104 protein-coding genes and 1 tRNA gene (1 of these 105 running past the window's edge) are annotated in these 115,343 nt (G+C 52.7%); 28 read left to right on the forward strand and 77 right to left on the reverse strand.

Annotation, left to right across the window (positions count from 1 at the left end):
• Positions 1 to 443: 443 nt before the first annotated feature.
• Entirely contained in the window at positions 444 to 2,189 is a 1,746-nt protein-coding gene (locus L0M99_RS01680; RefSeq protein ID WP_238127508.1) for an InlB B-repeat-containing protein, read from the reverse strand.
• A gap of 306 nt (positions 2,190 to 2,495) precedes the next feature.
• On the opposite strand from L0M99_RS01680, the gene relB (L0M99_RS01685) reads away from it, so the two are divergent.
• Both relB (L0M99_RS01685) and L0M99_RS01690 read left to right on the forward strand, forming a co-directional pair.
• On the forward strand, positions 2,496 to 2,720 hold the full coding sequence (relB, locus tag L0M99_RS01685; protein WP_238127509.1) for a type II toxin-antitoxin system RelB family antitoxin: 225 nt from the start codon (positions 2,496 to 2,498) through the stop codon (positions 2,718 to 2,720).
• 1 nt (position 2,721) lies between these two features.
• Complete coding sequence (locus L0M99_RS01690) at positions 2,722 to 2,985, forward strand: type II toxin-antitoxin system RelE family toxin (RefSeq protein ID WP_238127510.1); 264 nt, start codon at positions 2,722 to 2,724, stop codon at positions 2,983 to 2,985.
• Positions 2,986 to 3,079: 94 nt separating this feature from the next.
• Here the strand turns inward: L0M99_RS01690 and L0M99_RS01695 are convergent, their stop codons facing one another.
• A complete protein-coding gene (locus L0M99_RS01695; protein ID WP_024059235.1) occupies positions 3,080 to 3,364 on the reverse strand; it encodes a HigA family addiction module antitoxin in 285 nt (94 codons plus the stop codon).
• A 15-nt stretch (positions 3,365 to 3,379) separates the two neighbouring features.
• Positions 3,380 to 3,664, reverse strand: coding sequence for a type II toxin-antitoxin system RelE/ParE family toxin (locus L0M99_RS01700; RefSeq protein ID WP_238127511.1), 285 nt, complete (start codon positions 3,662 to 3,664; stop codon positions 3,380 to 3,382).
• 224 nt (positions 3,665 to 3,888) lie between these two features.
• Here L0M99_RS01700 and L0M99_RS01705 point away from each other — a divergent pair, with 224 nt between their 5' ends.
• The 3 genes from L0M99_RS01705 to L0M99_RS01715 all read left to right on the forward strand — a co-directional run bounded on the left by L0M99_RS01705 (position 3,889) and on the right by L0M99_RS01715 (position 4,800).
• Positions 3,889 to 4,101, forward strand: a complete 213-nt coding sequence (locus L0M99_RS01705) for a hypothetical protein (RefSeq protein WP_024059236.1) — start codon at positions 3,889 to 3,891, stop codon at positions 4,099 to 4,101.
• A 106-nt stretch (positions 4,102 to 4,207) separates the two neighbouring features.
• Positions 4,208 to 4,516 (forward strand): type II toxin-antitoxin system RelE/ParE family toxin, encoded by a 309-nt coding sequence (locus L0M99_RS01710; protein ID WP_024059237.1) that lies wholly within the window; start codon positions 4,208 to 4,210, stop codon positions 4,514 to 4,516.
• Positions 4,513 to 4,800, forward strand: coding sequence for an addiction module antidote protein (locus tag L0M99_RS01715; RefSeq protein ID WP_024059238.1), 288 nt, complete (start codon positions 4,513 to 4,515; stop codon positions 4,798 to 4,800). Before L0M99_RS01710 ends, L0M99_RS01715 begins: the two co-directional genes overlap by 4 nt.
• A gap of 157 nt (positions 4,801 to 4,957) precedes the next feature.
• Here the strand turns inward: L0M99_RS01715 and L0M99_RS01720 are convergent, their stop codons facing one another.
• The 12 genes from L0M99_RS01720 to L0M99_RS01775 form a co-directional block, all read right to left on the reverse strand.
• Positions 4,958 to 5,227, reverse strand: a complete 270-nt coding sequence (locus L0M99_RS01720; RefSeq protein WP_024059239.1) for a type II toxin-antitoxin system RelE family toxin — start codon at positions 5,225 to 5,227, stop codon at positions 4,958 to 4,960.
• Complete coding sequence (relB, locus tag L0M99_RS01725; RefSeq protein ID WP_024059240.1) at positions 5,224 to 5,448, reverse strand: type II toxin-antitoxin system RelB family antitoxin; 225 nt, start codon at positions 5,446 to 5,448, stop codon at positions 5,224 to 5,226. Before relB (L0M99_RS01725) ends, L0M99_RS01720 begins: the two co-directional genes overlap by 4 nt.
• A gap of 405 nt (positions 5,449 to 5,853) precedes the next feature.
• Entirely contained in the window at positions 5,854 to 7,461 is a 1,608-nt protein-coding gene (locus L0M99_RS01730; protein WP_024059241.1) for a class I adenylate-forming enzyme family protein, read from the reverse strand.
• 95 nt (positions 7,462 to 7,556) lie between these two features.
• A complete protein-coding gene (locus L0M99_RS01735) occupies positions 7,557 to 8,705 on the reverse strand; it encodes a glycerate kinase (protein WP_024059242.1) in 1,149 nt (382 codons plus the stop codon).
• A gap of 68 nt (positions 8,706 to 8,773) precedes the next feature.
• Positions 8,774 to 10,066, reverse strand: coding sequence for an MFS transporter (locus L0M99_RS01740; RefSeq protein ID WP_238127512.1), 1,293 nt, complete (start codon positions 10,064 to 10,066; stop codon positions 8,774 to 8,776).
• 59 nt (positions 10,067 to 10,125) lie between these two features.
• Positions 10,126 to 11,301, reverse strand: a complete 1,176-nt coding sequence (locus L0M99_RS01745) for a thiolase family protein (protein ID WP_238127513.1) — start codon at positions 11,299 to 11,301, stop codon at positions 10,126 to 10,128.
• Between the two features lie 55 nt (positions 11,302 to 11,356).
• On the reverse strand, positions 11,357 to 12,817 hold the full coding sequence (locus L0M99_RS01750) for a CoA-transferase (protein WP_024059245.1): 1,461 nt from the start codon (positions 12,815 to 12,817) through the stop codon (positions 11,357 to 11,359).
• On the reverse strand, positions 12,814 to 13,575 hold the full coding sequence (locus L0M99_RS01755) for an SDR family oxidoreductase (protein ID WP_024059246.1): 762 nt from the start codon (positions 13,573 to 13,575) through the stop codon (positions 12,814 to 12,816). The genes L0M99_RS01750 and L0M99_RS01755 overlap by 4 nt, the downstream gene beginning before the upstream one ends.
• Before the next feature lie 22 nt (positions 13,576 to 13,597).
• Positions 13,598 to 14,638 (reverse strand): LacI family DNA-binding transcriptional regulator, encoded by a 1,041-nt coding sequence (locus L0M99_RS01760; RefSeq protein WP_024059247.1) that lies wholly within the window; start codon positions 14,636 to 14,638, stop codon positions 13,598 to 13,600.
• Between the two features lie 817 nt (positions 14,639 to 15,455).
• Positions 15,456 to 15,531, reverse strand: a tRNA-Thr gene (locus L0M99_RS01765).
• 94 nt (positions 15,532 to 15,625) lie between these two features.
• A complete protein-coding gene (locus tag L0M99_RS01770; RefSeq protein WP_238127514.1) occupies positions 15,626 to 16,531 on the reverse strand; it encodes a DsbA family protein in 906 nt (301 codons plus the stop codon).
• 118 nt (positions 16,532 to 16,649) lie between these two features.
• Positions 16,650 to 18,332, reverse strand: a complete 1,683-nt coding sequence (locus L0M99_RS01775; protein WP_238127515.1) for a serine/threonine protein kinase — start codon at positions 18,330 to 18,332, stop codon at positions 16,650 to 16,652.
• 111 nt (positions 18,333 to 18,443) lie between these two features.
• Here L0M99_RS01775 and L0M99_RS01780 point away from each other — a divergent pair, with 111 nt between their 5' ends.
• The gene (locus L0M99_RS01780) at positions 18,444 to 19,724 is read left to right on the forward strand and encodes a DUF4032 domain-containing protein (protein ID WP_238127516.1); all 1,281 of its coding nucleotides are present in this window, start codon (positions 18,444 to 18,446) and stop codon (positions 19,722 to 19,724) included.
• Positions 19,725 to 19,821: 97 nt separating this feature from the next.
• Here L0M99_RS01780 and L0M99_RS01785 read toward each other — a convergent pair whose 3' ends face one another.
• From L0M99_RS01785 to L0M99_RS09890, 3 genes are read right to left on the reverse strand one after another with little or no spacing between them, the layout of a single operon-like run.
• Positions 19,822 to 21,123 (reverse strand): sensor histidine kinase, encoded by a 1,302-nt coding sequence (locus L0M99_RS01785; RefSeq protein WP_238127517.1) that lies wholly within the window; start codon positions 21,121 to 21,123, stop codon positions 19,822 to 19,824.
• Positions 21,124 to 21,150: 27 nt separating this feature from the next.
• Positions 21,151 to 21,831, reverse strand: coding sequence for a response regulator transcription factor (locus L0M99_RS01790; protein WP_024059253.1), 681 nt, complete (start codon positions 21,829 to 21,831; stop codon positions 21,151 to 21,153).
• Positions 21,832 to 21,891: 60 nt separating this feature from the next.
• Complete coding sequence (locus L0M99_RS09890; RefSeq protein ID WP_024059254.1) at positions 21,892 to 22,992, reverse strand: adenylate/guanylate cyclase domain-containing protein; 1,101 nt, start codon at positions 22,990 to 22,992, stop codon at positions 21,892 to 21,894.
• A 210-nt stretch (positions 22,993 to 23,202) separates the two neighbouring features.
• On the opposite strand from L0M99_RS09890, the gene L0M99_RS01800 reads away from it, so the two are divergent.
• Positions 23,203 to 23,925, forward strand: coding sequence for a Maf family protein (locus tag L0M99_RS01800; RefSeq protein ID WP_024059255.1), 723 nt, complete (start codon positions 23,203 to 23,205; stop codon positions 23,923 to 23,925).
• 17 nt (positions 23,926 to 23,942) lie between these two features.
• On the forward strand, positions 23,943 to 24,926 hold the full coding sequence (dapD, locus tag L0M99_RS01805) for a 2,3,4,5-tetrahydropyridine-2,6-dicarboxylate N-succinyltransferase (protein WP_238127518.1): 984 nt from the start codon (positions 23,943 to 23,945) through the stop codon (positions 24,924 to 24,926).
• A gap of 279 nt (positions 24,927 to 25,205) precedes the next feature.
• Here dapD and L0M99_RS01810 read toward each other — a convergent pair whose 3' ends face one another.
• The 9 genes from L0M99_RS01810 to L0M99_RS01850 form a co-directional block, all read right to left on the reverse strand.
• Positions 25,206 to 25,826: a response regulator gene (locus tag L0M99_RS01810; RefSeq protein ID WP_038109924.1), complete on the reverse strand. Its 621-nt coding sequence runs from the start codon at positions 25,824 to 25,826 to the stop codon at positions 25,206 to 25,208.
• A gap of 197 nt (positions 25,827 to 26,023) precedes the next feature.
• On the reverse strand, positions 26,024 to 26,932 hold the full coding sequence (gene mutM, locus L0M99_RS01815; RefSeq protein ID WP_024059258.1) for a bifunctional DNA-formamidopyrimidine glycosylase/DNA-(apurinic or apyrimidinic site) lyase: 909 nt from the start codon (positions 26,930 to 26,932) through the stop codon (positions 26,024 to 26,026).
• Positions 26,933 to 26,987: 55 nt separating this feature from the next.
• Complete coding sequence (rnc, locus tag L0M99_RS01820; protein ID WP_238127519.1) at positions 26,988 to 27,707, reverse strand: ribonuclease III; 720 nt, start codon at positions 27,705 to 27,707, stop codon at positions 26,988 to 26,990.
• On the reverse strand, positions 27,704 to 28,294 hold the full coding sequence (locus L0M99_RS01825; RefSeq protein WP_238127520.1) for a YceD family protein: 591 nt from the start codon (positions 28,292 to 28,294) through the stop codon (positions 27,704 to 27,706). Before L0M99_RS01825 ends, rnc begins: the two co-directional genes overlap by 4 nt.
• A 55-nt stretch (positions 28,295 to 28,349) precedes the next feature.
• Complete coding sequence (locus L0M99_RS01830) at positions 28,350 to 29,039, reverse strand: hypothetical protein (protein WP_238127521.1); 690 nt, start codon at positions 29,037 to 29,039, stop codon at positions 28,350 to 28,352.
• A 16-nt stretch (positions 29,040 to 29,055) separates the two neighbouring features.
• Complete coding sequence (coaD, locus tag L0M99_RS01835; RefSeq protein ID WP_238127522.1) at positions 29,056 to 29,580, reverse strand: pantetheine-phosphate adenylyltransferase; 525 nt, start codon at positions 29,578 to 29,580, stop codon at positions 29,056 to 29,058.
• A 63-nt stretch (positions 29,581 to 29,643) separates the two neighbouring features.
• Positions 29,644 to 30,246: an RsmD family RNA methyltransferase gene (locus tag L0M99_RS01840; protein ID WP_238127523.1), complete on the reverse strand. Its 603-nt coding sequence runs from the start codon at positions 30,244 to 30,246 to the stop codon at positions 29,644 to 29,646.
• Between the two features lie 66 nt (positions 30,247 to 30,312).
• A complete protein-coding gene (locus tag L0M99_RS01845; protein WP_238127524.1) occupies positions 30,313 to 32,550 on the reverse strand; it encodes an ATP-dependent DNA helicase RecG in 2,238 nt (745 codons plus the stop codon).
• Positions 32,547 to 34,481, reverse strand: coding sequence for a hypothetical protein (locus L0M99_RS01850; protein ID WP_238127525.1), 1,935 nt, complete (start codon positions 34,479 to 34,481; stop codon positions 32,547 to 32,549). Before L0M99_RS01850 ends, L0M99_RS01845 begins: the two co-directional genes overlap by 4 nt.
• Positions 34,482 to 34,677: 196 nt before the next feature.
• Here L0M99_RS01850 and rpmB point away from each other — a divergent pair, with 196 nt between their 5' ends.
• From rpmB to L0M99_RS01895, 9 genes are all read left to right on the forward strand, one after another.
• A complete protein-coding gene (gene rpmB, locus L0M99_RS01855) occupies positions 34,678 to 34,863 on the forward strand; it encodes a 50S ribosomal protein L28 (RefSeq protein ID WP_038109147.1) in 186 nt (61 codons plus the stop codon).
• 247 nt (positions 34,864 to 35,110) lie between these two features.
• Entirely contained in the window at positions 35,111 to 35,866 is a 756-nt protein-coding gene (gene infC / locus L0M99_RS01860) for a translation initiation factor IF-3 (RefSeq protein WP_238127526.1), read from the forward strand.
• A 61-nt stretch (positions 35,867 to 35,927) separates the two neighbouring features.
• A complete protein-coding gene (gene rpmI, locus L0M99_RS01865; RefSeq protein ID WP_238127527.1) occupies positions 35,928 to 36,128 on the forward strand; it encodes a 50S ribosomal protein L35 in 201 nt (66 codons plus the stop codon).
• 21 nt (positions 36,129 to 36,149) lie between these two features.
• Positions 36,150 to 36,530 carry a 50S ribosomal protein L20 gene (gene rplT / locus L0M99_RS01870; protein WP_024059267.1) on the forward strand — a complete coding sequence of 127 codons (381 nt, stop codon included), beginning with the start codon at positions 36,150 to 36,152 and terminating at the stop codon, positions 36,528 to 36,530.
• A 23-nt stretch (positions 36,531 to 36,553) separates the two neighbouring features.
• A complete protein-coding gene (locus L0M99_RS01875; RefSeq protein WP_238127528.1) occupies positions 36,554 to 37,384 on the forward strand; it encodes a TrmH family RNA methyltransferase in 831 nt (276 codons plus the stop codon).
• A 107-nt stretch (positions 37,385 to 37,491) separates the two neighbouring features.
• Positions 37,492 to 38,535, forward strand: a complete 1,044-nt coding sequence (locus L0M99_RS01880; RefSeq protein WP_238127529.1) for an ABC transporter ATP-binding protein — start codon at positions 37,492 to 37,494, stop codon at positions 38,533 to 38,535.
• A gap of 46 nt (positions 38,536 to 38,581) precedes the next feature.
• On the forward strand, positions 38,582 to 39,421 hold the full coding sequence (locus L0M99_RS01885; RefSeq protein ID WP_238127530.1) for an ABC transporter permease: 840 nt from the start codon (positions 38,582 to 38,584) through the stop codon (positions 39,419 to 39,421).
• Between the two features lie 69 nt (positions 39,422 to 39,490).
• On the forward strand, positions 39,491 to 40,687 hold the full coding sequence (locus L0M99_RS01890) for a sensor histidine kinase (RefSeq protein ID WP_238127531.1): 1,197 nt from the start codon (positions 39,491 to 39,493) through the stop codon (positions 40,685 to 40,687).
• A 116-nt stretch (positions 40,688 to 40,803) separates the two neighbouring features.
• Positions 40,804 to 41,424 (forward strand): response regulator transcription factor, encoded by a 621-nt coding sequence (locus L0M99_RS01895; RefSeq protein ID WP_238127532.1) that lies wholly within the window; start codon positions 40,804 to 40,806, stop codon positions 41,422 to 41,424.
• Between the two features lie 2 nt (positions 41,425 to 41,426).
• Here L0M99_RS01895 and L0M99_RS01900 read toward each other — a convergent pair whose 3' ends face one another.
• The 13 genes from L0M99_RS01900 to ftsZ all read right to left on the reverse strand — a co-directional run bounded on the left by L0M99_RS01900 (position 41,427) and on the right by ftsZ (position 51,630).
• On the reverse strand, positions 41,427 to 41,705 hold the full coding sequence (locus L0M99_RS01900; protein WP_238127533.1) for a type II toxin-antitoxin system YafQ family toxin: 279 nt from the start codon (positions 41,703 to 41,705) through the stop codon (positions 41,427 to 41,429).
• Complete coding sequence (locus L0M99_RS01905; protein ID WP_283217019.1) at positions 41,702 to 41,977, reverse strand: type II toxin-antitoxin system RelB/DinJ family antitoxin; 276 nt, start codon at positions 41,975 to 41,977, stop codon at positions 41,702 to 41,704. The genes L0M99_RS01900 and L0M99_RS01905 overlap by 4 nt, the downstream gene beginning before the upstream one ends.
• Positions 41,978 to 42,176: 199 nt before the next feature.
• Entirely contained in the window at positions 42,177 to 42,578 is a 402-nt protein-coding gene (locus L0M99_RS01910) for a Fur family transcriptional regulator (protein ID WP_316076752.1), read from the reverse strand.
• Positions 42,579 to 42,608: 30 nt separating this feature from the next.
• Entirely contained in the window at positions 42,609 to 43,577 is a 969-nt protein-coding gene (holA, locus tag L0M99_RS01915) for a DNA polymerase III subunit delta (protein ID WP_238127535.1), read from the reverse strand.
• The gene (locus tag L0M99_RS01920) at positions 43,559 to 45,184 is read right to left on the reverse strand and encodes a ComEC/Rec2 family competence protein (protein ID WP_238127536.1); all 1,626 of its coding nucleotides are present in this window, start codon (positions 45,182 to 45,184) and stop codon (positions 43,559 to 43,561) included. Before L0M99_RS01920 ends, holA begins: the two co-directional genes overlap by 19 nt.
• 7 nt (positions 45,185 to 45,191) lie before the next feature.
• Positions 45,192 to 45,968 (reverse strand): helix-hairpin-helix domain-containing protein, encoded by a 777-nt coding sequence (locus L0M99_RS01925; RefSeq protein ID WP_238127537.1) that lies wholly within the window; start codon positions 45,966 to 45,968, stop codon positions 45,192 to 45,194.
• Positions 45,969 to 46,063: 95 nt separating this feature from the next.
• A complete protein-coding gene (locus L0M99_RS01930) occupies positions 46,064 to 46,984 on the reverse strand; it encodes an RluA family pseudouridine synthase (RefSeq protein ID WP_238127538.1) in 921 nt (306 codons plus the stop codon).
• Entirely contained in the window at positions 46,977 to 47,519 is a 543-nt protein-coding gene (gene lspA / locus L0M99_RS01935) for a signal peptidase II (protein WP_238127539.1), read from the reverse strand. Before lspA ends, L0M99_RS01930 begins: the two co-directional genes overlap by 8 nt.
• Positions 47,520 to 47,643: 124 nt before the next feature.
• On the reverse strand, positions 47,644 to 48,444 hold the full coding sequence (locus tag L0M99_RS01940; RefSeq protein WP_024059279.1) for a DivIVA domain-containing protein: 801 nt from the start codon (positions 48,442 to 48,444) through the stop codon (positions 47,644 to 47,646).
• A 182-nt stretch (positions 48,445 to 48,626) separates the two neighbouring features.
• On the reverse strand, positions 48,627 to 48,956 hold the full coding sequence (locus L0M99_RS01945; protein WP_024059280.1) for a YggT family protein: 330 nt from the start codon (positions 48,954 to 48,956) through the stop codon (positions 48,627 to 48,629).
• Positions 48,957 to 48,959: 3 nt separating this feature from the next.
• Positions 48,960 to 49,424 (reverse strand): cell division protein SepF, encoded by a 465-nt coding sequence (locus tag L0M99_RS01950; protein WP_024059281.1) that lies wholly within the window; start codon positions 49,422 to 49,424, stop codon positions 48,960 to 48,962.
• A gap of 109 nt (positions 49,425 to 49,533) precedes the next feature.
• Complete coding sequence (gene pgeF / locus L0M99_RS01955; RefSeq protein WP_238127540.1) at positions 49,534 to 50,280, reverse strand: peptidoglycan editing factor PgeF; 747 nt, start codon at positions 50,278 to 50,280, stop codon at positions 49,534 to 49,536.
• A gap of 6 nt (positions 50,281 to 50,286) precedes the next feature.
• Positions 50,287 to 51,630 (reverse strand): cell division protein FtsZ, encoded by a 1,344-nt coding sequence (ftsZ, locus tag L0M99_RS01960; protein ID WP_024059283.1) that lies wholly within the window; start codon positions 51,628 to 51,630, stop codon positions 50,287 to 50,289.
• Between the two features lie 193 nt (positions 51,631 to 51,823).
• On the opposite strand from ftsZ, the gene L0M99_RS01965 reads away from it, so the two are divergent.
• Positions 51,824 to 52,252, forward strand: coding sequence for an HIT family protein (locus tag L0M99_RS01965; protein ID WP_238127541.1), 429 nt, complete (start codon positions 51,824 to 51,826; stop codon positions 52,250 to 52,252).
• Here L0M99_RS01965 and L0M99_RS01970 read toward each other — a convergent pair.
• Entirely contained in the window at positions 52,249 to 52,812 is a 564-nt protein-coding gene (locus tag L0M99_RS01970) for a DUF6912 family protein (protein ID WP_238127542.1), read from the reverse strand. The two genes, L0M99_RS01965 and L0M99_RS01970, sit on opposite strands and share 4 nt — an antisense overlap.
• A gap of 292 nt (positions 52,813 to 53,104) precedes the next feature.
• On the opposite strand from L0M99_RS01970, the gene L0M99_RS01975 reads away from it, so the two are divergent.
• Entirely contained in the window at positions 53,105 to 53,728 is a 624-nt protein-coding gene (locus tag L0M99_RS01975) for an Rv3235 family protein (protein WP_238127543.1), read from the forward strand.
• 143 nt (positions 53,729 to 53,871) lie between these two features.
• Here the strand turns inward: L0M99_RS01975 and secA are convergent, their stop codons facing one another.
• From secA to L0M99_RS01995, 4 genes are all read right to left on the reverse strand, one after another.
• Entirely contained in the window at positions 53,872 to 56,649 is a 2,778-nt protein-coding gene (secA, locus tag L0M99_RS01980; protein WP_238127544.1) for a preprotein translocase subunit SecA, read from the reverse strand.
• Between the two features lie 162 nt (positions 56,650 to 56,811).
• Positions 56,812 to 58,005: a methionine adenosyltransferase gene (gene metK / locus L0M99_RS01985; RefSeq protein ID WP_238127545.1), complete on the reverse strand. Its 1,194-nt coding sequence runs from the start codon at positions 58,003 to 58,005 to the stop codon at positions 56,812 to 56,814.
• A 65-nt stretch (positions 58,006 to 58,070) separates the two neighbouring features.
• The gene (locus tag L0M99_RS01990; protein ID WP_278609271.1) at positions 58,071 to 58,334 is read right to left on the reverse strand and encodes a Txe/YoeB family addiction module toxin; all 264 of its coding nucleotides are present in this window, start codon (positions 58,332 to 58,334) and stop codon (positions 58,071 to 58,073) included.
• Complete coding sequence (locus L0M99_RS01995) at positions 58,327 to 58,584, reverse strand: type II toxin-antitoxin system RelB/DinJ family antitoxin (RefSeq protein WP_101930281.1); 258 nt, start codon at positions 58,582 to 58,584, stop codon at positions 58,327 to 58,329. The genes L0M99_RS01990 and L0M99_RS01995 overlap by 8 nt, the downstream gene beginning before the upstream one ends.
• Before the next feature lie 1,262 nt (positions 58,585 to 59,846).
• On the opposite strand from L0M99_RS01995, the gene L0M99_RS02000 reads away from it, so the two are divergent.
• Both L0M99_RS02000 and L0M99_RS02005 read left to right on the forward strand, forming a co-directional pair.
• Positions 59,847 to 61,097 carry an RNA-binding domain-containing protein gene (locus L0M99_RS02000; RefSeq protein ID WP_283217020.1) on the forward strand — a complete coding sequence of 417 codons (1,251 nt, stop codon included), beginning with the start codon at positions 59,847 to 59,849 and terminating at the stop codon, positions 61,095 to 61,097.
• A gap of 16 nt (positions 61,098 to 61,113) precedes the next feature.
• Positions 61,114 to 61,263, forward strand: coding sequence for a hypothetical protein (locus tag L0M99_RS02005; RefSeq protein WP_238127547.1), 150 nt, complete (start codon positions 61,114 to 61,116; stop codon positions 61,261 to 61,263).
• Between the two features lie 110 nt (positions 61,264 to 61,373).
• On the opposite strand, the gene L0M99_RS02010 is transcribed toward L0M99_RS02005, so the two are convergent.
• The 5 genes from L0M99_RS02010 to L0M99_RS02030 all read right to left on the reverse strand — a co-directional run bounded on the left by L0M99_RS02010 (position 61,374) and on the right by L0M99_RS02030 (position 74,684).
• A complete protein-coding gene (locus L0M99_RS02010; RefSeq protein ID WP_238127548.1) occupies positions 61,374 to 62,279 on the reverse strand; it encodes a universal stress protein in 906 nt (301 codons plus the stop codon).
• 196 nt (positions 62,280 to 62,475) lie between these two features.
• Positions 62,476 to 63,435 (reverse strand): class C sortase, encoded by a 960-nt coding sequence (locus L0M99_RS02015; protein ID WP_238127549.1) that lies wholly within the window; start codon positions 63,433 to 63,435, stop codon positions 62,476 to 62,478.
• Positions 63,436 to 63,754: 319 nt separating this feature from the next.
• Positions 63,755 to 65,329, reverse strand: a complete 1,575-nt coding sequence (locus L0M99_RS02020) for a SpaH/EbpB family LPXTG-anchored major pilin (protein ID WP_238127550.1) — start codon at positions 65,327 to 65,329, stop codon at positions 63,755 to 63,757.
• On the reverse strand, positions 65,326 to 74,190 hold the full coding sequence (locus L0M99_RS02025; RefSeq protein ID WP_238127551.1) for a SpaA isopeptide-forming pilin-related protein: 8,865 nt from the start codon (positions 74,188 to 74,190) through the stop codon (positions 65,326 to 65,328). The genes L0M99_RS02020 and L0M99_RS02025 overlap by 4 nt, the downstream gene beginning before the upstream one ends.
• Before the next feature lie 290 nt (positions 74,191 to 74,480).
• The gene (locus tag L0M99_RS02030; RefSeq protein WP_238127552.1) at positions 74,481 to 74,684 is read right to left on the reverse strand and encodes a hypothetical protein; all 204 of its coding nucleotides are present in this window, start codon (positions 74,682 to 74,684) and stop codon (positions 74,481 to 74,483) included.
• Positions 74,685 to 75,339: 655 nt separating this feature from the next.
• On the opposite strand from L0M99_RS02030, the gene L0M99_RS02035 reads away from it, so the two are divergent.
• Positions 75,340 to 76,281, forward strand: coding sequence for an Abi family protein (locus L0M99_RS02035; RefSeq protein WP_024059296.1), 942 nt, complete (start codon positions 75,340 to 75,342; stop codon positions 76,279 to 76,281).
• Positions 76,282 to 76,863: 582 nt separating this feature from the next.
• Positions 76,864 to 77,934, forward strand: coding sequence for an endonuclease domain-containing protein (locus tag L0M99_RS02040; RefSeq protein ID WP_238127553.1), 1,071 nt, complete (start codon positions 76,864 to 76,866; stop codon positions 77,932 to 77,934).
• 1,068 nt (positions 77,935 to 79,002) lie between these two features.
• Here the strand turns inward: L0M99_RS02040 and L0M99_RS09895 are convergent.
• Positions 79,003 to 79,737, reverse strand: a complete 735-nt coding sequence (locus tag L0M99_RS09895) for a C40 family peptidase (RefSeq protein WP_238127554.1) — start codon at positions 79,735 to 79,737, stop codon at positions 79,003 to 79,005.
• A 267-nt stretch (positions 79,738 to 80,004) separates the two neighbouring features.
• A complete protein-coding gene (locus L0M99_RS02050) occupies positions 80,005 to 80,691 on the reverse strand; it encodes a metal-dependent transcriptional regulator (protein WP_238127555.1) in 687 nt (228 codons plus the stop codon).
• 160 nt (positions 80,692 to 80,851) lie between these two features.
• Here L0M99_RS02050 and serC point away from each other — a divergent pair, with 160 nt between their 5' ends.
• Entirely contained in the window at positions 80,852 to 81,994 is a 1,143-nt protein-coding gene (serC, locus tag L0M99_RS02055) for a phosphoserine transaminase (RefSeq protein WP_238127556.1), read from the forward strand.
• 43 nt (positions 81,995 to 82,037) lie between these two features.
• On the opposite strand, the gene L0M99_RS02060 is transcribed toward serC, so the two are convergent.
• The 5 genes from L0M99_RS02060 to L0M99_RS02080 form a co-directional block, all read right to left on the reverse strand.
• The gene (locus tag L0M99_RS02060) at positions 82,038 to 82,241 is read right to left on the reverse strand and encodes a hypothetical protein (RefSeq protein ID WP_238127557.1); all 204 of its coding nucleotides are present in this window, start codon (positions 82,239 to 82,241) and stop codon (positions 82,038 to 82,040) included.
• Complete coding sequence (locus L0M99_RS02065) at positions 82,238 to 82,540, reverse strand: BrnT family toxin (protein ID WP_038109952.1); 303 nt, start codon at positions 82,538 to 82,540, stop codon at positions 82,238 to 82,240. Before L0M99_RS02065 ends, L0M99_RS02060 begins: the two co-directional genes overlap by 4 nt.
• Before the next feature lie 174 nt (positions 82,541 to 82,714).
• On the reverse strand, positions 82,715 to 84,190 hold the full coding sequence (locus L0M99_RS02070) for an NCS2 family permease (protein WP_238127558.1): 1,476 nt from the start codon (positions 84,188 to 84,190) through the stop codon (positions 82,715 to 82,717).
• Positions 84,191 to 84,313: 123 nt separating this feature from the next.
• Positions 84,314 to 85,087, reverse strand: a complete 774-nt coding sequence (locus L0M99_RS02075; RefSeq protein WP_238127559.1) for a DUF3027 domain-containing protein — start codon at positions 85,085 to 85,087, stop codon at positions 84,314 to 84,316.
• A gap of 28 nt (positions 85,088 to 85,115) precedes the next feature.
• Positions 85,116 to 85,493 (reverse strand): cold-shock protein, encoded by a 378-nt coding sequence (locus L0M99_RS02080; RefSeq protein WP_024059304.1) that lies wholly within the window; start codon positions 85,491 to 85,493, stop codon positions 85,116 to 85,118.
• Between the two features lie 131 nt (positions 85,494 to 85,624).
• On the opposite strand from L0M99_RS02080, the gene L0M99_RS02085 reads away from it, so the two are divergent.
• From L0M99_RS02085 to L0M99_RS02095, 3 genes are all read left to right on the forward strand, one after another.
• Positions 85,625 to 88,816 carry a hypothetical protein gene (locus tag L0M99_RS02085; RefSeq protein ID WP_238127560.1) on the forward strand — a complete coding sequence of 1,064 codons (3,192 nt, stop codon included), beginning with the start codon at positions 85,625 to 85,627 and terminating at the stop codon, positions 88,814 to 88,816.
• A 90-nt stretch (positions 88,817 to 88,906) separates the two neighbouring features.
• Positions 88,907 to 90,892 carry a TPM domain-containing protein gene (locus tag L0M99_RS02090; RefSeq protein ID WP_238127561.1) on the forward strand — a complete coding sequence of 662 codons (1,986 nt, stop codon included), beginning with the start codon at positions 88,907 to 88,909 and terminating at the stop codon, positions 90,890 to 90,892.
• Positions 90,893 to 90,964: 72 nt separating this feature from the next.
• Positions 90,965 to 91,678: a PspA/IM30 family protein gene (locus L0M99_RS02095; RefSeq protein WP_238127562.1), complete on the forward strand. Its 714-nt coding sequence runs from the start codon at positions 90,965 to 90,967 to the stop codon at positions 91,676 to 91,678.
• Between the two features lie 282 nt (positions 91,679 to 91,960).
• On the opposite strand, the gene carB is transcribed toward L0M99_RS02095, so the two are convergent.
• The 12 genes from carB to pyrE form a co-directional block, all read right to left on the reverse strand.
• The gene (gene carB, locus L0M99_RS02100; protein ID WP_238127563.1) at positions 91,961 to 95,242 is read right to left on the reverse strand and encodes a carbamoyl-phosphate synthase large subunit; all 3,282 of its coding nucleotides are present in this window, start codon (positions 95,240 to 95,242) and stop codon (positions 91,961 to 91,963) included.
• Positions 95,226 to 96,431 (reverse strand): glutamine-hydrolyzing carbamoyl-phosphate synthase small subunit, encoded by a 1,206-nt coding sequence (gene carA / locus L0M99_RS02105; protein WP_238127564.1) that lies wholly within the window; start codon positions 96,429 to 96,431, stop codon positions 95,226 to 95,228. The genes carB and carA overlap by 17 nt, the downstream gene beginning before the upstream one ends.
• A 202-nt stretch (positions 96,432 to 96,633) precedes the next feature.
• Positions 96,634 to 97,401 carry an ABC transporter ATP-binding protein gene (locus L0M99_RS02110; RefSeq protein ID WP_024059312.1) on the reverse strand — a complete coding sequence of 256 codons (768 nt, stop codon included), beginning with the start codon at positions 97,399 to 97,401 and terminating at the stop codon, positions 96,634 to 96,636.
• Positions 97,402 to 97,405: 4 nt separating this feature from the next.
• Positions 97,406 to 98,272 (reverse strand): ABC transporter permease, encoded by an 867-nt coding sequence (locus tag L0M99_RS02115; RefSeq protein ID WP_024059313.1) that lies wholly within the window; start codon positions 98,270 to 98,272, stop codon positions 97,406 to 97,408.
• A 3-nt stretch (positions 98,273 to 98,275) separates the two neighbouring features.
• Positions 98,276 to 99,451, reverse strand: a complete 1,176-nt coding sequence (gene glf / locus L0M99_RS02120) for a UDP-galactopyranose mutase (protein WP_316691083.1) — start codon at positions 99,449 to 99,451, stop codon at positions 98,276 to 98,278.
• Between the two features lie 62 nt (positions 99,452 to 99,513).
• A complete protein-coding gene (locus L0M99_RS02125) occupies positions 99,514 to 100,050 on the reverse strand; it encodes a hypothetical protein (RefSeq protein WP_238127565.1) in 537 nt (178 codons plus the stop codon).
• Positions 100,047 to 100,499: a PssD/Cps14F family polysaccharide biosynthesis glycosyltransferase gene (pssD, locus tag L0M99_RS02130; RefSeq protein WP_024059316.1), complete on the reverse strand. Its 453-nt coding sequence runs from the start codon at positions 100,497 to 100,499 to the stop codon at positions 100,047 to 100,049. The genes L0M99_RS02125 and pssD overlap by 4 nt, the downstream gene beginning before the upstream one ends.
• Entirely contained in the window at positions 100,492 to 101,478 is a 987-nt protein-coding gene (locus tag L0M99_RS02135) for a glycosyltransferase family 2 protein (protein ID WP_024059317.1), read from the reverse strand. The genes pssD and L0M99_RS02135 overlap by 8 nt, the downstream gene beginning before the upstream one ends.
• A 632-nt stretch (positions 101,479 to 102,110) precedes the next feature.
• Complete coding sequence (fbaA, locus tag L0M99_RS02140) at positions 102,111 to 103,133, reverse strand: class II fructose-bisphosphate aldolase (protein ID WP_024059319.1); 1,023 nt, start codon at positions 103,131 to 103,133, stop codon at positions 102,111 to 102,113.
• A gap of 56 nt (positions 103,134 to 103,189) precedes the next feature.
• Entirely contained in the window at positions 103,190 to 103,819 is a 630-nt protein-coding gene (locus tag L0M99_RS02145) for a TrmH family RNA methyltransferase (RefSeq protein WP_238127566.1), read from the reverse strand.
• Positions 103,820 to 103,822: 3 nt separating this feature from the next.
• Entirely contained in the window at positions 103,823 to 104,596 is a 774-nt protein-coding gene (locus tag L0M99_RS02150) for an SDR family NAD(P)-dependent oxidoreductase (protein ID WP_238127567.1), read from the reverse strand.
• Positions 104,597 to 104,598: 2 nt separating this feature from the next.
• Positions 104,599 to 105,174: an orotate phosphoribosyltransferase gene (gene pyrE / locus L0M99_RS02155; protein WP_238127568.1), complete on the reverse strand. Its 576-nt coding sequence runs from the start codon at positions 105,172 to 105,174 to the stop codon at positions 104,599 to 104,601.
• A 41-nt stretch (positions 105,175 to 105,215) separates the two neighbouring features.
• On the opposite strand from pyrE, the gene L0M99_RS02160 reads away from it, so the two are divergent.
• Positions 105,216 to 106,007, forward strand: a complete 792-nt coding sequence (locus tag L0M99_RS02160; RefSeq protein ID WP_238127569.1) for an exodeoxyribonuclease III — start codon at positions 105,216 to 105,218, stop codon at positions 106,005 to 106,007.
• A gap of 5 nt (positions 106,008 to 106,012) precedes the next feature.
• Here L0M99_RS02160 and L0M99_RS02165 read toward each other — a convergent pair whose 3' ends face one another.
• From L0M99_RS02165 to dnaK, 8 genes are all read right to left on the reverse strand, one after another.
• Complete coding sequence (locus L0M99_RS02165) at positions 106,013 to 106,876, reverse strand: serine hydrolase domain-containing protein (RefSeq protein ID WP_024059324.1); 864 nt, start codon at positions 106,874 to 106,876, stop codon at positions 106,013 to 106,015.
• Positions 106,877 to 106,888: 12 nt separating this feature from the next.
• Positions 106,889 to 107,884 carry a TetR/AcrR family transcriptional regulator gene (locus L0M99_RS02170; RefSeq protein WP_238127571.1) on the reverse strand — a complete coding sequence of 332 codons (996 nt, stop codon included), beginning with the start codon at positions 107,882 to 107,884 and terminating at the stop codon, positions 106,889 to 106,891.
• A 285-nt stretch (positions 107,885 to 108,169) separates the two neighbouring features.
• Positions 108,170 to 110,791, reverse strand: a complete 2,622-nt coding sequence (gene clpB, locus L0M99_RS02175; protein WP_238127572.1) for an ATP-dependent chaperone ClpB — start codon at positions 110,789 to 110,791, stop codon at positions 108,170 to 108,172.
• Positions 110,792 to 111,024: 233 nt separating this feature from the next.
• The gene (locus L0M99_RS02180; protein ID WP_238127573.1) at positions 111,025 to 112,002 is read right to left on the reverse strand and encodes a hypothetical protein; all 978 of its coding nucleotides are present in this window, start codon (positions 112,000 to 112,002) and stop codon (positions 111,025 to 111,027) included.
• 39 nt (positions 112,003 to 112,041) lie between these two features.
• A complete protein-coding gene (locus L0M99_RS02185) occupies positions 112,042 to 112,485 on the reverse strand; it encodes a heat shock protein transcriptional repressor HspR (RefSeq protein ID WP_238127574.1) in 444 nt (147 codons plus the stop codon).
• The gene (locus tag L0M99_RS02190) at positions 112,485 to 113,492 is read right to left on the reverse strand and encodes a DnaJ C-terminal domain-containing protein (protein WP_238127575.1); all 1,008 of its coding nucleotides are present in this window, start codon (positions 113,490 to 113,492) and stop codon (positions 112,485 to 112,487) included. Before L0M99_RS02190 ends, L0M99_RS02185 begins: the two co-directional genes overlap by 1 nt.
• A 21-nt stretch (positions 113,493 to 113,513) precedes the next feature.
• Positions 113,514 to 114,350 (reverse strand): nucleotide exchange factor GrpE, encoded by an 837-nt coding sequence (gene grpE, locus L0M99_RS02195; protein WP_238127576.1) that lies wholly within the window; start codon positions 114,348 to 114,350, stop codon positions 113,514 to 113,516.
• Positions 114,351 to 114,455: 105 nt separating this feature from the next.
• Positions 114,456 to 115,343, reverse strand: the 3' end of a protein-coding gene (gene dnaK / locus L0M99_RS02200; protein ID WP_238127577.1) for a molecular chaperone DnaK. The gene runs 990 nt beyond the window's last position; the window shows 888 of its 1,878 coding nt (coding positions 991-1,878); its start codon lies off the right edge, out of view — the gene reads right to left on this strand; the stop codon is at positions 114,456 to 114,458.

Genomic DNA, 115,343 nt, shown 5'->3' on the forward strand with positions numbered 1-115,343 from the left:
AAACAATCCTCTCAAAAAATCAAAAAAACCTAGGAACAAAACCTGGGACGCTTCAAACCTGGGACGCTTCACCACAGAGTCCTATCCGAGCCCCACATGAAAAAAGCAGCCCAATGGTGGTGCTACCAACACAGCGAACACCCACTCAAACCAGGCCAACTAATCCAACCCCACCACCTAAAACCAGGCCCCAAACCAGCAGCCAAACAACCAAAACCAGGCCCGAAACTATGGGACAACGCCATCGACCAAGACCCCAAATACCAAGACGGACCCCTACACATCCGCAAAGGCTGGGCAGGACACTAAACCACCCCAACACGCCCAGCAAAAGACACACAAAATGTTACTTAGCCCTTAAGTGCTGTTCAATCCTCCCCTTATCAAACATTTAGCCCGCCACTTTGCGGTGGCGGGCTAAATATTAAATGGCGTACTGGCTACTAGCCGCGGCGCCTAGAGATCGCTACCGTAGCTGACCCCAAGACCAACGCCACTAAGGCAGCTAGCGCTACCCCAATTTCTAGCGAATCCACACCCGACTTAACCATAGATTGAGTCGGATGCTGAACATTGGGCACAGGCTTCGATTCCTCAGCCCACTTCGCATACACCGTGGTATCGGCGGTAATCGCGATATTAAAGTCAAACGGAGTCTTTAATTCTTTGTCGGCATACCATCCCTTGAATACCCAGCCTTTAGCGGTGGGCGCGGTGGGCACAGCAGCTTTCTGGCCTGCAACCACCGTCTGGGCAGGCACCTGTTTGCCGTGCTCCCCCATTTCAAAATTAACGTTATAGGTCTGCACTTTGCTGTAGGTTGCTATCCATTCCAGGTTATTGGCTGGCTGGATGTAGTTAAAGGACGGCTTCGTGAGATCCTCTGCGGTAATACCGATGCTCTCATAAAAGGCGGCAAGTTCTGCCTCGGGAATAGCTACGCCGTTCTTTTTCACGCTCCAGCCTAGGGTGTAGCCGGCGGGGGCTGGCTCCGCCGTCATCTGCACGGTGTTAGCTGCTCCGATTGCCTGCACTTCCGGTAGCGCGTCCCCTACTCCGAAAGGCTTTTTCAATGGGTAGGCTTTACTGCCATCAAAGTACATAGCCGTCGGCGCCTTAGTAACCCCCGAGTCATTGGCAACCAGAGCGGTAGAGATGGCATAGACTCGACCAATCTCCGCGGAGACAGATTCACCCTTGGCAACCTTAACGGCTTCTCCGTCATTTCCTTGCAGGTAGCCCTGTTGGATGGAGCCTCCCGCAACCGGATTCAGATACCCCACGTACTCGTGATTATCATTGTTGGCTTGAGTGGTATTGGTCTTAAATGGAAATACAGAGGATTCTTGCTTATTGCCGTTGGTCCACTTGTAGGTCACCTTTCCCGCACCGTTGAAAATAGCGTCGGTTTCAGCCCGTTTACCTTCGGGGGTGACTGAGGAGCTGAGGCGACCGGTTTGGTTATACCCTTCCAGGTGAACCTGCCCCGAGGTAGTTACCTCTAGAGTTTTCGCGTACATTGCTTTCGCTTTGCCCACGGTTGTGTTCGGGGTATCGACCTTGATATTCAAGTTGGCAGTACCCGTCACACTCACCTTCGAGGTTCCATAATCGATAACGTCAGTATCGATACCAGTGAATTCAATACCAGGATAGTGCTCCTTGTCTACCTTGTTGATGTCTTCCTGGGTGTAATGCCCGGTAATGTTAACGGTTCCAGATTCAAACTTCACTCCAGAGGATTCAGATTCTTCCAGGAAGATACCATATTGATCCAATCGAGTTCTTCCAAGAGAATCATAGAGCGCATAGGTGTCAATATTTAGTACCGCACCCTTATCCCCAACGAAGCGTACTTCCTTACCTTCGGCATAGAACCTGATGCCCTGAATTCCATCGGCACCTGCGTTAACTGACAGGTAGTTAGTGCCTTCGAACTTGACAGTGATTGCTTCTTTCTTACCATCGTTGGCAACCATGAATCCCGCCTGAAACTTGGTATCGTGATCTCCTGACTTCAGGCGCTCACGGTCATCATAGTTACGGAAAGTTAAAGTCGCGGTTACCGGATCCCAGCCCCAACCGTTTTCACCCTCTGCTAGCGGGTAGGCTTTTGAGTCAGCCTTAGTATTGAGTCCCTTACCCCCTGAATACTGCAAGGCATATTTAGTAGCATCCTGTTCAGTCATTGCCGAAGCCTTCGGAGTACTACCCCATGAAAAGCCCAGCGTTAAACAAAGCACGAAAGCTAAAACGACACTAAAAACCGGTCCCCACTGCTTACTACGCATCAGTCTCATCCCCATAGTTTTATAGGGCTAACGCCCATTTCATACGTCAAATCAGTTCAACTATTCTACGCCGGTATTCAAAATTTGCGGAATTACCACCCTTTGTCAGGTCGGCGGCACCAACACGTCTTTACCATGCAAGTATGCACCTAAGCAACACCACCCCTTGTGTTACAATGTTTTATAGATAGAGGAGAGGAAGCGATGGCTAGCACAACTATTACCATCAGACTAGAGGGGGAAGAAAAAGCTCTCATCTCTGATTATGCCGCTGCCTTCGGAATCTCTGTATCCGAGTTTATTCGCAGGGTCGTGCTAGAGCATTTAGAGGACGAGCTAGATTTGCAGGCCTGGGAAAAAGCGAAAGCAGAATTCGAAGCTGACCCCGAAACAATTCCTTCCGCCGAAATCGCAAAGAAATACCTTTAGTATGTGGAAACTGGAGTTTTCTAAGCGCGCCGATAAACAGTTATCAAAAATGGACCCCGGCATCAGGCGGGTTATTGTCGCTTGGCTGCTCAAAAACATTGATGAGTGCCCAGATCCTCGCGCACACGGTAAATGTTTGAGCGCCAACCTATCTGAAAAATGGCGTTATCGGGTAGGCAACTATCGCATACTTTGCGATATCAAAGATCAGGAACTGGTCGTGATCGCTATCGAAATCGGACACAGAAGCCGCATTTACCGGTAAATACCAGCAGTTATCGCTTCAAGGCAATCCCGCTATTGCAGCGCCGCCGATTCCCAGCAGACAACAGGCTCAAATGCGTATGTCCCCCTACAAGCTAGAGGGCGACTAGTGGCTCCACCCTGGGAGTCTCTTTGCTGCGAGCCTGAGCCAGCTCGTAGGCAGTCTGCATATCCAGCCATAGACGGGCATTACCGATTCCCGCAAGCTCCAGGCGCAAAGCCAGGTTTGGGGTTAACGCCGCTTTCCCATTCAGAACCCGCGAAAGGGTAACTCGAGACACCCCCAACTTACGACTGGCGTCGCTCACCGAAATGCCAAGCTCCTTCAAGAAATCCTCCCGGATTACCGCCCCGGGATACACCGGATTTTTCATACCCATCCTCTCTAACCCTCCTCAGTGATAGTCAAGATAATCAACAAGTTCCACATCTTCACCCACGAATCGAAAGATCAACCGCCAGTTCCCACTGACTCGCAGCGACCAATAACCCGCAAGCGATCCCGTCAGTTTGTGCGCGCGGTAACCTGGAAAGGCCAGCAGCGGCGCCGGATCATGCACTTGATCCAGCACCGAAAGCATCCGCGCAAGTTTATCTGCGTGGGCAGGATTGATACCGGACTTTGATCCAGACTCGTAAAACCGTTGCAATCCTGCGTGCTTAAAACTGAGAATCACCACCTAAGTGTATCGCATAGCTTTACAGCCCGCAAGGAGTAAACATAAGGCATGACGCAGCTCAGAGCTTCTGCTGCTCCGTCAAGTAGACCTCGCAACCGACAGGCGCGGAAGATAGACGCATTTTGAACAACAGCAGTGTTCAAAAAAACGCCAACTTGCACAACCAAAACGGTCCAACTTGCACAACGCCCGATAAAACCGGGCTAGAAGCCGACGCTGTTTTGATGTTAGACGATGGGCGCTGGGCTCTAGTAGAAGTAAAACTGGGGAAACAATCAATTAACCAAGCAGCCGAACACCTAAAGAAACTCGCACAACGAATCAACACCAATCACGAGGGCGAACCGGCGTTTTTACTCGTGCTCACCGGTACCCAAGCGGCATATCGACGTGAGGACGATATCCTAGTCTCGCCTCTAGCTGCACTTAAACCTTAAGAAGCAACGCTTGAACCCGACTTTCCTTATGCGTCGCGCCCCACGGCACCGAGACAAAATCGACGCCAACTCTTGACTAATGTAGCTTTTAGGCTACACTCGGGGTGTGGAGATTATTTCCAGCAGCTTGTTTGACGCCTGGTTAGGCAAACTGAAAGATAAGCACGCTCAGCGTCGTATCTTGCATGCGATAGCTAGATGTGAAGCACACGGCAAGATGCTTGGTGACATCAAAACAGTGGGCGAAAAGGTCAGCGAAATGAGATTTCATTTCGGTGCCGGCTATCGGATTTACTACACACAATTGGGAGCGGTAACGGTTTTTCTGTTGGCAGGAGGGGACAAATCTAGCCAAATCAGAGATATTAAAACCGCTCAGGAACTCGCAAAACAGATAAGGAAGGAACAATCATGAACGAGGTGACTTTTTCTGCGTTTGACGCGAGCAAATACCTTGACACTGACGAAGCGATAAATGACTATCTAGCTATCGCACTCGAAGACGGTGACACCAAAACAGTGCAAGTGGTTCTACGTGATATTGCCCGCGCACACGGCATGACTCAGCTCGCTAAAGAAACTCAGCTAAACCGCGAATCCCTCTACAAATCATTATCCAAAGAGGGCAACCCCTCCTTTGCGTCCATCACGAAAATCATGAAAGCCCTGGGGCTAAAAATGACCCTCTCCACTCAATAGCACTAAACTCCGTAGCGGAAAAGATCAACCCTAAGTTTTTCCAAACAATCCTCCCGGATTACCGCCCCGGGATACACCGGATTTTTCATACTCACGTTCTTCTCACCCTCCCCTAGCTACCTTGTCCCCGGATAACTGCAGCCCTGACCATAACTTATTAACGGTAAACGTCTTTACGATGCCCCAAGTCCACCAGAACAATAATCAGTTCGCGGTTCCGAATTTCAGTAATGAGGCGATAGTTTCCCACCCGGTAACGCCAGTAACCAGAGAATTTGCCCTTTAATGGTTTCCCATACTTTCTTGGCTCAGCGGTATTGACTAGGTTCTTTTCTACCCACGCTTTAATCATCACCAAAACCGGCTTATCCAGTTTTTTCAGGGCTTTCTTGGCTTCTTTCGTGTAGTAGAGCGAATACCGCTTCATACCCCCAATTCCGCCCATACATCATCGTGGGAGTACAGCTCGACCTCACCGGCACCCTTCTGCTTTTCATAACGCGCGATCGTCTGTAAATCGTATTCGTCCTCAATGCGTTCCATCATGGTTGCACGAATAACCGCCGATAAACTACGGTTATGAATCTGCGCGTAATCCTTATATAAATCCAGCTCTTTATCTGGAACCCGTAAACTAATCGTCCCCATCATCTCTCCTGCCTACGTTGTATTACAAGTGTAGTACCATCCGCTTTGGGGGCGCAACAGTTTTACCCCTCCTTCCCGAGGACGAAAACCCGGGTATCTAAAGCCATGGTTAGCTAAACCCACCCGTCACACCAACGTCCTGGAGAGAAAAGAAACCAGCCCCAACACGGCTGGCATAGAAAAATCCCTAGAACCCGAGACCTTGGAATCATTGGTTTATAGCAAATTCGGCTTCGAAAAGTTCGACAGTTAAATCTCGACACCTACTGTGCGCAGTAAATCTTGAATCGGCAGGGGTGTGAAAACTCTGTAATACCAAAGCCCCATAGTTATCTTGGAACAGGGCGGCGGCAAAATTCACTCACAGTTTGGCAGTTTCCATGAAAACCTAGAGAATAAATCAGTTTAGAGAGAAACAAACAATGCTCGTACCGCGCTCTTATCCACCTTCGAACCAGCGGTCAGCGGAATGGCAGAAACCTGGCGGAAGTATACCGGAACCTGGTAGCGCGCCAACCGCTTATTTAGTTCTTGTTTCAGTTGTGTTTCACTGGTGTTTGCCCCATCCGCAAGTACCACGGCAGCAGCAGCAACTTCACCATAGACTGGATCGGGAACTCCAACCACAGATGCATCTGCAATCACGTTTAGCCTACGCAGTTCTTCTTCCACATCGATACACCAGATTTTTTCACCACCGCGGTTAATCATGTCTTTCTTGCGATCCATCAGGTATATATACCCCTGAGAATTAGCCCGCCCTACATCACCGGTGGCTAGCCAACCATCGGCAGTCAAGGCATCAATTTCGATTTCGTCATAGCGCCTAGCAATGTTAGCTCCGCGCATTTTTATTTCGCCCACCTCGCCAACGGGCAATTCCACCCCAGAATCATCACATATCTTCACTTCTAGTCCGGGGATAGGTAATCCAGAGGATCCTAAGTAAGGAGAGCCAGCCGCATCACAGGGGAACACGAAAGCAGGAGAGCAACTTTCGGTTAGCCCATACACCGTACGGAACTGCATTTGTGGCATCCATTCGTGTAATTCTTTAATTCGCGATACCGGCATATGAGCCGCGCCGCACGCCATTTTCTGCACCGATGACAGCTCGGGAAAACGCTCACGCTCTTCCAGCATCAACGCGAAAACTGTGGGCGAGGCGTGCACAAAGCTAACCTCAGAAGTGAAAATTTCTTTAACGAACGGTCTCCCTTCCATACGTTTTTGGATATGAATTGAACCTCCCAGATAAATAAATAATCCAATGATGGCAATCATTCCGGTTACATGGTAGATGGGAACAGCGATAATAGTAGTGTCATCGCTGGTTAACTCAAGTACCCTTTCATAAGAACGTACAGCATGTACTGCGTTCATATTTGTCAGCAGCACACCTTTAGACAGAGACGTGGTTCCCGAAGTAAATAGCAGGATGGAATCCTGCTCGATTCCCGGAAGTGGAACCTCTGCCAGCACTGTTTTCGGGTCTAACTCCCCCTTCTCACTATTCAAAGGTAACCCGCAAGCACAGGTGTTAGAGGAGGTGGCAACTACTGGCTTATCCTCAAACCAAGCAGCTTGCTCAGGATGACAAATAACTAAATCTAAGTTGGCGCGAGCCACCAAAGCATCGATTTCTGCCCGACGGAATTTACCAGGGAGCGGCACTATGATGGCGCCTAGCCGGTTGCTAGCGTAGAAAGAGGTAATAAAGTCGATTCCGTTGTCCAGCAATACCCCTATCCGGTTTCCGGGACCAATTTTGTATTCTGTGTGCAAATAGGCCGCGAACTGGTCGGTTAGCTGCTTGACTTCAGAGAAAGTGAAACGGTTACCGTCCTCAGCAAAAATTGCCACCTTACTGGCGAACCGTTGCGCGGTATTTTCTAGAGTTTCATAAAGTGAAGCAGGACCAGGTACATAGGTTTGAACCGTTCGCCCATATACCTCAACTGGCTGCAAATCTTGCACCATATTTTTCGGCCAAAGGGCTTGTCCGGAAATCATTTTTACTCCTTATATTTTGCAGTTTGGAGAGCAAAACAAGCGTGACCTCACTGCGATTAGATATTGCTAGTCCAAGTCCAAGGGGATTGGACTGTTCAAAATTTTTTAGTCTGTCTGGCAGCGGCAAGTATTCGGCATGCCATACGTACTGATTCACGTAACGTCGGTTGAGCTTTTGCGAGAGCATCTTTTAGGCTACCCACCTCGCGAACTGTGGGGACAATGGCGGCAAAGCCATTTTCATGCAGGGACTCAACGTCGCGTCCTAAATTACCGGTAAACGCAATAGCGGGAAGCCCCTGTTTGCGAGCAGCGAGCATAACCCCCCACGGGGTTTTTCCAAATTTTGTTTGAGAATCCATGGAGCCTTCTCCGGTAAATACGAAATCTGCCCCCACCAATTGCTCCTTTAAACTGACGGCACTGATTACCACATCTATCCCAGGCTGCGGTTTGGCTCCCAGCAAAGCCATAAGCGCTGCACCTAGACCACCCGCGGCTCCCGCGCCAGGATTTTTACTAATAGTGCGACCACAGGTTTCATCTAGCAGGTTTCCCCATTGTGCTAAAGCCGCATCGAATATGGAGATTTCTTCAGGCTGCACCCCTTTTTGTGGACCAAAAATTGCGGTGGCGCCTCGTTCTCCCGTTAGCGGGTTATCAACATCGCATGCCAGGGTTACCTCTATTTCCTGCCATCGTTTACTGATGTTGCTAACATCAAGGCTAGCCGCATCGGCCAAGGCTAGCGCGCGACTTTCAATCGGATTACCAGAACCATTCTTAACAATGGCACCTAGTTCATATGCCATCCCCCATCCACCATCATTGGTAGCAGACCCACCTAAACCGATAATCACCTGAGTGGGAGAAAGGTCAAGTATGTGTTTGAGAAGCTGTCCTACTCCCACGGTAGTGGCTTGATGAGGATCTAACTCTTCTACGGCTAAATGCTCGATACCGGCAGCTTCAGCAATTTCGACAACCGCGAGTTTTTTTGCTGCAATCCACCCAAAGTGCGCGGTTCTAGGGCGCCCTAGCGCATCGCTAACTTCGGCAGTACGCATTTCACCGCCTTGCGCATCAACTAAGGATCGGGTGGTCCCCTCGCCACCATCAGCCATGGGAACCTCGATACATTCGGCATCAGGAAACACATCACGAACCCCGGCACTCATGGTGGCTGCGACAGTAGCTGCGGTCATGGTTCCCTTGAATGAATCTGGCGCTAGAATAAATTTCATTGCTACTCCGATTGCTGAGTGGTGGGGTAGCCGGGTTTACAGCGGCTACCCCACCAATCTAAGGTGCTTTACGAATTTGCTGATTCTTCAGCGTGGGTGTTGCGGTACTTCAAGCCCCATACCAGGACGGAACCAATTACTACGGCGATGATGATGAACCACAGACCGGCCAACTCGTTACCGGTCGACTGCTCCAACTTACCCATGACCGTGGGGCCTAGGAAGCCACCTGCCAGACCGCACATATTCATAAATGCGACGGCGGCTGCAACGGTAGCGCCAGAGAAGCGCTGCTGCGGGAAGGTGAACAGGATCGACTGGATCACGAACAGCTGTGAAGCAGCGATGAAGAAGCCGATAACGGCGACCCACAGGTTCGTTGAGGCAACAGCAGCGATGGTCAGACCAGCGGCAACCGTGAGGAACCCAATCGAGGCCATGAACTTCGACTTGCGAAGGCCGGTGGCGTACTTCGGTAGGAACCAGGATCCCAGCGCAGCCGCGATCCACGGAATCGCAGTAATTAGACCCACCGTCATGCTGCCCATGTTCGCGTCGTAAGACTTAATCATGGAGGGCAGGAAGTAAGACAGCGAGTAAACCGCGATTTGGTGGGTGAAGTACGCAATAACTACGAGCCAGATAATTGGATCGCGAACGACCGGGCCGAGTGCGCGCAGATCGCTATGGCTGGACTCTTCGCCGACGTCCTCCGAAGCGAGGTAGCGCTCGATGAGATCCTTATCCTCGTCGCTGAGCCACCTAGCGTTCTGCGGCTTGTCGGGTAGCCAGTGCCACACGCCGTATGCAAGGAAAACTGCCGGCAGACCTTCAATAATGAACATCCACTGCCAACCGTGTAGGCCGAGCAAACCATGCATCTGGAGCAGAGCGCCCGCCAGCGGGGCCCCGATGATGTTTGCGATCGATACGCCGAGGAGGAAAATGCCGATGGCGCGAGCGCGGTACTTCTGCGGGAACCAGTACGAAATGTACAGGATGATGCCAGGGTAGAGGCCTGCTTCAGCGACACCTAGCAAGATTCGCAGTACGTAGAACGATGTATCGTTCCAGACGATCGCCATAAGCATCGAAATAATGCCCCAGGTGACCATGATTCGGGCGATCCAGAAGCGAGCACCCGTTTTGTGCATGATCAGGTTCGAGGGGATCTCGAGCACGGCATAGCAAAGGAAGAACAGACCGGCACCGAGGCCGTAGGCGGCCGCCGAAAGGCCGATATCAGCCTGTAGCGCTTCTTTAGCCATACCGATATTGGTGCGGTCAACGAAGCTAATGATGTACACGATCACCAGGAGCGGCATCAGCTTCTTGAAGTTCTTCTTTGTTAGTAGGTCCATCCTAGATTTCTCTTCGGAGGAGAACTCAGCATGTGTAGTTGACATATATTTTCTCCGTTTTATAGTGCGCGGAATACTGCTGCTACCCCTTGACCGCCACCAATGCACATGGTTACCATGCCAAATTCGGTGTTCGTGCGGCGCAGGTTGTACAGGGTGCGTAGGGTCAGGATGGAACCGGTAGCTCCAACCGGGTGGCCAAGCGCAATAGCGCCGCCCAGCGGGTTGGTCTTATCCATATCCAGATCCTGATCCCGGATCACGGCCAGTGCCTGAGCGGCGAAGGCCTCGTTGAGCTCGATCCAGTCGATATCGGCCAGGGACAGCCCAGCCTTCTCGAGCGCCCGCGGAATCGCCAATGCTGGAGCAAAACCCATAATTTCGGGAGACAAACCTGCCTTTGCAAAACTAACCAGCTCACCAATCGGCTTTAAACCTTCCGCCTTGGCAATAGATTCAGTGGTCATCACCAACATGGCAGCAGCATCGTTAATGCCGGAGGAATTACCGGCGGTAACGGATCCACCTTTGCGGAAAGCAGGACGTAGTTTGGCCAATTTCTCCTCGTTGGAGGTGGGGCGCAAATGCTCATCGGTGTTAAACACACGCTCTGACTTACGTTCCTTAACTGTGATGTCCACAATCTCATCTTGGAACATGCCGTCAGCTTGAGCTTTTGCGGCTAACCTTTGTGAACGTGCTGCAAAAGCATCCTGATCCGTGCGGGAAATATCGAATTTATCCGCTACATTTTCTGCGGTAACACCCATCGGGTAACCACCAAAAGGATCGGTTACTAGCGACATGGTTCCATCAATCAAGGTATGGTTTCCAGTGCGCCAGCCGTTACGCGCCTGAAAATCCATAAAGGGCTGATTCGACATATTTTCGGAACCACCGGCAACTACGAATTTCGAATCTCCAGCACGCAGTTCAAGCGCAGCAGATTGAACTGCCTGCAACCCCGATCCACATAACCTATTTACTGTAAAAGCAGTGGACTCTTCGCGTACTCCCGCCTCTAAGGAAATTCGGCGTGCCAAGAAGGCATCCCCGCCTACTTGTCCCACGCAGCCAACTACTACTTCATCAATTGCATCCATGGGAACGCCAGAACGTTCCACCGCCGCTTTCATCGCGGTTGCCCCCATGACGTGATTAGGCGTAGTGGACAGGGAACCAGCAAATGTACCGATTGCAGTCCTTGCACCCTCAATAATGACTATTTTTTCCAATTGTTTACCTTTCTTAATAAAACCGCTCCTGCCTTCGCGGAATCCAGTGTTTTACTTAACGCGTCGTATGAATAAGCGCCGCTGCTTGGCGAGCAGCGTCATTGTCATCAACCTCGAGAATCTTCCAGCCTTCGGTGGTTAGTTGCACCATGTAATGTTCAGAAGCTAAGTAGACTTCTTGCCCTTTATCTAGGGCGGCAGCACCGTAGAAAGTTAATTGATCCACTTCATCTACCCACTTGGGATGTTTCGAATCGGCAATCATCAGGAAGCAGATTCGTTTCGCACCGTCCACAATGTCCATGAAGCCACCGCACCCGATGGCTTTGCCACCAAAAGCCGAAACGTTAATATTGCCTTTACCATCTACTTGCCCCACACCCATGTAGGTGATGTCCACGCCTCCACCGTTGTAAAAATCGAACTGTTGCGGATGGCTGATAATAGCTGCCGGATGAATTGCACACCCAAAGTCCACTCCCCCTAGCGGGACACCTCCGTAGGTGCCGGACTCCACCGTTAAGGTAACCTTGGCGAGCTTACCGCTCACCGCGAGCGCCCGACCTATGGAGTCACCGGGGAGACCAGTACCCAGATTAATAATGTCTCCGTCGCGTACCAGCTTTGCGCCCCTCTCCCCAATGCGTACCCGAACTGGTTCCACCTCGTGGGCAAGGATGGACTTTGCCAGTTCCTCAGAAGAGGCATACCCCGTGATCAGATCCATATTTACCTCAATCGCGGAGTTAGTTTGCTTGTGGTATTTCGCTGGATCAGAAGTCACCATAACGTAATCCACCAGCACACCGGGAACATTCACCAGACGAGCCGGAATGTCACCACGCTCTACAATCTGTTTCACCTGGGCAATTACGATTCCGCCATTATTATGAACAGATTGCGCAATTGCCAGTGAATCCAGAATTGTCACGTCGTCTTCTTGCGATATGTTTCCATCTGGATCTATCTTCGTTCCCCGTATAATCGCCACGTCAATCGGGAAAGACTTGTAGAACAGATATTCCTTACCATCTATTTCCACCAGTTCCACATACTCGTCAGGAGCTGTTACTGCGCGGGCAGAATCGTTTATTCGCCCTCCATCCAGCCGTGGATCAATGAAAGTACCTAATCCCACAGTAGAAAGCTGACCCGGCCTACCGGCTGCTATCGTGCGATACAGCGTGGATATTTGACCTTGAGGTAAGCAAATAGCTTCTACCTCGTCTTCACCCAATAGGTTTGCCATAGGCGGGTTTAGTCCCCAGTGTGGACCCACTACGCGTTTTAGTAATTTTGGGTGTGCCAGGCGAGCTAGCCCATCCACTCGGTTCGACTGCCCAGCTGCATGTACGAATGTCAAATTATTCGGGGTACCTTTTTCTAAGAATGACTGTTCGATATGCGCATAGATTTCATCAGCTACGCTCATCATGGTGAAGCCATCGGCAGCTACAGTAGCCCCGTTCGGAATCAGTGATGCTACTTCTTCGGGCGTCACTTGTTTAAAGCTCATAGCTTGTATCCCCCTCCGATGCGAATGGTTTCACCGGTCAGGTAGGAGGCATCGTCAGATACCAGGAACGCAACCAGATTGGCTACATCCTCTGGTTTTCCGGCACGCTTGAGGGACACCTTTGCGACTTGCTCTTCATAGAGGTTCTCGAATCCAGCACGTGAAGGAATCTCCTTAAGCTTGCAGGTCATATCCGTTTCAATAAAACCGGGAGCAATTGCATTGGCAGTCACATTCTTGAACCCCAGCTCCTTGGATATAGAGCGGGTTAGGGAGACAACGCCACCTTTTGCTGCCGCGTAGTTAGTTTGCCCCACGTTTCCTTGCCAAGATTCGGAGGCCACGTTACAAATGCGCCCATACTGGTTTTCACGCATATGGGCTCCTACCTTGCGACACAAGTAGAAAACGGCAGAAAGATCTACTGCGAGCACCACATCCCACATGTCATCGGTCATCTTATGAAGCATGCCGTCACGGTTGATTCCGGCGTTATTTACCAGGATGTCAATCTTGCCCAGTTCCGCAATCACCTGCTCTATGGCAGCATCCACAGCTTCACGATCGGCAACATTCAATGCAATGGATTGTGACTTGCCTCCACACTGTTCAGCCACCACCTTGGCAGCCTCGCCATTAATATCTACAACAACCACGGTGGCTCCGCGCTGCGCAAGTTTTAGCGCGATGCCTTTACCAATCCCCTGCGAGGCTCCGGTTACTACCGCAACCCTGCCGTTTAGCGATATCGAATCCATTATTCTTATACCTTTCATTAGATTAAATAGGTTGACAGCGGCAAGAATTGCCGATATGTAGTTCATATGGACATACGATGTCCGTTTGCTTGACACGCTCGTTACGCATCAGGTTTTCTAGCTGCACCACAGCTTGATCCGCCATCGCACGAATTGGTTGCACGATAGTGGTAAGTGAAAATCCTGGCCATACCGCTGGGGTAACACCATCAAAACCTCCCACAGCGACGTCGTCAGGAACGCTAATACCATGAGCGTTAAAATCCTCTATTATTCCGAAAGCAATGGCATCTGAGCCACACAGAATTGCCTCTGGTAACCCACGTTTAAGCGAACGAAAATGTTTTGCGGCGTTATACCCGCCCCCAGTTCCCAGATCGGTACGCACAATCCACTCGGTAGGGGTGGACAATCCGCTTTCGATTAGACCTTCAAGATACCCAACATGACGCTCGTTTGAAGCCGAAGAGCTCCGGGGACCAATAGCCAGCGCTATCTTCTTATATCCGTGGCTCACCATATGTAGAGCCATATCTTTTGCCGCGTTCTTGTTATCTATTCCCACAAAAGCTGCACGTACTGTTGGCATTTTGCGTGATACCTGTACATAAGGCAGGTTTGCATTGCGCAATAGACGAGCTACCGAAGCATCACCATCTTGCGTTGCGGTAAGAATGATTCCATTAACTCCATGCTGAGTCATGGTTTGCACGGTCGAGAGCAGATCTTTAGGACGGTCGCCGGTATGAGCTAACAGCGTGTTTAGATTATGTGACCGAGCGACCTCTGCCACAGCAACGCCTAGCTCCTGGTAAAACGGGTTGGAAAGATCCGCAAGTACCAAACCTACCAACGAGGGGATAGTGTGCATATTTGTAGCACGTTCTGGTACTTCTATGCCGTAAGCACGTGCCAATTCGATTATTGACCGCCGGGTTTCATCAGAGATTCCGGGCTTCCCATTTAATGCATAGGAGACCGCTGCCTTCGACACTCCCAACACCTGGGCGATATCAGATGCCGATCCGCGAGTAGCCCTACTACGGTTCTCATTAACCCTCATGCATTTCTCCTTGTAACGCCCAAGGCTCGCTTCTTTGCTGAGACCTTTTGGGACGCTTATGCTCATAATCACATCAGGACTGGGAGTTAAGCAACGTTAAGTTGTAGAGTCTATTTTTTACGTTTCTGCTGTTTAACCCAATTTTTACCGCGTAGGAGACCGACGCTTTTTAAAATCGAGCAATCATCACCAACACCCGTAAGCTACGATTTACCCCAAACAATCTTCAAAAATGAACATTCTCCGATGCTGATATAAGCAGCACGACCTTGACGCGTTCTAAAGCACTATGAGTGATTATCGCTATCCGCCGCTCTTATGCATATGAATCATTCTTGCTGCGCTACCTCTCCCACTCGACTGAATAATGAGAAAGGGTTAGGGAGTACTCACCAATATGTGACTCGGGAGGAAACTGTGAGGACTTGGTATGGATGAAATTCACCGACCGAGGTTTCCTGGGAGTGGTAGCGACAAGTAACGACATCAATTTTGACATTCCAAAGGACGAAGAAAACCATTATTGTAAACGAACCACGTCAGGAATCATCATTCATAAGCTCAAGCAATCGTGGGACAGAAGCTTCGTGCTAGCGTTTCCTCTTAAATCAATACCAGAAGATTTGAAACGTGGTCACATAGAAACCGGTATCGGGAACTACCTGATAGACAAGAATGTCCCGATATTGGACTATTTCTCTCACAGATACTAAATCCCAGGCGAGTCAGGAAACTTACCCGACAGCAGGTTTCCCTCTTAATGGGAAAAATACCGGAATCATAACCTGACCCAGCAAACAAAACAACCACCTCTAAGTGGAGCCGACTATCGGGCTCGAACCGATGACCTGCTGTTTACAAGACAGCTGCTCTACCAACTGAGCTAAGTCGGCCTTAGGAAGCGCTTCAATCAGCACTACCCTAGCGTCTTCGAAAAAGACGACGCCTTTAGTTTGCCATGTCTTTTATCAATGAACAAAACCGCTGCTATTTACCCAGTAGCGCGTCCTCGTCCAAAGTACCGTCATTCTTGTACGGCTTTTCGACCACCTTTCCATTGGAGGCAAACATCGGAGTGCCGACCTGCTGGGTTTGCTTACCCGCAGCATCTGCCCATTGCTTTTGCCACTTCTCAAGTAGTGCAGATTGGGTCTCGGCCTTAAAGGAGCTAATAATTTCGTCTTTAACCCCGACCTTCTTGGCAACTTCCTTGATCTTCTCCAGTGACTTGTTCGGATCCGCCATCAGCGTGGAATTTCCTTGATCTTTCCAGCCGGCTTCCTCCCCTTTGGCAAACATCACCTTATATCCAGTATCAACCAACGCTTGATGGAAGGCCAGTGCTTTGTCTGGCTGCTCCATAGCTACCAGCATGGAAGCTTCGCCAGCAATCACTGTCCAGGGCAAGGCGTGAGTCATCACCGTATGTAGCACCAGATTGGCTTTACCTTCGGTAGCCAAAGCCATAATCTGGTCCCCCAACTGGTGTTCTAACCCCAGGCAAGACGGGCATCCATAGGAATACCACATTTCAATAGTAGGTACTCCGGATTCGGCTTTATAGACCCCCGGTTTACCAACCAAAATCCCCTGCGCCGCATTAACTGCTTCCTTACCCGACAGGGCAGCGATTTTTTCTGGGCGCTGACCAGAAAGCACATCCCCATTAGCTTTATCATTTCCGCTCTGGGCAACCAGGTATCCGGCGAGGGCGACCGCCGCTACCACCAGCACCGAGACTATCGCGATTATGGCGCGTTTACGGGTTTGCGTGCGCCGCGCGGCTTCCCGTTGCGCCTCTACCTGTTTCCAAACTTTTTGTTGCCGATTTTTTTCATTCTTCGACGAGCTTTTGGCCTGAGCGGCCTGCATTTTACCTTTTTTCTGTGCCATTACTATTCCGCTGCTACTTTCCTGCGACTTTCCAGATTTTCTGTTACAAGCATAAACGAGGACGGGCTTAGCTCCCACCCTATCCGGGCTTTGATCACCGAAACCCGGGCTAATCAGGCTACCAAAGGAAATTTACCACCATATATTCGGCGCCGATGCTGACTGCCAGTGCCACTACCCCCCAAAACAGACGGGCACCAGCTCCCCCGATCAGGCGCACCATAGAGCCAAACCCCACTCTGAAGGAACGAGAAAAAAACGCCACTATCGTGGCAAACAGCGAATACGCCAGGTAGAGCAGCACCCGATAAACCGCCTGTTGTTCGCGCCAGCCCTCGGGCAAAATCCGCTGTGCAGGTTCCAATAAGAGCACATACCCGTACTCTCCTATTAGGGTCACGCCCACCCCCACCAGTATGGTCACCACTATTACTCCATGTAGCGGCGCCCATAATGGTTGGGCTTTGAGCGCCGCACTGGGCGGAGTAACCATTCCCGAAGCCAGTTGCGCATCTCGCATCCGCGCCCTAAACGCCCCAAACAGACCGCAAAAGGCCACTAAGGCAGTCAGAACTACCGTACTCAGGGATACTGTCAGCGGTGCATGCAAATTATTTTTTAGCGCAAATACTTCGGTAGCCAGCGATAAGGACAGCATTAAGGCCAAACAAGACAACCAGGCGTTAGGTAACTTATTGGGGATATAGCGTGGCTCCCACTGCGCAGCTGAATCTGGTACCTCATCCGCCTGCCCAGTGTCGGGGACGCGAAAATGGGCAACTCCCGGCTCTTCATTCACGCTGCCTGCAGCTAAGTTGTTCACATAACCGCCATTTGCTTCCCAGAATCTATCGGCTTCCCCCCTAATCGCTGGCACCGCAGGAGGATAACGCCGGGTTTCCTGCTCGGGAGGAAACACCTCGGGTCCAGAAACCGAGGTGGCCTCCACTCCTTCAGTAACAAGGGACGCGCCCGCTGGAAAACCTGCCGGCAAATAAGGTGCCGGGTCGTTACCCTCATTTACTGCCTGCAAAGCCGCTATAAGTTGCTGAGGGGCGGCTCTGTGCGCCGGATCAACCTGAAAACCAGCCGCAAAAACCCGTTGTAAAGACTCCGGTAGACCCGACAAGTCAGGTTTACCGGTACTAATCCGCCCCAGCACCACTTCCACCGGGCCAGCCCCGAAAGGCGGATGTCCACTCGCGCAATACAGCAACACACACAACCAAGCCCACCAGTCATCGCGTGGACGCGCATCCTCACCGTGGATAAGCTGCGGCGAAATATAGCCGGGAGTACCGGTGACCAGTCCGGTTGCGGTCAAACGTTCAGCACCTAGAGTTTGAGAAATCCCAAAATCAATCAAAACCGGCCCTTGCTTCGCAATCATGATATTAGCTGGTTTAATATCGCGATGCACTACCCCGGCACGGTGTAGCTCCTCCAATATTTTTGCTAACCATTGCGCCAAGTCAATCAAGTCAGGCAAATCCCAAGTACCATTGGCACTGACGTCCTCGGCAATCGTGATCCCCCGAATCAGTTCCATGGCCACATACGGGGTTTGCCCGGCGGTGTTTACCTCAAAAACTTTCGCTACCCCAGAGGAGCTGACTCGGTTAATCGCATCTGCCTCGCGTTGCAGACGCTTGCGAGCATTGGGATCGTTAGCAATCTGCGGGTGCAAGAACTTCAGCGCGACTTCGCGCCCATCGGAAGATTCAGCTTGATAAACCGAAGCCATCCCCCCTGCGCCCAAGGCCTTAAGCACCTTGTATCCGCCGATTTCCTGTTCGAGCACTGTCTCCCTAACTGTTTTCAAACTCTCTTTATCTGAGTTTAGCTAACTGCGTTCGCACTTACCCAACTACCTATGCCAGAATTGTCCTAGCAATCACGAGGAGGAGGAAAAATGCCAAGCAAACAGAAAATTCGGGTAACTACCTCTGGTACCTCCTCGTTCTATTCTTTAGTCCCCACTCTCCCCTGGTCGCTCCCCTTGGAAGACTGGCCAAACAAGCTACTAGCTGCTCTTCCGCGGGGCATTTCTCGTCACGTGGTGCGTTTCATTAAGGCGGGGGGCGCAATATATGCGGTAAAAGAGATTTCCGAAGAGCACGCCCTGCATGAATACCAAATGCTGCGTCAACTACAAAGCAAAGAACTACCTACCGTATCCGTGGCCGCGGTGGTAGCGGGAAGAATCGATAAAAACGGTGAAGAATTACCGGCCGCCCTCGTTACCCACCACCTGCAGTATTCCCTGCCCTACCGGGTGTTACTATCCAAACAATTATCTAAAAACAAACTCAATCGGGTACTTGATTCCCTGGTTGCCCTGCTGGTTCACCTGCATCTAAACGGCTTTTACTGGGGAGACGTTTCCCTATCTAACACCCTGTTCCGCCGGGACGCCGGCACCTATGCAGCCTACCTGGTAGATGCGGAAACCGGACGCTTTTATGACAACATTTCCGACCGTTCCCGCGAATATGATGTTTCGTTAGGTGCCATGAACATTATCGGAGAACTGATGGATTTGCAGGCCGGAGGGCTGGTAGATGAAGACTTTGACGTCACCATTGTTGGCGACTACCTGGAGAAACGCTACCACGACCTCTGGAATGATCTAACCGGATCCGAACGTATTCCGGCCGATGAAATTTGGCGCGTAGGTGCGCGGGCCGAGCGGCTCGGTCAACTCGGTTTCGATATCGGTCAAGTAGAAATCGAAAGCGACGAGGACGGAGATTTTCTAAGCTTCGCGCCGCGCGTAGTCGAGGCAGGTCATTTCCAGCGGCGAGTAAAAGATCTAACCGGTCTGGAAGTTCAAGAAGAACAAGCCAAACGGATCTACACCGATATTGTGACCTATCAACGCCGCAAGAAAATGGAGAAAATTCCTCTGCGTCTGGTGGCGACCACTTGGCTAGAACGGGTTTACCTGCCCACTATTAGCGCGATTCCCGATGATTTACGAGCAAAGCTAGAGCCTGCCCAGATTTTCCACGAAGTATTGGAACATCGCTGGTTTATGTCGGAAAAAGCGGGCCATCATATCCACACCCGCAAAGCAGTTAAAGATTATATCCGCACCCAGTTGGCGGTTCGCCCTGACGAACAGGTGGTGCTACCGATGCCGTTGACGGCGACAGCAGATGCTATAGATTATCTGGATCTAAAAGAGCTGTAACCACTTTTCCCGTACACACCGGACATGAGTACTTAATTAATCGAGCCACCCGGCCCGTAGCCAATCTCCGCCAGTAACAGCTATCTACGCTATTTGCTTATTTGCGTCCGTGGCGGCGTCCCACCACCACTAATCCTCCCTGCGGCAAGAGACGATCCGGAGACATAGCTTCGGATACCGCCGAGAGGGAAATCGTGAATACTACCGGTTGGCGACTGGTGAGCTCGATACGCCCCCCATCGGCTTCTATCAGATCTTTCGCGAGCGCCAGCCCGATACCGCTGGAGCCATGACCGCTAACCCCACGGCGGAAAATATGGGGAGCTATTTCTTCACTCACACCCTCGCCCTCGTCAGTAACCTCCACAAATATGGAGCGACTAGAGACCCCTTTACGAGTAGAAACCGTGACCGTACCTGCCCCATACTTCAAAGAGTTCTCCACTAAAGTGGCGATTGCCTGCGATAACGAAGAGGGAGTGGCTAGGGGTAAACGATCAGTTACCGGGTTGTCGAAAACAATCTCGCGGCCTACCGCTGCAAATTGGGATGCCCATTCATTCTTTTGTTGACGGAAAATATCCTCTATCTTTACCGCTTGGGTATTTCCATGATTGGCTTGCGCGGCGCGCTTCTTTAAGTCCTCTACCACTTGGGTAATTCGTTCTACCTGTTCCAGGCAGGCTTCGGTTTCGCTACGTACTTCCTGATCATCGGTAAGGTATTCGATTTCTTCAATCCGCATGGACAGGGCAGTAAGGGGGGTGCGCAGCTGGTGGGTAACATCAGAAGCGAATTGGCGTTCCTTGGCGATCCGGCCAATAATCCGTTCCCCAGAGCGCGATAGTTCCTCGCTAACCAGGTCTATTTCTTCGATTCCGGTAGGTTGGATGTGGGCTTGGACTGCTCCTGACCCGATTTGCTCAGCCTGGGCTGAAAGATAGATAAGTGGAGCCGCCAAGCGTCGGGAACCGCGGAAAGCAAAGCCAGTACCCGCACCTAGAGCTACTGCCCCGCATATCAATACCGCACAGACCGCCCCCACCGCTGACCAAATCACTGGCAAAGCCGAGGAATGCAAAGACACATACAGGCCTCCGGCGCTGCGGGCATGGGAATACAGCTGCCAGTTAGCATCTACCGAACCCGAGTGATAAATCCGTCTTTCCCGTTGATCAATACTGATTTCTGACTCGGGTGCATAAACCCGCTGCCAGTTGGAAACCGCTTGCCGGGTATGTCCCAGATCGCGGGTACCGATCTGATCCAAGTAACGGGAAAGATTAACCGTGAGTTGATCTTGACTAGACTGGTTAGACTGCCACACATAAGAGGGCGCCAAAATCGCCAGCGGCAACCCCAGCAGGGTCAGAGAAACCAGGACCGACTGGAAAACCATTAACAGCGCACGCCGGCGCATGGCAGGTTACTTTCGTTCAGTCTCGAACCGGAAGCCCATTCCCCGCACCGTCGAAATGTAATAGGGGTAGGTGGCGTCATCTCCCAGTTTACGGCGCAGCCAGGAAATATGCATATCTAGGGTCTTGGTAGATCCAGCCGGATCCGAACCCCAAACTTCCTGCATAATTACCTGACGTGGCACTACGTTCCCGGCTTCTTTAATCAAGATCCGCAACAGGTCGAACTCTTTAGCGGTTAACTGCAGCTCCCGCCCATCTTGGAACGCGCGGTGAGCCGAAACATCGATCTTAATATCCTGTGCCTCTAGCGCATCATCTTGGAAGTCGCTGCCTGCCCGACGTAACAGAGCACGTACTCTGGCTAGCAGCTCCGCCAAACGGAACGGCTTGGTTACGTAATCGTCAGCACCGGCATCTAAGCCCACCACCATGTCGACTTCGTCAGCGCGGGCAGTCAGCACCAAGATCGGCACCGATGACCCTTGGGAGCGAATCTCCCGAGCCACATCTAAACCATCAATATCAGGCAAACCTAGGTCTAAAACCACCAGATCGGCTCCTAAAATATCACCGAGAGCTCCCCGACCGGTACCGTGGGCGCGTACTTCGTAGCCTTCGCGACCGAGAGCCCGTGCCAAGGGTTCGGAGATTGCCGGGTCATCTTCAACAAGTAAAACTGTAGTCATATTCCCATGCTAATCTAAAAAAAACTTTGTCGCCACTACAGCGAACTGAAAATAGCTTTACTATTTTTTTACTGCCGGAGAAGCTATCTCCAAGGTACTACTACGAAGCAAGGGCTGTTCGCCCCGTTTGCCTTCTCTGCGCGTAAGCAGCCATCCTTCTACCTCACCTAACCCCTGCAGTTCTTGAGTTGTAGCTGGCCTAACCGCGAAGTACCCTTTCTTATCACTGGCTTGGAGCTGCTTGGCGGAATCAGCATCCATCAAGATTTGCCCCCGCGGCGCGATATCTACCAAACGCGAAGCCAAGTTAACCGGGGGGCCGAAAATATCACCAGAACGAGAAACCACCCGTCCATGAACTAAAGACGCGCGCACTGGCAGGATTTCCGGCCGAGAATTTAAGAACTCTACGATGGCACACACAATATCCGCAGCTACTAGCAGTTCGTCTGCAACATATAAGACTGCATCCCCCAGAGTTTTCACCACTCGCCCTCCGCGAGTAGTAACGACATCCCGACAGGCCATCTCAAAACTTTGCACCAGATCGGCCAAAGCGGCTCCGCTCATCGTGGAAGAGCGGCGCGTAAATGCCACCATGTCCACAAACCCCATACAACGATCCAAAGGATAGGAATCGATGGCGTCTGCTTTACCTTCCCGCGTTTCCACTTCCCGGTTAGTATTCAGCAGCAGATACGCCATTTGTCGGCGCCAAGCGTATCCCAGTTGCGATTGCAATAGATCGACATATTCGTCGATTTTGTCTAAGACCAGCAAACGGGCGGAGGTGTCATCCAGGTTCATGCGTTCTTGAAAATCCGTTACAATCGCCTCTAGCTGCCATAACACCAGGCGATCGGCCATATAGGATTGCGCGCGCAGCAAGGAGGTCACTGTACCGCGTCCCAGGGTACCCTCACCAAATTCTTGCCGCCATTCCATGATTGCCTGCGCGTCTTGCTCAGTAAACATGTAGGTATCGGGATCAGCTTTCGGGAATCCACAAGACGTCCAAAAGTGGTCGATTTCTACAACACTAACCCCTAGCTGCTGCGCCATTTCCCGCATAGTCATAGTGGGCGCACCCCCGATAAGTTTCCACACCGGACGCATCACGGTGTTGCGCGCTATCTGGGCTGCAGACAAGGATTCACTCACCCTTCAACCTTAAGGTGAACGACCTCACTTTTTCCAGCAGAGCCGGCAATCTTTGCATATTAAGCGGAAATTTTTCCCGGTATTAACTCTGAAAGTTCCGCTCTTGCCATCTTCTTCTCAAATTTTGGGTTTTTGTCTGAGCGCTACTTCCATACAACACGTTTCCCCGCCCTCTGCGGCCTCCCGGCCTCGTCTCCTAAAATAGTCGCTATGACCGATCGACTTGTTTTAGCCTCCGCTTCCCCGGCTCGCCTTAAAGTATTAACCCAGGCGGGTATTCCCCCACTTGCCTGGCCTGCCAATATTGACGAGGACGCGGTGAGAGCCGAACTAAACACCACCGATCCAGCGCAGGTAGTTACCGCTCTTGCCCAAGCGAAAGCCCGTCATATCGGTCAGTTATTAACTAGTCCCGATCGCTTACACCCTGGGGACTTCTCTCAAGGCGTTAAGGTCCGCGAAGAGTTGGAAAGCATTCCGGCAGGTGAACGTCTAGTGGTTGTAGGCTGCGATTCCATGCTGCTACTGAACGGCAAGTTACGGGGAAAGCCACACAGCTTTGAACGGGCTCTGATGCAGATTCATGAACTTTCAGGAGCTAGTCCCACTTTATTCACCGGCCACTGCGCCCTCGCCTTAAAGCGTTCTACTACCGGTTTTACCTGGGAAAACGAAGTCGCGGATCATTCGCAAGCCACCTTATATTTCAGTGAGATCACCGCAGAAGAATCCCGTGCTTACGCCAAAACCAAAGAACCACTAGAAGTTGCCGGAGGCTTTACCATCGATGGTTTAGGCGGGGCATTTATTGAATCAATTAAGGGCGATCCCCACGGAATTATTGGCATTTCTTTACCATTAGTGCGCAAACTATTAAATGAACTTGGCTTTTTTTGGCCAAACTTATGGAAGGTCTTACCAAACGAATCCTGAGCGGATAAGGTGGAGTTATGAGTGAAAGAAAAGCACGCGGGGTAGGCCTCGCAACCGTCAGCGAAACTGGTCAAACCCTGGATGTTTGGTATCCTCGCCCCTACCTAGGTGACCAACCCAACGAATCAGATGCCGAGCTAATCGAAAAACTAAGCCAGATTGAAGGACGCGATGATGGGCGCGGGGTTAACCGTACCGCTACCGTGGTAACGATCGATCTGGACGAATCTGCCCGCTCCACCGCCGATGCTTACTTGCGTTTACATCTACTTTCCCACCGGCTAGTAAAACCGAACACCATTAACCTAGATGGCATTTTTGCTCGTCTACCTACTGTTGCTTGGACAACCGAAGGCCCTTGTGCGGTCGAGGATTTTGAAAACACCCGTATGCGGATGCGTTTAAGCTTTGGCCACCCAATTCACCTACTTAGCGTAGATAAATTCCCTCCGATGGTTAACTATATTATTCCCTCCGGGGTACGCATCGCCGATGGTGCAAAAGTGCGTCTCGGCGCCTATTTAGCACCGGGTACCACCGTGATGCATGCGGCTTTCGTTAACTTTAATGCCGGCACCCTGGGGGCTTGCCTGATTGAGGGGCGAGTAGCACAAGGAGTGGTTATCGACGACGGCTCCGATATCGGAGGAGGCGCCTCCACCGCAACCACGGTTTCCAGCCAGACAGGCAAACAGATTTCACTAGGAAAACGCTGCCTACTGGGCGCAAACTCGGGGCTAGGAATCGCGCTGGGTGATGACTGCGTGGTGGAAGCCGGATTGAATTTGACTGCCGGCACCAAAGTGTCAGTTCTCCCCCACGCCGGGGTAGCCCCCACTGCGGAAGGGTACTTCGCGGAGCCAGTAGTAGTTGCCGCCTCGGAACTCTCGGGAGTTTCCGACGTCATCTTCCGGCGGAATTCCCAATCTGGTCGCGTAGAGGCACTGCCGCGGGCTGGTAAAGAAATAAAACTCCCCGCCACCTCCCGCATCAACCCGTAACTCTTATCCCGCCAAGCGCAGCGCGGAGCCGAGATTTTTCCTCCGGTACGGTTCGAGCCGTAAAAGCACTCGGGGGACCCCAGTGAGCCTTGCTTCGCTCGGCTCAAGCCCCCTCTCGCATCTTTTACCGCTCGAACCTTGTGCGCGGGGGATTAGTTTTATCCGAGCAGGCTAGGTGGGCGCAAAACTTGGAAAACGCCGCTACGTTTTCCAAGTTTTTGGGCAGGAGGAAAAACTAATCCCCCGCGCTGGGTACGCTATTGATTCTGCTTACGAGAATTACGACTGATGCCGCCAAGCAGCGGAGCGCTGACTGGCTACCCAGGCAGCGACCTGCGTGCGGCGCTGCAACCCCATTTTGGCCAGCAGCGAAGTGATATGGTTCTTCACGGTCTTTTCCGCCACCCCGAGCTTTTCCCCGATTTCCCGGTTAGAAAGTCCATCCCCGATTAGGTTTAGTACTTTGCGTTCTGCCGGGGTGAGATTGGCGGTAGGGTCTTCATTCCCGGCGCGGCGGCGGGTCACGGTGCGATCATCTAGCAGTACTCGCCCTCCGACTACTGCCCGGATAACATCGGTAATTTCAGCGCCGCGCACAGTTTTTAGCACATAGGCTTTTGCCCCGGCCTGCAGGGATTCCGCTAAGGCATCGTCATCATCAAAACTGGTGAGCACAATTGCCAGGGAATCTGGTGACACTTCCCGCAATTGTTTCATAACGTCAATACCGGTACCATCGGGCATTTGCAAATCTACCAGCACTACATCTGGACAAACCAGTTCGGCGCGGCGTACCGCATCTTCTACGGTTCCCGCTTCGGCCACTACCTCCATGCCGGCAGTTCGATCTACGATTTCGGCAATCCCCCGACGCACAATCTCGTGGTCATCAATGATCATTACCCGCGTGGGTTTTTCTACTGTCTGCGATTGCTGGATCTTCACCCTTTGATTCTACCTAATCCTCTCAGCAGGCAAATAACCTTTCCACAAAGTTGCACCTAGTGAGGTAGAGAAAGCTCCAAACACTCAGGTGGTTCCGGGTAACGGTGGCATTTATATTTACCAAACCCAGATGACAAGCTCCAGGGGTCCGGTTAATCCTGTAGCGGCTGACATTTCGGACAGTAGGTGGCGTTACGTCCTGATTGTTGCAGTTTCTCCAAGGTGGTGCCACAGGTTTTACAGGGCTGACCGCCGCGTCCATAAACCTTTAGTTCCTGCTCGAAATACCCGGGGTTTCCGCTGGTGTCCACGTACAGTTCATCAAAAGAGGTTCCGCCGTGTTTGATTGCGGTTTTCATGATTTCCCCGGCGCATTTAAACAGTTCCTGGATTTGCTTTTCTGAAAGAGAGTCTGCTCTCTGTCCCGGGTTTACCCCGGAAGCAAACAGGGTTTCGTCGGCGTAAATATTGCCGATCCCGGAAACTAACTTTTGATCCAAAAGGGAGTGTTTAATGGAACTCTTGCGTTTACGCACTGTGGTGGAAACTTTTTCTAAATCAACATGGGGATCGAGGGCATCGCGGGCCACATTCAGTTCCACATTGCGGGGAACTAGGTGGTGCTTTGCCCCCAGGCCTCCCGGTTTCTCATCTCTGGTTTCTACCAGTGGTTCTACTACCATACGTCCGAAAGTGCGTTGATCAACAAAGTTGACGGTTCTGTCGTCTTCCATAGTTAATCGCACCCGCAGATGTCCTTGATTTTTATGGGACAGCTCTATTTGCGGTTGGTTAATCAGCAATTGCCCGGACATTCCCAAATGAATCACTAGCGAATACAGGGTTTGTTTACCTTCTTGGTTTTCTCCCAGCAACCACAAAAACTTACCGCGCCGTACCGCAGCGGTAATGGTCCAGCCCTCTAGAGCAGCACAAAATCGTTTAATGTCCTGTCCCCGCAAAGAGCCAGGGAATAACACTTCGACCTGTTTTATCTTGGCACCCAGCAGCTGCGATTCTAAGCCGCGCCGCACAACCTCAACTTCTGGCAATTCTGGCATGTTTCAGTTCCCCTCAAAACCTCATGTAACCATCTAAATCTGACTGGCAAACGTTTTAAAACCCTAGGGGGGTAGTCACCCCGTGTTCTTCGCGTAGGGTCATAACCGCCTGGCGGGCGGCCTCATGTTCCGCCACTTTTTTCGAGCGTCCCTTACCGGATCCCAGTACCCGATCCCCGATTAGGGCTTGGGCAGTAAAGCGTCGATCATGATCAGGACCGGTGCCTTCTACCGAGAATTCAACAGTCCGCACCCCCAGCTGACCAGTAAGTTCTTGTAAGGTAGTCTTCCAGTCCATTACTGCTCCCCGCTCTAGGGCGTGATCCAGTAAATCCTGCAACAGGTTTTCAACTACTTTGCGAGTGGCTTCTAGTCCGTGACACAGGTAGGTTGCTCCAATCATTGCTTCTACCGTGTCGGAAAGGATCGAGTCTTTTTCTCGCCCTTTGGTTTTTTCTTCTCCGCGCCCTAGTAGTATGAATTCTCCCAGATTAATATCGCGGGCAACCCAAGCTAAAGCGGGCTGCGAAACCGTGGCCGATCGCATTTTTGCGAGATGACCCTCTGGGTGAGAGGGATAGGTCTTATACAGCCGTTCCGTGACTATCAGCTGTAAAACCGCATCTCCTAAAAATTCTAGGCGCTCATTATTGGGGAGATTATCTTGTTCGTGTGCAAAAGAACGATGAGTTAGTGCCAATACCACCATCTCGGGGTCTAACTCGATTCCCCATCTGGTTAGCAGCTCCGCTAGATCTTGCGAACCGCGACTCATTCGTCCTTTTTCTCCTGTTCCTCAAATAGGTTAGTTAACACTGACCAGCGCGGATCAATCTTTTCGTGGTGATGATCCGCACCCGCATTCGTTAGCATGATTCCACATTCGGGGCAAAGCCCGGGACAATCGGGAGCACAGAGCACCGAATAGGGAATCTGTGGAACGAGGGCGTCTATCAAAAGTGGTTCGAGATCCAATCGTGAATCTGGCTGCACCTGATAGGCCTCGTCCACGTCAGCATACACGATTGAGTCCTCACTCACCTCATTTAGCAGGTGCGCGAGTTCCTCGGGATAGTAGTAGACGCGACTCAAGGAAAAATCAAGGGTTTTTTCCACTGCTTTCAGACAACGCACGCACGCCCCTTCAGCGCGGGCTGTTCCGCTAACGCTCAGGGATACTCCCTCGGAAATTGCTACCGCTAGCAGCTGTAAGTCTAGGGACTGTCCCGCCGGAACCGCCATATCTTCGGTTCCGATAGCGGTAGGTAAAGTTACCTGCAGCTGCCAGGTTTTACTATCCCCCTCGCCAGTTCCTAATCCGGTTAGTTCTAGCGGGATTGCGGCCTTCTTTACTTGCTTCATGCCCCTTACCTTAAGGGGTATTCAGCTTCGGCGCTAGCAAGCCCAACCTCAGTTATTAGAACTGGGGGCGCTCCTGACGCGAAAACTGGGCGCGGCCGCTGCGAGTTTGCTCCGCGATTGCCCCCAGCAGTTCCTCTAATTGGGAAAGTGCCTGGTTAACGTACTGGTCAGACTGATCCATAAAGTCTTTGGCTTCCGCGCGCGCAGTGTCGGTCATCTGCTGCGCTGCTTGTTTCGCCTCGCGGTAAACATTGTCCTGCGAAACCAATTGATCCGCGCGGGCTCGTGCCTCCTGCAAGATCTGAGCCGCCTGCTCATTGGCTTGGGCAACGGTTTCTTCCGCCTGGGCGCTGGCGTGGGCGATTGCCGATTCTGCCTGCCGGTCAGCGTCATCGATAGTTTCCTGCGCCTTGGCATTGGCTTGCGCTATGGTATCTTCTGCGTTCTGGTTCGCTTCGGTAGTTACTCGCTCCGCTTCTGCGCGCGCATCCGAGATGGTCTGTTCGGCCTCTTCATCGGCGGCATCCAGCACTTTATTAGCATCGGCCACAATCCGATCCGCATTAACCAGGTCAGCCGGTAGTGCAGCGCGTGCATTGTCGAGCAGCTCTACCCCTTCGGCCTGGTTAATCATGACTGACGCAGAAAAGGGAACGCTGCGTCCGGCCTCAATCATCTCGCTCAGACGGTCAAGGACTGCGATAACGTCTGACGGTGCGTACTGCGGTTCTTCCTGGGGTTCCATATTCTTCCTTCCTGTTTTAGGCTGGCGGGTTGTCGGATTCACGGGTAGGGTTTTCATTTCCCGAGAACGCATCGAATTCTTGTTGCAGCGCCTGGGCTACTTCGGGGGGAACAAATCCGGAGACGTCTCCTCCGTAGGCAGCTATTTCTTTAACTACCGAGGACGAGATCAAAGCATTTTCGGGGGAAGTGGGAATCAAAATAGTGTCAATGCCGGAAAGCTGCCGGTTAGCGAAAGCCTGGGTCATTTCGCTGTCAGTGTCTTTGGAGTTACGAATCCCTTTTACCAGGGCTGCTGCCTGATAGCGGGTTGCGAGGTCACAAGCTAGCCCCTCCCAGGTAACTACCTGCACATTCGCTAGGTCTGCGGTGGCTTGAACGATAAATTCTTCGCGTTTGCTGGCCGGGAATAGATAGGTTTTCTTGGAGTTTTTCGCTACCGCCACGATCACGCGATCAAAAATATGGGCTGCGCGGCTAATTACGTCCAGATGCCCATAGGTAAGGGGATCGTAGGATCCGACGCAGACAACAGTACTCATAGCTACCAAAATACCGGTAAGCACTCCCGGTGCGGAGCGTCCCACGCGGACAAAGAGAGAAAACTAGGCTTGTGCACCTTCATTTTCCGGGTATTCGAGGGCGGGACGCAGTAGGTAAACCGCGCTTTCTCCGTAAAGTTTGCGCGATTCTTCCTCCCACTGCTCCGTTTCCCAATCGGGAGCCTCGTCGCGCGCCGAACGTTCCACCACTATCCAGGCGTCCGGGTCGCATAGCGGATGCAGCTGGTCTAGTACCTGCAGGATTTCGCTATTTTTCATAGCGTAGGGCGGATCAATAAAAACTAATTCCCACTGGGGATTGGGGTTAGCTCCTAAAAGGCGCGACGATAAGAACGAAAGAGCCGGCTGTACATATAGTTTTGCAGCGGAAAAAACTGGGGAGGCAGCCCGGTTCTTTCGGATCGTTTTGGCGGCGCTGTGGGCATGGTCTACCAAATCTAAGCTGAGCGCCCCGCGCGATAGCGACTCGAAACCGTAGGCTCCTGATCCGGCAAAAAGATCCAAAACACAGGCGTCTTCCGTGGCTCCGCGAGATTGCAGAGCGGAGAAGATTGCTTCCCGAACTCGATCTTGAGTGGGGCGCGTACCGGAGGAGGGTACGGCTAGCTGAGTACCTCGGGCAGTTCCAGCTATTATTCTCATCATGATGACATTCTAACCCTAGCGACGTTCACACAGTAGCAGCTCATGGTATAGCGATTACAGCGCACCCTATCCCCGTTCTAAAAATTCTCGTTCTTCTTCGCTAATCCGCCGCGATATCGCCTGGTGTAACCCGGGATGCTGTTTCAGCTGCGGATCGGCTTCAACCAGCCGTTTTGCATCCTTTCGTGCTTGGGAAATTGCGTCTTCGTCTGCCAATAGATCCAAAATTTTCAATGAGGAGGCGCGTCCCGATTGACTATCCCCCAAAATATTTCCGCTTTCGCGTAGACGTAAATCAATCGCCGCTAGCTCGAAACCATCGGTAGTTTTGGTGAAAGCATCGAGACGGTTACTGGCAAGGGTATCTGGCTGCGCCCCCGACCAGACCAGACAGATGCCTGCGAACTTGCCGCGCCCGACCCTCCCGCGCAGCTGGTGTAACTGGGCGAGCCCGAAACGGTCGGCATCGAGGATTACCATCATGGTTGCTTGAGACACGTCTACTCCCACTTCAATTACAGTGGTAGACACCAAAAGGGGCGTTTTCCCGCTTATGAAATCAGCCATCGCACGGTCTTTTTCTTCCGCATCCATTTGACCGTGTAGCATCCCGATTTCGATTCCGGCAAGTGCCGGTAGCGTGCGCAACTGGCTTACGGTGTCGTAAACGTTAGCGAGGGGTTCTTTTTCGGCTGCTACGCTGGCCTGCGCGTCGTCCTCGTCCTCTATCAGGGTCACCCCTTCTTCGCTTTGCATACCGGGTTTAATCGCCGGACACACCACAAATACCTGATGACCAGCTTTGATTTCTTCGGCGGCGCGTTGCCAGGTACGGGCTGTCCAGCTCTGATTAGCGGTATCTACCCGGAAAGTCTCGACTTTGGCTCGCCCTGGCGGCATCCCTTGCAAGGTCATATAATCAAGATCCCCAAAAGAGGTCATCGCTACCGAGCGCGGTATTGGGGTTGCGGTCATCACCAGCAGATGGGGAGTGCCCGATTCAGCTTGGCGCAACCGGTCGCGCTGACGCACTCCGAACTTGTGCTGTTCATCGATAACCACCACGCCGGGAGAAGTAAGTATTACCCGTTTAGATAGTAGCGCATGAGTTCCCACAATCAGTGCTGGTTGCCCCGTTTTAAGCGCCTCTAAAGTGCGGCGTTTTTCCGCGGCCGGCATCGAGGATGTCAGGCGATAAATCGGGACTCCCTGCCCCCCGCGCAAACTAAACCCTCCCGGCTGAGCCAGCTCCCCTAACAGGTTAGTGAGAGTGGCAAAATGTTGTTGTACCAGAACTTCGGTGGGCGCCATGAAGATCCCTTGCCGGCCTCCATCTACGGCTCGCAGCATTGCCAGCAGGGACACCACGGTTTTCCCCGATCCCACATCCCCTTGCAATAACAAATTCATTGGGCGCGCAGATGCTATCCGCTGATCAATATCGGTTAAGGCCTGCTGTTGGGAGTCGGTTAGGGTAAAAGGCAGCGCGGAGGCAACCTGCTCGGTAAAGCCCCCGGGTACCGCTTGCAGAATCGGGGCATCTTCAGCCAGAACTTGCCGCCGCTGGGCTAAAGCCGCCTGCAATACAAAGGCTTCTTCGTAGCGGAAACGCTGGCGAGCTGCCTCATATTGCTCGCGAGTTTGCGGGCGATGAATCTGCTCCAGCGCTGTGTTTAGTTCCAATAGCCCCTGTTCTGCGCGAATATCGGCAGGCAGGGGGTCATCGAAAGGTTGGGACTTTAATAGCTCTAAAACTACCGCAATCGCTTTTTGGGTAGTCCAAGTCGGCAGCCCTGCCTTCGCGGGATAAATCGGTTCAGGACGCTGTGCCTGCATTTTAGCAGCCTGATTGCTGGTGGCATCGAGGTTTTCGTCTTCCACCTCCTGATAGGAAGGGTGGGACAGTTGCAGGCGTCCGCGGTACATACTGGGGCGACCAGAAAAGAGTTTTGTTTGCCCCACCTGCAACTGGGAGGACATCCAGTTGATTAGGTGCTGGCTTTTTGCCCAAAATACCGCATCCATGAGCCCTTCCCCATCGCTTAGTTGCAGGGAAAGCATCCATTTTCCTCCGCGGGTACGACGCCGGGAAGAGTCAGAGATTTGGGCGATTACCGATTGTTCTTCCCCTAAGATTAGCCCGGAAAAAGCCGTGAGTTCACCTAACTCGTGATAGCGCCGCGGAAAAAAATACAGCAGTTCCAGGGGAGTTTCAATCCCAAATTTCTTTTCTAGTTTTCCACCTGCCCGTCCCAAGATTTTCTTTAAAGATTCACCGGCCAGGGAGTTGGTTTTATCGCTCACGAAGACAGCACCCCCACTACGGTGGCTCCGCTTTGCCCGCCGCTAATCAGTTCGATCCGGATTCCCGGAGCCCCTTGGAACAGTGCGTTTTGTACCCGGGAGATCAGTTCTGAGTCTTCTCCGTGCCCGCTCAAGATCCTTGCCTGCACATCATCACGGTTCACCGAGGAAGAGAGTAACTCAAAAGGCATTTGCGGGGAAACGCTAAAAGTACGCTGCCTGGCCAGGGAATCAAAAGTGCGCGAACGCTGCAACTGGATTAATTCGGCGGGCGTAATTGCGGAAGATACCACTTGGGTGAGGGTGCGGGCAGCTTCTAGTACTTGCAGGTCATCTTGCGTGGGAGCCACCATCAGATCGATACCTTGATCTTTGGCGGGTCGAACTAGGTTGGTTAGCTCCGCCGCGCTCACCTGGTCACAGGGCAAGACTTGCACTACTTCTTGTTCCATTTCCGCGATTACCGGCAGTATTTGCAGGGGGATTCCCCGGCGAGAATACACTACCGTAGCCCCCAAGTTAGCTATGTCTGCTACCAGGCCGGGAGCCGAAGTGTAGGCTAACACCGCTGGTCTAATGGGGTGGATCGTATGGGAAGACCCCAGACTCACCAGGTTGGAAGTCGAGGCTTCGGTTTCGACTGGTAGCGGCGGGCGAATCAAAACCATTCCCGATTTTTCGGGTAAAAGTTCGATTACTCTGCGCGGATGCCGGCTGCGCACCAGCAATATGCGCGGCCCAATTCCCAGCATGTCCGCCCTGCCGGTCATCGCCCCATAAACCCCGTTTTCTTCTAACTGCCTGCGTAGTTCCTCAAAACGTGAGTTATCGGTTTCTCCGCGCCAAGTAAGCATCAAAGAGTTCATTTGCCCGGGCGCATGCACTGCAGAATGGGACTGCGGAACCATATCCCGTACCATCTGCAAACTGGTATTTACCGCCCCAACTTCTTGCTGATTTTCTCGCGCATAAGTTTCCAGCATGGCCGCTATTAAAAGCATTAATACCGCTGCCCGGGCGTCGGGACGTCCTCGGTTATCTTCCGCGCCCTCAACTAAGGCAACTTGGCTCGCCAGCCAAGCCCGCGAAAGAATGTCTTCGATCGACATTTGTTCTGGCTGGGTTTCTAGCTCCGCATTTACCTCCTCTATCAGCCCCGATAGGGTGGGAGGATCTAGGCGCTCAACTGCGGGCAGCAGGCAGCGATCAGGGCAATCTCTACTGGAACGCAATATTTTTAACAGCTGGACTGGGTTTAGGGTGGGGGCGCTGGTCGCCCCGGCAGCAACGCTGGCTAACTCCGCCAGTACAATCCCGATCATTCCTCTGGCTCCCGCCAAGGAGGCATCGGCAACTGCCTCTAACACCCAGCGTGCATCCTTATCGGCACCGGCAGGTAATCCGGCAACGGTCAGCGCCACCTTGTCCCAGGTGTATAGGGCATTGGCTCCGGTGTCGGAGTCAAGTTCACTGTGTAGATCCATGGCATCTAGGGCTGACTGACCCGCCTGTAGAACTTCCCCGCTAATCTTTACCCAGGTGCGGATATTAGCCCCGGTCACCAGAAGGTCAATCCGTTCGGCAGATTCCAGGGTTTGTGCCACATTTTCCCGATGCCGTTTAGCTTTTGGTTTCGCCGACTTCGTCGCTACCGGCGGTACTTCGAAATCAAGTAAACCGGTGGTTCCGTTAGGCTCGGCGCTCTGCGGCACTTGCGCCGAATTATCTTTTTTTCTTTGGGCACGAGGACGCGCAGGGGTTTTGCTCTTCTTGGCATTTTGGTTGCCGCTCTCGGTACCCTTTTCCCCCTGGAAATCATCTGTTTGGGAAGCAGCTGCAGTTTTAGCAGTTTTAACCGAGTTTTTATCTCGGGCGGCGCGAGCGAAATCTGCAAAAGAAAACAGATCCGCGAGGGGTTGTTCTTCTCCCACCGCCGCCTCCTTCATTACCTAAAGATGCACAGGGTTATCTCCTGCTTGCTCTAATAGTTTAGCGAGTTTTCAGTGAAGCCCGGCACAATAACCACCTGGTAGTTGGCTGTTGCCCCTCTAATCAGTTAACCTAGTCGGGTTGCCGATATCTGGATATCTTATCCCAGAACTAGAAGAATACTTGAAGGAGACTATCGTGGCTGCCACCTGTGACATCTGCGGAAAAGGCCCCGGTTTCGGGAAGAGCGTTTCGCACTCCCACCGGCGCACGAACCGCCGTTTTAACCCGAATATTCAAAGCGTGCGTGCAGTTGTTGGTAGCACGCGCAAGCGCATGAATGTTTGCACCAAATGCCTCAAATCTGGGCGGGTAGCTCGCTAGCTGAGAGGTAAAAATTGGCGCCGTCTGCGAAACGCAGGCGGCGTTTTTATTTCTAGCTCCTTTTACTGGCGTCCCGGCCGCCCCCCCTACCGAAGGCGTGATGTGAGGAAGTTCAAAGGCCACCGGAGGGTTCTCAGCTTTCCTTAAGGCGCCCTGGTCTGCTAGGTTAGTTAGTAACCGACCAGGAAACTGGTGCGAAAGTGGAGGTTTTCCCACCTGGATGCTCTCGGGTATCGGGTAAGAACAGATGCTTAACGCGTCTGCGCGTTTTTCGCTGCCTCCGCCAAACAAGCGGGGGCTTTTCTTATTTGGTAAAGCCTCCAGAAATCTCAAGCAAGGAGTAGCTATCAGCAACGAGACACGCATTAATGACCGCATCCGGGTGAAAGAAGTACGCCTAGTTGGCCCCAGTGGTGAACAGGTAGGGGTAGTCCGGATCGAGGATGCATTGCGCCTAGCCACCGAAGCGGGCTTGGATCTAGTGGAGGTCGCGCCTACCGCGAAACCTCCGGTTTGTAAGTTGATGGATTACGGCAAGTTCAAATACGAGGCCGCACAAAAGGCTCGTAACGCTCGCCGCAACCAGGCAAACTCCCAGTTGAAAGAGATTCGTTTCCGTCTAAAGATCGATGACCATGACTACGAAACCAAGAAAGGTCACGTAGTGCGGTTCCTTGAAGGCGGGGACAAAGTGAAAGTCATGATTATGTTTCGCGGGCGTGAACAGTCTCGCCCAGAGCTTGGCGTAAAACTATTAGAGCGCCTAGCCGAGGACGTAACCGAGATGGCCACCGTAGAATCAATGCCCCGCCAAGACGGGCGCAATATGACTATGGTGCTGGCTCCCACGAAACGTAAACACCACACCAAGTCGGATCAGCGTCGTCGCCGTGATCAACAAAGCGGCGAGACTATGAACCGGCAACAACTTAAGGATGCCCGTAAAGCGCGGAAAGCTAAAGAGGCTCAGGAAGCTGCAGCCGCCGCGAGAGCAAAAAAGTAGGGACGTCCTAACGCCTAAGAAACAGGCAGAACCACCGGCGTGCCGGTAGAGAGGAAATACAATGCCGAAGATGAAGACGCACTCCGGTGCGAAGAAGCGCTTCCGCAGAACCGGAAGCGGCAAACTGATGCGGGAAAAGGCGGGCAAACGCCACCTGCTAGAACACAAGTCTTCAAAACAGACCCGTCGCCTCAGCCGTGATCAGGTAGTGGCTCCTGCCGATACCAAGCGCATAAACAAACTGCTGGCTGGCAACAAGTAGGCAAGGAGAGGATTAAGAGATATGGCACGCGTAAAACGAGCAGTCAACGCCAAGAAGAAACGTCGCACCGTACTGGATCGCGCCTCTGGTTACCGTGGTCAGCGTTCCCGCCTGTACCGTAAGGCCAAAGAACAGCTGCTGCACTCGGGCGTTTATTCCTACAACGATCGCCACAAGCGCAAGAATGATTTCCGTAAACTGTGGATTCAGCGGATCAATGCCGCTTGCCGCGCCCAGGGCATGACCTACAACCGGTTCATCCAGGGTCTGCGCCTAGCGGAAATCGAAGTTGACCGCCGGATGCTTTCCGAACTCGCGGTTTACGATATTGACACCTTTAATCAGCTGGTAGAAAAAGCGAAAGCTGCTCTACCTGAGGACGTAAACGCTCCAGCTGCTTAAAGCCCCTTAAAGAAGTTAGCTTTTTGCTTAATCTACGCCTAGACACGATTGATAATCCTCGCTCCCAGCGAGTGCGGACACTGGTCAATCTGTCTAGGCGTAGTTTTCGTTTAAAGCAAGGACTGCTCCTGGTAGAAGGACCGCAATCCTGCGCCGAGCTGCTGCGTTTTTATCCGGAAGCGGTTCGGGATATTTATCTTTGTCACCGTGCTCCCGAGCCCGCTATCCAGGTGGCGAGGACGGCTCTAGGGATTACCCGCTGGGTACATCCGGTTACCCCCTCGGTAATGAAGTTATTCGCGCCCTCGGCGCAAGGAATTGCGGCTACCGCCGAGCTTTCGCTGCTCTCTGGCGACAAGCTTCCACCCGCGGAGGTTTCGGAAGAGGGCGCCTGGGCAGTATGTGCGCGGGTACAAGACCCTGGGAACCTGGGGACGATTATTCGGATTGCAGATGCCTGCGGCCTGGCCGGCGTCTTAGCCCTATCGGGCTGCGCTGATGTTTCTAGCCCGAAAGTTATTCGCGCCAGCGCTGGAAGCCTATTCCACTTGCCGGTCTATTCCGGCGCGTCTTTTGCCGATTTAGCGAGGCTGAGCGAGGAAAATGACGGCTACCTGGTGGGGCTCTCGGGAGCGGCCGAAATAGATTTACCTACCTTTACTACCGCTAGTAACGCAACCGCCTCTCCCCTGTTTATTTGCCTGGGTAATGAAGCCCAAGGTTTAAGTAGCGAGGAAATCGCCCTCTGTAATGAAACTATCGCCATCCCTATGTGGGGAAAGGCAGAATCCTTAAACGTGGCAACCGCCGCCGCAATCGCCCTGCACGCCATCGCCAGTGCCCGCGCTCGCTAAAAGCAATCCGCCTTAAATCGCCCTATCCAGGGAAAATGACAAATATCATTTCTAAAAAGTGACAAACCCTGATGGTATAGCGCCAGATTAACCGCGATAATTTGGGTATGAAAGAACAAGCAGACCCCAACCTATCTACCTCCATAAAGGTAGTGGATAAAGAAGCATTAACAAATGCTGCCGGAATAGCAGAAAGTTACGAAACTACCCGGAAAAGTAGAGAAAATAAATCCCTTATTTCCGCTACCCCAAAGCCGGCAATAGCGACTCAAAACCTGACCCAAACTTTTGGCGCAATCCGCGCCCTGAACAATATAACTTTAACTATTCCAACCGGAAAAGTAACCGCTCTGCTTGGACCAAATGGAGCCGGAAAATCAACCCTAATTGATTTAGCTACCGGACTTACCAAACCAAAATCCGGTAACATTAAAGTATTCGGTTTAGATCCCTTACGTGCCGTTCGCTGCGGCAGGATAGGAGTTAGTCAGCAAAGCGGTACTTTTCCGGAAATACTCACAATTAAATCCGCCTTACAACTCCTAGCTGCAGCTTGGCCAAAACATTTGCCAATAGAGCAATTAATGGAGCTTTGCGATCTGAATAAAATAGCCAAACGGAAAATAAAAAAGTGTTCTGGCGGAGAAGTTCAACGGCTTAAACTTGCTTTAGCGCTCCTACCTAATCCGGATTTACTTATTCTTGACGAAGCCACCACCGGAATGGATGTGAACGCAAGAGCAGCATTTTGGCAGATTATGCACCACCTAGCCCAGCAGGAGCGCACGATTGTTTTCGCCACCCACTATTTAGCGGAAGCCGAAGATTTCGCGCACAATATATCCATCCTCGATCACGGGCAGTTGGCAGCCAGCGGCAGTCCCGATAAGATTCGTTCCCTGGCACGTTCACACCTATCTGCCCTATTACCGGAGTCGTCACGCACCGGCGCTCAGCGCGCCCTCGCCAAAGTCCAAGGAGGGCGAAACTGGAATATCTGGTTCGATAACGAGCGTATCCATATAGATGGTGCTGACCTTGATGATGCGTTACGCACCCTCGCCCAATTCGATGAAGCCACAGATTTCAGCCTCACCAGGGCATCCTTAGATGAAGCCTTTACCCATATCACCCAGGAAGCACATAGTTAAGATGCCGATTGCGAATGACCACTCGTCCTTAAAAAAGAGAAATACCATGTCGAAAAATAATGATTCTCCTCTAAATACAAAAACCGATAATAAAACGTTAAAAATGCTGGATTTTCCCGCCCCCAGTAAAAGGCAATCCCCCTATAGCTCCTGGCAGAATCTAGGATTAATTATGCGGCGTTGCTTTTTTGTTTGGGTACATCCGACTACTTTAATTCTATTTACTTTTATCCCGATAGCCTGTTTCTCGATTTTCGGTTTAGGGCAGGAATACTCGAATATCGATTTAGGGGAAACCACAATTGCCGGATCCATCATGTGCAATATGTGTCAATACTCGGTAGTATTTGTCGCCGCCTGTATCACTGCCCGTATCGGCACCGAACAGGCAACCGGCTGGACGCGACAAATCGCCCTCACCCCGATAACTTCCCGGCTGTATGGCACTGGCCGCGTTATCGCGACCGCTATTTCTTGCCTGGCAATGACCATTATTACTTACAGTTACGGGTTCGCTACCGGGGTACGCATGAGCGCAAAGGCTCTAATATTATCCCTAGGTGTTTTAGTAATTTCCGCACTTTTCGGAGCGGTATTTGGATTATTAACAGGTCTGCTCATCCCCTCAGATGCGGCGCAAGGAATAGTTGGAGGCGGCTCGTCACTAATCGCTATTTTTTCGGGAATGTTTACTCCTTTAGAACAGATGGGCGCGTTTGTCCAAAAACTGGGTGAGTTTATGCCTATGTGGGGATATAACCAGCTTTTACAAGCCACATTTAATAATCAAACTATTTTGGGGTGGAAAATCTATTTGAATATGGCAGTGTGGACTGTGCTGCTATTGGGAATAGTGTTAGCGTTACTGCAACGAAAAAAGTCGTAGTTACCGCCTAGAACTTTATCGCCGATAATGCCAGCAAAACTGACTAGCGACTGGTGGAAATGAGGGAATATGTTAAAAAATAGGGACTCTTGGGCTTTCGCTTTCCCTCCCCTACTATTTCTTATTCTGCCCCTTTACTATATGTCGGCAGGATTTCCACAAATCAGTTACCTTGTCGCTTTCTTTTTGATGGTGCTGTTTGGCGCCTTCTACGTGGCGGCTTGGCTACAAATCCCCTATCGTCCGCGCCGTTTATCCTCGCTTAATATCGCTATTCTAGCCGGGCTAATCGCCACCTATTTGGGAGGATGGTGGATAGCGGGAATTAACGCCCCGGTAGCCTTTCAAGCTTCCTATCTTTGCTCGGTAGCTATATTTTTACTGCCTGCTCGTCTTGACTATTACGCATTAGGGATAATTTATCTGCTGACAATGCTGCAAGTAGCTATCTCTCCCTCTATAACCCACTGGTCGGCGGTGCTGATAACTATCTTTACTTCTTTAGCCTGCTTTGCTGGTCGCAGCTCCGTTGAGGCTGAAAAACGCCGGACGCTGGCGGCAGCTAGTGAAACACAGGCGGCTAAAATGCGCGAGCGAGCCAGGATTAACGCTGATTTGCATGATGTTTTAGGGCAGACCTTAACGGCTATTTCCTTAAATGCTCAGCTCAGTTCCCGGCTTTTGGAACAAGGCAGGAATCAGGACGCGGCCTCGGCTCTCCGCACTGTTCAGCTCCTTTCACGACAGGCTCTCGCGGATGTGCGACAGGTGGTTAGCGCTTCTCGCGAGACTGTAATCGCTGAAGAAATAGAAAATGCACGGGCACTTTGCCAGGCAGCAAATATCACTTTTTCTGTTAGCGCCCTGGATACTATCAAGCCCGAAATCGAGAATCTGGCTGCTTGGATGATTCGCGAGGGAATCTCTAATCTGGTTCATCATTCCGGCTCCGACAAGGCCTGGCTGCTCTGCACCGCTAAAAGCGTTTGTTTAATCGATAACGGTAAAGGTTACCAGGAGCTAGTTTCAGATAGTGATAACGCCGGGTCAAGTGGTAACGATGCTACCGGTAATGGTCTTTGCGGTCTTAAGGACAGAGCCAAAAATCTAGCAGTTATTTCTTACGGTAACCTGTTTAGCTCGGCTTGGGAGCAGCTAATAGCTATAGACCCCGAGATTTCTACCAGGGCAGATGAGCTGATTTTACCCCCTAAATATCCTCGTAAACGCCCTCATGGATTCTTCCTTGCGCTTTATACTCGCTAGCTTGCGGCGCAGTTCATTTAAGGCACTCGCCGAAAACCAGTCATTTGTCGCTACTGCGAGTGTTGTGCCTGATACTTGTGGTACTTACTCAACTAGCGCTATGGAATAATTAGAACATGATTTCGCTAATGCTGGTAGATGACCAAACCCTGGTGCGACAAGCTTTAGCCAGTTTGCTTAGTTTAGAGGACGACCTCAAAGTTTCAGGGCAGGCTGACAACAACCAGGCAGCGTTACAGCAGCTGCGCGCCCTACAAAATAGTGGACAGGCAGTTGATGTGGCGTTGGTAGATATTGAGATGGGGTCAGATTCCGGACTGGATTTAACTCGCGAAATCAAACAGGCTTTCCCAGACACAAAAGTACTGATAGTAACGACTTTTGGTCGTCCCGGATATTTAAGCCGGGCACTTGCGGCAGGAGCTAGCGGTTTTATTGTCAAAGACACCCCCGCGGATCAGCTGGTGAGCATTATTCGCAATATCTATGCGGGAGCTAAACATATTGACCCTAAATTGGCTGCCGATGCCCTAGCTCAAGGACCTAATCCTTTAACCCCGCGAGAAATCGAGACTCTGAACTGTGCCTTAACTGGGGCTAGTATCGAGCAAATAGCGGCTACAGTTTTCCTAGCTCCCGGCACGGTACGTAATATCATTTCCGGTGCAATGACCAAGCTGGGAGCTAAAAGCAGAATCGAAGCTGCTCAAACCGCTAGCGCCGCCGGTTGGCTATAATCCTACTGCAATAAGTCCGAGTGCGTTCCCGTTCGTGTTAGCGAAAGCTCAATTTGGTTAGAACTAATTTTATATATCAGTAGCCAATCAGGGCGGATATGACATTCGCGATGCCCCAACCAGTTTCCCGTTAGTGCGTGATCCTTTAGTGCTTTTGGAAGTGCTTCTCCACCTGCTAACAGCCGGATAACGTCATCTAGCTCCTCTATGGGAAGCCCACGCCGAATAGCCTGCTTGTAGTCTTTCTTAAACCGGTTAGTCCATTGAATCTGGTAGCTCATGATTTTAGTTCTTTTAACGCCTCTTCGACATCCGAATAGCGTTTTGCATCTGGGTCAGCTAGTAATCTCTCTGCTTCTGCTAGAGCCATCTGGGTTTGATAGTTGGGCGATTTTTGACGGATTTCAAACGGAAATCCTCCCGCTTGGATAGCCTGACGCAAAAAAATATTAATCGCGGTAGTCATATTAACCCCTAGATTGCGAAAAATATCTTCGCTTTGCTGCTTAACATCTTTATCCATGCGCACACTGAAACTGGTAGTACCGGACATAGCAAATCCTCTCTCCTGCAATAAAATACATCTATAATAAGTCTATTATCCAGGCATTAGATATGCAATAGCTAGTTTATTTGTACTATCTGAGGGGTAGGATGAGGGTAAAAATAGTTCCGGAGGTGGCGCGATCCCTATAATCAGGTATTTTAACTTTGCTGAGGGCGCTCGAAAGTAATACCTGAAACCTAGGAGATTATTCTGCGGGTTGGTTCGCACAGTTGGCGCACAAACCGAATACGTCTGCCATATGTTCAATATTGCTGAACTTATAGCGCCGAGAAATCTCGCCAATCCACTGTTCTAACTGGTCATCTTGCACATCTACCGTATAACCACAGTTTCGACACACCAGGTGGTGATGATGCCGGCGCGCCGCGCAACGCCGGTAGAGGGTTTCTCCTTCCTCTGAACGCAAGCTGTCGAGTTCCCCGGCCTCAGTTAGCGCCTGCAGGTTGCGGTAAACAGTAGCCAGTCCCACCGCTTGTCCGGCTGAAACCAGGGCAGTATGCACTTGTTGAGCAGAACGAAAATCCGTTTCATCAGCCATGATTGCCATAATCGCGTCCCGTTGGCGGGTTTTACGCTGCATTGCCATTGCCTGTTTTACCTACTTTCCTGCATCTGCTCAGCTTTGCCGTAAAAGACAGATTTTCCTAACTGCCGCCTCCAGCGCATACTGTGGGTCCCGGCTAGCACCTTTAGCATCTTCATCGGCTTGCGCAATAATCTTAATCGCTTCCGCCAAGTGAGCATCACTCCATCCGCGTACTTCTCGCCGTGCTTTTTCCAGCTGCCAAGGCGCCATTCCTAGCTGGGAAGGGTTTACTCCCCGGACGCTGACTTTTGCCAGGTTACGGAACTTTAGGGCGAGCGCACCTCCGATAGCGACCGGCTGAACTCCGGAAGAAAACGCTTGCCGCAGCAGCACCAGGGCGCGCGAAAGATTCCCCACTGCGGCGGCATCGGCTACGTTAAACCCACTAGCCCCCACTCGAGACCCGTAGAACTGTTGTACTGCCTGCAAGGTTACCGCCTGCGGATAGTCGGAAACCAGCTGCCTAGCCGCGCCGATTAGTTCCGCGAGATCCTCACCAAGCGCATCTACCAGCAGCTGCGCTCCGGCCGGCTCTATGCGCCCGCCGACAGTGCGCACTTCTTCGACCACCAAGGATAATTTGTCACGCGCATTCTTAATCCTCGCGACTTTTACTTCCTGTGCTCCCGCTTTCTTAATCTTGTCTACCTGGCGTTTTCCTTTATTGGAGCCATCGTGCATGGCTACCACCCAGCAATCTGCTTGTGGCGCAGCTAGGTAGGCTGCCAGGTCTTGTCCCAAATCATCAGCGGCGGATTCGAAATCGGGAATCACTACCAGGCGGGCTTCTCCAAACAATGAGGGCGAAGTCAAGGAATCTAGGGAACCTGCCTGATAACCGTTAGCAGTCACCTCGGTCACTGCTAGGGTGGGATCTTGGTTTCGTCCCAGTTGCTTTAAACGAGTCAGGGCGCGATCTGCCAGCAGCTTCTCGGGGCCGCGTATGAGCACCCCGGAACTTAAGGTGCAATCGCGCCAACTCATTTGCTTTGAGGCCATGATTTAACATTGCCATTTATCTTCCTTTTTGGAAAGTAGCAGCGGTAAATATAGGTCAGCCCCGCCCCCACTATCCCCAATGCCAAAATCCCTGCCCCGCCTGCTGGCCATGGCAAGGTTGCGAATCGATTGGAGGCGACCGCCCGAGCCACTGTCATCACCCAAGTGCAGCCTATCCCCAGTATTTTTGCCAAAAATGTTCCAGGCAGTGGCAGGAATGTCAGGCAGGCTCCGCCCCAGATCAACAGGGTCACTACCGGGGCGATAGCTACATTTGCGAGGACGGTCAAGGTATTGATTCCAGGACGAATTAACAGTTGCCCCGGCAGGCAAGCTAGTTGTGCCACCAAGCTCACTGCGCAAACGGAGAGGAATGCCTCCAAGAACTTCCGGAAAAGTGCGGAATATTGCCGCAATAATCGAGGGGTTCGCCCGCTCCCCTGTCTTTTTACTGTCGCTATTGCCCGGTGTAGTTTTTCTTCTAAAGGCCGTGCCACCAGCACTATTGCTGCAGTAGCGCTGACTGAGAGCAAAAATCCGGTATCGGATGCGAATCCGGGTTCAAAAATTAGCAGACCGATAATTGCGATTTCGAGGGCGCTAAAAGAATATGGCTCTTTGCCTCTAGCTAGCGCCAGCAGAGAAACCATCCCCATTACCGCCGCCCGCAGCAGCGAAGGAGAAGGCCCTAAGAGCAGGCAGTACCCCACTAACAAACCGGCACCCGCCAACAGACGCCAGCGGCGTTTTAACCCCGCACTAAGTAGCGCTACCAAGGAAAGTAGCACCGAGATATGCATCCCGGACACACAGGTAATATGCACTATTCCCGCAGTTTTTAATGCCTCGGTATTCTCCGACGCATCAGCTCTGATTCCGAGAATCATGGCCGGCAGCAGCGTAGCTGCTGCCGGAGAATCTGCAGCTACCAGTTTTTCTTCCAGCCGGGTCGCGAACTTTTCTTTCAGGGCCGCCGCCCCGAGCGGCCCGGCTCTCACTTTGGGGCTAGCGATGATTCTTCCGGAGATCTCTAAGAGAGCATTGGCGCTGATTACCGTGGTTAAATTTTGGTTAGATTCCCTGGCATTAGGTTCCCGGCCGCGGGACGGTTTTTTTAACTGCAACACGGTTTCTATAACCGTTCCACGAGGATATTTTGGCAGGTGCTGACCAAACGCCACCAATTTCACCCCAGTATTTACCGCTGGGGTATCTGGCAGGCGGGCTGATAATAGACGTAACTGGGTTATCTGTTGCTCGCTTGCCGGGTCATATTTTCGCGGCGGCGTCTCTACCAGCGCTATCGCCTGGACTCGGTCGATCTGCCCCTGCCAGGCGCGTGCTAACGGGTCTGCGGCTATCACCCGCGCCGATTGGCTAATTGCCACCGCCACCCCGCCCAGCGCCCCTAAAGCCAGAGCGCCTGCCAAGATAATTCGGCTCAGAATTCTCCAGTAGCTGGCCAGCAAAAGCACGGCAGCGCCCCCGAGAGTTAAAGCAGCGATAAGTGGCAACCATTGTAAGGGAAGAGCAGGTAAAACCAAGGCACCCAACCAGGCAATAATGGCTGCCGGCGCTAAACGTAAATCTAGGATTCTCCCCTTCATAGCTTGCCTAGAGCCTGATCATTGCCGCCAAGGACGCGTATTTTTTCTCCCCAATTCCAGACACATTCTTCAAGTCTTCCAGGTTTTGAAAACGTCCCTGGGATTGGCGATAATCTACAATCCTTTGCGCGAGCGCCTGCCCCACCCCCGGAAGCTGCTCTAACTGTTGCTGCGAGGCCTCATTAATAGAGATTTTTCCGCCGCCCGCGCCGGCTACAGCGCCCGCACCAGCTTGTTGCCCGGCACTTTCTGCCGCGCCTGCCCCACCTGACTTCGCCCCTACTTCCGGCGCACTGTTCTCTTCGATTCCTACCCGCAGCTGTTCGCCGTCACTCAAGTGGCGTGCCAAGTTCAATCCCGACAGGTCGGTACCGGGAAGCGCTCCTCCGGCAGCTTTTATCGCGTCTTGTACCCGCGCGGAAGCCTCCAGACGGACTACTCCCGGTTTTTTAACTTTACCCACTACATCCACCAGTACCTCTCCGGTGGCAGCAGGGGGAGACCCCGGCGCGGCTTTAGCAGTAGCACTAAAACTTGGGGTTGTTGAAGATAACCCGCTGCTAGGAGTTTTACCTTGCGCCCACCCTGCCATCATCGCCACTATCACCACGGCTATTAGCGCAGCTAGCACAATTCGCGGGGAAGGAGCCCAACGCAGACGGGCACCACCCTCGCCAGAGCGCAGCCGGGTTTCTGCCTGTTGCAAAAGCTGTTGTGCCCGCGGAACCTGAGAGGATGCCTGACGAAAATGCGAGCGGGTATAGCTGGGTTTTTCTGGAGCCATAGAGCGAAAATAAGCCGCTGGCGCGTCCTCGACAATCTTTAAATAAACTGCAACAGGAAAATCCAACCCCGCCTAGCGCGGGGGACAAAGCTCAATCAGAATCCGCGGCGCAAGCGGGTTAATGCGTCCTTTAAATCAGCGGCCAAAGGCGCTTGAAAGCTCACCTGTTCACCAGTTACTGGATGGGTAAATCCTAAGCTCACCGCATGTAGCCACTGCCGCTTCAGCCCCAGTTCCTTCGCTAGCAGTGGATTTGCCCCATAGGTAGGATCACCCACGATAGCGTGCCCAATTGCCTGCATATGCACTCGAATCTGATGCGTCCGCCCCGTCTCTAGCTGCAGCTCAACCAGGGTTGCCCTCGGCAAGGACTCCAAGGTGCGGTAGTGAGTTATGGCCGGCCTGCCTCCCGCTACTACCGCCATTTTGAAATCGCGAGAAGGATGGCGTCCAATCGGAGCGTCAATAGTGCCCGCGGCCGGATCTAGATAGCCTTGTACCAATGCCTGATAGATCTTCTTCACCCGGCGAGCGCGAAAATCTGCTTGCAGGCGGTCATACGCTAACTGCGACTTGGCCACTACCATCGCCCCGGAAGTCCCCACATCTAAACGGTGAACTATTCCTTTACGTTCAAGTGGACCAGAGGTATCAATTTCTTGTCCCGTAGCCAACAGGGCTCCGATTACCGTTGGCCCTTCCCATCCGGGAGCGCTATGCGCCGCCATCCCCACCGGCTTATTGACCACCACAATATTTTCGTCCTGGTAAAGAATCGGCAGCGGTGCAGGGGTTTCTAGACTTTTTGGGCTTACATCAGGCAGCAGCACTTCCACCTGGTCACCGCGGGTTACCTCCGCTGATTTTCGCGGAACGGTTCCATTTACCTTGACATAGTTTTGTTTAATCAGTTTGGCAACCAGAGAGCGAGAAATCCCCAGTTCGGCTGCCAACACTTGGTCAAGGCGCTTACCTTGGGCGCATTCAGGAAGTTGCAGGCGAACCCGGTCACGCATCCTTGCCCCGCACCCGCTCCGGTTTGTAAGAGTGATTACCGCTAACCGAGGGGACGCCCAGCACCACCAGCACTACTACCGCAACTACCCCGACCACAATCGCAATATCCGCAACATTACCGACGAACATCGAACGGTAATTCAAAAAATCGATCACATGCCCCCGGAAGATTCCCGGAGGGCGAATGAGGCGATCGACCAGATTTCCCAGCGCCCCTCCGGCCAGCAGCCCTAGGGAAAGCTGCCAGGCACGGTTAGTCATTGCCCGTCCAGTCCAGACGATAATGGCTAGTACCACCGCCGCTATCACCGAGAACACCCAAGTGAAGCTCTCTGCCAGCGAAAAGGCCGCCCCGGGGTTACGCACCAATTGCAGACCAATAAAATTGCCAATAAAGGGTTTTTCAGGCGCTCCCAGTTCCAGGACGCTAAGTGCCCAGGCTTTAGTGATTTGGTCAACGATTAACACCGGTAGCGCTACGAAAACGAATATCACCAGGAGCGGTGCCGATTTTTGTTTTTTTCGCTGATTCATGTTCTTTCCAGGTCGGTTTGCTCTATGCCTAAATTTAATAAAAAAGTAGCGGCGCCACCACTTACGTGATGGCGCCGCTCTAATCCTCCCTGGCTCTTAGGAGGAACTAAGTTTAAGTTACTCGCTATGCCTCTTGAGCATCTAGTTGACCGATCAAAGCCTGTAGGTGTTCGCGCACCTTCTGGCGGTAATCGTTTTCGAAGGCCTTCAGGTCATCGACCCGAGACTCTAGGTCTGCACGTTCGGATTCAAGCTGCTCTAGCACGCGACGACGCTCATCATTGGCTTCCCGTACGATCTGGTCACCCTTGAGGCGGGAATCTTCCAGAATCTGATCAGCTTCTTGCTGTCCATTGCGCACGTATTCGTCATGCACCCGCTGTGCCAGCGCCAGCATAGAGGTGGCATCCTCTGGCTGTTCAGAACCAGGCTGCGCGCCGGCCTGTGCGTTTTGCTCTGCCTGTGCCAGTTGCTCCCGCAGCTGCTCAATTTCCGCCACGGCCTGTTGGGTTTCTGCTTGAGACTGTGCCAGTGCCGCTTGGGCTTCCTGCTGGGTTTGGGCCAAGTGTGCCTGCAAAGCCTGGATTTGCTCCCCGGCTTGCGGATCGCCCTCGGCAGCAGCCGCCTGATACTGCTGTACCTGCGCCTGCATTTCCGCGATTTGCGCATTAGCGGTCTCAAGCTGCGCCTTTAGGGCTGCGGTTTCTTCACCGCTGTCGCTGGCAGTTACCTGGCCACCATCAGCTGCCTGCTGGCGCGCCTCATCTAGTTCAGTCTTTAGGGACGCATTCTGATCCTGCAAAGTCGCGATAGTTTCCACGACTTCATCTAGAAACTCGTCAACTTCTTCTTGATCGTAGCCTTCACGGAACTTGGTCGCCTGGAATTGCTTCCAGTGGACATCTTCAGCAGTCAGCAGAGCCATACCTGTCACCTCAGTTATCTATCGTGTTTTTCCCGAGGTAGGCGCTCTACCTGCCAGCGGGAACTTCTGCGCTATAGGTTGCAGTTGGAAACAAGCATACCGAAGATCTGCTCAACTTCCACATCATCAACAATAGTAACATCTATCATTTTGAGCAACACTTTAGCCAATTTTCTGCACTTTTATCCGTGCAAAAGAATTAGCAGCGCGTTAATCAGGTGGATCCAAATATTTATCAATACTGTGACCAGCAAGAACAGTACGATAAAACTCAAATCTAGGGCAATAGTCCCAAGTCGCAGGGGTTTAATGAATCTGCTTAAGAAACGCAAAGGCGGATCGGTTAATCCAAAAACCACATTACAAAGAAATAGCGTAACCGAGTTTTTTGGCCGCCAACTCGGGTTCAGTGCCATCACCCAAGACAGCACCGCCCGCACTATCAACGCCAGAATATACAGCTGGAGAAGCCATCTGCCTATCTGACCGACCCAATAGACTAAAGTGAGCATCTATCAGCTTTGATTGAAAAAGTCTCTTTTGGATCCCAGCGAAGATTCGCCCTCGTCAACCTGTACAGACTTCGGAGAAAGCAAAAATACCCGGTTAGTAACTTTTTCAATTCCCCCATCCAGGGCGAAGCTGAGTCCGGCAGCAAAATCAATCATCCGCCGCGCTTCCAGGTCATTCATTGCCCCCAGGTTCATAATCACCGGAGTGCCCTCTTTAAAGGCTTCCCCAATACTTTGAGCCTCGTTATAGGTGGTAGGCCGGATCGTCACAATCCGTTTAAGCTCTGAAGCAGTCTCCGGCTGGGAACTGACTGCATGCGGGAAACGCAAAGCCGGTTCTACAATCCTAGGACGAGGGGTGGGAACTTCAGCATCCGGAACTGCGCTTTCCAGTTCATCGCTGAATTCTTCGTTCTCTTGTGGTTCGGACAGACCTAAATAGTCCATCGTCTTCCTCAAAGCGCCCATCAGGTTCTCCTTCTTTTAATACTGGTCTACAAAAACGTTAAACGGGACTGGGTTCTTTTTGAAGTATTACTACGGCGTGTTTCCAAAACTATGCACCTAAATGCGCAGTTCAGCCGGCTGGGACTTCTCGCTTGCCCACCACTATTCCCGCGAACCTGCCCGTATGGGCGTCACGGCGGTAGGAATAGAGGTTGCGATCTTCAAAAGTGCAGCGTTTAGAGGCAAAAGTAATCCGGGCTCCCGCCGACTTGAGTTGCGAAATTACCCCCGCCTGTAAATCCAACCCGGGACTTCCCATCCGGGTACGTGACCACGCGGCAGGCACATGTCCGGTCACGTGGGCTCGCATTGCCTCGGGAACCTCGTAGCAGGCTCCACAGATAGCCGGGCCAATAGCAGCGTGAATCTTTCCGGTTTGCGCCCCTAGTTTCCGCAACGCCAGCACCGCTTCGCGAACAATGCCGGTAACCATTCCGGCTCTACCGGCATGTACGGCCGCCACTAGTAGACCATCATCGGAAGCCAGTAGTAGGGGCACGCAATCAGCCACCATCACTCCCGCTGCCGGGGTGGTTAGTCCCAGCTCTGCGAACTCGCGAGTATCGATGACAATCCCATCGGCCTCTACCGGAGCATTGGTGTGACCAGGCCGGACTTGCACCACCCGGTTGGAATGGGTCTGGTGCATCCAGACCACTTTGCGCCCGATCGCCTCATCAACGATCCGGCGGTTCTCTGCTACGATGTCCGGGTTATCTCCGACATGATCTCCCAGGTTGAGGGTAGCGTACTCGCCGGAGGATTTCCCCCCGATCCGGTTGGTAAAAACTGCCTGTGCGCCGCCGATGCGAAACATTTGGGCCTACCGCATGAAGTCGGGTACGTCTAAACCCGATTCTTGGTCGTCGTCCTCGAATACGCGCGGCACAGTTAAGGTGCTATCGTCCTCGCTCTTGCGGTTAACCCCGAAATTGTCGCGGTAGCTGCTGGAGCTTTCGTTTTCTTTGCGGCTAAAGGCATCGCGCGAGGGCGGGGTCACCGGGAGCCGGTGCGCCCCTCCGCTGACACTGGAGCGCGGAAGATCCCCCACGCTGCGTTCGTCCTGGTTCAGAACTGCACGGCGCGGAAAAGCCGGGATCGCAGAAGTGGCCGTGGAATCCTCGTTTTTCTCTGGCACGGAGGAGGTGGAGGAGGCGGCGGGTTTCGAGGCCGGCTCGGGCGTTGCTTTCTTCTCTACCCGCGCGCTCTTCTTGCCCTTCTTGGGATCATCAAACCCGGCCGCAATGATTGTCACCCGGATCTGGTCGCCCAAGGATTCGTCTACGTTGGCACCGAAAATAATATTGGCTTCGGGGTGCACCATTTCGCGTACCATATCGGCGGCGCGATGCACTTCCATAAGACCCATATCCGAGCCACCTTGGAAGAACATCAGCACTCCCAGTGCCCCATCAATATCTGCCTCTAGCAGCGGAGACATGAAAGCGGCCTCGGCGGCGCGAATCGCGCGATCCTCACCGGTGGCCGAGCCAATTCCCATCAGGGCGGTACCCGCTCCCTTCATCACGCTTTTTACATCGGCGAAGTCCACGTTAACCAGGGCGGAAGTAGTGATCAGGTCGGTAATGCCTTGTACGCCGGAGTGTAAGACCTCATCAGCAGCCGAGAAAGCATCAACCATAGTGATGTTTTGATCTGAGATTTCTAGGAGGCGATCGTTGGGGATCACAATAATGGTGTCTACTTCTTTTCGTAGCGCCTCTACCCCGGCTTCCGCCTGCGTCTGCCGGCGTTTACCCTCAAAAGAGAAAGGCCGGGTGACTACCCCGATAGTCAGAGCGCCCATTTCACGCGCAACCCGCGCCACGATGGGAGCGCCCCCGGTGCCGGTACCGCCGCCCTCGCCAGCGGTAACGAAGACCATGTCTGCACCTTCCAGGGTGTCTTTAATTTCTTCTTCGTTGTCAGCGGCAGCGCGTTCGCCTACCTTGGGGTCAGCTCCTGCTCCCAGACCGCGAGTTTCTTCCCGCCCGATATCCAATTTGACGTCTGCATCTGACATCATCAGCGCTTGCGCATCTGTGTTAATCGCGATGAACTCTACGCCTTTAAGCCCGAAATCGATCATGCGGTTAACGGCGTTTGCTCCGCCCCCGCCGATGCCTACGACTTTAATATCTGCCAGGTTAGTATCTGGTACTGTCACGGTCGCCCTCCGATCTAACCCTAAAGCTTTAGTTTAGAGTTAGGATTATTAGCCCTCTTGGTCAAACGAAAATCCTATGTAAAGAGGAGTTTTCAGCAAGCATTCTGGGCGCGTGTTGCCCATTTCTCCATAAAAGTCTCTCATTTGCCATCCCGGCATATCATTAGAGACAAGAACTACCCCAGGAGGAAATATGTCCACTATTTTTACTCGCATTATCGCTGGCGAAATACCCGGCGAGTTCTGCTGGAAAGACGATATTTGTGTCGCCTTTGCCGACATTAACCCCATCACCCCCGGACATGTATTGCTGGTTCCTCGCCGGGAAGTAGAAAACTATTGGGATGCCCCCACAGACGAACTGCAACACCTGATGAAAGTGGCACAGATTATCGGGCGTGCTCAACGGCAGGCATTCGGCGCTGAGCGCTCCTGCCTGAGTATCGCGGGATTCGACGTACCCCACCTGCACCTACACCTGATTCCGGCGAACTCTATGGAGGACATTAAGTTCGCTCACGCCCAACCGGCCACTGCGGAGGAGATCGCTACCTCTATGCAGACGTTGCGTCAGGCGATTGCCGCCCAGGGATACGCCCGCGAGGCGGAAGCTAGCGCCTAAGAAACAGAATTTTCAGCTAGCGAGCGGCGCAGATAATCAAGTTCGCTGGCATCAAACCAGGAAAGTGGCTCCGCCGCTAGCTCTTCCCAAAGCTCCAGCTGCGCTGATTCTGCTTCCGGTAGGTCATTGCCGCCGTTTTCTGGTATTTCACTGCGGGTATCACTAAAGTTACCGCGGCTCCACGCCGCTGCCAGCCGGGAAGGAAGCTGCGTCCTAAGCTGGGTGCAAAGCTCCAAGTTATCCGGAGAGTCCACATGCAGGCTCACTAAGCGCTCCCAGTCAAAGCCAGACTTGACTGCAAATACGCCGGGGGCATTTTCCGCGCCCAACTCCTGAGGGTTAACATCGAGCGCCGCGACTATTCGCCCCGGATACCCCACTACTTCTCCTTGCAGACAAGACATAGCGGACATAGTCATCGCCAAATCTTCCGCCTGCTCACTATCGAGAGGATCAATTCCCCAAAGCTGACAGAAATCAGCACTGCCCTGCCAGGCATTACGGGAATATAGATGCGGCTCAAACAGGTCAGATACCGCTAGGGGAAGATAAATTCTCATCTCGCAATTGTAGCGGTTTGCCAAGAGTTCTTTGGCCTGCGGCGCGGCGTTGCCCGGATACTCGATTGTCAACTAGCAACCAACCCAAAGGCCTCATTAAAAACTCACCTGTCTTTAATTCTTTCTTAATTTAGGGGTCGCTGACAGCTACGCTTTAGAGACTTTTATTAAAAGAAGAATCTGCATATACCTGTTTAAACAGTTCGAAAACGCCAATTGGCAACGGAGCCCCCTTACCCGCGCCTCTCTAATGAATTAGAGTTTTCCTCTCATATTTAAAGGATGTGAGTCGATGAGTTCAGCAGCGCCAGCCCTCCTTCTCCGGGAGGTCACAGAAAATGATGTTTCCCCAGAGGTAAAAAACGTAAACCGGACTCAAGAGCTATTTCCGCCCGGCAAGCCCCTGGTAACAATTTGTCCCCAAGACAGTGACACGCCCGGACCCTACGCCATAATTTGTCCCGCACTTCCGCGAATTCCCTTAAGCCCCAAATATGGCCCCCTGGAAGTGCAGACCCTGCTTCCTCGCCCTCAAGCCCGTAAGAAAACCCCCGCAAACCCGCAAGCTGCCTCATTATCGTCATTACCCCAGATAAAACCATGGGTGGCAACGGCCGTGAAAACCATATTCGAAGTGTTTTCTGGCCGCCGATCCGCGCAGGCGGTAACCAACTGGTTTACCCCCGAGTTACAAGGATCCTTCTTGGCATTAGCACGCAGCGAGCGTCATCGTCCTCTGCCTACAGCGATTCAGATCCGCCGAATTCTTTGTAGCAAAGCCGGGATCGGGACTGAGGGCGGCGGCGCCTTCGAAGTGGCAGTGAGTATCAGCGATGGCTCGCGGGTACGGGCGGTGGCGATGCGGATCATCCCCTGCGGCAAAAAATGGAGAATCTCCGCGCTTGAGATCGGGTGAACGCATACGCCAGCAGCTGCGGAAAAGCCATCAGTTCCGTATGGGTTTACCTAGGGATTCCCCGCCCGATTACCGCAAGCCCAGCCACAACGAAATCTCAAAAGTACCGCTAAGCGTTGAGCTACAAGCGCTCCCCGGAAGGATTAGCGACGCTTCTTACGCTTCTTTTGAGCCCGGCGCTGAGCCCGGTTTCCGCCTTGCGCGGCAGTTTGCCGCGCCGCCTCGGCGCCAAAAGCGGAGCCTTGCCTAGAAGCTCCCGCGCCCGCCGGCACCGTTTCCGAGGATTCCTTATGTCCGGTATCCCCCATCACCGAGCCTTCCGCTATCGCCTTCTTCTTGGCTTGTTCAGCCTGCTGCTTTTCTACCTCTAACTGCTGCTCATAGACCTGCTGGAACTGGTGGGCAAAATTGAAGATCCCGGTCACGGTATCTTCACGCACCTGTCCCATCATGTTTTCGAACATGAGCGCACCCTCGGACTTGTATTCCACCAAGGGGTCACGTTGCCCCATTGCCCGCAGGCCAATACCCTCTTTAAGATAATCCATCTCGTAGAGGTGCTGCTGCCAAAGACGATCAACCGTAGCTAGCAAAACGCGGCGTTCCAGTTCCGCCATCGGCTGGTCACCCAGCTGATCAATCGCAATCGGGTTCTCATTAACCTGATCGAGAATTTCTTCATAGGCATCGGCAATATCATTTTGCAGCATATTTTCCAGCTCGGAAGCCGAAATATGTAGGAAAGAGCCGTCCTCGTCTTTGAGCTCCGAAAGGGAGGCACGCACCGGGTAAACCGCGCGCAAATTGTTCCACAGTGCTTCTAGATCCCATTCATTGGAATCGGCGCCTTCACTGGTAGTATGGGTGACCGCTTCTTTTATCAGCGTGCGCAGGTAGGAAGGAATCAGCTCATCGAGATCTATTTCCTTTTGCAGCACTTCTTGACGTTCGGTATAAATCAGATCGCGTTGATCGGTCATTACGTCGTCATATTTGAGGACGTTCTTACGGATCTCGAAGTTCTGCGCTTCGGTTTGATGCTGCGCGGATTGGATACGCCCGGAAACCATCTTGGATTCTAGCGGTAGATCTTCCGGGTAGAGCGAAGAATTCATAAAGCGGGTAACGAACGCCGCCATATTCTTCATCATTAACGGATCGTCCATTGCCAGGTAGAAGCGGGATTCCCCGGGGTCACCTTGACGACCAGAACGCCCTCGCAACTGGTTATCAATCCGGCGCGCATCGTGGCGTTCAGTACCGAGGACGTATAGTCCGCCCAGGTCAACGACCTCTTCATGTTCGTCGGCTACCTCGGCCTCAGCCTGAGATAAAGCATCCGACCAGGCTTCACGCCACTGTTCGGGAGTTTCTTCCGGGTCAAGTCCCTGCGCACGCAGCTTCTGATCCGCGATATGTTCCGGATTGCCGCCCAGCATAATGTCGGTACCACGACCAGCCATATTGGTGGCCACGGTAACCATGCCTTTACGTCCGGCATCAAAAACCACCTGGGCTTCATGGGCATGCTGTTTAGCGTTCAGCACATTGTGCGGCACCCCGGCCTCATCCAACATGATGGAAAGCTCTTCCGACTTGGCCACATCGGTAGTACCCACCAGAATCGGTTGGCCTTTTTCGTGGCGCTCCTTAATATCGCTAACAATCGCCTTGAGTTTGCCGCGCCGGGAAGGATAAACCAAATCCGGTTGATCGATGCGGATCATCGGTTTGTTCGACGGAATCGGGATTACCCCAATCTTGTAGGTGTTCATGAACTCGGCCGCCTCGGTTTCGGCGGTACCGGTCATGCCTGAAAGTTTGTTGTACAGGCGGAAATAGTTCTGCAAAGTGATGGTGGCCAGGGTCTGGTTTTCGGCTTTAACCGGGACGTGCTCTTTGGCTTCAATCGCCTGGTGCATGCCCTCGTTGTAGCGCCGCCCTTCCATTACGCGCCCGGTATGTTCGTCAACGATTAGCACTTCCCGGTTACGAACTATATAGTCACGATCCCGTTTGAACAGCTCTTTCGCTTTAATCGCGTTGTTGAGGAAGCCGATTAAGGGAGTGTGGGAGGCTTCGTAGAGGTTCTCGATTCCTAAGAAATCCTCGACTGCGGCGATCCCCACATCGGTAACCCCCACGGTGCGTTTCTTTTCGTCGACCTCGTAATCCATATCTTTTTCTAAGCGGGTTACCAGGGAGGCAAATTTGTTGTACCACTGGTCTGCTTCGCCTTGGGCAGGACCGGAAATAATCAGCGGGGTACGCGCCTCGTCGATAAGAATCGAGTCCACCTCGTCCACGATGGCGAAATTGTGTCCTCGCTGGACGATATCTTCTACCCGCTGCACCATATTGTCGCGCAGATAATCGAACCCAAATTCGTTATTAGTCCCGTAAGTAATATCCGCTTGGTATTGTTTTACCCGCTCCGTGGGGGTTTGACCATTGACAATACAGCCCACGGTTAGCCCCAAGAAGCGATAGACGCGCCCCATTAGTTCACTTTGATAGCTGGCGAGGTAGTCGTTAACCGTGACTACGTGCACGCCCTTGCCACTCAGCGCGTTGAGATAGCTGGGCATGGTGGCGACCAGGGTTTTACCTTCACCGGTTTTCATTTCGGCGATATTTCCATTATGGAGGGCGATACCCCCCATTACCTGCACGTGATAGGGCTTTTGTTTGAGGACGCGCCAGGCAGCCTCCCGCACAGTCGCAAAGGCGTCAACCAGGATTTCATCCTCGCTTGCCCCGTTTGCCAGTGCCTCTTTAAACTCGTCGGTCTTGGCTTTTAGTTCTTCGTCGCTGAGGGCGGCGTATTCGTCCTCTTTCGCCACAACTTCGCGAGCTGTCCGGTCTAGGCGTTTGAGGATACGCCCCTCGCCCATGCGCAGGATTTTTTCAAAAAATGACATCAGTTCTCCCGTGTGTTCGCTCCGTTTACCGATTCTATATGGCTGCGGCAAAAAGCACGATTAGTTGTTTTAGTTTTTTCTTTAGGCTGAGCACCTGGTGGCGCTAGTTTTAGGCTCTGAGCTTGGCTCGCTGGTGGTCACGCCCCAGCTTGCCTCCTGTTTTTATGCCCCCAGCTTTGCCCGCAACTCCCGCGCCATGTCGGCATCTTCCCAGGTGAACCCGGAACGCCCGAAATGCCCGTAGGCGGCGGTACGCGAATAGATAGGTCGGCGCAGCGAAAGGCGGTCGATAATAGCTGCCGGTCGCAAGTCGAAAGTTTCCCGGACTGCCTGCAAAATCTGGGTCTTATCCGCTTTTTCGGTGCCGAAGGTTTCCAGTTCTATCGACACCGGGTGCGCCGAGCCAATAGCGTAAGCCACCTGCAGTTCCGCCCGATCCGCAAGGCCGGCCGCCACCACGTTCTTGGCTACCCACCTGGCAGCATAGGCCGCGGAGCGATCAACTTTAGAAGCATCTTTTCCAGAGAACGCGCCTCCGCCGTGGCGCGCCATCCCCCCGTAGGTGTCGACGATCAGTTTGCGACCGGTAACGCCAGTATCAGCGGCCGGGCCTCCTAAGATAAAGCGTCCCGCCGGGTTTACCAGGGTGCGGAAATCGCTGTCCTCGATCCAAGGCACCTGAGCGATAACTGGGTCAATCACCGCGGATTTTACTTCTTCACGCAGGTCTTTGAGGCTGACGGATGCTAGATGCTGAGTCGAAAGCACGATGGTGTCTAGCCCTACTGGGCGCCCGTCCTCATAACGTACGGTTACCTGGGTTTTTCCATCGGGGCACAGGTAGTCGAGGATTTTTTCCCGCCGTACTTTTTCGAGCTGCTTCGCTAAGCGGTGTGCCAGCCAGATCGGGGCGGGCATTAAATCAGGGGTTTCGTTGCAGGCGTAGCCGAACATCATCCCTTGGTCGCCGGCCCCCTGCTGGTCAAAAGCATCTACTGCCGACCCTTCGCGGGTTTCCCACGAGTCTTGCACTCCTTGAGCAATGTCGGGGCTCTGGCGGTCGATAGATACCAGCACTCCGCAAGAATCTCCATCGAAACCGATATCAGAGGAGGTGTAGCCGATTTCGTTAATGGTTTCGCGCACCAGGGTTTGCAGGTCTACATATCCGGAAGTGGTGATTTCGCCGGCCAGATGTACCTGCCCGGTGGTCGCCATGACTTCCACGGCAGACCGGGCTTCTGGGTCTTGTTCTAGCAGGGCATCGACTATGGAGTCGGCAATGCGGTCACAGACTTTATCGGGGTGACCACTGGTTACGGATTCAGAAGTAAAAATCGACTGCTTTGGGCTCATGGTTTCCAGTTTATGGCAGGGCTGGCGGTTGCGGGAATTGGGAGAGACGTGAACGGAGTTAAGCGTCAGAAGTCACCATAATGGGTTCCACACTGCACTATACGCAACACCTCGCCATCGATTTTGAACACCAGCCGATTTTTTTCATCGATGCGAACGCTCCAGTATCCAGAAAGATCTCCCCGCAAAGGTTCAGGTTTACCTATGCATTTGTACCCGTTACGGTCAATTGACTGTATCAACTTCAATATTCGTCTCACAGTTTTCTTGTCTTGTTTCAACCAATACTGAAATTCTTCCCAAGAATAATCTGTCCAAGCCTTAATCACCGGGCAAAACCTCGTGAATGGTACCGCCAGTTTGTTCCATTTGGGCTATTGAACTGCGCAAACGCTTCATATTTGATTCTGAATAGAACGGGTCAATAGCCACCTCGAACGGGATCCGCTTCTCCCGCACGACCTTTGCTGCAAACATGGTGTAGGCGCTGGTAGCTGTAAGCCCCAGTTCTTTACACGTGGCTTCAAGCGATTTTTTCAAGCTCGCGTCCATCCGAAAGTTAACAGTTGCTTGCGCCATCTGGTTCTCCTTATATACAAACTCTAGCTTCTCAAGTACATACTAGAGGTTTTGCACTACAAATGGAATGGTTTTTTATATTTTGTATTTATCTAGGGTCACCTTCGCCAGCCCGACACAGCAGCTGCTTACCCTGGACTTGCTCCCCACACCTTAAGCGGAACGGGAGGGCAATTTTGTCGCCTTACCCGCACCGGAGGGTGCTTTTGTGTCGGGAGGGCAATTTTGTCTGTGGAGGGCGATTCTGCACACCCCCACAAGCCACTACAGGCACAACGCAGACAGTTCCACCCTCCCGCGACAATAACGCCCTCCCGCGACATTTCCACCCTCCTAGGACGCTTCCACCCTCCAGAGTGAATTGTTGGACAGTCAGTTGCAGATCCTGCGCGGCGTTGAAGAGACGAGAGTACGGGGCGCTTAAAAAACGGCAATAAGAAAACATTTATCTGAACTTAATCCAGATTTGATGAACCGTCTCGGAGCGATAACAGCGGCATATTTGGCGACATCCTGTGGATAACTTTGTTGCGTAATTCATCGAAATTGAAATTAGAAATGCGACAGGAAAATTCGTTAAATTAAACGTGCAATTTCGTTTATTTTTAAATATAACTAACTATTCTTTTGTAACGTTTATCGCGAAATTGGCATTTTTAAATGCTTTCAAGCATAAAACAGCACATTTTGGGCGTCGGGGCGACATTCGCGCCCCATAAAAGTCCCGCAAAACCACTATCGCGACACACAGCTAACTTGTGCCGTATTTCATATACACTTTTAATTGCCTGCACGTTCACTAGGGGGCTGCCACACCTATAAACCAAAGAAAGAAGAATCTCCACAGGTGAAGCAGGTAAGCGTCAGGACGATAAAGCTTGAGGCAGACAGTAGAGTCTCAGGAATCAACAACGACGGAGCCAGAAAACTCATTTTGATTCGTAAAAATACAGATTTAATACCTCAAGTGCGCGTATAAAATCGTTATTTTGGGGCTCTGATCAGGGGCTATAACTCTTTAAATTCGCTTTGGGAGCATATTACGTGAAGAGTGCTTGTGATCGACCAGTTTGTGGTGTACGCGAACAGAAGCTCGTGAAGAACGGCAAGAGGAGAACAAAACTCGAAAAGATTCTTCGTATTGCGTTGCAACGAAAAGTGCAACGCAAAATAAAACCTTGCAACGCAAATACAACGAAACCATTTGCGTTGCATTTGCGTTGCCCTAGCGCTACAATAAGCTGCAAAAAGGGGAGTCAACGATGAGAGAATCCGCGTTCTTGGAGTTCAAGTCCAAAGTGAGCAACACATTTCTCAAGACTGTAAGCGCCTACGCGAACTTTCATGACGGGGAAATACTGTTTGGAATCGATGATGCGGGAAACGCGGTTGGCCTAGACCACCTAGAAGAAACGTGCCTGGCAATCGAAAATCGCATTAACGACTGCATTACCCCACGCCCCAGATTCTCTATCCAAATAAATCAGGACGACAAAACCATCTGTCTTCACGTGCAGGAAGGCTCTAACAAACCCTATCTTTACAATGGGAAAGCCTACCGCAGGAGTGACAGCTCCACTGTCGAAGTGGATAGAGTTGAACTCAGCCGCTTGGTATTGGAGGGAGAAAACCTCTCCTTCGAAGAACTTGACTCCCCCGAGAAAAATCTTCAGTTTAAAACTTTATCCGCAGCTCTTCGCGACCAGCTAGATATTTCGGATACCAGCACCGATGTGCTCAAGACCTTGGGGTTAATCGGACCGAATGGTTTCAACCGTGCCGCCGCCCTATTGGCCGATAAGAATAGCTATCCCGGAATCGATGTCATCAAGTTTGGAGCCTCTATTAATGAAATACTGGATCGCACCACTGTTGAACAGGTTTCTGTTTTGAAGCAGCTGGACACCGCGATGGAGGTTTTCGACCGCTACCTGCGTCTTGAGGAGATTGAGGGCGCAACCAGAACCACCAAAGAGCTGGTGCCGCGCGAAGCTTTCCGAGAGGCGATCGCTAACGGTCTGGTTCATCGAACTTGGGATATTAATTCGCGCTTACGGGTCAGCATTTTCCCTGACTGCGTGGAGGTTTACTCTCCAGGAGGACTTCCCACTGGGCTTTCCGAAGCAGAATATTTACGAGGACGAGTATCAGTTCTCAGAAATCCAATCCTGGCAGAGGTCTTCTTCCGTCTGGGACTTATTGAAAAGTTCGGCACCGGTATTCTGCGCATTCGAGAGTCTTATCGTGGCCAAACAGAGATTCCGAAATTTGAGGTTCTGGACAACTCCATCACGATTACTTTGCCTTTTATCGGTTCGCGTCAGCAGCTGAACTCGCAGGAAAAGATGCTTTTAAATTCCATGGCGCGAGGCAGAAGATATTCGCGCTCCGAGCTTGATATCAGCTCGGGATTCGAAAAAACCAAAACCCTTCGCCTACTAAATTCCCTGGTAAGCAAGCAGTTAGTCCTAGCTCATGGGGAAAGCAGAGCCCGGCGTTACTCGCGTCTTTAGCCGAAACGTTGTGTGGATGAGGGCGCTGCAAGAATTCGTGCGAACCGCAGACAAGGACGCGGATGAGGGCGCAGTCAAAGGCACGTTCAGCAACCGACAGTATTACTCCCCTGCCCTTCTTCTGGACTGCACCCCAGATACCGGAACCTCGACGGACAGAGATTAGCAATAGAAAAAGCGCACCGTTTTGCGTTGCAACGAAAAGTGCAACGCAAAAATTAGGGTTGCAACGCAAATGCAACGAACCCATTTGCGTTGCATTTGCGCGGTAACCGTTTAGTTTTTGGCGGCAGATTCACGTTCGCCAGTGGGTACTACCAGCACTGGGCAGGCCGCATGAGCCAGCACGGATTGCGAGGTGGAACCCATTAGTGCCCCTGTGAAACCGCCGCCTCCGCGAGTACCTACCACCACCAGGTCAACGGCGGTGGAAAACTCTGTCAGCAACGCCGCCGGGTTCCCATCCAAAGCATGAGAATGTACTTTCACTCCACTATCAGCGGTTTCTTCCTTACAGGTTTGTTTAAGCCCGTCACGCACATCCCGCAAGATGCTGTCACGATCGACCGTGGCCGGCAACCAGGAAAGGATCCCGGCGGATGATGCCAGGGGAACCGCATCCACGGCAGTCAGTTCCGCGCCCCATACTTGGGCTTCTTTGATGGAGCGGCGCAGGGATTTGCGAGAACGCGTGGAACCGTCAAATCCGATCACGATTTTCTTTACCGGCACGAATTGGTCATCCGTTTTCCGCCGAGGCACTACCACGACTGGACATCGAGAGTAGGCCGGCAAAGCCGAGGAGGTTGCCCCCAACAACCGGTCAGTGAACCCGCCGCCTCCGCGGGTGCCGACCACAATCAAATCGACTTGCTGCGACAGTTGCACCAAAATCGCGGTGGGGTCTCCGGCTTCCACCCGCCCTTCGGCCTGGTAGCCGCGTTTTTTAAGGTGCGCTACAGCTTCGTCTACTACGGTTTGCGCGCTTTCGCGAATCGCATCATTGTCTACTACCGCGAATCCGGAATCCATGGACGCTGCCGTATAAGAGGGCAGCGCATAGGCACATAATACTTGCAGTTTCCCGCCGCTTTGCTTAGCGCGCGCGCCCGCCCATTCCGCGGCCTCTAGGGACTCTGGGGAGCCGTCAACCCCCACTAAGATAGTTTCTGTTCCCGACATGTCTGCGTCCCCCTTCTGCTGCGCCCTTGCCTGCTTATTTCTATTTTATAGGCCGGAGGGCGGGTTTGCTCTGAAATGAACCCTGGTCGCGGGAAGGGGATGGAAAGGGACAGCTTTCGGTGGAGCTTTTTTATTTTTTTTGAGGGTGCGCTTGGCTGGTTTTTGCGCTGGTTTCAGGGGTTTTGAGGGTGCGCGATTATTTACGCGGTCGCGCTGTATGGCGTGCTCGTTTGCGTTTTGCTGAGCCTTTAAATTTTTTCGCTCTTTGCGTGCGGGTTAACCTGCCGATTTGCGTGGGAGTATCTGTCTGGTCTGGAGTGGTTTCTTCATCGCGTTTTTTACGGTCTTTTCGCAGGTAGCGAGCTACTATAACGCCTCCTATAGCCGAGATAATGATCGGGAGGATCATCCACCAACGCAACGCATCCCACCAGGTAGGGCCATCTTCGTTCATCGGGGGCGCTTCCTTAAGAGCGATACGCTCAGCGGTCACTACCAGCCGGTGCGTGTTCAAACCGTAAGGAGTACAAGTAAACAAGGTCAAAATATCCTTACCAGCTTTAGGCTCGAACAACTCTAACTGGGTGGGTTTAATCACGTGGATAGCACGGACTTTATAAGCCAGTTTCTTCCCCGCCACCTGCACATAAGCAATATCGCCGACCTTGACGTCCTGCAAGCCATCAAACAAACTAGCAGTCCTCATTCCCGAATGAGCAGTAAGTACCGCGTTAACTCCTTTACCCCCAACCGGAAGACCGGTACCAAAAAGATGCCCCGCACCACGAGCAATCGCGTCATCCTCGGTACCGTGCCGCACCGGAAGATCTATTTTCGCTGAGGGCACCACTAGCCGGCCCATCACATCCCCGGGCAAAGTCCTTAAATATTCCTGATACTCTTTAGACCCGGTTTTGGTCATCTTATACAAATAGGGGTCAAGAATCGGGATACCCCGAATATTAGCGTTATACTCATGCGCCTGTTTAAGTAATGCCTGGGATTGATCGGGACGCACAGAAACCTGCTTCATTTCCTGCGCCTGCATCCTGGATATTTCCCCAATACGCACATTACCAACAAAAATAGCCACCACCGGATAAAGCAAAAGTAATGCTCCCAGCACCGTCAAAACAACAATCACAGCCTTACGCATCCCGGTTCCCTCCTCTCAAAACTGTAAACACTTCTCACCTGGCTACCCTGATATAACCCGGCTTTTTATTTGCCCCACCCCAGGGTATCGTCATCCACCTTAGAGCCGTTTATTCTTAGGCAGTTTTGCCCCTCTTGCCTGACAGGTTAACCCGCCTGCCGGTTAACCTGTCTGCCCGCTATTAGCCGATACCTATAACGGGAAAAGCGTTTCCCGTATGAGGGCGCAAAGAAGGGGGCGGTGCAGTAACGTACACCGCCCCCTCTCTTTGGTCTTAGGGGCTATTGATCACTCTATTAGTAGTATTCCAAGACTTACGCTAGTCCTGGCGGCGCTTAACGGTTAGCACCACGCCAACAGACACTAGAATCAAGCCCAGAACCGAAACGAGCAAAATCCCCTGGGCACCGGTAAGCGGCAGACCCGGGTTCTTGTAGTTAGTAACCTGCACGAAGCTACCATCACCTGCTTTAGCAGTATTTAGATCAACAACCGTGCCCGCTTTCGTCAGCTTAAATTCAATTGCCTGCGGCAAAAGCTGATAGCCCTTCGGCGCGGTTTTCTCTACCAAACAATAAGGAACCTGATCGCCTTCAGCTACAGCCTCCCCATCAATCCAGTTAGTCAACTGCAAATCAGAGATCTTCACTAAACCATCAGCACCAGTGGCTTCCGAGGTCTTGATAACAGGCCCCAACTTAGTCAAATCAGAGCAGCTCTTAGTAGCAGCATCAGCCAAGTGCACAGTGAAAACAGCACCCGCCAAGGCGGCACCATCTTTATCAACCTTCTTAATCACGATATCACCGTGTTTGGTGACAACCTCCGGAGAAGTGATCGGCTTACCGTTATCTTCCGAGTACTTATTCGGGAACAACTGACCGGTGTTCTTAGTCAAACCATCAGCCGGAACACTCTTCAGCTTCACATGCAAAGTAACCTCGATATCAGTACCCGCAGCGATAGTATCCAGACCAGTACCCTTGAAAGCCACCGTAACCGTAGTACGCTCCGGATCACCAGCTTTAGTGGTGGTGGCATCAAAATCAGTGGTGTCAGCCCCGGCAATCTTGGCGGTAGTCTTTACATACTCCACATTAGCCGGCAACTGGTCAACAATCTTGTAAACCCCACCCAAGTCAGCGGCATTCATCTTCCCGTCACCATTGGCGTCAGCACCAGTAGACTTGGTAGACAAGACGTACTTAAACTCATTGGCAGTACCTGTAACCCCCTCAGGCAAAGTAGTAACACCCTTGTCTACAACCTTCTTATCCAGGGTGTTTTCCTGGTTCTTCGGGTAAACATGCACATCGGCATTCCAAGCCGTACCCTCAGGGTTAGTCATCGGCAAAGTAACTGCGAAAGGAGCAATCGGAGTAATCTTGTCCTTCTTAACCTCTTTATCAGCAGCCTTAATCGTGCCTGAGCCTTCTAGATCCTCAACCACGACATACAGGCCGCGTTCTACATCAGCAAAATTAGCTTCACCATTAGCGCCTGTCGTCTTAGTAGTCGGGGTAGCAGCCAACTTATAAGTGGTGCCTCCAACCGTAATACCCGTGGTAACTACATCATCCTTCAGGGGAACCGCAGCGATTTCTTGAGCCAGTTTCAAACCATCATTAGTAGAAACGTCAACGCCCTCAACCCTGTACAGCTTAAAATTAACCCCCTCCAAAGGAGTTTTACCAGTAAGCTCGCCAGCATCAATCGCGGTACCATCATGCTTCAAATTTGTAGTCGCACCCAGATACTTATGCACCGTCAAGGATGCTTTCTCCGGCTGAGATGTACCAAGTATAGTATCAGCGCTGGCGGCGCCAACACCTGCCAGGCCCATAAAGGCCATCACCATGCCAGTCAGCATGGCCAGTAACTTTTTCTTACTCACTTTCTCTTCCTTTCAAATAGAGTAAACACAATAGCAATCCCTAACACCAGACACCCAAGAAGCAACACTTCTAAAGCACCGGCATATCCCGACAAGGGAAGCTTCCCCTCCGGGTAGTTAGTAACGGTCAGGGATCCATTCCCGCCACTAACAGTATTTACATTTCCTTTTTCACTGGAAACGGTCACTTTCTCGTTACCATCAACCGTGAACTTCACCGGCTGCGGCGACAAAGCATAACCCCGATTCGTTTGGGTTTCCCGCAAGGTGTACTCCTGTCCAGGCAACACCTTAAACTTAACCTTGCCATCCTTCCCAGTAGTCAGGGTCTGCGTGTCCCCACTATCTCCCTCGCGGGAAAGCTCAAACACCACGCCAGACAGAGCCTCGCCCTCATCCGAGACCTTGTTAAGCTCGATCTCAACCTCCGCGCGCTGGTTATAACGCACAAACGTCACTGTCGGATTATCACCGGTCAAAGTAACCTTCGAGACCTGATCCGATACCAGGTAACCGTCTGGAGCCTTGGTTTCCTGCACGGCGTATTCCTTACCGAAATCGAGACCAGTAAAGGTAGCCAGACCCACCTCGTTAGTAACCAGCTTCTGGGTAGACCCGTCAGGCTTGGTCAAAGTGAACTCCGCACCCGCCAAGGCTTTACCAGTTTCTTTCGATAGCTTCGAAACCGTGATCCGGCCGGTGTCCTTAGTGTTAGGCACCTCCATAGTGATCAAACCGGTAAACCCATCCAACAGGGCATAATCAGAAACCTTTACTGATACCGCGTTAGACTTCGCCACGTAACCGGTAGGAGCCGTGATTTCTTTCAGCTTGTAGATCTTATCCGGATCCAGCTTCACCGTAGTAGGTAGCTCTACCAGGCCATCATCACCGGTAGTAAGGCCGCTAGCGACCTCGGTAGTCTCGTCCTCTTCAAAGAGGGTGAACTTGGCGCCAGACAGCGGGATCACCACATCGAAAGTGCCCGCCACTTTACCAGGGACTTTCACCGCACCCGGGGTGCCCGACACCACTTTATCGGCAGCGTCCTCATCAATCGCCTTCACCAAGGGTTCATATTTGAAGACCCGCAAGCGGGAAGGATTATTATTGGCCGTCCAGGTGAACTGCTGCGCTTTATAATCATCAACCACGAATTCATATTGCGCATTCGGGTCCACAAAATACCCTTCCGGGGCTTTCAGCTCTTTCACCTGGTAAATACCGCCAGAAAGACCGGTGAACTCTGCTTGACCAGTATCACCAGTAGTTACTTTCTTGATCGGATCGGCCGGCCAAGAACCATCCGGGTTCTGTTTAAACAACCCAAACTCGGCGCCAGCAAGGAACCGGTCAGCACCCGCGTCAGTATCCGCGGCTTTAGGGTCAACCTTGGTGACCACAATCGAGGACTCTTTCTTCGACTCCTCATTAGGAACCAACAACTCACTCTGCACTAGCAGTGCCTTACCATCAGCATCCAAAAGCCGACCATCCGCGCCAACCTGGAAATACAATGGCTCACTATTCTTGATATAACCATCCGGAGCCTTAGTTTCTTGCAAGGTATAAACCTGATTAATCTCCAGATTATCTAAGATGACATTAGCAGCCGCGCCCCCGGTAGTCACCGACCTAACAAGCTCGCCAGTCCCCTTACCCTTATAAAGATTAAAAGACGCACCAGCCTTAACCACGCCATCACCGCGCTGCCACTCGCCAAAGTCCTTGCCCTTACCAGCCATGCCCCGCACGCCCAACTTCGACAGCGACACCGCGCCTTTATCGTTCTTGATCTGGCCATTAACTCCCAGCTTCAGATCCAGCCCGCGTAGGTTGGTACAAGTTGCTTGGCTACAACTAGTGATGGTGAAATCAATCGGAGCGATCGGCTGCAGGTGACGATCACCCGGATTCTCGGTTAAACGCCACTTACCAGCAGGAATGTTGTAGAACTTTACGTCACCATCATCGTTAGAACGCACCGTGATCGGAGCGGAGTTCGGCACAGACATGGTGCCATCGTTCTGTAGCACCGGTTGCGGGGTGATCGTAAATTCAATACCCGCTAAAGGCTGACCGTTCTTATCCACTTTCTTAAACTCGGCGGTACCAGTAATCGGCTCAAGCGGATACCACTTGCCCATGTTGGTAACATCAGGCAGTTTAATCTTGTAGGTGCCGGTAGTGGAATCATAATTGGTGGCATTAAAGTCGCTAGCCGACAGCATATATGCCTTATCGGTAACGGCATATCCCGTGGGAGCTTCGATCTCTCGCACCGTCCAGCCCGGGGTGGCAGTCACGTTCGTGAACTTTACCTGGCCTTTAGAGTCAGAGATGGCGCTGGCTTGCAGCGCTCCCTCTTTATCGTAGAGGCCGAATTTGGCTCCGGCGAGCAGTTTCTTCTGCGCTGTCTGGAATGGTTCAGCTTTGTATCCGTACTTGGTCAGCTCGATATTTACCGCCGGCGGCACCAGGGTGTTAATCACCGGGTTAGATTCCAGTTTGCCTTCGTGTGAACTATGCACACTCCAGAAATCATTGATTGCCTTTTTGCCCAAATGCTCTTGGGAACGCGGATTCGCACCCACCGGGCCAGCAATCATCGGTACCGTGATCCGTACTTCGCTGCTCGGCTGCTGCGGGTTGTTATTAGTAAATTTCAACCCCGTTACCGCCGGGCAGGGAGCGCTCTGCCAGTTGGCGCGATCTAGGTTATCTTTCGCGATACCCGTATCGCAGGTATAGAAGGTATTCCAACCGTTAGCTGCCGTACCATCTACCATTTCGAAGCTGATTTGCCCGCTGGGATCGTACTGGTTAATCAGGGTGGAACCGCTGCGGGCAGGGGTACCTGCCACTGGCAGTAAGTCATAGATCACCGGATTTTGCTCCGGATTAGTTCCGTAGCCGAGGCGAAGCTGATAATCGAATTTCGCTCCCCCGACAGTCTTGATCTCGGTAACCCAGGGCGCGTTTGGCTTGCGTTCCTTAATCCGCTTGTAGATATAGGTTTCATCCCCTACTGCGACTCGGGTAGTATTTTCCGCTCTCGACCACTTTCCGGAACCGGCAATCGGGTTTTCCACCGTGGTTGCCCATCTGTCTTTGTTTTTGTCGCTCTTGTCTTCTGGATACTCAACATTGCCTTGAGCATGCACGAACGCTTCGTTAACGATGTCACCGTCGATAACACCCCTGGTAATAGTGGTCTCTAGCTGTCCCACACTGTATACCTGGCTGGGATCGGTGACCTGATCCGCTTGGAAACGAACCGCTACGCGTCCTGTCCCATTGAAGTTAGAAAGAATCTGGTAACGGGCTCCGGGCAGTTCCGCAAACGTTTTAGTCAGCGTCACCCGGTTAACTTCCAACCCTCTAGGTAGCACATCTACCAGCTCAAAACCGGTTAAGGGGTCACCGTAATCGGTTTCTAGCTCCGCGCCTACGGTATAGGTACCGGTTTTACCGGCGAGAGTTGCCTTGTCAAAAGTGTTGACTTTGCGAGCTTTAAGCTTCTTGCCCTCGGGCAATACCTTGATATGAGCCTCTTTAATACGTTTTCCGCCCTGTACCTTATTTCTGAGGTCGGCTTGGCACTTCAGCCCCTCGCAGAGGTTCTTATCCGGGTCACGCAGCTTGGTGTGAATCTTGGTAATAGTTTTTTGTCCTGGCTGCGTAGCCTTAACGCTGCTCCACCGCAACTGGATGTTCTGGTAGGAGGTGAGATCCTCCGGCAGATCGATCCGGTCAGTTCCCGTAATGCCCATGGAATAAAGAACTTTATATTTATCCGGTTCGCCAGTGGGACTAATAATTTCTAGGGTGCCACCCACAAATACCGGGTCAGGGGTAATACCGGTGTACTGCAGACGGTCATCAAGGTCAAAGTCTCTAAGATTTAGGGTGACCGGGGTATCCGTAATGTTATTGGTCAGTACATTCCAATCGATTTCAAGAGAGCGATTTTGCTTAGTGTCGTAGATTACCGCGGCTCCATCACGGAAGTGCGGGCCAGCAGCAACCTTCGTTAGGGGAACCCCTGGAGGTGCAGTCTCCATCGGCTTATAGAAGCTGAAGTTAGTATCTGCCGCCCCAGTAAGCAGTGGTTCCTTCGGACCTTGCTCCTCGGGAGTGAGGGTGAAATCGGCGTGGTTATCAATCCGTTTTTGTTTCTTTGCCCCCGGGAAATGCAACTTCAAGCTACCTAGACCGGAGCTCTCCGTATGCAGACGTTTTTCGGTATTGGTGTAGGTGAGGGTGAGCCCATCTTTGCCTAGCTCCCACCCCGGGTTTTCAGAGGCCACGAACTGGGCGCGTGCCTGGGTTCCATCGGTCTTGGTGTATAGCGGCAACTGGTCAGTGATGGTGTAACCACGCACGTTCCGCATCAATTTCTTTACTCCGAAAGTAAAGGTGACCGCGTTTTTGCCAGAGGTGCTGACGTCTCCTTCCGGATCGTCATCGTAGTCCCTGCATACGGATAGATAACACCCTACTGTATCCTTCGTGAAAGAAGGTAGCGGATAGTATCCTTTAAGGTTCACCGGCCCCGGTTTAGATTCTGGATGCGGGGTCAGCACATACTGCTTCCCGTCCGCGGCAGTATCAACCAATTCCGCTTTGACCGGGAAAACTGCGTCCGAGGCGGTGATCCGCTTCTTTATACGCCAGTAGATAGGAATACTGGTACGCGTAGAGCTGTCGTAATTCGGCTTCAGCTTAACTTCCAGGACTCCCGGAGCAACTACTTTAACTGAGGTAAAGAATTGGCTAGAAGTATTATCCCAATCCGCAACCTCTACCCGGGTAGGATCATAAGTTACCCGAATAACCCCATCCTTAACTACCGAGGTTCCAGCGTCCCCACCATAGGTGAGGTCAACGCGCATATTATTACCGAATTCCTCTTCTAGCTCATTGGATTCGGGCCAGCCAGGCTGGTTTATTTTTCCTGTCAAATCCAGACGCGCATACGAGCCCGTCATCTCTGCTGGAGCCTTCTGGTAACGGAAAACTATGTCCTTGTCGTTACCGTCTAGCTTAATGGTCTGGCTAGGAGGCAGCGAATAGCCTTCAATCATAGGCGGCACTAGCACATAATTCTGGTTGCTATCGCCCTCTTTACTGCTAATGGGGCGGTTTATTTCCGGTGCCAACGGCTGACCGGTTTCCTGATCAAGGTAGCGTACCCGCACCTGGGAATCGGTGAGGATAATGACGTCGTTACCATATCCAGTAGTGTATCCAGATACATTATTGGGGTTCTTACCAGACTCCGGTCGCAGATATATAGGCCCATTAAGACCGCCGTAGGTAGTATTAGAGCCCGCGCCGCCTTTACCCCAACCTACGCCTGAGAACATTTCTACTGCATGTTCTAGACGATCATACTGCTGACCGTCATAAACCAAGGGAGCATCCGGAACCGTAAATACCATTCCTCGCGGAATGTTCGAGGAAAAAGTATCAGGATCGATGAAGTACAGATTACCAAGAGAATCCGGGAGAGCAGTGATATTATTCTTATTTTTCTCCCTATCTATATCCTTGGTCTGCGAGTTAGCAGTAGAATGCCCAAAAACGGTAGCACGAGGATCCCATCTGGATATAGGTGCTCCCCGCTCACGCCCACCTAAGATAGATATCTTGCCCCAAGAATCCGGTATCGCCGTCAACTCATTATTGGCAAAAGCCCCATAGTGAATTTCTCTAACTTCACCCCAGGAACTGGGTAAAGCCTTTAGCCGATTGTCCAAGAAACTGTACCTTCCGATTACAGTAATCTTGCCCCAAGAGGGTGGCAGAGAAACTATTTCATTGTTTAAGAACGCGCCACGGGGAATCTGAGTAAAAGTATCCCAAGGAGCGGTCAGAGCAGTGATTTTATTATCTTTGAAACTCTCGGCGCCAATAGTAGTAACACTACCCCACGAATCCGGCAGACCGGTGAGGGCGTTACCCATAAAAGCCTGAACCCCAATAGTCTTCACCTTCCCCCAAGAAGAGGGCAGGGATTGAATCTGGTTAATATTAGTACCGGTATCTGCCCCAGACGGGTAACAACGGTAATCGGGATAAGCGTTATCTTTATAAATGTTCTTACCCGCAAAAGCACAAGGTTCAATGGTGGTTACACTGTCCCACGAGTCCGGAAGTACCGTGAGGTTATTTCGCACGAACGAGTTCTTACCGATAGTGGTTACCGATCCCCAGGCGGGCAGCGAGGCCAGTTGGTTATCGTAGAAAGCCTTTTCGGGGATAACGGTTATCTTGCCCCAAGAATCCGGCAAAGAAGTTAACAGGTTAGAAGCAAAACTACTCGTGCCTAGCCGAGACACGTTTTCCCAAGAATCTGGGAGTTTAGTTAGCTTGTTTTTCTCAAATGCAGAATTCCCGATGCTGGTAATTGACCCCCAAGCTGGCAGCGAAGCTATCTGGTTATTAAAAAAGACCCGCGAGGGCAGAGAGGTAATCTTGCCCCAGGGAGCAGTCAAAACAGTTATTTGATTATTTTCGAATGCGGATTGACCCAGGCTAGCAACGTCATCCCATGAGTCGGGGAGCGCAGTTATTCTATTATTCGCGAATGCCGCGTTACCAATTTTCGTAATTTGCCCCCAAGCGGGCAAGGATAATAACTGGTTGGATTCAAAGACACTGGTGGGTAAGGAGGTTATTTTCCCCCAAGAATTCGGCAACGCAGTCAGTTTATTGTCATAGAACGCACGCATGCCCAGAGAAGCTACTTTCCCCCAAGAATCAGGAAGGGCGGTAAGCTGGTTCCCGGAAAATGCAAGTTGTTTAATACTAGTTATGTCGCCCCAAGAATCCGGCACCGAAACTATTTTATTGTCTTTAAATACTCCATCGGGAAGGTTGGTAATCTTGCCCCAGGGTGCTTCCAGGGCAGTTATAGCATTTTTGTAAAAAGCTTCGTCCCCCAGGTAGGAGACATTCCCCCAAGATTTTGGAAGGGCAGTTAGCTGGTTATTCTGAAATGCAAACCATTCAATTCTTTCGACCTTGCCCCAGGAATCCGGCACCGCAGTAAGTTTAGAGTCTACAAAGGCCCGCATTCCGATGTATTCTATATTCCCCCAAGAATCTGGCACTGAAGTTACAGGGGTTGACCGGAACGCGTCCTCGCCAATAGAGTCGATCGGTTGTCCTTTGTCCCCGACAGTGGGCCAGCACCAATCTGTACTATTTTTAGCCTTACCGGCTCTATATTTAGCTAACCCGTCAGTACTAAAGCCAGCTATAGAGTTCCACTGTTTTCCTCGTGAATCAGTCCAGGTCTGATATTTGAAATCTTTTACCTGCCAACCGGCACAAATAGTTTTTTCTGGCCAATCCGGACCTACTGCCACTTTGCCTTTAACGGTCTTGGTGCGCCCCTTAGAATCCTTAGCTGTGTAGTAGACATCGTAGGTAGCCTCTTGCACACTGGTGTCTATTGAGTCGGGAGAAACTGTCAGGGAAGCGGTATTCCCGTCAGTATCTGTCGCGGTCACCCCCGCCAGCAGGGCTGCTTTGGAACCATCGCCATCTTTAGCGATATGCTTAACGATTTCCCCGCTGATCTTGGGCGAGAAATCGGTTTTCTTGTATTTAAAAGTGACCTCATTAGCCTCCCCGGCCTGCGGGGTAATCTTTTGGGAATCTGGAGTCACCGCGTAGCCAGCCAGCTGAGGTGCTTTAATAGTGTTTTCTTCACCCGCGAAATAGACCCCGTCTGGTTCGGTGAACTCGCTTTGTAGTACCTGGGGGCTACGTAAAGGTTTATTAGTATACGCATCAATGTAGTTAATGGTGATCGATACTGCATCTTCTGCGACTACCTGTCCAAAGCCGGAATCGTACTTAGTGGACCTTACTGCGTCCGGGAGCGCTTGTTGCCCGTCGGCCTTTTCCAACACCACCCAGCGCTGGTTATTCGCGAACACCTGCGAACCAAACTCAGTGATAGTAGCGGGAATCTTTACCTTCTCAATCTGGTTGCCACTAAAAGCCTCCTGCCCCACTTTTGCCAGCTTAGAAGGAAGCGTGACTCCCTTAAGCTTATTATTGGCAAACGCGCTGGCGCCGATCTCGGTTACCGTATCTGGCAGCTCCACCGTTTCCAGTTGATTGTCACGGAAAGTGTTCGCCGGAATAGCGGTCACCGGGGCATCTTTAATCTTTACCGTTTTCAGGGCGTTATCGCTGAACGCGCCCTCACCAATAGTAGTCAGCGTGGAAGACTCAAAAGCTGTCAGCTTATTCTTCTGGAATGCGCCCTCACCAATAACCTTCAAGCCCGGCGCCTCAAGTTCCGTAATCTGATTATCGTAAAACGCGCGATCTGCAACCTCGGTCACCGAATCCGGCAACGTAACCTTCGTGAGCTTCAGCCCCGAAAACACGCCCTCCGCAATCTTGGTAGTACCCGCCGGGATGGTCAGTTCTTTATTAGCCTCCAGCGCGGCCTTACCCTTATCAGTCAGACCAGTAAGCTCCGTTCCATTAAAAGTAAAACGGTTATCAGTTGGGGGTACCCCCTGGCGCATAGGAGCTGGAACGCGCAGCGCTTGGGGAACGCCGGCATTAGTCTGCTGGAAACTGAACTGTTTAGCCTGGTTATTATCGGTGGCGGCGCTGGAGTGGTTAGTGTTGCTGGTGGAGTGGTTGGTGTTTGCAGAAGACTTTGCGGACTTGTTGCCGGTAGAGTTCGCGGTAGCAGAAGTAGCTTTACTGGCGTTGGTTTGTTCAACTGCGGGCGCCGTCATCGGCACGATCACCAGCAATGTTGACAACAACAGCCCTAAAACCGACAGCGAAGCAATAAGCCTTCTGCTAACTACCTTACTTGCCACGTTAACACCTCTACTATGAGCCAGCCACCGAAAGTTACAGCTATTCCTCAACTCAACAAATTACTCCTCAATGATAATAAATTAATCTCTTTTTCACAACGCTTCGGGCGAGTTATTTCTGCAAACTATTCAAAGTTTTCTTGCATGTTCGTACAATTGTTTTAGATTTTTTCTAGCCTGAGGACATTCGTCCTATTAAGCTCAGATTATAAATGGGTTCCAGATTGTCGGTAGGCGTCGGGTTGGCTATAGTTGTCAGATTGTCTACGTGTCTCGGGTTGTCTGATTGTCTATACGTCTCGGATTGTCAGATTGTCTATACGTCTCGGATTGTCCATATAGGTCAGATTGTCTGCGTACCCCAGGGCATCTACCCGTACCAGATTGTCTGCGTGCCCCAGATCTTCAGTGCATCCCGTAGCGCCTACACTCCCCACATCGTCAGTGCGTCCCATATTGCCCATGCGCACCAAACGCTCGCGCGATCCCCTCATCAAGGGACTACTAATTAGGAGCTTCCTCAACAGCACCCCTCAATTTCGTCTCCGGAGGGTGCTCTCGTCGCCGGAGGGTGATTACGTCACTGGAGGGTGTTTTAACCAGCCGTAAAACCCGGTCACCTCGTCCCGCGTAACCTTTTCGCCCTCCCAAGGCAAAATCGCCCTCCCACGGCGAAAACACTATCCCGAAACAAATCACCCTCCCGAGACAAGCGCGCCCTCCTCGCAAAAGGAATCAGCACTATATATAAGGTCAAACGCATCGATTCCACCCCCTGCGCATCCCCGTTCTCCCCGTCCTCGAAAGCTAGCTTGCCGCCGGAGGGGGGATCTGCCTTCGGAGGGTGTTTACGTCCGTAGAGGGTGCTCCTGCCGCTCGAGAGCGAAAACGACGCTACGTACCTATACTCAAAATCCGAGACACCTCAAACTATGTGAGTGTAAAGAACCAATAACACAGAACCTCGCCAAAATGGGAAATGAAAAAAACAGGAAACACAATCTGTATACGAGAAAAGATGCTACAGCGAGCCTTGATATTCGGTACGGTTACCGCCTATACTCAAACCGATAGATCCCCGGTCAGGCCTCTTACCCCGCGCGGGTAATGCCCAAATGACCGGGGCCTTTATATTTCCCGGAGATACTGATGGATAAGCCCAGGCGCAGCTATACCGAACAGGTAAAGCTACTAGCTAGCCGCGGTATGCGGGTAGACGATGTAACCACAGCTGAAGAGTTCCTCTCAAAGGTAAGTTACTATCGACTGTCTGGATATTTTCGGTATTGGCAGCGCGACGCCGCCCACGCGGACAACCGTTTTACTTACAATTGCTCCTTAGAGCGGGTGCGCCAGCTTTACGAAGCAGAACAAGCATTAATACTTGTCTGTGATGAAATTCTGCACCCGCTAGAAGTTCTTTTACGCACCCGTTTCGCATATATTTACGCCGAACTCATAGGCAAAACAGGTGAATTCGCGGCTGGAAAAGGTTTCACTGAACCCCACAGTCCCTCCGCTCCGCGTGTTGAAGAGTATGCGTTACGAGATCTCGACCGCAGTAAGGAAACTTTCGTGGCTCACTATCGCAAGACTCGCGAAGTCAGGAAAGGCTATTCAGTCAATGACTATACGGATATGCCCATATGGGTCGCGGTAGAGGCCTTTTCGTTTGGCACCCTCTCCCGGCTAATTGAGGCCTCGGGACAATCAGGAGTCCTTGCCACGTTAGCAGATTCAATGGGAGTTTCTCGCACCTATCTACCAGGGCAAATACGTTCTTTCGTATACCTGCGAAACCGCGTCGCTCACTGCGCGAAACTATGGAACCATTCCGTGCTCGATGTGCCCGGACTACCCTCAAATATTAGCAGGAGAGCGCAGCGACATCACCGAAAATTTGGAGACCACTCGGTTTACAAGATTTTTATCGCCCTGGACGAGGTGGCGAGGCGATCTGGCATCGCTAAAAACTGGCTGAGCGAAAGGATCGATCCGGTACTGGACGGCAATCCACTTCTAGCAGCGGGAATTGCTACCCCGAAAAAATATGGGGAAATGTCGCCAGAGCTATTATCTGGCGAATGCTAGGTGGTTTTTTTACTAGGGAGCAACTTAGAAGCATAAGGAGATAACGCGGGCGGTATACGTAATGCTCGCGGACTTTTCAGCTGAACCGGTTTTTCCCGCAGATTGAGGTGCGGACGGATTGTTGGAGAGTGTTTTATGAATGTTTCGTATTCTCCGGTAGATTCTCCCTCCCTCTGCAAGCACAAAGACCCTCCCGAGACGCGAAAATCGCGCCCGATATCCCGTATTTCTTACACTCCGGAGGGTGGATCTGCCTTCGGAGGGTGATGCCGTCACTGGAGGGTCTTTCAACCAGCCGCAACGCTCGGTCGCCTCGTCCCGCGTCACCTTTCCACCCTCCCGCGGCGAAAATACCCTCCAAGGACAAGATCACCCTCTCAAGACATAATTACCCTCCCACGGGATCTAAAAACCAAGCCTCCTCACGCCAGTCCCCAGGTACAAACAAACTGAGAATATCCTTGCCTGGTTATTGAGGAAAAGGCTCGGCAAACCATGCCTGTCACGATATATCTATGTTTCCGACAACAACCTGAAGCAACCTGAATCGACTTGAATTTACTTGAATTAAACGGTAGAGCTATGTTTCCTGAACTCATCAGCACCCAGGCGTTTTCGCGGAGGGTCCTTGAAGACTCCCTAGCAAACGGCTCCCTAATTAAAGTCGGGCGCGGACACGTGATCAGGCCCTTGAAATCAGCGAACAAATGGCAGCGGATCCGCTACGTAAAGCTAGGGCAAATCGCCTCCCATGCCGCGCGATGCCACACTCCCCCGGTGTTTATCGGAGTTACCGCCGCCCTGCTGCACGGTCTGTCCCTAAAATCTCTGCGAGGTGATACTCCTATACACACCTCGACTAGGCATTTTGAAAAGAAACTGCTGCCAGCTTGGGTTGACGTCGACACCTCCCAAGGACGTCCTGTCCGCACGCAAATACCTCCGACTCCCCTGATTTTCCATAAGATCACCCTCCCCAAAGATTCTGCTAAATCTATTGGTCACCGAGTGCGCATCACCGACCTTCCTACGACCACGTTGCAATGTGCCGCCTGGCTCCCAGCCGGAAGCGCGCAAGCAGTTGCTGATTCTGCAGCTAGAAAGCTAATTCCGCAGTGGCGCGAACTTGATCGTCGCGGCCGAGAGACTTTCGCAGACCAGATTCCGAAACTGCGCGCGCAAATGACAAACCTGGCCAACAACTATCGAAAACGGCTCGGAGCGCCCCAAGCTCGGCGAATCCTCGCAAATATGGATCCCAGATTCGAAAGCTATGCAGAATCTTTATTTCATGCCGCAGCCCAGTTAGCACAGGTGAAACGGCTAATTCCTCAATTTCAAGTTAAGATTTCTCCCGCTCAAAGCTATTTCCTGGATGCCGCCCTCCCGAAGATTCGTAAAGCATTTGAAATCGACGGGATGCAGAAATATCGAAGCAATGATCCTCAGAAAGCTTACGAGGCTATCCAGGGTGAAAAACAGCGTCAAAGTCGGCTACAAAAACTCGGATGGCATATTTACCGATTCACCTACGAGGACGTGGCAGACACGCTAGGCTTCGCCAAATTCCTGTGGGAGCGGCTCGGCACCAGTTGGAACGGTGTGGCACTTCCTCCCCTTTATCGCTTGAAAAAGCCTGCATTTAATATGTAGAGACCTATAGCTCCCTGGTTGCATTATTGCGCTGAACACTTCTTTTGCGGTTTTCTATCCTCGCGGCAAGTGGTTGTTTCACGCATGAAACGGACCAATCGCTCCCCTTATTAATCACTCCTCCTTAGCTCGTCCTCCTCATTTCGTCCATATCCTGTTGCTACCTTTCCATCCGCACCTAGTATGCATATCCCCGCCCGCGGAGGGCGAACCTGCCACCCTAAATAAAAGGAGTGCGTGCGCCCTCCTTACTGAATAGCAAAAACCGCACCTACCCACTCACTTGCTACGACTTAAATGTCTGTATCCTCTAAGTCCTTGGAGGGTGAAAAAGTCGGGTGTAGACACATAACCAGGCAAAAGATGCGCCAGAATCACCCTCCACACACAAAACCACCCTCCCGAGACATAAATATCCTCCCAGGCGAGGAACAAAAGCGAACTGTAAGGCCTGCTGATAAAAGTCGGAGGGCAATTTTGTCTCTGGAGGGTAAAAATCTTGGGTAGTATCCCGTTACTAGGACATATGCGCGACAGCAGCGCCCTCCACATGCAAAAATAACCTCCCGAGACCGAAATGCCCGTGCGCCTCACAACCCCCTCCCGAGGCCGTAAGACCTGCCAGCGCGAGGAATATTCGAGGGATCCAAAAACGGAATTGCCTAGAGCTGGAGGGTGATCTCAGCTCTAGAGGGTGAAAATGTCAGGTGTAGACACATAACTGGGCAAAATATGCCCCATAATCACCCTCCACGCGCAAAAACACCCTCCCGAGACAGGAATACCCTCCAGCGACAGAAAGACCCGCCGGCGACGGGAGAAAGTGAGGTAAGCAGCAACCGGGAAATAGCTAAAAAGATTGTGACCCGAAGAAATCTGTGGAAATCCCTCGGGTCACAATCATCAAAAAATATTAAGAATCTATCGGCGGTGCTTTCTTAAGAATATTTTGGCGCAATCTTTGCGTAACGCTACCTTCACATAAGAGCCATAGATCTAGGTCAGCACTAAATATCAGGAACGGCAGTTACCACTAGCGCTCCGCAGCAGCGTACTAGCATGCAGTCGCTACAGGCGAATAACCTTGAAGCTGTTCGAATAGATCGGCGCTACCTTTACAACGTCACCCGGTTTGGGAGCGTGGATAATCTTCCCACCGCCAACATATATAGCCACGTGACCTGATTTCCACAAAATGTCACCGGGCTGTGCTTGGCTGAGCGGCAACTTAGTTCCAGCTGCAGCAATCCCGCCGGTTGAACGAGGTAGCGAATACCCCAGCTGGCGATACACGTACCCCACAAACCCAGAGCAGTCGAAACCACTGGGACTCTGGCCGCCCCAAACATAGGGCACACCCCGATACTGCATCGCGATTCCTACCGCAGTGCCATCAGCTTTGCCCAGGTCACGACCTACAAAAGTCTCGGCGGATTTTGAGGACGAGCGCTGCGTGTTCTGGGTAGGCGCAGCCGCAGCCGGAGCAGTACCTACCTTCGCGGCCACATTCGACTGCGTAGGTTCCGCCACCGCAGAAGTAACTTCTTGATTAACGGTCAGCTTCTCTACCGTGCCTTTTGCCAGTTGCGCAGAATCCACGGAGGTGGCGATTTGCTTGGCCGCAGTGGCATCTGCACTGGCGGGAACGGCGGCCGCCGCCACTACTGTCAGCGCAACCCCGGAACCAGCGAGCGCCGACAAGCGCTTGCCATTTTCGGAGGAAAATAGGGATTTCGCAGCTTGAGAAACCGGAGTAGAGGGACGGCTCGGAGCGCGGTGACGCGCCTGAAGTTTCTGAGTCACGATGAGAGCTCTCCTAAAAGTGCTTATTTCGCTTTTGGCCGGAAAACTTTTCGGTAGCTACCTAAGCAGTTCCTCTGGCCGATTGGTCGTAACTAAATATAATGCTTCGATAACGGAATGTCACGTTTTGGTTACGAAAGTTTTTTAATATTTCGTCGCGCCTGAACACCTAAGTGGCCAGCCTCACAAAAACGCGCGCCCTCAACACCGGGAAATAACCCCCAAAAATCCCGCATTACCGCAGCTCAAAACCTGTATTAAATAGGCCTAATCCCTATTAAAAACCCCTTCGACAAACAGATGCTGCCCCAGGGACGTGTCCAGTAACACAGTTTTTTCCGTGTCGACCCCCATAACGGCAATCCGACCATTTTCAGGCTGCAGATTCACCTCTTTACCAGGTAAAATAGCCGCTTCATCAAAAAACGCCAACATCCGGGGCTCTGCTTGGATGGGTTCACCGATTCGCACGATTTTGGTAGCCACAATACCGCCATATTGTTCCACAATCTGAGAAATGGAAGTCCCCCGCCCCTCAATCCCGTCATGCCCATCGGGAATCGGATTGCCATAAGGATCGGTAGACGGGTGATGCAGCAGATCTAGCAGGCGCATCTCTACCGCGGCAGACATTACATGTTCCCAGCGACAAGCCTCATCGTGAACCATTACCCAGTCCAGACCGATCAGATCCAATAACAAACGCTCAGCTAGACGGTGTTTACGCACCACTTCCCGTGCTAGCTCCACCCCCTGCTCGGTGAACTCGATCCGGCGATTATCAGCCAAATAAAGCAGACCATCACGTTCCATACGCGCAACAGTTTGGGAAACAGTGGGCCCTGAATGATCTAAACGTTCCACGATGCGGGCGCGCAGAGGCGGAACTCCGTCCTCTAGCATCTCGTAGACAGTTTTTAGATACATTTCCGTAGTATCAACCAGGTCACTCATTAATGCCCCTTATGCTGTGCCATACGCGGGAGCTGTCACCGCGCAATTACCCGCCTTCAGGTTAACCCGCCAGCCGATATATTTTCCTTTCCCCAGCATTATCTAGCACCATAGCGGCTAGATTCGCACCGATTTATGCACCTAGAGTAAGGTTTTCCCTATGGAGAACTTCATTAGCATTCCCGCAGATTTACTACCTGAAAACAAGAAATTCGGCGCTGGCCCCAGCTCAATAAGAAAAACCGCGCTTGCGAAACTTGCCGCCAGCGATTTGCCCGGCACCTCGCACCGGCAAGCCCCAGTTAAAGACCTGGTAGGTTCACTGCGCGGGGGGCTAAAAGAATTGTTCTCCCTTCCCGACGGCTACGAGGTGGTCCTCGGCAACGGTGGCGCCACCACTTTTTGGGCAGTGGCCGCGTCCTCTTTAATTAGAGAGCGTTCCGCGCACGCCGTGTTCGGTTCCTTCGGGGCCAAGTTTGCGGAAACTGTCAGCGGGGCTCCGCATCTAAAAGACCCCATGAATGAGCTAGGGGGTATCTCGGCGAGGGCGCAGGGGCAAGAAACCGCGAGCGACATTGCGATTTTGCGCGGCGGGCAAGAGGGAATCGATACCTATTGCTATCCGGCGCACGAGACTTCTACCGGCGCCCTCAGCCCGGTAAACAGGATCGCGGGAGGATTAAACCTGGTAGATGCGACTTCGATTGCGGGCGGGGTGCAGGTCGATATTTCCCAGACCGACGTTTATTACTTCTCGGGACAAAAATGTTTCGCGGCCGAGGGCGGGCTGTGGGTGGCACTGGCCTCCCCGGCCGCTCAGGAACGAGCGCAAGAAATTAAAGAGAATCCGGGAGCGGGGCGCTGGATTCCGCCGGTGCTCGATTTTTCGGTGGCGCTAAAGAACTCGGTTAAGAACCAGACTTTAAACACTCCGGCAATTGCCACCTTGATTTTATGGGAAGACCAGGTGCAATGGATGCTGTCCCAGGGCGGACTGGCGGAGATGGAAAAACGTACCCGCGCTTCCTCGGCGGTGCTTTATGAGTGGGCTGCTTCCCGACCCGAGGTTTGCCCCTATATCTCGAATCCGCGGGAGCAGTCCCCGGTAGTGGTGACGATTGATTTTAAAGATATTAATGCGGATACGGTGATTGCGCAGCTGCGGGCCAACGGGATTGTAGATATTGATCCTTACCGCGCGTTGGGGCGCAACCAGATTCGGGTGGCCTGCTTCCCCAATGTGGAAGTGGCCGATACCCAGGCGCTAACTGCCTGCCTAGATTACGTAATCGATCGCCTCTAGCGCCCTAGAGCCCTATAGCACCTGCCACAGCTTTCTGCGTCCGCTAAGCAAACACCAGGTGTTTATCTTGAGTGCGACACTGCGTCAGATACATATTGATAATGGTTTGATAAGGAACTCCGGTACGCGCAGCCTCTGACTTGAAATAGTCAATGTTGGCGACATCGAGATTTATAGTGACCGGTTTACGTAAACGTTCCACATAGGGATTAACTCGGCTTTCGCTAAAATCGTATTCGTTCCTCATGACCTGCACCTCCAATATTGTTGTTCCTCGTTTTTTGTTGCTTTCCGCGCAGAGATTATGCGGATAATCCTCCCTCGTCCTCGTAAACAGTGACAGACGGTAAGCACCCGAGCCGACAGGCTCAGCCCTATCAGCACAAATCGCTGCTCATCTTGAGAATGATCCGGGTCGTCGATTATGCGAGCATAGGGATCACCAAAAGCCTCTGCAGCTTCTTCGAAAGTTACCGCGTGCTTGTCTTGGTTGATTGCGGCTTTGGCATCATCCCATTCGAAGCTTAGATAACTTTCTATATCCATATGGATATCATACATACGAGATACATATTTCACCAGGGTTTTTGGCGAGAGTTACCGCCGTCTTTACCCAAGTTTTAGAACTAGCGCCCGTGTATTAAGCAAATAGTCCGTGGGAGCAGCACCCGGCCACTCCCACGGACTATTTGTTCTTTTAAGGCTCTTGCCCCGTCTGCACTATGACAGCAGGGATTGGATTGGCCCGAGGCTGAAGTAGATAACGAACAATACGGAAACTACCCACATCAGGGGGTGAATCCGCGAAATCCGCCCGGAAGCCATCTTTACCACCACATAGGTGATGAAACCGAACCCGATACCGACCGTAATCGAATAGGCAAACGGCATCATCATAATGGTCATAAACGCCGGAATCGCTACGTCAGCGCGCGTCCATTCAATATCGCGCACATTAACCATCATCAAGAAGCCCACGAACACGAGGGCGGTCGAGGCCGCTTCGGCGGGTACCAGCTCCACTAGCGGGGCGATAAACATAGACACCCCAAACAGCAGGCCGGTAACTACCGATGCCAAACCGGTACGCGCACCCTCGCCAACCCCAGAGGTAGACTCCACAAACGAAGTGTTAGAAGAAACCCCGCCCAGGCCACCGGCCATAGCCGAAAGCGAGTCAATCAGCAGGATTTCGCGAGTCTTAGGCGGATTGCCATCCTTGTCCAACAAATTCGCACCCGCACCAACAGCCACCATAGTGCCCATAGTGTCGAAGAAGTCGGCCAGCATTAGCGAGAAAATCAAGAGGACGACCCCAACCGCGGTGGTGTGGGGATTGGTGAAAGGTCCAAAGAAATCAATCGCGCCGATAGTAGATAGATCAGGCAGGGAAACCGGGGATCCCTGCAGCTGCGGAACATTAGATGCCCAGGCCGAGACGGCTTCTTCGTCAGCTGCGCGCGAACCCAAATGGGTGAAAGCTTGCACTATAAATGCTAAAACCGTAGCGCTCACGATCCCGATCAAAATCGCGCCTTGGACTTTGCGAACATAAAGCACCACGATCACAATCAAACCGAAGCAGAACACTAGCGCCGGCCATCCCACGAGGGAGCCGTTGACCCCCAGCTGCACCGGAGTGCCCCCGGGACGAATAATCCCGGCATTAATCAAGCCCACAAAGGCGATAAACAGCCCGATCCCCACGCTAATCGCAGTTTTTAGCTGGGCGGGAACCGCTTTGAACACGGCCTCCCGAAAACCGGTCAGCACCAGGATGGTGATAGCCACGCCCTCCCAAAAAATCAGCCCCATCGCTTCCTGATAGCTAAGCCCCAAAGCCTCTGGATTAGCCAAAGTGAAAGCCACCACGGCGTTTAGTCCCATACCGGAAGCAACCGCCAGCGGGAAGTTAGCAACTAGCCCCATTAGCAGGGTCATCACGCACGCAACCAGGGCGGTACCGGCGGCGATTGACGATTGGCTTATATCTTTGGGGGCTGCCACACCCAAAATCGCGGCGTTAACCACCAAAATATAGGCCATAGCAAAGAAAGTGACCAATCCGCCGCGGACTTCCCGCCCAACGGTAGAGCCCCTTTCCGAAATTTTAAAGAAACGATCTAGGGAACTATCCGGCTTTTTCGCCGTATCTTGAGAAGACAAGATAACTTTCCAATCCGCCACCAGGGGCATAGAAGTTACTTACAGGCTCATTATCGGAAGATTCTCAGGGTTTTTCCAATCCTGCCCGCTATGCGCAACTTAATTGCATGTCTGCCTGCAAAGCAGTTACCTCTTGGCGCTGACGGTAAGGTGCTAAATCTCGACCTGCTCTACATCCAGTTCATCCAGCCGCGCCGGAGTGGGCTGCCAGGGAGAAGTATCCACCTTCACATCGGTTTCCGAATGGGAACCACAGGTGTGATCCATAGAGACTACCCGCCCATCATCGACCGACCATTCATTGGTACACACCCCGAACATGGTGCGCATACTGCCCGCCATTTTCAGTAAGAATCCGCAGGTAGAACAGGTGTTTTCCGGGAGCCGTTTGCGGGTCATCCCGCGCCGCGCCGGCCCTTGCTCCGAATGGTACCAACGTTTAGCAGCTTGGGCGCGCCCACAAGCCGAAAGTACCCGGGGACGGCCAAGACCAAGTTCCTCCACGGTACGCCGATCTAGATCTTCGGCATTGGTGTCCGCATAGGACTGATCAAGGCGGTCATCATCGGGAACATACGGTAGTACGTCCTCGCGTTTTACATCTTGAGGACGCAACCGCTCTGCCCAGGGTACCCACGGGCGTGCCAGCAGCGCGTCCTCGCCTGGAAGTAAATCAATTTCGCAAACCGTGGCTTTGCGGCCGCGCGGCACCCGCGCTAAGACTGCTACCCAGTGCCAGCCGCGATAACCGGGCTTTAAACATTCAAAACTGTGGGTGGCCAGGCGTTCACCTTCACTGGTGGCACCCAAATGCTGCCCAATTTCTTCCGGCTTAGCAATGGGCGCCAGCCCCTCGCGGGCAATATCGACCGCGCTGGCCAGTATGCTATCTACTTTTCCCGCTTTACGTCGGGTAGTTTCACTCATGTGCGTCTTTCTTAGTTCACCGCCGCCACTAGGCATCGAAATCGTCGGCAACTGCCCGCAGCAGCTGCGCGATCTTTCCGCCATTATCCGGGTAGCGTCCATGCCGCAAATGCCCGGAGGAGGCGTCCAATAACTTAATCAGGTCTTCTACTAGCGGCACCATGTCTTTGGGTTTGCGCCGCAAATTCTTTGCCACCGAGGGCGTACGTTGCAATATTTGCACCGATAGGGCTTGCGGGCCGCGGCGGGAGTCGGCAACTGAGAACTCTACCCGCGTTCCCGCCGAGGGAGGTTTAGCGCCAACAGGTAACACGCTGGCATGTAAAAATACCTGCGAGCCGTCTTCTGCAGTGATAAACCCGAACCCTTTGTCGGCATCAAACCACTTAACTTTTCCGGTTGGCACTGATTTCTCCCCTACTTTTTCTTAATCTAGGTTACATGAGGCAACATATAACCCACTTCTTTGCATATGATAATGCAAAGTGAGGATTTAATCCGCTCCGGGCTAGCCTCATTAGTTAGGGAGAAACTTAAGTGAAAGTCTTAAAGAGAGTCGGCTTACTGACGATAGTGCTTCTAGCTGCGCTTTTTGCCGGTTTCACAGTCAGCGGCAATATTGCACACGCCGAAGAACCACCAACGATTTCCGATCATGTATATGATCCCGGTGACAAGCTTGGGGGGCAGGCCAACAAGGTTAAGGAACGGCTAGCTTCTTTGGATCGTTCTGGACTACACGTGTATGTGGCGTTCCCCTCTGAATATTCCAATGAAACTGTCAGCAATTGGAACCTGATGGCTCTGCAAAAATCAGGCGCCCCGCAGGGATCCTACATGCTCTCGATAGTGGCTGATAACCCTAATCAGACTATGTATTTAGCTTCTGCAGATAATGCGGCGAAACTCTCCCAAGAAGAATTATCTGCTATTGCCTCCGAAAAAATGGTGCCCTTGCTAAATCAACAAAAATACCCGGAAGCAGTGTTAGCTTACCTCGATGCGCTCTCTGCGAAGGCGCCAGAAATGGGCTCGGGCTTGGCGGTTGCCCCTTGGGCAATGATTGCTTTTCTGGTTGCGTTAATCGTGGTAATTATCGTGATTTCCCGGGTGCTCAGGGCGCGGAGAAAAGCCCAAAATCGAACCGAGGATAATGCTTCGGGTGAATCGACTGAAGCTCTCGCGTCGCAGGATTTGCGGAGCCAGCTGCCTGCCTTTGCGGTTGGGACCCGGCAAGGCGGAGTAACAGAATCCGAGGTCTCCACAAGTAAAGAATCTTCGAAAACAGCTGTGGTTGACGAGGACGATCACGAGGACGAGCAGCCTAGTAAAGGCAAATTCCGTTTACGCTTTGGACGAAACGATAAATCCTCGGGTAAATCTAAGTCCGGCAAAACACCAGTTGATAATCCCGACACTGCCAAGGCCGTCTCGGAAAACTTCGCGGGTGCCGCGTCCTCCCAACCGGCGGCAGCTGCGCTTTTGCAGACCCCTAGCACTGATGCTGGTCTGGTAAATAAGGAACCGAACCTAACCTCCGTCGCCGGGACAGCCCAGGTTAAGGCAGAGGAACCAAATCCAGCTATTCCCACCGGCGTTCCGGGCACTTTGAATACCTCGTCTAGTGGAAAAGTGCCTTCGCTGGCAGAACTGGATCAGATCGCTTTAGCGCGCACGAGGGCGCAGACTATCAACAGCACCGAGGCGAATGCGGGCTACCAGGTTTCTCCCGCACCCCAAATGCAAGTACCCACTTCCTCGCAACTACCGCCTCAAAGCGAAGAGCGGGCGCTCCCGCAAGCGCCCGCACCAGCTCCGGCACTATCTGGGGAACAACCAGCGCTGTCCCCGCAGGCAGCACCGTTGCAGCCAGTGCAACCGGGGGCTGCAGCCCAGGAAACACGACCGGGAACATTTGCTCCCGAGTCAACCGGTCTGCCGGCTACGGGGCCCGCACAGGTCAGCGCGACTACTCCCCGCTCGAACGCGTCTTATACCTCGCTAGGGGCGAGCTCGCCCCTAGCACCTGCAACCGGGACGTCCTCGGCTCCGCAGCGGCATGATTCGGTGCTGCGCCCTGGAGAAACTACCTATTTGCCGCCGCAGGCCAATGATGATGACACCCAGGTTACTTCTGCCGCGCAGATTAAGGATTATGGCCAGGAGCGTCGCGATGAGATCGCCCGGGCGAAAGCCCGTGCCCAGGCAGCTGATCGTTTCCGGGAAGAACAGGCAAGAAAACAGGCTTCGGCCACTGCGCAAACCGCGCAACCCGCGCACGCGGCTCAGCCGCAAATCAGCCCTCTGCCGGCAAGCGTCAGCCATGAGGGTCAAGCAGCCCCACCGTTTGCCTCTCCGCTGCCACAGCAGGCAGTCGCTTCTCCGGTTACGCCGGCTGTGCCTCAAAACGCTGTCCCCGATAAAGGGAATGCTTCCCGGCCTCACTTAGGTTCCCAGGCAGCAACTCACGCAGCTTACTCGCCGGCAGTTACTTCCCGTACCTCCGATGATTTCGCCCGGCAGGCACTAGATAGTGCCGCTGCTTCCGCCCATCAGCGCGGGCAGTCTCGGGTGCCCACGCTACCGAAAATGGCGCCCGCAGTTAACAATCTAACTGCCCGCTCTTTGCCACCGGTATCTCCGCAGGCGATCCCGCAAGTATCGCGACAGGCACCTGGACAGGTGTCGCAACAGACACCGGGACAGGCACCGGCCATGGCGAACGGCCCCGCGCTCTCCCCTGCTCCTTCGCAGGTGGCAGCGCAACCCGTTAGAGTAGCGAAGCAAAGCGTTAAACCCTCGCCGACACCGCAGGAAACTGCCCATCAGGAAGAAGCGCGCCCGGCACCTGACTTTACGAAAGTATTGCGACAGGCAGATTCCTGGGCTCGTAAGGGAGCCAGCAAACTGACGCTCGCCCAGCAGCGGGCAGGAAAGACGGTGACCCAGCCCTTTGCTTTGGCGCTGGTTCGCGCTCAAGATAGCGTCCGCGCTGCGTTTGCGGAGTTCGCTACTGCCCAGTTGCAGTCACGTCCTATTGATCAGCAGATCGTAGCCGGTAACCTGCCCGGGCCGCTGCGTGAGCTACGCGATCAGATCACCCACTTTACTAATCTGTATCACCAGCAAACCCCGTTGAACGAGATCCTTTTAAGGTTTGAGCGGGAAATCGTGACTTGCCGGGAAGACCTGGTCAGATGCCGGTTGATTGTGGAGCGTATCCAAAACGTTGATCCCCAAAAGGCCACGCGTATTGGTAACGATGTGATGGGAGCCCACAAACTACTTTCTCGGGCTCAGAACCTAATCGAGGACGCGAGGGCTAGAGATCGCGCCGGACAAGAAAATGAGGTTCTGAAAGCTACCGTACGAACCGAGAATCTCTTATTGCAGGCACAAAAGATCGCGCGACAAGCACATGCGGAAGAAGCTGCCCTGCGCGCCGGGGCAAAAGTCGAGGCCGCGCTAACCTTTGCGGAAAAAGTCGAGCCGCTCAGTGAGCAGGTCGCGATTTTGATGGCGGCTGTCGATGACTATATCGGGGTTCACACCGCGAAAGTGGGAGTGGCGGCTCGCACCATGCTAGACCTGGCGAATCGAACTTTAACCCGTCTTGACCAGCCAGGTAACCATGATCCGCAGGAAGCTTTGCGGCTGTTGCAACGCGCGCAGCAACAAACCGAGCAGGCTCTCCGCCTAGCCGAAAACGATGTAGCGAAGCGGAGCTAGCTGGTTAAGAGCTTGGGCAAAGGCTCTGATAAGAGCTAAACCTTTGTGCTTGAGCGAGCTTTAGCGCCTGCTTGCCGATAGGATTTAGCTATGTGCTTAGCTCGATTCCGTAAACGGTTACTGACATTCTTCCTGGCAGTACTGGCCGCTACCGTCACGGTAGTCGTGCCCGCGAGCCTCGCGTTAGCGGCTCCTCCCGCCAGCAGTTTCGATAAGCATCTTTCGGATCCGGCTGGCTATCTAGAGAACTCGGAGCAAGTAGCGGAAACGTTAGCTGGCGCCTCTAGCTCTGATTATCAGATCTATGCCGCCCTCACCGATAACTTCTCGCCGTTAAGCGCGCAGCAATGGTGCGTGAAGAGCCGGGAGCAGGCAGCAGGCAATAGCCAGAGCGTGCTGTTAGCTATCGCGGTAAAAGAGCGTGCGTACTATATTTGTCCGGCAGCTAATGTGCGCATTAGCGAAACTAAGCAAAATCGCATAGTTCAAGAAATAGAACCCCTGCTGTCCCAAGGTAATTGGGATCAAGCGGTTAAGGTGTTCGCGGTTAGCGCGGCCTCGTCCTCCTCTGATCTGGGCGGCGCCGTAAGTGAAGAAGAATCGGCGAGGACGGGGGGTTGGTTTCGACCGCTAGCGTTAGTGCTGGTGGTAGCGGGGATCGGGGTCGGCATTATGATCTTTGCCCGCAAACAGTCAAAGACCCGCGATCAAATAAAAACCAGGCAGGCCGCGTCGGATAAGCAGCTGGTAGAACAGGCGGGCGTAGATGTCTTGGCCGCTGACGATGCTGTCCGGGGTGCAAAAGAAGAACTAGAGTTCGCGAAAATGCAGCTTGGGACGGCACAAACTGAGGAATATGCCCAGGTGTTAGCCCAGGCGAGTCAGGCGCGAGATAGCGCTATGGAGAAGTTGCGGGACTTAGATTCCCTCTCAGGTATCCAAAAATCTCAACAGGCACAAGCAGCTTCCAGCGAGGCTAAACGCTGCCAGGAGCTGTTAGCACAGCAGACAGAGAAACTGACGAGGCTGCGCGAATCTTTAGCTTCTTTACCTAGCCGGATTCAGAACCAGTTATCGTTGATATCCGAGCTAGAAACCCAGGCGAGCCAGCTTCCCGCCATCATAGCGGCACTGCATAAGACCCACCCTCAGGCGGTATTAACCTCACTGGATGATGCGCCCGAGCAGGTCAGCAACCTCTTGGGGGCTGCGCGGGAAACTTTAGAGCCTCTACAGAGCGAGGATAGCTCGCCCAGCCTGAAAGTACAGGTACAAACCGCGGAACGGGCAATCGCCCAGGCTCGCACCCTGATAAAGGAGGTTTCCGAGGCCGAGACCCACTTGGCGAACCTACAGCAATCGCTACTGGCAGCCGTGACTTCTATTTCCTCAGACCTAGATGATGTAAAACGCCTTAACTTGCAGGACAAATCAGTTTTTCAGACCCTGTGCGCTAAAGCGCAAACCGCGATTGATAACTGCTTGCAAGCCCGCGATGGTCAGGGCGATCCCCTCGCATCTTTATCGGCGATTGCCCAAGCCGAAGCCGATTTGGATCAAGCGTTGGCGCCCTACCGGCAAGACAGTGAGCAAAAACAGAAGGCCGCGGCCAGACTACAGACGGCTTTAGCTAGCGCGCAAGCCCGGATAGCTAGCGCAAATAGTTACGTTTCTAGTCACCGCGGCGCGGTAGGTTTAGATGCACGCCAGTATCTAGCGCGCGCCGAATCCCTCTACCAGCAGGCACAGGCTTCGCGGGGAGATACCGGGATCAAATTAGCGGAACTGGCAGGAGAAGCTGCCGATAAAGCCCGCGAGAGCGCAAGTACCGACTACCAAGAGCGCCGCAATGATTGGGATGGAGGGTCAGGAGGAAACAGCAGCGATTTCCTAACGGGGATGATCCTAGGCGGAATCTTAAACGGCGGACGGGGCTTCGGCGGCGGAACCAGTTGGGGTTCAAGCTCCGGAAATTCTGATTGGTTCGGCGGCGGTTTTGGGAGCGGTAGCGGATCCGGCTTCGGAGGTAGTTTCGGCGGTGGAAGCTCCGGGGGCGGCTTCGGAGGGAAGTTTTAGCCCGCCAGTTGCCAGTATTTCCAGTAGAATCAGAAATTAGTTAGACAAAGCCAACCAATACCAGGAGGAACGATGGCAGAAAAACAAACAATTCTGGGTCGGATTACCAATATGGCGAAAGCCAATATTAATGCGCTTCTTGACCGGGCAGAAGATCCCGAAAAGATGCTTGACCAGATGATTCGAGACTATACCAACTCGATACGTGAAGCAGAAAGCGCAGTTGCCCAGACTGTGGGGAATGTGCGGCTGGCAGAGAAAGATCTAGAGGAAGACCGTGCCGCAGCAACGCAATGGGGTGAAAAGGCTGCTTTAGCGTCAAAGAAGGCCGAAGAAGCACGTACTAGTGGGGATACGGCCGAGGCCGAACGCCTGGATAATCTGGCACGCCTGGCGCTAGGTAAACAGATTGATTTTGAACAGCAAGTGAAGTCGCAAGAACCGCTGCTGGTTTCCCAAAAGGAAATGGCTGAGCAGCTCAAGGCAGGCTTGGCCGGGATGAAGACTAAGCTAGAGGATCTTAAAGTCAAGCGAGACCAACTGGTGGCGCGGCAAAAGACCGCCCAGGCGCAAAACCAGGTACAAGAAACCGCTGCAAAGTTTAACTTGGCGGATCCCACCAGCGAACTTAATCGCTTCGAGGAGAAAATCCGCAAGCAGGAAGCCCTGGCTGCAGGACGCGCCGAGCTGGCTTCTGAATCACTAGAGAATCAGTTTGCGGAACTGGAAAAATCCGGTTCCTCCGCAGAAATTGAGGCTCGTCTCGCAGCTTTGAAGAACAAATAGTTCCCACTACCGCCGACAGCCTAATAGTCCTTGCTGGCGCCAGAAATCGTTTCTGGCGCCAGCAACTGTTTGTACGGCAAATACAGGCCAAGTTTTACTCCACTAGGTTCACGACCAAGTATCTCTCAAGTTTTGCGTCAGTATCCCCAGGAACCAAAAATCCGCAAAATTAGGGAATGTGACCCCTGTCCCTATGGGTCAGCATTCCCCCACCGGCGCCCAGCGCCCCCAGAATCAGACCGATTGCTAGTCCGATAGCGGCGGCCAGCAGTAGGAACATGACTATTTCGCTTTGTCGTATTCCTGCAGTGAACACACCCCATAGGAGCGGTCGCGAGTAGCTTCAATCGCCTGCACCGCTGCCTGGAACTGGGACATGGTGGTAATTATCGGTTTATCTGCAGCAGTAGTGGCGGTGCGGATTTCGTAACCATCCGCCCTCGCCCCGGAAGTGCCGGGGGTGTTGATCACCATATCGATTAGGCCGGCGCGGATCATATCCACTACTGTTTGTTCCCCGTTCGGGCCACGTCCTTGGCTGGCTTTACGCACCTCGGTAACCGGAATCCCGTAACGGCGTAGCAAAGCAGCTGTACCTGCAGTAGCCATGATGGAGAACCCTAAATCAAATAAGCGCGACACCGGCAAGGCTAAGGCGCGTTTATCCTGGTCAGAAACCGATACGAACACGGTACCTTTAGCGGGCAGATTTCCATAGGCCGCAGTCTGGCTCTTGGCGAAGGCGGTGGGGAAATCTCGGTCATACCCCATGACTTCCCCGGTAGAACGCATTTCGGGACCGAGAACTGTGTCCACGATCCGGCCATCTTTATCCCGGAAACGCTTAAACGGTAGCACCGCTTCTTTCACTGCGATCGGACGACCCGGGGTAGCGAAATCAGAATCATCGGCGGGCAGATAGCCGCGCTCTTTTAGCTGTGCGATTGAAGACCCCATCATCACCAGGGCAGCCGCCTTAGCTAGCGGCACTCCGGTCGCTTTGGCTACAAAAGGTACCGTGCGCGAGGCTCGCGGATTAGCCTCAATCACATATAGCACCCCGCTGACTAGGGCATATTGAATATTGATCAGACCGCGTACCCCTACCCCGGCCGCGATCTTCTCCGTCGAGGTACGGATATGGGAAATAATCGCGTCCGAGAGGGTAATCGGGGGCAATACGCAAGAAGAATCTCCAGAGTGGATTCCGGCCTCTTCAATATGTTCCATTACCCCGCCCAGGAACAGCTCCTGGCCATCATAAAGCGCATCCACATCGATCTCAATCGCGTCATCGAGAAAACGATCGATCAATAGCGGTCCGGTCATCACCGTAGGATCAGACAGGTTGTAGCGATGCAGATAGGAGTCAAGTTCGTCGCGCGAATAGAGGATCTCCATTCCGCGTCCTCCCAAAACGAAAGAAGGACGCACCAGAACCGGATAACCCACTTTTTCAGCCTGTTCAAAGGCTTGTTCCGGGGTGGTAGCAGTCCCGTGGGCAGGAGCAGGTAGCCCCGCCTCCTCTAGTACCCGACCAAAGAGTTCACGATCTTCCGCGGCATCAATCGCACTTGGCGGAGTGCCCACAATCGGTACTCCGGCAGCCTGCAGGCGAGAAGCGAGCGACAGCGGAGTTTGTCCCCCAAGCTGCACAATCATCCCCGCTACTGGTCCGGCCTCGCATTCGGCCTCGTAAATTTCCATCACGTGCTCGAAAGTAAGCGGCTCGAAATAGAGGCGGGAAGAAATATCGTAGTCCGTAGACACGGTTTCCGGGTTACAGTTAACCATCACCGTGTCATAGTCAGATTGCAGTTCCTGGGTGGCGTGCACGCAGGAATAATCGAACTCAATGCCTTGCCCAATCCGGTTCGGACCGGAGCCCAAAATAATCACTGCCGGACGCTTACGCGGTTTAACTTCGCTGGTCAAGTCATAGCTGGAGTAGTAGTAGGGGGTTTGGGCAGGAAACTCTCCGGCGCAGGTATCTACCGTCTTGTAAACCGGACGAATCCCGAAGGCTTTGCGCACCTCCCGCACTACCTGGTCGGATACCGAGCGGATCTGCCCGATCTGCAGGTCAGAGAAACCGTGACGTTTCGCCTTGGTCAACAGTTGAGGGCTAATCGCTTCGGCTTCCCGGATTTCTTCCGCAACCTCATTCAGTAAGAACAGCTGATCTAGGAACCAGCGGTCAATCTTAGTGGCTTCGTAGAGTTCCTCTAGGGTTGCCCCCGCCCTAATCGCGTCCATCACTTGGATTAGGCGTTTTTCCGTAGATATCTTGACCTGCTCTAATAGCTCTTCCTTGGAGGAAGAAAGCGGGGTATCCCAGCGGAAGTAGGTGCCGGCTTTATCTAGAGAAATCAGGGCTTTTTGTAGGGCTTCAGTAAAGTTGCGTCCCAGCGCCATCGCCTCGCCTACCGACTTCATGGCGGTGGTCAACGTGGGGTCAGCGGCCGGGAACTTTTCGAAAGCAAAACGCGGCACTTTAACGACTACATAGTCCAAAGTGGGCTCGAAAGAAGCCGGCGTCGAACCGGTAATATCATTGGGAATCTCGTCGAGGGTGTAACCGAGCGCCAGTTTTGCAGCTAGTTTCGCAATCGGGAAACCGGTAGCTTTTGAGGCCAGGGCGGAGGAACGAGACACCCGGGGATTCATCTCAATGACTACTACCCGACCAGTATCGGGGTGCACTGCGAATTGGATATTACACCCGCCAGTATCCACCCCGACTTCCCGGATGACATTAATCCCGATATCGCGCAGATTCTGCAGCTCCCGGTCAGTTAGGGTGAGCGCGGGAGCCACCGTAATGGAATCGCCAGTATGTACCCCTACCGGATCCACGTTTTCGATAGAGCAGACCACGACCACGTTATCGGCTTTGTCGCGCATCAGCTCTAGTTCGTATTCTTTCCAGCCCAGAATCGATTCTTCCAGCAAAACCTCGGAGGTAATGGAATCGGCCATACCTCCCCCAGCGATGCGAATCAGATCCTGTTCGTTATAGGCAATGCCGGAGCCCATACCGCCCATAGTGAAGGATGGGCGCACTACCAGTGGATATCCCAGCTGTTCGGCCGCCTCCCGGCAGTCAGCCAGGTTGTGCGCAATAAAAGATCGCGCTACTTCCGCTCCGCAGCGGTGAACTACCTGCTTAAACTCTTCGCGATCTTCACCGGCGTTAATCGCCTTAGCGCTAGCGCCAATCAGTTCTACCTGGTATTTTTCCAAGGTGCCATCTTGGGACAGAGCAATCGCGGTGTTGAGCGCGGTCTGCCCACCCAAAGTAGGCAGCAGCGCATCGGGACGTTCCTTTTCAATAATCGAGGCCACCACCTGCGGGGTTATCGGCTCAATATAGGTAGCATCCGCCATTTGGGCATCGGTCATAATGGTTGCCGGATTGGAGTTAACCAGAATAACTCGCAGCCCTTCTGCCTTTAGTACGCGGCAGGCCTGGCTTCCGGAATAGTCAAATTCGCAGGCCTGGCCGATTTGGATCGGCCCGGAACCAATAACTAGGACAGATTTAAGATCAGTTCTGCGTGGCATTTTTTTCCTTCGTTTCCTGCATTGTCCTTAGGAACTTATCAAAGAGATATTGGGCATCGTGGGGGCCAGCCGCTGCCTCGGGATGGTACTGCACGCTGAAAGCTGGCAGATCGAGGGCGCGCAAGCCCTCCACTACCCCATCGTTTAGCGCCAGGTGAGATACTTCTACCCGCCCGTAGCGTCCCCCATCGAAGGGTGCCACCGAAGGATGTTCCGCGGGAGCGTCTACCGCGAAACCGTGATTATGGGCAGTGATCTGCACTTTTCCGCTTTCGCGGTCCACCACCGGTTGATTTACCCCGCGGTGACCATAGGCAAGCTTGTACGTTCCATACCCCAAGGCGCGCCCGAGGATTTGGTTCCCAAAACAAATCCCGAAGAAAGGAAGCCCGGCGTCCAGCACCGCCCTCGCTAAGGCTACTTCATGGTCTGCAGAGGCCGGATCGCCCGGTCCGTTAGAGAAAAACACCCCATCAGGATTCACCGACATGATATCCGCAAAGCTGGAGTGCTGCGGAAACACATGCACCTGGATTCCGCGCAACGCCATCTGCTCGGGAGTACGGGATTTAATCCCCAAGTCTAGGGCAGCCACCACCGCTAAAGGTTCTCTGCCCTCATATTCACCGGCGGGCTCCACTACGTATTTTTCGGGAGTACTCACGTCAGCTGCCAGCGCCGCTCCGGCCATCACCGGCTGGTCGCGCACCACTGACACCAAAAGGTCGCGGGTAGCCTGATCAAGATAGGCAGCCCCAGCCGGGAGAGCATCACCAGAAAAGATTCCGCCCCGCATGGCACCGGCTTCGCGCAAATGCAGGGTGAGAGCCCGGGTATCGACCTCGCAAATACCCACCACATCCTGGTCTTTGAGTAGGTCTTCCAAGTCGCCGGTAGCGCGCCAATTGGAAGCCCGGCGGGCGCGATCACGCACCACATATCCGGCTACCCAGACTCTGCTAGACTCCGGATCCGCTTCGTTTACCCCCGTATTTCCGATATGAGGCGCGGTTTGAATAACTATTTGCCGGTGATAGGACGGGTCGGTCAAAGTTTCCTGGTATCCGGTCATCCCGGTCGCGAACACTACTTCCCCCAGGGCGCGTCCCCGCTTCCCCCAGGCTTTGCCTTTCGCAATGAACCCGTCCTCCAGCACGATCAAGGCCAGATCCGAGGAGTCCTGATGCATACGATTACTCCTTATCTACGCTTGAGCCTTGCGGGCGAGGGCGTATAGAAAAATTGCTCGCACCAAGCGGACGCGAGCAAATGGTTAAGAGTTTCACTGCCTATAAGCATACCGTAAGGCGCTATCCGGGCGTGATTTTTCACCAGTACTCGGATAATGAAGAAAGCTGACTACCAAAAATGGAAAGTCGCTGGAGCCAAGCCTAGGAACGCATTAGTTTAACCGCGTCGGCAATCGGGCCATCTAGCACTTTTTTCCCTTTTTTCAGCACGATTCCCCGCTCACAAAAGCGTCCCATTAGATCCAGGTCGTGACTGACGATTACCAGTGATTTACCTGCTTCTGACAGTTGCGAAATACGATCAAGACATTTCTTTTGGAAGGGCTCATCGCCTACCGCCAAGATTTCATCAATCAGAAAAATATCGGGGTCAGTGTGGACTGCCACCGAAAATGCTAGCCGCAGGAACATTCCCGAAGAATAAAACTTGACTTCGGTATCTAGAAATTCGTGAATCTCCGAAAAATCTACAATCTCATCGAAATGAGCTTCGATTTCTTCACGGGTCATCCCCAAAATAGCGCCATTCAAGAAAATATTTTCCCGCCCGGTTAAATCAGGGTGGAAACCCGCGCCTACCTCGATTAAGCCTGCGACTTTACCCCGCACACCTACGGCTCCTGCCGAAGGCTGCATCACTCCGGAAATAAGTTTCAACATTGTCGATTTCCCGGAACCGTTAAATCCCAAGAGTCCCACGGTTTCCCCGGCGGCAATATTGAATGAAACATGATCGAGGGCGCGGAAACGGTCACGCATCTGTCCCCGTCTGCCGGTCAAAGACCACACCAACATATCTTTCAACGTGTGGGTGTTGCGGATAGTGAAGTCTTTTACCACGTCTTGCGCGGTTATCACCGTATCAGCTTGGGTTAATTCTGGGTCAACTTTTACGCTCTTATTGGCCATACTTTTACAGCTCCTGGGCGAAACGCCCGTCATAGTGGCGGAAAACTTTATCCCCTATCAGCAACAACAGGATTGAAATCAGGGCGGAAGCCACTACCATTAACGAAAAATTGTCCGGGAAACTCTCAGCCACGCCCGCGGTGGGAATCCAAAAACCATAATGGAAAAGTTCGACTACCGTGGTGAGGGGATTAAGTTGATAGACATACCACAGCCATCCTCCCTGCCAGTCCCCCAGTACGTGGTAAACCATTGACCATTTATAAAGAACCGGGGAAGCCCAGGTAGCGACCATTAAAATCAAATCCACGAAATTTTCGGCATCGCGATATAGCACGTTAAAAGCCCCGCCGAGTAGTCCGAGCCCCAAACTAAAGATCGTGAGAACAACGAATGCTAGCAGCACTGCCAGCAGATTATTTATCCCCGGTCGCCAACCGAAAATCAGGCTTCCAATAATCAAAATCACCACTTGCGGCACAAAATGCACAAATGCCACCCAAACGGAGGACACGGGGAAAAGTTGCCGCGGCAAATAAATCTTTTTCACCAAATCCTGGTTTTGCACCAGCGAACGCGTACAGTTACCGAAGATTTCGGAAAAATAGTTGACCGCAACCACTCCGGCAAACATATAAACCACGTAATTGGTAATGTTCCGGTTCATTCCCATAAACACCCCGATGGCAAAATAAAACACCAGGAATTGGGTTGCGGGTTTGGCATAAGACCAGAGCATTCCCAGGATTGAACCCCGATAACGGACTCGTAGTTCTTTATGTACTAGTAGTTGTAGCAGATACTGTTTACGAACAACTTCAAATAAACCGTGGGATGTACCCGGCCGGGTAAAATCAGTGCTGACACTCACCAGTTACTCCCCATCCGTCTTTTTACCAGAGAAATAAGGTTTCACCACGTTGTCATAGCGGGAAAGCGCAGACGCAATCGCCATATGCATATCGAAATACTTGTAGGAGCCCAGCCGGCCTCCAAAGAGGGTGTGGGGTAACTTATCGCGTAGGGCGCGATATTCCAGTAGCTGCTCACGGTCGCGAGCAGTATTAATCGGATAGTAGGGTTCATCATCCTTGCCGGCAGTGCGCGAATATTCCCGGGCGATCACCGTTTTTTCATTTTGGTAATCCCGCTCCGGATGGAAATGCCGGAATTCAATAATCCGCGTGTAAGGAATCTCCCGGTCACCATAGTTCATCACCGAAGTGCCTTGGAAATCACCGGTAGCAACCGTCTCCCAATCGAAATCGAGGGTACGCCAACCGAGCTCCCCATAGCGGTAATCAAAGAACCTATCTACCGGACCGGTATAAACCACCGGCACCTGCCCAATGCAGGCATCACGGTTGAAAGGTTGGGAGGTGTCGAAAAAGTCGGTCGATAGTTTTACGTCAATCAGATCATTATCTGCCATTTTTTCCAGCCAGGCGGCGTATCCATCTTGGGGAAGTCCCTCGTATTTATCGGAAAAATAGCGATTGTCATAGTTGTAACGCACCGGCAAGCGCGACACGATAGCCGCCGAAAGATCCCGCGGATCAGTTTGCCATTGTTTCGCGGTGTAGCCCTCAAAGAAAGCCTTGAATAGGGGTTCGCCTACCAGGGAAATCCCCTTCGTCCGGAAGTTTTCTTCCGCGTCCTCGCCCCGGATAGCGCTAGCTTGGGAGGCAATTAGCTGGCGAGCCTCATCGGGAGAATAGGCAGCCCGGAAAAACTGGTTAATGGTTCCCAGATTGACCGGCATGGGGAAAACTTCGCCCCCAACATTGGTGTATACGTGGTGCACATAATCGGTGAAAGCAGTGAAGCGGTTGACGTATTCCCACACCCTCTCATTAGAAGTGTGGAACAGGTGAGCCCCATATTTATGGATCTCGATACCGGTTTCTTCATCGCGGTAAGAGTAGGCATTTCCGCCGATGTGATCACGTTTTTCAACTATGGTGACCCGCCGACCTAAATCGTTAGCGACTCGTTCTGCCATGGTTAGACCAAACAGTCCGGATCCAACAATCACTAAATCGGTATTCACGTGGATTCCCCTTGTCTTGCGAGCTTCTGGCTTCCTTAATCCTACCGTGTTAACACTAAAAATTAATCTGCCAGCAAGGATGACGCGAGTTTTGTGAAGGCTCTAACTGCGCTGGCACTGTCGATCTTGTCTAACTGGTCTGCAGATACGGGCTGGGGATCCACTAAAGCTCCTTTGACCTGCGCATAATCATTGGCGAGGGCGATTAACGAGCGCCTGCGCATAAAGTCGGAGAACCGGATTTGGTGAGTGTCGATGTGTTCACCTAGATCTGGATCCCGCGGCACGATCACAGGCACAAAACCGCGCCGCAACCATTCCATCATCAGGGAAGGACCGCCCGGTAAAACCACTCCTTTTAGGTTCCCTGCCAGGGCGTCCATTTCTTGGTGGCTAAGGTTTTCGCGCCCGTTCGCCTCTTTCGGAGGTTGTGAAGTTCCGTATTGCACCAGGACAGACACATCCGGATTCTCGCGAGCGAAACGATCCGCCATCTGGATTAACCGGTCAAAAGGCATATGGTGCGTTCCCACCATAAACAGGTAATCGGCGTGAAGCTCGCGGTTATTGTTTTCGCTTATATTCGCGGTTTCAGTCATAGTAGCGGTCCGATCACGGTGGCATCCGGGTAAAGTTTTAGCTGTTCAGGCCATTGCACGGCGAAGCGATCTGCTAAGCGGTAACAGATCCTACCTGATAGCGAGGGAATTTCGATCCGGTCGAAGACCTCGATATAGATAGTGGGAATCTTCATGAGCCGCGCTAGTGCAATGAAAACCGTCCCCAAAGAAGCCCCTGCAGAAACCACCAGTTCGGGGCGAGCCGAACGTAGAAGCTTCCAGGCTAGACGCAGCGAGCGGAATACATCCCGTAAGTTACGGTCGGGTGAATGCTGTGCCCAGACGACTTTCTGATCAGCTAAAAGGGAGACCGCATCGGGAGTTTCGAAGGTTACCCACAGGGATTGCTGCCGTTTCCACCAGGGTTTTAAGGTGTAGAGCTGGGCTAAGTGTCCACCGGAGGAGCCAGCAAAAAGAACTTTAACCATGTTGTTTGTCCGCTTTCACCCGGGCAGCATTTTCACAGGCCGCAACTAGCTTCGCGGTTTCCGGGTCGGAAGCAAAAACCTCTTCGTTAGGACGCGGCCCAGATAGCACCCCATCGGTCACTCCTTTTACCCCCAGGCGCAGCATCTTTTTCTTTTCCCCGCTAGATAGCCACATTCTGAACCAGCGCACGATCGTGGAACCGCCATAAAGCAGCCGATCCAGAGGTAGTAATCCCCGCGAGCGCAATAGGAACCAAATTTTATTGCGAGTCTCGTAATAGAAACGATCCCCGGGATCATCGGTAGCGGACGCGGCAGCGCGGGTTTTGTGTACCACCACCGAGGCTGGTACATACAACCCGATGCGGTGTTTCAGCAGCCGAGCGGTGTATTCCAAGTCATCATTCCAAATAAAGTAATCAGCAATCGGCAGACCGCTCTGGCGCACTTGTGCTACCTCTACCAGTATTGACACGAAGGAGGCCGCACGTACCTGCCGCATTCCCAGATCCCGGGCGATTCGTTTGCGGCCCGGTGATATTAGCGGTCTTTCCCGATGGGCATTCATGGGGTGTTCGCTACCGTCTGTCCACTGTGCCTTGGACGCCAAAAGCGCTGGAGAGCCGGGATAAGTCTGCCCCGCTATTAGCAGTTGTGCTAACGCATCCGCTGTAGGAATGGTGTCGTCATCCATAATCCAAATGAAATCCTGGCTTTCCAGCTCTTTATAGGCAAGGGCGTGCGCGATTCCCGCACAAAATCCGCCAGCCCCGCCGGTATTTTCTGAAAGCGGTATTACTCGGTCAACTACCGGGTGCTGTTGGGCAATATGTGCAGAATCATCAGTTGAAGCGTTATCAATCACGATTACCCGCTGGACTGGCCTGGTCTGTGCGGCGATTGCGTCCAGACATTCGCGAAGTAGTTTAGCGCGGTTATAAGCTACTACCACCGCAGATACCTGACGTTCTTCGCCCATTGCCACATCTCCTTTGGTTGGTTTTTTCCATCATATCTAAGCGGAGAAATACCCGAACAGCGATCGCCTCAATTATTCTGATTTGCGTCCTCCCCTACCGCGGATCAAATACCCCATCCCCCTCCCCGGAGGGTAATTCTGTCATCGGAGGGCGATACTGTCCCTGGAGGGTGGTTTCGTCGCCGGAGGGCGATTCCGTCAAGTAATCGGAAGAAAAGCCAGCAAAAACACCCTCCCCGCACAAAAACACCCTCCAACGCCAATAAAAACCCGGTTTCCTCGCCCCAAAACACAACTCCGGAGGGCATTTCGTCGCCGGAGGGTGGTTTCGTCGCCGGAGGGCGATTCCGTCAAGTAATCGGAAGAAAAACCAGCAAAAACACCCTCCCCGCACAAAAACACCCTCCAGCGCGAATAAAAAGCGAACCTTCTCCGCCCATATTCACGAATCAGGAGGGCGATCCTGTCCCCGGAGGGCATTTCGGTCGCGGGAGGGTGGTCTTGCCACCGGAGGGCGTTTATGTTTCCGGTGCTAAGTGTCGGTAATAAAAAGCGCAAGAAAAAGGGTAGCCCCGGCGGAAAATCCGCCAGGGCTACCCTTGAATCTTTAGGTAACTAGCTAAACAGCAAAGTTACTTCATCTTGGTGCCGACCGAGCCGAGGCGTTCACAAGCCTCAACTACGCGCGCCGCCATACCAGCTTCGGCAGCTTTGCCCCAAGAACGCGGGTCGTACTGTTTCTTGTTGCCGACCTCGCCATCAATCTTCAGAACACCGTCGTAGTTCTTCATCATCCAGTCAGCTACCGGACGAGTGAAGGCGTACTGGGTATCGGTGTCTACGTTCATCTTGATAACGCCGTTGCGAACCGCAGTAGCGATCTCTTCAGCAGTGGAGCCAGAACCACCATGCATTACCAGGTCGAACGGCATTTCTTTACCGACTTTAGCTCCGACCTCTTTCTGGATGTCACCTAGGATTTCAGGACGCAGTTTAACGTGACCGGGCTTGTAAACGCCATGTACGTTCCCGAAGGTCAAAGCGGTAATATAACGACCCTTCTCGCCCAAACCAAGAGCTTCAACAGTCTTTAGACCATCTTCAGCAGTGGTGTACAGCTTTTCGTTGATTTCCCCAACAACGCCGTCTTCTTCGCCACCGACAACCCCGATTTCAACCTCTAGGATGGTGTTGGCTTTAACGGAAAGCTCTAGCATTTCCTTAGCGATTTCCAGGTTCTCAGCTAGCGGTACTGCCGAGCCATCCCACATATGAGACTGGAAGAAAGGCAGACGCCCAGCCTTTACTTCTTCAGCTTCCATTTCCATTAGCGGGCGGATCCAACCGTCAATTTTCTCTTTCGAGCAGTGGTCGGTGTGCAGCGCCACGGTAACGTTGTAGCCCTTGGCGATTTCACGAGCATAGGCAGCCATAGCCAGAGAACCAGCTACCCGGTCATTTACAGTGGAGCCTGACCAGAAATCCGCGCCACCGGAGGAAACCTGGATGATGCCATCAGATTCAGCTTCCGCAAAACCACGAATCGCGGCGGTTAGCGTTTGGGAAGAAGTAACGTTAATCGCGGGATAGGCGAATTTGCCTTCCTTAGCACGGTTAAGCATTTCGTTATAAACATCAGGGGTTGCGATTGGCACTGTGGCCCTCCTTTTTCTAAAGTTCTTACGGGTCTCATTCTCTCACAAGGTGAAGCTTAGTGCAGGGTCTTGTGTCCCACGGTTTTGTTATGTTGAATCACCCATGCCCACATGGCAACGGCGGCAGCTGCCCCTACATTGATGGAGCGGGTAGAACCGTACTGGGTAATTTCGTAGACCGCGGCGCATTCCGCAATCATTTCTGGGCTCAAACCGTTCGCCTCCGATCCAAAGACCAGGCAACAACGCTGCGGTAAAACTGCACCCTCTAGGGGCTGAGAACACTCAACATTGTCAATCCCAATCAGGGTAATCCCGCTCTGCAGCGCCCAATGCGCAAAGGAGGACGCGTCCGGGAAATGGTCTACATGCTGGTAGCGGTCAGTTACCATCGCGCCGCGTTTATTCCAGCGGTGCACCCCCACAATATGTACCGAGTTGGCGCCAAACGCGTTAGCAGAACGCACAATCGATCCGATATTGAAATCATGGTCGAGGTTTTCGATAGCCACCTGAAACGGGAAACGCTCACTATCTAGGAAATCGCGAATAGCATCCCGCCGCCAATAGCGGAAACGATCTTCCACATTCCGGCGGTCGCCTCCCGCCAGCAAATCAGGATCCCAATGCTCGCCCTCGGGCCAGTGTTCCGGCCCTCCCGGCCAGGGACCTACTCCGTTACCCATACCCTAGACCCGGAAACGGTCACGCTGGAGGTAACCGGTAAACCGGCACACCAGGGAGCGGGGTGCTTTCCAAGTCAAGAAATCCATAACCTTATAAATCACGGAAGGCACCGAAATCACCTTGCCGCGCGCCAAGTCATTCAAGGCCTGCTCCACCACGTATTCCGGGGTTAGCCGGGCAATAGTAGGCACGTCCTCAATCTTGGTAGTGATTTTGCTGAAGAATCCGGTATCGGTAGTGCCGGGTTTGAGCGCCATTACCTGCACTCCGCTGCCACGCAATTCCTCGACGAGGGCGCAACTAAAGATTTCTACCCAGGTTTTATGGGCAGCGTAGGTTCCCATAGCAGTACCGGAAGCCACCGAGGACACGTTCAAAATCGCTCCCCGTCCGCGCCGGCGCATCCGAGACGCCGCGGTTTGTGACAGCAGCATTACCGCCCGCACCATCACATTTAGTCCCCGCACCTGTTGGGAGGCAGATCCGTCCACAAAATCTTCTGCCAGGGCAAAACCAGCGTTATTAACCAGCAGTGAAATCGGGCGTTTCTCGGCCGCCAAGCGGCGTGCAACCGCCTTCAGCCCCGGTTGGGTAGCCAAATCTGCCGGCAAAACCTCGCAGGTAACCCCATAGTAATTCTCGATGCGTTGCGCCTCGGCCACCAAAACATTTTCCCGACGGGCAACCATCACTACATTGTGTCCGCGCCCTGCCAACTGGTTACAAAACTCTAGCCCTAGCCCACTGGAAGCCCCAGTTACTAAAACCCATGACATCTTTAATCCCCCTCGATTCCTAAATCTGCCAAATCTAGTGCCGCCAGATATTTCCAGCCAGCCTGATTAACCTTTTGCTTCGCTACATCACCACGGTCTACCACTACCGCAACGCAGAGCACTTTGGCTCCTGCTTTTTCTGCCGCATGGGCTGCTTGAATCGGCGAGCCACCGGTAGTGGAAGTATCTTCCACGATTACCACCTGTTTGCCCGCAATATCCGGGCCTTCAATCTGGCGCCCCATGCCGTGATCTTTAGCTTCTTTACGCACCACAAACGCGTCAATATCGAGCCCGCGAGAAGCCGCCGCCTGCATAATCGCGAAAGCCACCGGATCGGCTCCCATCGTCAGCCCACCGACTGCGTCAATATCTTCTGGCAAAAAGCCTGCTTCCTCTAGCAGGTCAAGCAGCACATGCCCGATCAGCAGCGAAGCCTCATGATGCAGGGTTGAACGCCGCAAATCAATATAAAATGAGGATTTTTTGCCACTGGCCAGCGTAAAATCGCCGTATTTAACAGATAGCTCTTTGATTAAGGAAACCAAGCGAGCCTTTTGAGAATCATTAGCGGTCATGACATTCAGTTTATCGGTTTTGTAACCGATATGGTTAGCACATGAGGATTGCAACTTGGAACGTTAACTCTATTCGCGCCCGACATCAGCGGGTAAGCGCATTTTTAGAGCGAGAAAACATTGATGTTTTGGCGATACAGGAAACCAAATGTCGCCCCGAACAGTTCCCTTATGAACCTTTTACCACCGCCGGATACGAGGTAGCAGTGCATGGGGCGAATCAGTGGAATGGGGTGGCGATTATTTCTCGGGTGGGTCTAGAGGACGTGCAGCGGGATTTTCCCTGCCAACCCGCTTACGGCAATCCCGGGAAGGAACCGGTAGTGGAGCCGCGCGCAATTAGCGCGAATTGTGGCGGGGTAGACGTCTTTTCTCTCTATGTTCCCAATGGTCGCGAGCTTTCTCACCCTCACTACCGCTATAAGCTCTCCTGGCTAGCGCGGCTTCGCGAACATGCGTCCTCGCTGTTAGAGGCAGATTCCCAGGCACAAATAGCGCTAATGGGTGACTGGAATATCGCCCCCTTTGACCAGGATGTGTGGGATATGGAAGTGTTTGCCGGCGCCACCCACGTGTCTGAGCCGGAGCGGGAAGCATTTTTCGCTTTCGCGGATGCCGGATTTACCGAAGTTACCCGCGACCTGTTTGATCAGTACACCTACTGGGATTATAAGCAGCTGCGTTTCCCTCGAAATGAGGGAATGCGGATTGATTTTGCCTATTGCTCCCCTGCCCTGACAAAACGGGTCACGGGGGCGCAGTCTTTGCGTGAGGAGCGTAAAGGCAAAGGTGCCTCTGACCACGTGCCGGTGATTTTAGAGGTGGCTCCATAGAGTCATTAAGCGACTTGGGCTACTTCCCGCAGGGCGCGGTTTAATTTCGGCCATAGTTGCTTGTGGAGGGCGCCGAAAGGCTCTTGCCCTAAAAAGACTGCTCCCAGGTGCGCTAGAGGATCAATCCACAAAAATGAACCGGATTGCCCAAAGTGTCCGTAAGTTTGCTCGCTGGAGTCAGGCAGTGTCCAGTGCGGATCTTTGGCGGCGTGGATTTCGCACCCTAATCCCCAGGCATTGTCGCGGTGAAAGCCGTAGCCGGGCACTACCCCAGGCAGCTCAATCCCATCACTGCGTGACCAGGCAGCAAACAGCTCTGGAGATAGGAAACGCGGGCAGGCGGCCTCGAACGCAAACGCCAAGAGTTCTCGCAGACTCCCGTGCATTCCCCAGGCGGGTGATTCGGGCAGTTGGCGTTTTATTCCCAGGGGTGAAAGCACCATTTCTTGGGCCCAGGTAGTAAAAGGAATACCGGAGCGCTGGCTGAGTAGTTCACCAAGAATCTCATATCCAGAATTGGAGTACACCCGGCGGCTTCGGGGGGCGCGGGTAAACTCCCGTTTTTCATGATCGAGGCCGGCCCGGTGCGCGAGCAAGTCAGCGACACTTACCGGGCGGGGCTCGCTCACTCCTGGTAGCTGTGGCAGAGGCTCGCTAAGATCGAGGACACCGTTTTCTACTGCTCCCAAAACAGTGCGAGAAGTTACCAGCTTGGTGACCGACATCCAAGGATAGACTTTATCCTGTTCACCCCAGCTTCCAAGTAGCTGACAGCTCCCTGGCAAAGATACAGATTCAAAGGAAAAAAGCGCGCAAGAAACTGGAAAAGGAAACTGCGCTAGCACCGCAGCTACTGGATCAGAAGCCATCCGGGAAAATTCCTAGAAGGGGCGAGCTGCCATAACTGCGGTAAGTGCCGCCACCGCTTCACGCGGCACGACGCCAACATCCGCCAAGGTGTTGTATTCCTCGGTTTCGAGAACACTGTTGATAACCAAGCGTCCCAGCAAGTCGATACTGAGAGCCTGGTTCTCTTGCGCGTACTCTAGGTCGTTGGCATTCAGGATGCCGGAACGAACAATCTTGTCCAGAATGTCCTCGGGAACGTCCGAAAGACCGTATTTCTCCATTTCTTGGGAGGAAAGGCTGATGTATCCCTTTTCCAACAAATCTTCCAAGGTAAACCCAGCCACCTGTTCGATAGCGGCCATTGCCGAGGGGGTAGCAAAACCGCTGGACATGATGGCACGAAGTGCCTTGGGGTTGGAAAGATCGACCTGATTGATAATCAAGTTAGTGAGGGAAGCGACCACATCTACCCCATCCCTGTTGTAGAGCCACTGGATGTGCAGGCCGTACCATTCGGCCAGAAGGGAATGCGCCAGTGTCTTCGGATCGGCATCCTTGTTAATCAGATCGTCTGTTTGTAGCTGACTAAATGCGCTAGTCAGCACACTTTGCAAGCCTTCAAATCGGGCTGCGAAGTGATCATGGGCGGGGTGCACCTCATTAGAGGCTTCCACCGAAAGCATGCACTCCATTTCCACGATCGTGGGGTTAGAGCTGAGTTCTGTAGAAAGTTCAGTGAAGGCGTTGAACACTTCGAAAGGCTGCATATGTCGCATAGCCTGCACGTCGAAGTTAGAGCGATCCTCGTAGCGTTCAATAACCGCCATGAGTAGGGCTTCTTTGGAGGGGAAGTGATAGATAACCCCGGGATGGGAAATACCAACACGGCGAGCCACATCGCGCATAGATAGGCCGTGGTAGCCAACTTCTGCAATCATGTCTACGGTTGCGTCAAGTATGGCTTCGCGTCGAGCTACGCCACCGGCGTAAGGCCCGCGCTCCCCGCTCTTGTGTGCTGGTTTGGGCACCTGGGCATCCCCCTCCCTTTTGCCTACCGCCTATTATCTTTTCTATATCTGGGCACAAAAAACCCAAGCTCTAACTAGGATACAGTTTTTCCCCTCAAACCACCTAACAAATCGACCAGATTTCGTAAGCGAATTACATAAACGAAGACCATATTAAGACTTTATTTACTTTTTCTAACGAAAGTAGCGACACACTTCAGATAATCGCCAGTTTTTAGTAAATAAATAGCAAAACGAGGCGCCGGGAACTTCCGCCCCCGGCGCCGCTTTGCTGACACTATGTCATTAACTTAGCTGAAGATGAAATCTTCCCGCCGGAACTGCCTGCTGGAGTGGCACTGTGACCTTGATAACCGAGCCATCCTCCCATTTTCCGGACAACAGTCCTTGCGCCAGCTGGTCACCGATTTCGCTTTGAATTAGGCGGCGCAATGGACGTGCTCCGAATGCCGGGTCATAGCCCCGATTAGCCAGCCAATTCTTCGCGTCCTCACTAACCTCCAGCTGCAACCGGCGAGACGCTAGCCGCTCCATGACCTGCGCCAGCTGCAAATCCACGATTTTAGCTAGCTGGGTGCGGCTAAGGGGCTGGAAAATCAGAATCTCGTCCAAGCGGTTCAAGAACTCGGGTCGGAAATTGGCATTGACCGCTTCTTTCACGAGACGTTCTTTCTCGTCCTCGCTTATATCCGGCTGCGTCAAATACTGCGAACCCAGGTTAGAGGTGAGCACCAAAATTGTGTTGCGAAAATCCACTACCCGGCCTTGCCCATCAGTAAGGCGACCATCATCTAGCACTTGCAGCAGCACATGGAAGATTTCCGGATGCGCCTTTTCCACTTCATCGAGCAAAATCACCGAATAGGGACGCCGCCGCACTGCCTCCGTAAGCTGGCCGCCCTCTTCATAACCCACATATCCGGGAGGGGCTCCGATCAGGCGTGATACCGAGTGTTTTTCTCCGTATTCGCTCATATCGATGCGCACCATCGCGGTGGGATCATCAAAGAGGAAGGCCGCTAAGGACTTGGCAAGCTCGGTCTTGCCCACCCCGGTAGGTCCGAGGAACAGGAATGAGCCCGTGGGACGATTGGGGTCGGAGACGCCCGCCCGCGAGCGCCGCACCGCATCTGCCACCGCCTGCACCGCTTGCTCTTGCCCGATTAGCCGTTTACCAATCTCGGTTTCCATATGTAAGAGCTTGTCAGTTTCGGTTTGCAGCATTTTTCCGGTAGGGATACCGGTCCAGGACTCCACCACTTCGGCGACTTCGGTAGGACCGACTTTGTCCACCACCATGGCCTCTAAACCATCGCTTTCCTGCTCCTGCTTTTCGGCAGCGGCAATCGCGGCCTGGATTTGCGGGATTTCTCCATTTTGCAGCCGTCCGGCACTTTCCCAATCGCCACTACGCATCGCCCGCTCTAACTGGGTGTTTAGCTTATCGAGTTGGGCGCGCAGATCCCCCACTTTATTGCGGGAGGCTTTTTCAGATTCCCAGCGCACATTGAGTTCATCCAAGACTTGTTGCTGCTTGCCGATCTCCGCGCGCAAATCTGCTAGCCGGGATTTGGTCTGCTCATCTAGGCCTTCGCCCTCAGAGTCGGCCAGATAGGCTTCTTCCATTTTCAGCCGGTCAACCTGACGGCGTTTTTCGTCTACCTCCACCGGACTGGAATCTAGCTCCATCCGCAGCCGAGAAGCGGCCTCATCAATCAGGTCAATGGCTTTATCCGGCAAGTTGCGGTCGGTGATATAGCGATCCGAAAGTTTCGCCGCCGCCACCAGCGCCCCATCGGTAATCGTGACCTTATGGTGCGCCTCGTACTTGGGGGCGATCCCGCGCAGAATCGCTACCGTGTCTTCTACCGAGGGTTCGGCTACGAACACCTGTTGGAAGCGGCGCTCTAGCGCCGGGTCTTTCTCGATATTTTGCCGGTATTCGTCCAGGGTGGTGGCTCCCACCATCCGCAGCTCACCGCGTGCCAGCATGGGTTTAATCATGTTGCCGGCGTCCATCGCGCCCTCGGAGCCGCCGCCGGCTCCTACTACCGTGTGCAGCTCGTCAATAAAAGTGATGACTTCCCCGCCAGCGTTCTTGATTTCTTCGAGGACGGCCTTGAGACGCTCTTCAAACTCGCCACGGTATTTGGCGCCGGCAACCATCGCTCCTAAATCTAGGCTAATCAGTTTCTTATTTTGTAAAGACTGGGGAACGTCACCGGCTACAATCCGCTGCGCTAGTCCTTCTACCACTGCGGTTTTACCTACCCCGGCCTCTCCGATTAGTACCGGGTTGTTTTTGGTACGCCGCGAGAGCACTTGGATTACCCGCCGGATTTCTTTATCCCGTCCGATTACCGGATCGAGTTTGCCGCTGCGGGCTACTTCCGTGAGGTCGCGACCATATTTTTTCAAGGCATCGAAAGAGGCTTCCGGGTCTTCGGAAGTAACCGGATCCTTACGAATTTCCTTAAGCTTTTCGCGCAGCGCTTTTACGCTCGCGCCTGCACTATTTAGCAGACGGCTAACGGCGGTTTCCCCTTCAGATTCATCTGCGAGGGCGATTAACAGGTGTTCGGTGGATACGTATTCGTCGGTCAGTTCTCGCGCTAAATCTCCGGCTTTATTAATAACCCGCCGCATAGCCAGGGAAGTTTGCACTTCCCCCACCGAGCTACCACTTACGCTGGGCAGATTTCCCAGCATTCGATGCAGGGGCGCGTTAATCTGTTGGGTACGATTTGGTACTACCGCCTCCAGTAGCGCAAAGGCTATCGAGTCGGTTTGCCCCAGCAGGGCATTTAAGAGATGTTCTGGCTCTACCTGGGGATTTTTATTGGCCTGCGCGGTTTGTACCGCATCCCCTAAGGCAGCCTGTGATTTAATCGTAAGTTTTGTTTCCATTTATTTCCTCCCGTATTCCCATCCGGGTGGGATGGGGTGTTGTTATTTAGTCCAACACCCCAAAAGTTGAGTTTATTCCACTCAACTTTATATTTTTTTGGTTTAGTCCCTTACTAACGACATTTTCTGTCGCCAAAATCGGCAGGGGAAACCCGCAAGCAAGCACGTCTATGCCCCACTCCACCAAGGAAGCGCCGGCAGCAGTGAAGAAAAATAGACTTTAAGCCGCAAGACTACCGATAGTAGGAGTTATTTATTAACGCTTGACGGTTATCTCGACCGCGTTTGACCGTCCAAACGATCCCCCAGATCAACAACCCGACGCCAGTAAAGCCGATAACCGTGGGCACCACTAAAGCCGCAATCACTGGAGCGAAGGAAAGGTTAGGAAGAATAGAAATTGAGGAGATAACAGCCTCTTTATCACCGATAGGCTCGCACTTAACCTTCAAGGTTCCTTGAGAATTGAGGTTGTAAATAAAGGTGTGCTGCGCATCATTCTCCGGGTCGGAGGCAAAACCAGAAACAAAACTATTATCCCCGGATAGGGACTCAATCTTATCTCCATTAAAAGTAGCGTCACAGCGCACGTTACCGCCGTTAGAGGCTTCCACAATCAGCAGTGAAGTTCCCTGGTAGTCCGCAGTTCGGGTGATAGAACTAACCCCTGGGTGGGTCTCCATCTTGGAATCTACTTGCAGACCATAAACCACTAGCATCGTAACTAAAGTAATCGGCGCTACCACTAGCATCAACACGATTCCCACTACCAAAATAGTGATGGGCACAGCGCGAGATTTTGGAGTTTTCGGCGGTGTATCCGGATTGTCACCTAGGCCAGAAAAGCTGCCCGGCGCCATATCCCCCGGCCCGCCAGATCGGGGCATTTGCGAGGGGGTATTCCAAGACTCATTCCCCCCGTAACCGGGAGGAACGGGAAACTTACGTTGCGGCTGCGAGAAAGACGGAGACTGAGAGGGTTCTGCCCCAAAGTCCGGCGAAGAACCATTTGTTCCCCCAAAGCCGGCATTACTTTCCCTGTTAGCTGCTTCTGGCTTGGGCATTTGCCCCGCAGAAGAGGTCGGATGAGAGGAGGCCGACGCTTCCCCTTGTCGCTGCGTGGCCGGGGTACCAGAATGCAACTCGCCATTCAACACCCATTGTTCCTGTTCCCTAGAGTGCGCGCCGTACCTGTTAGGGGTTTCGCCCATAGTTCCTCCCATTGATTAGCCTGAGCCCTATTGTAAGCGCTAGCCCCGATTTTCGCCCCAAATGATCATTTGCCCTGGCAGATAGGGAACCAGTTCCTGCCCCCGCACTACCCGTGAGAGCGGGAACTTAGTAAGCGGAGACACTTCACCGGTGGGCGCGGCTGAAAACACTCGTCCGCGTCCTCGTTCATAAACAGCTAATCTCTGCCGCAAACGTTGATTTTCTGCAGCTAAGCGAGCAGCATCGCGCCGCAACTCCAGCAGGCGTTTAATGCCCGCCAGGTTAATGCCTTCTTCTTGGGACAGCCGCTGGATTTCTCGCAGTTCCGCGATATCTTCGGCGCTATAACGCCGCCCCCTGCCTTTGGTGCGCTTAGGGATAACTAGCCCGATACGGTCATATTGCCGCAGAGTTTGCGGATGCATCCCCGCCAACTCTGCGGCTACCGAGATCACATAGAGGGTTTCCATTGATCGCGCCATTAGCTTTTCTCAAGACCCAAACGAGGATCGAAACCGGGATGATCTGCCCGGATTGCTTCCCCTAACTGATGGGCAATATCAACTACCCGGCTAGAGGGCTTACGCGGGTTAACTATCTGGACGGTAGCCACCACATCTAAACCATTTAGTCCTTTTCCGCGCAAACGCAGTTTAGTGCCCGAATCAGCCCCGGTAGGAATCTTGATGGTGGCTGTTTTACCTCCGAGCAGGGGCACTTTCACCGTGGCACCTGCCAGCGCTTCTGCCGCAGTCACCGGCAGGCGCATTTGCAAAGCCTTCCCGTCGAAGGAATATACCGGATCCGGCTTTACATGCACCGTTACTACCAGGTCACCGTTCCCTGCTGGACCCGGTCGCCCTTTCCCGCGCAGACGCAGCTTCTTACCATCACGGATCTTGCCGGGAATGCGCACGGTCATACTCTTGCCATCCACCGTCAGCTTCATGGTGCTCCCGGCGATAGCGGTGGGAAAATCTAAGGTGACTTCCGCGGCCAAATCTTGACCTTTACCCCCACCGGGGAAGCCGCCCGGCCCCGCGCCGAAGGAACCGGGCGCCCCATAACTGGCGCGCCCTCCTGACGAAAACAGAGAACTAAACATGGAGCCGAGGTCGCCTTCTCCCAGGTTGATCCTAGCGGAGCCGGCCCCGGGAGCGGTTCCGCCCCCAAACATAGCGCCTAATACGTCTTCGAAGCCTCCGGCCCCACCACGACCTGAAGCGGGGCCGGCGCTGAAACGGGCACCACCGCCCGCCATAGCGCGAATCGCGTCATACTGGCGCTTTTGCTCCGGGTCAGACAGCACCTGATAGGCTTCCCCGATCGCTTTAAACTTTTCTTCGGCAGCTTTATCGCCGGGGTTTTGATCGGGATGGTATTTACGTGCGAGCTTCCGGTAAGCCTTCTTAATGGCTAATTGATCTGCTTTTTTTGACACCCCCAGGGTGCCGTAAAAATCTTTGCCTATCCAATCTTGTCCCGCCATGAATGCTCACCTCCTTAATCCCTAATCTGGGTTATTGACTATTACTTTCGTTGCCCGTAAGACATTTTCGCCCACTTTATACCCGGGCTGGAGCACCTGGGCGATACTGGGTTCGCCCTCCCCACCACTTTGCGCCATCAGGGCTTCATGCACGTTCGGGTCGAATTCCTCCCCCACGCTGCCGTAGCGAGTTAGCCCAAAGTTGGTTTCCAGGGTATTTTCTAGTTTCTTCGCAATTGCTTCAAAGGGGCCTTTTAGGTCTCCGGCATCGCGAGCTGCTTGTACATCGTCGAGGACGCCCAGCAGTACCTGCAAGACCGCTTTTTGCCCCTCGCTATGATGAGCCGACATATCTGACTTACTGCGCTTGACATACCCGGAGTATTCCTGCTGTAAGTTATAGGTTTCCGCTCTTGCGCGCGCAAGCTGTTCGGCAAGCTCTGCCACCTGGGCTTTAAGCTGGTCAACCTCCGAAGTAGACTCCGAATCCGCTTCCGTTTCTGCCGGCACACTACCGGCCTCTTCGGTCGGAGCCGGGGTATCTGCGATTTCTTCTCCCAGGCGTGCGGCGAGATCAACGAAAGTTGCATTATCTTCCGATTTTTCGGCTTCCTTTGCTGTTTCACTGCCTGCAGGCGCCGATTCCTGGAAGACATCCAAGTCTTTCTCAGCGCCCGTTTCCGGCTTTGCATTAGCGGCGCTAGCATCTGCCGCCGGGGAAGCTTCCGCCCGCCCCTCTTGGCCGTTAGCGGTTACTTCCGGCTTACCCGTTGGTTGCGCTTGGTCTGCCTGCGAGGCGGAAGAATCGTCCTGATTCTCTGGCTCTGGTTCCGAAGTGGGATGCAATGGGTCTTTCACCTTGATCTTTATCCTCCGTTTCCCATTTTGCTGATCCAAATTCTTACCTCCTGCCGATGGGGCGCCCACTTTCGCGAGCGCCCCAGACAGTTTGAGACTAAACAGTTACTTGTTTTCGTCCTCTTCGTCGACTACTTCCGCATCGATTACGTCATCTTCTGCCCCAGCTCCAGCATCCTCAGCACCGGAAGTGCCAGATTCAGACTGGCTTTGTGCTGCCTCAGCCTGGGTCTGGGCGTAGAGAGTTTCCCCAATCTTTTGCGACTTGGTGTTCAGTTCTTCCATCGCTGTCTTCACGGCCTCGATGTCTTCGCCCTCCAAAGCCTGCTTAACCTTATCGGAGGCTTCCCGTACCTCTTTAGCGATTTCCTCAGGCAGTTTTTCGGCGTTATCTTTTAGCAGTTTCTCGATTGAGTAAACCGTCTGTTCCGCCGAGTTACGCAAATCGGCTTCTTCACGCCGTTTCTCATCTTCTTCTGCGTGTGCTTCGGCCTCTTTAACCATGCGGTCGATCTCTTCTTTCGAAAGCGCCGACCCCCCAGAAATAGTCATTGACTGTTCTTTATTGGTGTTCTGGTCTTTCGCCGATACGTGCACAATCCCGTTGGTGTCGATATCGAAAGTGACCTCAATCCGAGGAACTCCCATCGGCGCCGGCAGAATCCCGGTCAGCTGGAAAGTACCTAGCGACTTGTTATCGCGGGTAAAGGTACGCTCCCCTTGGAACACCTGGATTAGCACCGAATCCTGGTTATCTTCCGCAGTTGAGAAAATCTCCGAATGCTTGGTAGGAATCGCGCTATTGCGCTTAATCAGGGTAGTCATTACCCCACCCTTGGTTTCGATTCCTAGCGACAAGGGGGTGACATCAATTAGGAGGACGTCGCTACGATCTCCCTGGATAATCCCGGTTTGTAGGGCGGCACCAGTGGCTACCACTTCATCGGGGTTAACCGACTTATTGGCTTCTTTTCCACCGGTCAAGGTCTTTAC

Origin of the sequence: Varibaculum cambriense (genome assembly GCF_022133705.1) — a bacterium.
Classification (GTDB): Bacteria; Actinomycetota; Actinomycetes; order Actinomycetales; family Actinomycetaceae; genus Varibaculum; species Varibaculum cambriense_A.

Bases quoted from the DNA above. Each gene is read 5' to 3' on its own strand.
- L0M99_RS01680 (WP_238127508.1), bottom strand. From the start codon at position 2,189: ATGACTGAACAGGATGCTACTAAATATGCCTTGCAGTATTCAGGGGGT.
- relB (WP_238127509.1), top strand. From the start codon at position 2,496: ATGGCTAGCACAACTATTACCATCAGACTAGAGGGGGAAGAAAAAGCT.
- L0M99_RS01690 (WP_238127510.1), top strand. From the start codon at position 2,722: ATGTGGAAACTGGAGTTTTCTAAGCGCGCCGATAAACAGTTATCAAAA.
- L0M99_RS01695 (WP_024059235.1), bottom strand. From the start codon at position 3,364: ATGGGTATGAAAAATCCGGTGTATCCCGGGGCGGTAATCCGGGAGGAT.
- L0M99_RS01705 (WP_024059236.1), top strand. From the start codon at position 3,889: ATGTTAGACGATGGGCGCTGGGCTCTAGTAGAAGTAAAACTGGGGAAA.
- L0M99_RS01715 (WP_024059238.1), top strand. From the start codon at position 4,513: ATGAACGAGGTGACTTTTTCTGCGTTTGACGCGAGCAAATACCTTGAC.
- L0M99_RS01720 (WP_024059239.1), bottom strand. From the start codon at position 5,227: ATGAAGCGGTATTCGCTCTACTACACGAAAGAAGCCAAGAAAGCCCTG.
- relB (WP_024059240.1), bottom strand. From the start codon at position 5,448: ATGGGGACGATTAGTTTACGGGTTCCAGATAAAGAGCTGGATTTATAT.
- L0M99_RS01730 (WP_024059241.1), bottom strand. From the start codon at position 7,461: ATGATTTCCGGACAAGCCCTTTGGCCGAAAAATATGGTGCAAGATTTG.
- L0M99_RS01735 (WP_024059242.1), bottom strand. From the start codon at position 8,705: ATGAAATTTATTCTAGCGCCAGATTCATTCAAGGGAACCATGACCGCA.
- L0M99_RS01740 (WP_238127512.1), bottom strand. From the start codon at position 10,066: ATGGACCTACTAACAAAGAAGAACTTCAAGAAGCTGATGCCGCTCCTG.
- L0M99_RS01750 (WP_024059245.1), bottom strand. From the start codon at position 12,817: ATGAGCTTTAAACAAGTGACGCCCGAAGAAGTAGCATCACTGATTCCG.
- L0M99_RS01755 (WP_024059246.1), bottom strand. From the start codon at position 13,575: ATGGATTCGATATCGCTAAACGGCAGGGTTGCGGTAGTAACCGGAGCC.
- L0M99_RS01760 (WP_024059247.1), bottom strand. From the start codon at position 14,638: ATGAGGGTTAATGAGAACCGTAGTAGGGCTACTCGCGGATCGGCATCT.
- L0M99_RS01770 (WP_238127514.1), bottom strand. From the start codon at position 16,531: ATGGCACAGAAAAAAGGTAAAATGCAGGCCGCTCAGGCCAAAAGCTCG.
- L0M99_RS01780 (WP_238127516.1), top strand. From the start codon at position 18,444: ATGCCAAGCAAACAGAAAATTCGGGTAACTACCTCTGGTACCTCCTCG.
- L0M99_RS01785 (WP_238127517.1), bottom strand. From the start codon at position 21,123: ATGGTTTTCCAGTCGGTCCTGGTTTCTCTGACCCTGCTGGGGTTGCCG.
- L0M99_RS01790 (WP_024059253.1), bottom strand. From the start codon at position 21,831: ATGACTACAGTTTTACTTGTTGAAGATGACCCGGCAATCTCCGAACCC.
- L0M99_RS01800 (WP_024059255.1), top strand. From the start codon at position 23,203: ATGACCGATCGACTTGTTTTAGCCTCCGCTTCCCCGGCTCGCCTTAAA.
- dapD (WP_238127518.1), top strand. From the start codon at position 23,943: ATGAGTGAAAGAAAAGCACGCGGGGTAGGCCTCGCAACCGTCAGCGAA.
- L0M99_RS01810 (WP_038109924.1), bottom strand. From the start codon at position 25,826: ATGATCATTGATGACCACGAGATTGTGCGTCGGGGGATTGCCGAAATC.
- mutM (WP_024059258.1), bottom strand. From the start codon at position 26,932: ATGCCAGAATTGCCAGAAGTTGAGGTTGTGCGGCGCGGCTTAGAATCG.
- rnc (WP_238127519.1), bottom strand. From the start codon at position 27,707: ATGAGTCGCGGTTCGCAAGATCTAGCGGAGCTGCTAACCAGATGGGGA.
- L0M99_RS01825 (WP_238127520.1), bottom strand. From the start codon at position 28,294: ATGAAGCAAGTAAAGAAGGCCGCAATCCCGCTAGAACTAACCGGATTA.
- L0M99_RS01830 (WP_238127521.1), bottom strand. From the start codon at position 29,039: ATGGAACCCCAGGAAGAACCGCAGTACGCACCGTCAGACGTTATCGCA.
- coaD (WP_238127522.1), bottom strand. From the start codon at position 29,580: ATGAGTACTGTTGTCTGCGTCGGATCCTACGATCCCCTTACCTATGGG.
- L0M99_RS01840 (WP_238127523.1), bottom strand. From the start codon at position 30,246: ATGATGAGAATAATAGCTGGAACTGCCCGAGGTACTCAGCTAGCCGTA.
- infC (WP_238127526.1), top strand. From the start codon at position 35,111: ATGCTTAACGCGTCTGCGCGTTTTTCGCTGCCTCCGCCAAACAAGCGG.
- rpmI (WP_238127527.1), top strand. From the start codon at position 35,928: ATGCCGAAGATGAAGACGCACTCCGGTGCGAAGAAGCGCTTCCGCAGA.
- rplT (WP_024059267.1), top strand. From the start codon at position 36,150: ATGGCACGCGTAAAACGAGCAGTCAACGCCAAGAAGAAACGTCGCACC.
- L0M99_RS01880 (WP_238127529.1), top strand. From the start codon at position 37,492: ATGAAAGAACAAGCAGACCCCAACCTATCTACCTCCATAAAGGTAGTG.
- L0M99_RS01885 (WP_238127530.1), top strand. From the start codon at position 38,582: ATGTCGAAAAATAATGATTCTCCTCTAAATACAAAAACCGATAATAAA.
- L0M99_RS01890 (WP_238127531.1), top strand. From the start codon at position 39,491: ATGTTAAAAAATAGGGACTCTTGGGCTTTCGCTTTCCCTCCCCTACTA.
- L0M99_RS01895 (WP_238127532.1), top strand. From the start codon at position 40,804: ATGATTTCGCTAATGCTGGTAGATGACCAAACCCTGGTGCGACAAGCT.
- L0M99_RS01900 (WP_238127533.1), bottom strand. From the start codon at position 41,705: ATGAGCTACCAGATTCAATGGACTAACCGGTTTAAGAAAGACTACAAG.
- L0M99_RS01905 (WP_283217019.1), bottom strand. From the start codon at position 41,977: ATGTCCGGTACTACCAGTTTCAGTGTGCGCATGGATAAAGATGTTAAG.
- L0M99_RS01910 (WP_316076752.1), bottom strand. From the start codon at position 42,578: ATGGCAATGCAGCGTAAAACCCGCCAACGGGACGCGATTATGGCAATC.
- holA (WP_238127535.1), bottom strand. From the start codon at position 43,577: ATGGCCTCAAAGCAAATGAGTTGGCGCGATTGCACCTTAAGTTCCGGG.
- L0M99_RS01920 (WP_238127536.1), bottom strand. From the start codon at position 45,184: ATGAAGGGGAGAATCCTAGATTTACGTTTAGCGCCGGCAGCCATTATT.
- L0M99_RS01925 (WP_238127537.1), bottom strand. From the start codon at position 45,968: ATGGCTCCAGAAAAACCCAGCTATACCCGCTCGCATTTTCGTCAGGCA.
- L0M99_RS01930 (WP_238127538.1), bottom strand. From the start codon at position 46,984: ATGCGTGACCGGGTTCGCCTGCAACTTCCTGAATGCGCCCAAGGTAAG.
- lspA (WP_238127539.1), bottom strand. From the start codon at position 47,519: ATGAATCAGCGAAAAAAACAAAAATCGGCACCGCTCCTGGTGATATTC.
- L0M99_RS01940 (WP_024059279.1), bottom strand. From the start codon at position 48,444: ATGGCTCTGCTGACTGCTGAAGATGTCCACTGGAAGCAATTCCAGGCG.
- L0M99_RS01945 (WP_024059280.1), bottom strand. From the start codon at position 48,956: ATGCTCACTTTAGTCTATTGGGTCGGTCAGATAGGCAGATGGCTTCTC.
- L0M99_RS01950 (WP_024059281.1), bottom strand. From the start codon at position 49,424: ATGGGCGCTTTGAGGAAGACGATGGACTATTTAGGTCTGTCCGAACCA.
- pgeF (WP_238127540.1), bottom strand. From the start codon at position 50,280: ATGTTTCGCATCGGCGGCGCACAGGCAGTTTTTACCAACCGGATCGGG.
- L0M99_RS01965 (WP_238127541.1), top strand. From the start codon at position 51,824: ATGTCCACTATTTTTACTCGCATTATCGCTGGCGAAATACCCGGCGAG.
- L0M99_RS01970 (WP_238127542.1), bottom strand. From the start codon at position 52,812: ATGAGAATTTATCTTCCCCTAGCGGTATCTGACCTGTTTGAGCCGCAT.
- L0M99_RS01975 (WP_238127543.1), top strand. From the start codon at position 53,105: ATGAGTTCAGCAGCGCCAGCCCTCCTTCTCCGGGAGGTCACAGAAAAT.
- secA (WP_238127544.1), bottom strand. From the start codon at position 56,649: ATGTCATTTTTTGAAAAAATCCTGCGCATGGGCGAGGGGCGTATCCTC.
- metK (WP_238127545.1), bottom strand. From the start codon at position 58,005: ATGAGCCCAAAGCAGTCGATTTTTACTTCTGAATCCGTAACCAGTGGT.
- L0M99_RS01995 (WP_101930281.1), bottom strand. From the start codon at position 58,584: ATGGCGCAAGCAACTGTTAACTTTCGGATGGACGCGAGCTTGAAAAAA.
- L0M99_RS02000 (WP_283217020.1), top strand. From the start codon at position 59,847: ATGAGAGAATCCGCGTTCTTGGAGTTCAAGTCCAAAGTGAGCAACACA.
- L0M99_RS02005 (WP_238127547.1), top strand. From the start codon at position 61,114: ATGAGGGCGCTGCAAGAATTCGTGCGAACCGCAGACAAGGACGCGGAT.
- L0M99_RS02010 (WP_238127548.1), bottom strand. From the start codon at position 62,279: ATGTCGGGAACAGAAACTATCTTAGTGGGGGTTGACGGCTCCCCAGAG.
- L0M99_RS02015 (WP_238127549.1), bottom strand. From the start codon at position 63,435: ATGCGTAAGGCTGTGATTGTTGTTTTGACGGTGCTGGGAGCATTACTT.
- L0M99_RS02030 (WP_238127552.1), bottom strand. From the start codon at position 74,684: ATGAGGGGATCGCGCGAGCGTTTGGTGCGCATGGGCAATATGGGACGC.
- L0M99_RS02035 (WP_024059296.1), top strand. From the start codon at position 75,340: ATGGATAAGCCCAGGCGCAGCTATACCGAACAGGTAAAGCTACTAGCT.
- L0M99_RS02040 (WP_238127553.1), top strand. From the start codon at position 76,864: ATGTTTCCTGAACTCATCAGCACCCAGGCGTTTTCGCGGAGGGTCCTT.
- L0M99_RS02050 (WP_238127555.1), bottom strand. From the start codon at position 80,691: ATGAGTGACCTGGTTGATACTACGGAAATGTATCTAAAAACTGTCTAC.
- serC (WP_238127556.1), top strand. From the start codon at position 80,852: ATGGAGAACTTCATTAGCATTCCCGCAGATTTACTACCTGAAAACAAG.
- L0M99_RS02060 (WP_238127557.1), bottom strand. From the start codon at position 82,241: ATGAGGAACGAATACGATTTTAGCGAAAGCCGAGTTAATCCCTATGTG.
- L0M99_RS02065 (WP_038109952.1), bottom strand. From the start codon at position 82,540: ATGGATATAGAAAGTTATCTAAGCTTCGAATGGGATGATGCCAAAGCC.
- L0M99_RS02070 (WP_238127558.1), bottom strand. From the start codon at position 84,190: ATGCCCCTGGTGGCGGATTGGAAAGTTATCTTGTCTTCTCAAGATACG.
- L0M99_RS02075 (WP_238127559.1), bottom strand. From the start codon at position 85,087: ATGAGTGAAACTACCCGACGTAAAGCGGGAAAAGTAGATAGCATACTG.
- L0M99_RS02090 (WP_238127561.1), top strand. From the start codon at position 88,907: ATGTGCTTAGCTCGATTCCGTAAACGGTTACTGACATTCTTCCTGGCA.
- L0M99_RS02095 (WP_238127562.1), top strand. From the start codon at position 90,965: ATGGCAGAAAAACAAACAATTCTGGGTCGGATTACCAATATGGCGAAA.
- carB (WP_238127563.1), bottom strand. From the start codon at position 95,242: ATGCCACGCAGAACTGATCTTAAATCTGTCCTAGTTATTGGTTCCGGG.
- carA (WP_238127564.1), bottom strand. From the start codon at position 96,431: ATGCATCAGGACTCCTCGGATCTGGCCTTGATCGTGCTGGAGGACGGG.
- L0M99_RS02110 (WP_024059312.1), bottom strand. From the start codon at position 97,401: ATGGCCAATAAGAGCGTAAAAGTTGACCCAGAATTAACCCAAGCTGAT.
- L0M99_RS02125 (WP_238127565.1), bottom strand. From the start codon at position 100,050: ATGACTGAAACCGCGAATATAAGCGAAAACAATAACCGCGAGCTTCAC.
- pssD (WP_024059316.1), bottom strand. From the start codon at position 100,499: ATGGTTAAAGTTCTTTTTGCTGGCTCCTCCGGTGGACACTTAGCCCAG.
- L0M99_RS02135 (WP_024059317.1), bottom strand. From the start codon at position 101,478: ATGGGCGAAGAACGTCAGGTATCTGCGGTGGTAGTAGCTTATAACCGC.
- L0M99_RS02145 (WP_238127566.1), bottom strand. From the start codon at position 103,819: ATGGGTAACGGAGTAGGTCCCTGGCCGGGAGGGCCGGAACACTGGCCC.
- L0M99_RS02150 (WP_238127567.1), bottom strand. From the start codon at position 104,596: ATGTCATGGGTTTTAGTAACTGGGGCTTCCAGTGGGCTAGGGCTAGAG.
- pyrE (WP_238127568.1), bottom strand. From the start codon at position 105,174: ATGACCGCTAATGATTCTCAAAAGGCTCGCTTGGTTTCCTTAATCAAA.
- L0M99_RS02160 (WP_238127569.1), top strand. From the start codon at position 105,216: ATGAGGATTGCAACTTGGAACGTTAACTCTATTCGCGCCCGACATCAG.
- L0M99_RS02165 (WP_024059324.1), bottom strand. From the start codon at position 106,876: ATGGCTTCTGATCCAGTAGCTGCGGTGCTAGCGCAGTTTCCTTTTCCA.
- clpB (WP_238127572.1), bottom strand. From the start codon at position 110,791: ATGGAAACAAAACTTACGATTAAATCACAGGCTGCCTTAGGGGATGCG.
- L0M99_RS02180 (WP_238127573.1), bottom strand. From the start codon at position 112,002: ATGGGCGAAACCCCTAACAGGTACGGCGCGCACTCTAGGGAACAGGAA.
- L0M99_RS02185 (WP_238127574.1), bottom strand. From the start codon at position 112,485: ATGGCGCGATCAATGGAAACCCTCTATGTGATCTCGGTAGCCGCAGAG.
- L0M99_RS02190 (WP_238127575.1), bottom strand. From the start codon at position 113,492: ATGGCGGGACAAGATTGGATAGGCAAAGATTTTTACGGCACCCTGGGG.